The 112388-nt window shown below is 65.3% G+C and carries 110 protein-coding genes (2 of these 110 running past the window's edge); 55 read left to right on the top strand and 55 right to left on the bottom strand.

Features of this window, described 5'->3' with window-relative positions; translation table 11 throughout:
• From C7T96_RS03895 to C7T96_RS03810, 18 genes are all read right to left on the bottom strand, one after another.
• Positions 1 to 929: the 5' portion of a branched-chain amino acid ABC transporter permease gene (locus C7T96_RS03895; RefSeq protein WP_199190402.1), read on the bottom strand. The gene continues 97 nt to the left of window position 1, outside the view; only the first 929 of its 1026 coding nucleotides appear in the window; the start codon lies at positions 927 to 929; its stop codon lies off the left edge, out of view.
• Entirely contained in the window at positions 926 to 1642 is a 717-nt protein-coding gene (locus C7T96_RS03890) for an ABC transporter ATP-binding protein (protein ID WP_106569817.1), read from the bottom strand. The genes C7T96_RS03895 and C7T96_RS03890 overlap by 4 nt, the downstream gene beginning before the upstream one ends.
• Positions 1642 to 2424, bottom strand: coding sequence for an ABC transporter ATP-binding protein (locus tag C7T96_RS03885; protein WP_106569816.1), 783 nt, complete (start codon positions 2422 to 2424; stop codon positions 1642 to 1644). Before C7T96_RS03885 ends, C7T96_RS03890 begins: the two co-directional genes overlap by 1 nt.
• 222 nt (positions 2425 to 2646) lie before the next feature.
• Positions 2647 to 3522: a DMT family transporter gene (locus C7T96_RS03880; RefSeq protein WP_106569815.1), complete on the bottom strand. Its 876-nt coding sequence runs from the start codon at positions 3520 to 3522 to the stop codon at positions 2647 to 2649.
• 87 nt (positions 3523 to 3609) lie between these two features.
• A complete protein-coding gene (locus C7T96_RS03875) occupies positions 3610 to 3993 on the bottom strand; it encodes a RidA family protein (RefSeq protein WP_280951712.1) in 384 nt (127 codons plus the stop codon).
• A 41-nt stretch (positions 3994 to 4034) separates the two neighbouring features.
• Complete coding sequence (locus C7T96_RS03870; protein ID WP_106569813.1) at positions 4035 to 4718, bottom strand: ABC transporter ATP-binding protein; 684 nt, start codon at positions 4716 to 4718, stop codon at positions 4035 to 4037.
• Positions 4718 to 5467, bottom strand: coding sequence for an ABC transporter ATP-binding protein (locus C7T96_RS03865; RefSeq protein ID WP_106569812.1), 750 nt, complete (start codon positions 5465 to 5467; stop codon positions 4718 to 4720). Before C7T96_RS03865 ends, C7T96_RS03870 begins: the two co-directional genes overlap by 1 nt.
• Positions 5460 to 6440 carry a branched-chain amino acid ABC transporter permease gene (locus C7T96_RS03860; RefSeq protein WP_106569811.1) on the bottom strand — a complete coding sequence of 327 codons (981 nt, stop codon included), beginning with the start codon at positions 6438 to 6440 and terminating at the stop codon, positions 5460 to 5462. Before C7T96_RS03860 ends, C7T96_RS03865 begins: the two co-directional genes overlap by 8 nt.
• A 2-nt stretch (positions 6441 to 6442) precedes the next feature.
• Positions 6443 to 7363: a branched-chain amino acid ABC transporter permease gene (locus C7T96_RS03855; RefSeq protein ID WP_106569810.1), complete on the bottom strand. Its 921-nt coding sequence runs from the start codon at positions 7361 to 7363 to the stop codon at positions 6443 to 6445.
• A gap of 180 nt (positions 7364 to 7543) precedes the next feature.
• The gene (locus C7T96_RS03850) at positions 7544 to 8683 is read right to left on the bottom strand and encodes an ABC transporter substrate-binding protein (protein ID WP_106569809.1); all 1140 of its coding nucleotides are present in this window, start codon (positions 8681 to 8683) and stop codon (positions 7544 to 7546) included.
• A 109-nt stretch (positions 8684 to 8792) separates the two neighbouring features.
• A complete protein-coding gene (gene kynA / locus C7T96_RS03845; protein WP_106569808.1) occupies positions 8793 to 9629 on the bottom strand; it encodes a tryptophan 2,3-dioxygenase in 837 nt (278 codons plus the stop codon).
• Positions 9626 to 10819, bottom strand: a complete 1194-nt coding sequence (kynU, locus tag C7T96_RS03840; RefSeq protein ID WP_106569807.1) for a kynureninase — start codon at positions 10817 to 10819, stop codon at positions 9626 to 9628. The genes kynA and kynU overlap by 4 nt, the downstream gene beginning before the upstream one ends.
• Positions 10816 to 12441 (bottom strand): AMP-binding protein, encoded by a 1626-nt coding sequence (locus C7T96_RS03835; RefSeq protein WP_106569806.1) that lies wholly within the window; start codon positions 12439 to 12441, stop codon positions 10816 to 10818. The genes kynU and C7T96_RS03835 overlap by 4 nt, the downstream gene beginning before the upstream one ends.
• An 18-nt stretch (positions 12442 to 12459) precedes the next feature.
• A complete protein-coding gene (locus tag C7T96_RS03830) occupies positions 12460 to 13602 on the bottom strand; it encodes an acyl-CoA dehydrogenase family protein (RefSeq protein WP_106569805.1) in 1143 nt (380 codons plus the stop codon).
• On the bottom strand, positions 13602 to 14414 hold the full coding sequence (locus C7T96_RS03825; RefSeq protein ID WP_106569804.1) for an enoyl-CoA hydratase family protein: 813 nt from the start codon (positions 14412 to 14414) through the stop codon (positions 13602 to 13604). Before C7T96_RS03825 ends, C7T96_RS03830 begins: the two co-directional genes overlap by 1 nt.
• Positions 14411 to 14887, bottom strand: coding sequence for a MarR family transcriptional regulator (locus C7T96_RS03820; protein ID WP_106569803.1), 477 nt, complete (start codon positions 14885 to 14887; stop codon positions 14411 to 14413). Before C7T96_RS03820 ends, C7T96_RS03825 begins: the two co-directional genes overlap by 4 nt.
• Positions 14881 to 15636, bottom strand: coding sequence for an SDR family NAD(P)-dependent oxidoreductase (locus tag C7T96_RS03815; protein WP_106569802.1), 756 nt, complete (start codon positions 15634 to 15636; stop codon positions 14881 to 14883). The genes C7T96_RS03820 and C7T96_RS03815 overlap by 7 nt, the downstream gene beginning before the upstream one ends.
• 2 nt (positions 15637 to 15638) lie before the next feature.
• Positions 15639 to 17930 carry a bifunctional salicylyl-CoA 5-hydroxylase/oxidoreductase gene (locus C7T96_RS03810; protein WP_106569801.1) on the bottom strand — a complete coding sequence of 764 codons (2292 nt, stop codon included), beginning with the start codon at positions 17928 to 17930 and terminating at the stop codon, positions 15639 to 15641.
• 213 nt (positions 17931 to 18143) lie between these two features.
• On the opposite strand from C7T96_RS03810, the gene C7T96_RS03805 reads away from it, so the two are divergent.
• Positions 18144 to 18977, top strand: a complete 834-nt coding sequence (locus C7T96_RS03805; RefSeq protein WP_245414050.1) for an alpha/beta hydrolase — start codon at positions 18144 to 18146, stop codon at positions 18975 to 18977.
• An 83-nt stretch (positions 18978 to 19060) separates the two neighbouring features.
• Positions 19061 to 19297, top strand: a complete 237-nt coding sequence (locus tag C7T96_RS03800; RefSeq protein ID WP_106569799.1) for an Lrp/AsnC ligand binding domain-containing protein — start codon at positions 19061 to 19063, stop codon at positions 19295 to 19297.
• Positions 19298 to 19348: 51 nt separating this feature from the next.
• On the opposite strand, the gene C7T96_RS03795 is transcribed toward C7T96_RS03800, so the two are convergent.
• Both C7T96_RS03795 and C7T96_RS03790 read right to left on the bottom strand, forming a co-directional pair.
• The gene (locus C7T96_RS03795) at positions 19349 to 20587 is read right to left on the bottom strand and encodes an MFS transporter (protein ID WP_106569798.1); all 1239 of its coding nucleotides are present in this window, start codon (positions 20585 to 20587) and stop codon (positions 19349 to 19351) included.
• A 131-nt stretch (positions 20588 to 20718) separates the two neighbouring features.
• Positions 20719 to 21534 (bottom strand): enoyl-CoA hydratase-related protein, encoded by an 816-nt coding sequence (locus C7T96_RS03790; protein WP_106569797.1) that lies wholly within the window; start codon positions 21532 to 21534, stop codon positions 20719 to 20721.
• A 112-nt stretch (positions 21535 to 21646) separates the two neighbouring features.
• Between C7T96_RS03790 and cysE the strand changes: the two genes are divergently transcribed.
• The gene (gene cysE / locus C7T96_RS03785; RefSeq protein WP_106569796.1) at positions 21647 to 22468 is read left to right on the top strand and encodes a serine O-acetyltransferase; all 822 of its coding nucleotides are present in this window, start codon (positions 21647 to 21649) and stop codon (positions 22466 to 22468) included.
• Positions 22469 to 22600: 132 nt separating this feature from the next.
• A complete protein-coding gene (locus C7T96_RS03780; protein ID WP_106569795.1) occupies positions 22601 to 22807 on the top strand; it encodes a DUF3126 family protein in 207 nt (68 codons plus the stop codon).
• Positions 22808 to 22816: 9 nt separating this feature from the next.
• Here C7T96_RS03780 and C7T96_RS03775 read toward each other — a convergent pair whose 3' ends face one another.
• Positions 22817 to 23533 (bottom strand): hypothetical protein, encoded by a 717-nt coding sequence (locus C7T96_RS03775; protein ID WP_106569995.1) that lies wholly within the window; start codon positions 23531 to 23533, stop codon positions 22817 to 22819.
• 166 nt (positions 23534 to 23699) lie between these two features.
• Between C7T96_RS03775 and C7T96_RS03770 the strand changes: the two genes are divergently transcribed.
• Positions 23700 to 24026 (top strand): hypothetical protein, encoded by a 327-nt coding sequence (locus C7T96_RS03770; RefSeq protein ID WP_106569794.1) that lies wholly within the window; start codon positions 23700 to 23702, stop codon positions 24024 to 24026.
• 30 nt (positions 24027 to 24056) lie between these two features.
• Complete coding sequence (locus C7T96_RS03765; protein ID WP_106569793.1) at positions 24057 to 24584, top strand: gamma carbonic anhydrase family protein; 528 nt, start codon at positions 24057 to 24059, stop codon at positions 24582 to 24584.
• Between the two features lie 126 nt (positions 24585 to 24710).
• Here C7T96_RS03765 and C7T96_RS03760 read toward each other — a convergent pair whose 3' ends face one another.
• From C7T96_RS03760 to C7T96_RS03750, 3 genes are all read right to left on the bottom strand, one after another.
• Positions 24711 to 25268: a transglutaminase-like cysteine peptidase gene (locus C7T96_RS03760; RefSeq protein ID WP_245414060.1), complete on the bottom strand. Its 558-nt coding sequence runs from the start codon at positions 25266 to 25268 to the stop codon at positions 24711 to 24713.
• 470 nt (positions 25269 to 25738) lie between these two features.
• Entirely contained in the window at positions 25739 to 26359 is a 621-nt protein-coding gene (locus C7T96_RS03755) for a PilZ domain-containing protein (RefSeq protein WP_106569791.1), read from the bottom strand.
• Between the two features lie 104 nt (positions 26360 to 26463).
• Entirely contained in the window at positions 26464 to 27096 is a 633-nt protein-coding gene (locus C7T96_RS03750; RefSeq protein WP_106569790.1) for a PAS domain-containing protein, read from the bottom strand.
• Positions 27097 to 27469: 373 nt separating this feature from the next.
• Here C7T96_RS03750 and C7T96_RS03745 point away from each other — a divergent pair, with 373 nt between their 5' ends.
• A complete protein-coding gene (locus C7T96_RS03745; protein ID WP_245414049.1) occupies positions 27470 to 28207 on the top strand; it encodes a rhomboid family intramembrane serine protease in 738 nt (245 codons plus the stop codon).
• Between the two features lie 102 nt (positions 28208 to 28309).
• Entirely contained in the window at positions 28310 to 28741 is a 432-nt protein-coding gene (locus tag C7T96_RS03740; RefSeq protein ID WP_106569788.1) for a CBS domain-containing protein, read from the top strand.
• 62 nt (positions 28742 to 28803) lie between these two features.
• On the opposite strand, the gene C7T96_RS03735 is transcribed toward C7T96_RS03740, so the two are convergent.
• On the bottom strand, positions 28804 to 29064 hold the full coding sequence (locus C7T96_RS03735; RefSeq protein ID WP_106569787.1) for a DUF6455 family protein: 261 nt from the start codon (positions 29062 to 29064) through the stop codon (positions 28804 to 28806).
• A gap of 213 nt (positions 29065 to 29277) precedes the next feature.
• On the opposite strand from C7T96_RS03735, the gene gatB reads away from it, so the two are divergent.
• Positions 29278 to 30777 carry an Asp-tRNA(Asn)/Glu-tRNA(Gln) amidotransferase subunit GatB gene (gene gatB / locus C7T96_RS03730; protein WP_106569786.1) on the top strand — a complete coding sequence of 500 codons (1500 nt, stop codon included), beginning with the start codon at positions 29278 to 29280 and terminating at the stop codon, positions 30775 to 30777.
• Positions 30778 to 30779: 2 nt separating this feature from the next.
• A complete protein-coding gene (locus tag C7T96_RS03725) occupies positions 30780 to 31271 on the top strand; it encodes a GNAT family N-acetyltransferase (RefSeq protein WP_106569785.1) in 492 nt (163 codons plus the stop codon).
• A 21-nt stretch (positions 31272 to 31292) separates the two neighbouring features.
• On the opposite strand, the gene C7T96_RS03720 is transcribed toward C7T96_RS03725, so the two are convergent.
• Positions 31293 to 32288, bottom strand: a complete 996-nt coding sequence (locus C7T96_RS03720) for a DMT family transporter (protein ID WP_199190400.1) — start codon at positions 32286 to 32288, stop codon at positions 31293 to 31295.
• Positions 32289 to 32322: 34 nt separating this feature from the next.
• Complete coding sequence (locus tag C7T96_RS03715) at positions 32323 to 32766, bottom strand: hypothetical protein (RefSeq protein WP_106569784.1); 444 nt, start codon at positions 32764 to 32766, stop codon at positions 32323 to 32325.
• Positions 32767 to 33003: 237 nt separating this feature from the next.
• Here C7T96_RS03715 and C7T96_RS03710 point away from each other — a divergent pair, with 237 nt between their 5' ends.
• Both C7T96_RS03710 and C7T96_RS03705 read left to right on the top strand, forming a co-directional pair.
• On the top strand, positions 33004 to 33402 hold the full coding sequence (locus C7T96_RS03710) for an NADH:ubiquinone oxidoreductase subunit NDUFA12 (protein WP_106569783.1): 399 nt from the start codon (positions 33004 to 33006) through the stop codon (positions 33400 to 33402).
• Between the two features lie 140 nt (positions 33403 to 33542).
• A complete protein-coding gene (locus C7T96_RS03705) occupies positions 33543 to 33944 on the top strand; it encodes a DUF2155 domain-containing protein (protein WP_106569782.1) in 402 nt (133 codons plus the stop codon).
• Positions 33945 to 33963: 19 nt separating this feature from the next.
• On the opposite strand, the gene aat is transcribed toward C7T96_RS03705, so the two are convergent.
• From aat to C7T96_RS03675, 6 genes are all read right to left on the bottom strand, one after another.
• Positions 33964 to 34581, bottom strand: coding sequence for a leucyl/phenylalanyl-tRNA--protein transferase (aat, locus tag C7T96_RS03700; protein WP_106569781.1), 618 nt, complete (start codon positions 34579 to 34581; stop codon positions 33964 to 33966).
• 14 nt (positions 34582 to 34595) lie between these two features.
• Entirely contained in the window at positions 34596 to 35939 is a 1344-nt protein-coding gene (gene accC, locus C7T96_RS03695; RefSeq protein WP_106569780.1) for an acetyl-CoA carboxylase biotin carboxylase subunit, read from the bottom strand.
• A 7-nt stretch (positions 35940 to 35946) separates the two neighbouring features.
• The gene (gene accB / locus C7T96_RS03690; protein ID WP_106569779.1) at positions 35947 to 36414 is read right to left on the bottom strand and encodes an acetyl-CoA carboxylase biotin carboxyl carrier protein; all 468 of its coding nucleotides are present in this window, start codon (positions 36412 to 36414) and stop codon (positions 35947 to 35949) included.
• Between the two features lie 31 nt (positions 36415 to 36445).
• On the bottom strand, positions 36446 to 36880 hold the full coding sequence (gene aroQ / locus C7T96_RS03685; RefSeq protein WP_106569778.1) for a type II 3-dehydroquinate dehydratase: 435 nt from the start codon (positions 36878 to 36880) through the stop codon (positions 36446 to 36448).
• 164 nt (positions 36881 to 37044) lie between these two features.
• The gene (locus tag C7T96_RS03680) at positions 37045 to 37863 is read right to left on the bottom strand and encodes a DsbA family protein (RefSeq protein ID WP_106569777.1); all 819 of its coding nucleotides are present in this window, start codon (positions 37861 to 37863) and stop codon (positions 37045 to 37047) included.
• Between the two features lie 28 nt (positions 37864 to 37891).
• On the bottom strand, positions 37892 to 39265 hold the full coding sequence (locus C7T96_RS03675; protein ID WP_106569993.1) for a M48 family metalloprotease: 1374 nt from the start codon (positions 39263 to 39265) through the stop codon (positions 37892 to 37894).
• Between the two features lie 147 nt (positions 39266 to 39412).
• Here C7T96_RS03675 and C7T96_RS03670 point away from each other — a divergent pair, with 147 nt between their 5' ends.
• Complete coding sequence (locus tag C7T96_RS03670; protein ID WP_106569776.1) at positions 39413 to 40564, top strand: aminotransferase class I/II-fold pyridoxal phosphate-dependent enzyme; 1152 nt, start codon at positions 39413 to 39415, stop codon at positions 40562 to 40564.
• 21 nt (positions 40565 to 40585) lie between these two features.
• Here the strand turns inward: C7T96_RS03670 and C7T96_RS03665 are convergent, their stop codons facing one another.
• Together C7T96_RS03665 and C7T96_RS03660 are read right to left on the bottom strand one after the other, a co-directional pair.
• Positions 40586 to 41338: a hypothetical protein gene (locus tag C7T96_RS03665; protein ID WP_199190399.1), complete on the bottom strand. Its 753-nt coding sequence runs from the start codon at positions 41336 to 41338 to the stop codon at positions 40586 to 40588.
• A 109-nt stretch (positions 41339 to 41447) separates the two neighbouring features.
• Entirely contained in the window at positions 41448 to 44327 is a 2880-nt protein-coding gene (locus C7T96_RS03660) for a ribonuclease E/G (protein ID WP_106569774.1), read from the bottom strand.
• A gap of 618 nt (positions 44328 to 44945) precedes the next feature.
• Between C7T96_RS03660 and C7T96_RS03655 the strand changes: the two genes are divergently transcribed.
• The 3 genes from C7T96_RS03655 (at position 44946) to prfB (ending at position 50063) form a co-directional block, all read left to right on the top strand.
• Entirely contained in the window at positions 44946 to 46208 is a 1263-nt protein-coding gene (locus C7T96_RS03655) for an N-acetylmuramoyl-L-alanine amidase (RefSeq protein WP_245414048.1), read from the top strand.
• Positions 46209 to 46365: 157 nt separating this feature from the next.
• Positions 46366 to 48825, top strand: coding sequence for a penicillin-binding protein 1A (locus C7T96_RS03650; protein WP_106569772.1), 2460 nt, complete (start codon positions 46366 to 46368; stop codon positions 48823 to 48825).
• A gap of 106 nt (positions 48826 to 48931) precedes the next feature.
• A protein-coding gene (gene prfB / locus C7T96_RS03645; protein ID WP_106569771.1) for a peptide chain release factor 2 occupies positions 48932 to 50063 on the top strand; the annotation gives its coding sequence in 2 pieces (ribosomal slippage) (positions 48932 to 48997 and positions 48999 to 50063; 1131 coding nt in all).
• A 47-nt stretch (positions 50064 to 50110) separates the two neighbouring features.
• Here prfB and C7T96_RS03640 read toward each other — a convergent pair.
• The 9 genes from C7T96_RS03640 to C7T96_RS03605 all read right to left on the bottom strand — a co-directional run bounded on the left by C7T96_RS03640 (position 50111) and on the right by C7T96_RS03605 (position 58940).
• A complete protein-coding gene (locus C7T96_RS03640) occupies positions 50111 to 51262 on the bottom strand; it encodes a succinylglutamate desuccinylase/aspartoacylase family protein (protein ID WP_158264301.1) in 1152 nt (383 codons plus the stop codon).
• Positions 51263 to 51264: 2 nt separating this feature from the next.
• Positions 51265 to 51426 (bottom strand): hypothetical protein, encoded by a 162-nt coding sequence (locus C7T96_RS23975; RefSeq protein ID WP_158264300.1) that lies wholly within the window; start codon positions 51424 to 51426, stop codon positions 51265 to 51267.
• A 14-nt stretch (positions 51427 to 51440) separates the two neighbouring features.
• Positions 51441 to 52730 (bottom strand): hypothetical protein, encoded by a 1290-nt coding sequence (locus C7T96_RS03635; RefSeq protein WP_106569769.1) that lies wholly within the window; start codon positions 52728 to 52730, stop codon positions 51441 to 51443.
• Positions 52731 to 52779: 49 nt separating this feature from the next.
• A complete protein-coding gene (pgsW, locus tag C7T96_RS03630; protein ID WP_158264299.1) occupies positions 52780 to 53838 on the bottom strand; it encodes a poly-gamma-glutamate system protein in 1059 nt (352 codons plus the stop codon).
• Positions 53826 to 54266, bottom strand: coding sequence for a poly-gamma-glutamate biosynthesis protein PgsC/CapC (locus C7T96_RS03625; RefSeq protein ID WP_127597343.1), 441 nt, complete (start codon positions 54264 to 54266; stop codon positions 53826 to 53828). The genes pgsW and C7T96_RS03625 overlap by 13 nt, the downstream gene beginning before the upstream one ends.
• Positions 54260 to 55411: a poly-gamma-glutamate synthase PgsB gene (gene pgsB, locus C7T96_RS03620; RefSeq protein WP_106569766.1), complete on the bottom strand. Its 1152-nt coding sequence runs from the start codon at positions 55409 to 55411 to the stop codon at positions 54260 to 54262. Before pgsB ends, C7T96_RS03625 begins: the two co-directional genes overlap by 7 nt.
• 54 nt (positions 55412 to 55465) lie before the next feature.
• Positions 55466 to 56011: a DUF6305 family protein gene (locus C7T96_RS03615; RefSeq protein ID WP_106569765.1), complete on the bottom strand. Its 546-nt coding sequence runs from the start codon at positions 56009 to 56011 to the stop codon at positions 55466 to 55468.
• Positions 56012 to 56083: 72 nt separating this feature from the next.
• Positions 56084 to 57811 carry a gamma-glutamyltransferase family protein gene (locus C7T96_RS03610; protein WP_158264298.1) on the bottom strand — a complete coding sequence of 576 codons (1728 nt, stop codon included), beginning with the start codon at positions 57809 to 57811 and terminating at the stop codon, positions 56084 to 56086.
• A 388-nt stretch (positions 57812 to 58199) separates the two neighbouring features.
• On the bottom strand, positions 58200 to 58940 hold the full coding sequence (locus C7T96_RS03605; RefSeq protein WP_127597351.1) for a GntR family transcriptional regulator: 741 nt from the start codon (positions 58938 to 58940) through the stop codon (positions 58200 to 58202).
• Between the two features lie 182 nt (positions 58941 to 59122).
• Here C7T96_RS03605 and C7T96_RS03600 point away from each other — a divergent pair, with 182 nt between their 5' ends.
• Both C7T96_RS03600 and C7T96_RS03595 read left to right on the top strand, forming a co-directional pair.
• On the top strand, positions 59123 to 60301 hold the full coding sequence (locus C7T96_RS03600; protein ID WP_106569762.1) for an alpha-hydroxy acid oxidase: 1179 nt from the start codon (positions 59123 to 59125) through the stop codon (positions 60299 to 60301).
• The gene (locus C7T96_RS03595; RefSeq protein ID WP_106569761.1) at positions 60294 to 60644 is read left to right on the top strand and encodes a RidA family protein; all 351 of its coding nucleotides are present in this window, start codon (positions 60294 to 60296) and stop codon (positions 60642 to 60644) included. Before C7T96_RS03600 ends, C7T96_RS03595 begins: the two co-directional genes overlap by 8 nt.
• A gap of 64 nt (positions 60645 to 60708) precedes the next feature.
• On the opposite strand, the gene C7T96_RS03590 is transcribed toward C7T96_RS03595, so the two are convergent.
• Positions 60709 to 61380 (bottom strand): aspartate/glutamate racemase family protein, encoded by a 672-nt coding sequence (locus tag C7T96_RS03590; RefSeq protein WP_106569760.1) that lies wholly within the window; start codon positions 61378 to 61380, stop codon positions 60709 to 60711.
• Positions 61381 to 61652: 272 nt separating this feature from the next.
• On the opposite strand from C7T96_RS03590, the gene C7T96_RS03585 reads away from it, so the two are divergent.
• The 7 genes from C7T96_RS03585 (at position 61653) to C7T96_RS03555 (ending at position 69289) form a co-directional block, all read left to right on the top strand.
• Positions 61653 to 62624 (top strand): tripartite tricarboxylate transporter substrate binding protein, encoded by a 972-nt coding sequence (locus C7T96_RS03585; RefSeq protein WP_158264297.1) that lies wholly within the window; start codon positions 61653 to 61655, stop codon positions 62622 to 62624.
• Positions 62621 to 63187 (top strand): tripartite tricarboxylate transporter TctB family protein, encoded by a 567-nt coding sequence (locus C7T96_RS03580; protein ID WP_106569758.1) that lies wholly within the window; start codon positions 62621 to 62623, stop codon positions 63185 to 63187. Before C7T96_RS03585 ends, C7T96_RS03580 begins: the two co-directional genes overlap by 4 nt.
• 7 nt (positions 63188 to 63194) lie before the next feature.
• A complete protein-coding gene (locus tag C7T96_RS03575; protein WP_245414047.1) occupies positions 63195 to 64679 on the top strand; it encodes a tripartite tricarboxylate transporter permease in 1485 nt (494 codons plus the stop codon).
• A 95-nt stretch (positions 64680 to 64774) separates the two neighbouring features.
• Complete coding sequence (locus C7T96_RS03570) at positions 64775 to 65935, top strand: enolase C-terminal domain-like protein (protein ID WP_106569757.1); 1161 nt, start codon at positions 64775 to 64777, stop codon at positions 65933 to 65935.
• An 11-nt stretch (positions 65936 to 65946) separates the two neighbouring features.
• Positions 65947 to 67083: a Xaa-Pro peptidase family protein gene (locus C7T96_RS03565; RefSeq protein ID WP_106569756.1), complete on the top strand. Its 1137-nt coding sequence runs from the start codon at positions 65947 to 65949 to the stop codon at positions 67081 to 67083.
• 16 nt (positions 67084 to 67099) lie between these two features.
• Entirely contained in the window at positions 67100 to 68182 is a 1083-nt protein-coding gene (locus C7T96_RS03560; RefSeq protein WP_106569755.1) for a hypothetical protein, read from the top strand.
• Positions 68183 to 68206: 24 nt separating this feature from the next.
• Positions 68207 to 69289: an NAD/NADP octopine/nopaline dehydrogenase family protein gene (locus tag C7T96_RS03555; protein ID WP_106569754.1), complete on the top strand. Its 1083-nt coding sequence runs from the start codon at positions 68207 to 68209 to the stop codon at positions 69287 to 69289.
• 211 nt (positions 69290 to 69500) lie between these two features.
• Here the strand turns inward: C7T96_RS03555 and C7T96_RS03550 are convergent, their stop codons facing one another.
• Both C7T96_RS03550 and C7T96_RS03545 read right to left on the bottom strand, forming a co-directional pair.
• On the bottom strand, positions 69501 to 70682 hold the full coding sequence (locus C7T96_RS03550; RefSeq protein ID WP_106569753.1) for an ABC transporter substrate-binding protein: 1182 nt from the start codon (positions 70680 to 70682) through the stop codon (positions 69501 to 69503).
• 175 nt (positions 70683 to 70857) lie between these two features.
• Positions 70858 to 71802 carry a LysR family transcriptional regulator gene (locus C7T96_RS03545; RefSeq protein WP_106569752.1) on the bottom strand — a complete coding sequence of 315 codons (945 nt, stop codon included), beginning with the start codon at positions 71800 to 71802 and terminating at the stop codon, positions 70858 to 70860.
• A 190-nt stretch (positions 71803 to 71992) separates the two neighbouring features.
• On the opposite strand from C7T96_RS03545, the gene C7T96_RS03540 reads away from it, so the two are divergent.
• Genes C7T96_RS03540 through C7T96_RS03530 form a run of 3 tightly spaced genes read left to right on the top strand, consistent with a single transcriptional unit; the run spans position 71993 to position 74903 of the window.
• A complete protein-coding gene (locus C7T96_RS03540) occupies positions 71993 to 73150 on the top strand; it encodes an NAD(P)/FAD-dependent oxidoreductase (RefSeq protein ID WP_106569751.1) in 1158 nt (385 codons plus the stop codon).
• A gap of 59 nt (positions 73151 to 73209) precedes the next feature.
• Positions 73210 to 73998 carry an alpha/beta hydrolase gene (locus C7T96_RS03535; RefSeq protein WP_106569750.1) on the top strand — a complete coding sequence of 263 codons (789 nt, stop codon included), beginning with the start codon at positions 73210 to 73212 and terminating at the stop codon, positions 73996 to 73998.
• Positions 73995 to 74903: an alpha/beta hydrolase gene (locus tag C7T96_RS03530; RefSeq protein ID WP_106569749.1), complete on the top strand. Its 909-nt coding sequence runs from the start codon at positions 73995 to 73997 to the stop codon at positions 74901 to 74903. Before C7T96_RS03535 ends, C7T96_RS03530 begins: the two co-directional genes overlap by 4 nt.
• A gap of 6 nt (positions 74904 to 74909) precedes the next feature.
• Here the strand turns inward: C7T96_RS03530 and C7T96_RS03525 are convergent, their stop codons facing one another.
• Positions 74910 to 75821, bottom strand: a complete 912-nt coding sequence (locus C7T96_RS03525) for a LysR family transcriptional regulator (RefSeq protein ID WP_106569748.1) — start codon at positions 75819 to 75821, stop codon at positions 74910 to 74912.
• Between the two features lie 117 nt (positions 75822 to 75938).
• Between C7T96_RS03525 and C7T96_RS03520 the strand changes: the two genes are divergently transcribed.
• From C7T96_RS03520 to C7T96_RS03465, 12 genes are all read left to right on the top strand, one after another.
• Positions 75939 to 78221: a xanthine dehydrogenase family protein molybdopterin-binding subunit gene (locus C7T96_RS03520; protein WP_245414046.1), complete on the top strand. Its 2283-nt coding sequence runs from the start codon at positions 75939 to 75941 to the stop codon at positions 78219 to 78221.
• The gene (locus C7T96_RS03515) at positions 78218 to 79171 is read left to right on the top strand and encodes a dihydrodipicolinate synthase family protein (RefSeq protein ID WP_106569747.1); all 954 of its coding nucleotides are present in this window, start codon (positions 78218 to 78220) and stop codon (positions 79169 to 79171) included. The genes C7T96_RS03520 and C7T96_RS03515 overlap by 4 nt, the downstream gene beginning before the upstream one ends.
• A 46-nt stretch (positions 79172 to 79217) precedes the next feature.
• Complete coding sequence (locus C7T96_RS03510; RefSeq protein WP_106569746.1) at positions 79218 to 79766, top strand: 3-hydroxyanthranilate 3,4-dioxygenase; 549 nt, start codon at positions 79218 to 79220, stop codon at positions 79764 to 79766.
• 107 nt (positions 79767 to 79873) lie between these two features.
• Positions 79874 to 81043 (top strand): ABC transporter substrate-binding protein, encoded by a 1170-nt coding sequence (locus C7T96_RS03505; protein WP_106569745.1) that lies wholly within the window; start codon positions 79874 to 79876, stop codon positions 81041 to 81043.
• Between the two features lie 79 nt (positions 81044 to 81122).
• Positions 81123 to 82037 (top strand): branched-chain amino acid ABC transporter permease, encoded by a 915-nt coding sequence (locus tag C7T96_RS03500; protein WP_106569744.1) that lies wholly within the window; start codon positions 81123 to 81125, stop codon positions 82035 to 82037.
• 8 nt (positions 82038 to 82045) lie between these two features.
• Complete coding sequence (locus C7T96_RS03495; protein WP_106569743.1) at positions 82046 to 83032, top strand: branched-chain amino acid ABC transporter permease; 987 nt, start codon at positions 82046 to 82048, stop codon at positions 83030 to 83032.
• Positions 83029 to 83799, top strand: coding sequence for an ABC transporter ATP-binding protein (locus C7T96_RS03490; RefSeq protein ID WP_106569742.1), 771 nt, complete (start codon positions 83029 to 83031; stop codon positions 83797 to 83799). Before C7T96_RS03495 ends, C7T96_RS03490 begins: the two co-directional genes overlap by 4 nt.
• Positions 83793 to 84494 (top strand): ABC transporter ATP-binding protein, encoded by a 702-nt coding sequence (locus C7T96_RS03485; protein ID WP_106569741.1) that lies wholly within the window; start codon positions 83793 to 83795, stop codon positions 84492 to 84494. The genes C7T96_RS03490 and C7T96_RS03485 overlap by 7 nt, the downstream gene beginning before the upstream one ends.
• Complete coding sequence (locus C7T96_RS03480; protein ID WP_106569740.1) at positions 84481 to 85311, top strand: aspartate dehydrogenase; 831 nt, start codon at positions 84481 to 84483, stop codon at positions 85309 to 85311. The genes C7T96_RS03485 and C7T96_RS03480 overlap by 14 nt, the downstream gene beginning before the upstream one ends.
• Before the next feature lie 90 nt (positions 85312 to 85401).
• Positions 85402 to 85872 (top strand): (2Fe-2S)-binding protein, encoded by a 471-nt coding sequence (locus C7T96_RS03475; protein ID WP_106569739.1) that lies wholly within the window; start codon positions 85402 to 85404, stop codon positions 85870 to 85872.
• Positions 85869 to 86693 (top strand): xanthine dehydrogenase family protein subunit M, encoded by an 825-nt coding sequence (locus C7T96_RS03470; protein ID WP_106569738.1) that lies wholly within the window; start codon positions 85869 to 85871, stop codon positions 86691 to 86693. The genes C7T96_RS03475 and C7T96_RS03470 overlap by 4 nt, the downstream gene beginning before the upstream one ends.
• Before the next feature lie 12 nt (positions 86694 to 86705).
• Positions 86706 to 87716 carry a helix-turn-helix domain-containing protein gene (locus C7T96_RS03465; protein WP_106569737.1) on the top strand — a complete coding sequence of 337 codons (1011 nt, stop codon included), beginning with the start codon at positions 86706 to 86708 and terminating at the stop codon, positions 87714 to 87716.
• Positions 87717 to 87865: 149 nt separating this feature from the next.
• Here C7T96_RS03465 and C7T96_RS03460 read toward each other — a convergent pair whose 3' ends face one another.
• Complete coding sequence (locus C7T96_RS03460; RefSeq protein ID WP_158264295.1) at positions 87866 to 88741, bottom strand: VOC family protein; 876 nt, start codon at positions 88739 to 88741, stop codon at positions 87866 to 87868.
• Positions 88742 to 88941: 200 nt separating this feature from the next.
• Between C7T96_RS03460 and C7T96_RS03455 the strand changes: the two genes are divergently transcribed.
• The 8 genes from C7T96_RS03455 to C7T96_RS03420 all read left to right on the top strand — a co-directional run bounded on the left by C7T96_RS03455 (position 88942) and on the right by C7T96_RS03420 (position 97700).
• Positions 88942 to 90438, top strand: a complete 1497-nt coding sequence (locus C7T96_RS03455; RefSeq protein ID WP_106569735.1) for a carboxylesterase family protein — start codon at positions 88942 to 88944, stop codon at positions 90436 to 90438.
• A 17-nt stretch (positions 90439 to 90455) separates the two neighbouring features.
• The gene (locus C7T96_RS03450) at positions 90456 to 91979 is read left to right on the top strand and encodes an amidohydrolase family protein (protein WP_146149134.1); all 1524 of its coding nucleotides are present in this window, start codon (positions 90456 to 90458) and stop codon (positions 91977 to 91979) included.
• 159 nt (positions 91980 to 92138) lie between these two features.
• Positions 92139 to 93368 carry an ABC transporter substrate-binding protein gene (locus tag C7T96_RS03445; RefSeq protein WP_158264294.1) on the top strand — a complete coding sequence of 410 codons (1230 nt, stop codon included), beginning with the start codon at positions 92139 to 92141 and terminating at the stop codon, positions 93366 to 93368.
• 48 nt (positions 93369 to 93416) lie between these two features.
• Complete coding sequence (locus tag C7T96_RS03440) at positions 93417 to 94271, top strand: branched-chain amino acid ABC transporter permease (protein ID WP_106569732.1); 855 nt, start codon at positions 93417 to 93419, stop codon at positions 94269 to 94271.
• Between the two features lie 10 nt (positions 94272 to 94281).
• The gene (locus C7T96_RS03435; protein WP_127597393.1) at positions 94282 to 95232 is read left to right on the top strand and encodes a branched-chain amino acid ABC transporter permease; all 951 of its coding nucleotides are present in this window, start codon (positions 94282 to 94284) and stop codon (positions 95230 to 95232) included.
• Complete coding sequence (locus tag C7T96_RS03430) at positions 95229 to 95978, top strand: ABC transporter ATP-binding protein (RefSeq protein WP_106569730.1); 750 nt, start codon at positions 95229 to 95231, stop codon at positions 95976 to 95978. Before C7T96_RS03435 ends, C7T96_RS03430 begins: the two co-directional genes overlap by 4 nt.
• Before the next feature lie 5 nt (positions 95979 to 95983).
• On the top strand, positions 95984 to 96703 hold the full coding sequence (locus tag C7T96_RS03425; RefSeq protein WP_106569729.1) for an ABC transporter ATP-binding protein: 720 nt from the start codon (positions 95984 to 95986) through the stop codon (positions 96701 to 96703).
• 46 nt (positions 96704 to 96749) lie between these two features.
• The gene (locus C7T96_RS03420; RefSeq protein ID WP_158264293.1) at positions 96750 to 97700 is read left to right on the top strand and encodes an MBL fold metallo-hydrolase; all 951 of its coding nucleotides are present in this window, start codon (positions 96750 to 96752) and stop codon (positions 97698 to 97700) included.
• Between the two features lie 48 nt (positions 97701 to 97748).
• Here C7T96_RS03420 and C7T96_RS03415 read toward each other — a convergent pair whose 3' ends face one another.
• Genes C7T96_RS03415 through C7T96_RS03405 form a run of 3 tightly spaced genes read right to left on the bottom strand, consistent with a single transcriptional unit; the run spans position 97749 to position 100126 of the window.
• On the bottom strand, positions 97749 to 98234 hold the full coding sequence (locus C7T96_RS03415; RefSeq protein ID WP_106569727.1) for a hypothetical protein: 486 nt from the start codon (positions 98232 to 98234) through the stop codon (positions 97749 to 97751).
• 40 nt (positions 98235 to 98274) lie between these two features.
• Positions 98275 to 99333, bottom strand: a complete 1059-nt coding sequence (locus tag C7T96_RS03410) for a D-TA family PLP-dependent enzyme (protein WP_106569726.1) — start codon at positions 99331 to 99333, stop codon at positions 98275 to 98277.
• A 34-nt stretch (positions 99334 to 99367) separates the two neighbouring features.
• On the bottom strand, positions 99368 to 100126 hold the full coding sequence (locus C7T96_RS03405; RefSeq protein ID WP_106569990.1) for an SDR family oxidoreductase: 759 nt from the start codon (positions 100124 to 100126) through the stop codon (positions 99368 to 99370).
• Positions 100127 to 100398: 272 nt separating this feature from the next.
• Between C7T96_RS03405 and C7T96_RS03400 the strand changes: the two genes are divergently transcribed.
• Positions 100399 to 100764: a RidA family protein gene (locus C7T96_RS03400; protein ID WP_199190398.1), complete on the top strand. Its 366-nt coding sequence runs from the start codon at positions 100399 to 100401 to the stop codon at positions 100762 to 100764.
• A 58-nt stretch (positions 100765 to 100822) separates the two neighbouring features.
• Positions 100823 to 102064 carry an amidohydrolase/deacetylase family metallohydrolase gene (locus C7T96_RS03395; RefSeq protein WP_106569724.1) on the top strand — a complete coding sequence of 414 codons (1242 nt, stop codon included), beginning with the start codon at positions 100823 to 100825 and terminating at the stop codon, positions 102062 to 102064.
• Positions 102065 to 102091: 27 nt separating this feature from the next.
• Here C7T96_RS03395 and C7T96_RS03390 read toward each other — a convergent pair whose 3' ends face one another.
• A complete protein-coding gene (locus tag C7T96_RS03390) occupies positions 102092 to 103870 on the bottom strand; it encodes an NAD(P)/FAD-dependent oxidoreductase (protein WP_106569989.1) in 1779 nt (592 codons plus the stop codon).
• Positions 103871 to 103969: 99 nt separating this feature from the next.
• Complete coding sequence (locus tag C7T96_RS03385; protein WP_106569723.1) at positions 103970 to 104917, bottom strand: MurR/RpiR family transcriptional regulator; 948 nt, start codon at positions 104915 to 104917, stop codon at positions 103970 to 103972.
• A 339-nt stretch (positions 104918 to 105256) separates the two neighbouring features.
• On the opposite strand from C7T96_RS03385, the gene C7T96_RS03380 reads away from it, so the two are divergent.
• The 5 genes from C7T96_RS03380 to C7T96_RS03360 all read left to right on the top strand — a co-directional run bounded on the left by C7T96_RS03380 (position 105257) and on the right by C7T96_RS03360 (position 110947).
• A complete protein-coding gene (locus tag C7T96_RS03380; protein WP_106569722.1) occupies positions 105257 to 106075 on the top strand; it encodes an ABC transporter ATP-binding protein in 819 nt (272 codons plus the stop codon).
• 12 nt (positions 106076 to 106087) lie between these two features.
• Positions 106088 to 106936 (top strand): ABC transporter permease, encoded by an 849-nt coding sequence (locus C7T96_RS03375; RefSeq protein WP_106569721.1) that lies wholly within the window; start codon positions 106088 to 106090, stop codon positions 106934 to 106936.
• 87 nt (positions 106937 to 107023) lie between these two features.
• Positions 107024 to 108199 (top strand): ABC transporter substrate-binding protein, encoded by a 1176-nt coding sequence (locus C7T96_RS03370; RefSeq protein WP_106569720.1) that lies wholly within the window; start codon positions 107024 to 107026, stop codon positions 108197 to 108199.
• 89 nt (positions 108200 to 108288) lie between these two features.
• On the top strand, positions 108289 to 109374 hold the full coding sequence (locus tag C7T96_RS03365) for a Gfo/Idh/MocA family oxidoreductase (protein WP_106569719.1): 1086 nt from the start codon (positions 108289 to 108291) through the stop codon (positions 109372 to 109374).
• A gap of 130 nt (positions 109375 to 109504) precedes the next feature.
• On the top strand, positions 109505 to 110947 hold the full coding sequence (locus C7T96_RS03360) for an amidase (RefSeq protein ID WP_106569718.1): 1443 nt from the start codon (positions 109505 to 109507) through the stop codon (positions 110945 to 110947).
• Positions 110948 to 111014: 67 nt separating this feature from the next.
• Here C7T96_RS03360 and C7T96_RS03355 read toward each other — a convergent pair whose 3' ends face one another.
• Positions 111015 to 112388: the 3' portion of an aldehyde dehydrogenase family protein gene (locus C7T96_RS03355; protein WP_106569717.1), read on the bottom strand. The gene runs 99 nt beyond the window's last position; 1374 of the gene's 1473 nt are visible here — the last part of the coding sequence; its start codon lies off the right edge, out of view — the gene reads right to left on this strand; its stop codon occupies positions 111015 to 111017.

The following is a 112388-nucleotide window of genomic DNA, read 5'->3' as shown; positions in this document are numbered from 1 at the left end:
ACCAGCGCGAGTTGAGTGGGCAGTTCCACCCAGTCCGGCAGAAACGGCGCGAGCGGCCTCAGCAGGATCGCCCAGTTGAACACGGCCAGCGTTTCGGTGAAGCCGACCACCAGGCCGCCTGCCACCGCGCCGTAGGGCTGACCGATCCCGCCGACGATCGCCGCGGCGAAGATCGGCAACAGGATGTTGAAGCTCAGATCGGGTTTCAAGGTGACGTCGAGGGCCAGCAGCGTGCCGCCGGCCGCCGCCAGCGCGCCGCCGATGATCCAGGTGGCGCGCACGACGTGCTCGGTGGGAATGCCCGACACCCGAGCCAGGTCGGCATTGTCGGAGACAGCGCGCATTGCCTTGCCGAGCCGCGCGCGCGTGAGAAAGAAGTGGAGCGCGACGATGCACAGCGCCGTGAACACGAACAACAGCAATTGCGGTTCGGTAACGACGATGAAGCCGTCGCCGACCGGCACGCGATAGATGTCCTTGGCCCCGACATAGAGCGGCCGGGTTCCCGTGCCGAACACCAGCCGGATCAGGCCCTGCATCATCAGCATGACGCCGACCGAGGCCATGACGATGGTGACGGGGCGCACATTGGCCTGCCGCAGCGGCCGGTAGAACCAGCGGTCGAGCACGATCGCCAGCAGCGCCGTCAGCGCCATCGCGATCGGCATCAGCACGAAGGCGGTCGGCAGCCCGACCAGCGCCCCGACGCCGGGCAGGAGCGCGGTCAGTATCAGCGCGATGAAGGCGCCGGTGGTCATCATGTCGCCATGGGCGAGATGGGCAAACCGCAGAATACCGAAGATCAGCGTCACCCCGACCGCGCCGAGCGCATAGATTGAGCCGATGATCAGCCCGGCGATGATGCCCTTGTTGATGAAGAACACGAACTCGCGCACCGGCAGGGCGGTCAGCAGATCGACCTCGGTCATGGCTGGTCCTCCCCGCCGAGAAAGCTTTTGGCCACGTCCGGATCGTCGAGCAATTCCTGCCCGGTGCCGGTGAAGCGGTTCTGTCCGCCGGCGAGCACGAACCCCTTGTGTGCGATCGCCAGCGCCTGGCGCGCATTCTGCTCCACCATCAAAATACCGGTGCCGGCGGCGTTGATGGCGACGATGCGTTCGAAGATCTCGCTGGTGAACAGCGGCGACAGGCCGGCGGTCGGCTCGTCGAGCAGCAGTAGGCGCGGTTCCGTCATCAGAGCGCGTCCGATCGCCACCATCTGGCGCTGGCCGCCGGACAGTTCGCCCGCCGGCTGGCGGCGCTTGTCCTTCAGCGGCGGGAAGAAGCCATAGACCTGGTCGACGAGGTGGCGGAAATCGTCGCGCCTGACATAGGCCCCCATTTCCAGGTTTTCGTGCACGCTCATGGTGGGAAAGACGTTATATTCCTGCGGCACGAAGGAAAGGCCCTGCTTGACCAGGCTTTCCGGTGGCGTGTTGGTGATGTCGCTTCCCTCGAAGGTGATGCTGCCCTTGGAGATGGTGAGAAGGCCGAACAGTGCCTTCAGCGTCGTCGACTTGCCGGCACCGTTGGGCCCGACGATGACGCCGATCTCTTCGGCCTCGATGGCGATGCTGACGCCGTTGAGGATGTTCGCCCCGCCATAACCGGCGTGGATGTCGCGAATGTCCAGCAGGGCCATCAGCGCCCTCCATCGGCGGGCGTGCCGCCGAAATACGCTTCGATTACGTCGGCGTTGTTGCGGATTTCCGACATCGGCCCTTCGACCATGACGGTTCCCGCGGCCATGACGATCACCGGATCGCACAGCCGCGCGATCAGATCCATGTCGTGCTCGATGACGAAGAAGGTAAGCCCGTCCTCGCGGTTGAGGCGCTGGACGACCGCGGCGAGGTCGTTGAGCAGCGTGCGGTTGACGCCGGCGGCGATCTCGTCGAGCAGCACCACCCGCGGCTCGGCCATCATCACGCGCCCCAGTTCGAGCAGCTTCTTTTGCCCGCCCGACAGATTGCCCGCCTTTTCGTTCTTGACATGGGTGAGCTTGAGGATGCCGAGCACGTCCTCCGCCTTCTTGCGCGTTTGCGCCTCCTCGGCGAGCACCGCACCGCGCCGGAAACAGGCGTTGAAGAAGTTTTCGCCCGCCTGGCGCGCCGGCACCATCATCAGGTTTTCCAGCGCCGTCATATGCGAGAATTCTTGCGCGATCTGGAAAGTGCGCAGCAGGCCGCGCGCGAAAAGCGCGTGCGCCTCAAGCCCGGTCACGTCCTCGCCGTCGAGCAGGATGCGCCCGGAACTGGGCGCGAAGGCGCCGGCGACCATGTTGAACAGCGTCGTCTTGCCAGCGCCGTTGGGGCCGATCAGGCCGGTGATGGTGCCTTGTTCGACCTGCAGCGAACACCGGTCGACCGCGAGCACGTTGCCGAAACGCTTCGTCACGTCCTGGACGTCAATGATCGTCGCCATGCGGCCTGCTTGTAATGCTGCCTGTTTCCCGCTCGTCGGAGCATGCCGGCTTTTTCGGTGCCGTTTCTGTGTGACTGCTCTCGCCTCGCCCGCTCATATAAGGGGGGAGGGCGTTTGACAAGGCAAGCCCTGCCGACAAAGGAGCGCTTGTGCGGCTTGTCCACCGGCTGGGTGGGACAGGCGCGCCTGCGCGCCCTGTTTTCAGTGTCACCGCCTGTTGTGTCAGCTGGGGCGGATGCGTGCCGTTCCGCCCTGCTTGAGATTGAGGGTGTTGCCGGCAAGGATGAGCGCAGCGCCGATGACGGTGTAGACATCGATCCCCTCCTGATAGACCAGCCAGGCCAGAAGGGCCGAAAGCGGCACGCGCAGGAAATCCATCGGCACCACCGTTGTGGCATCGGCATGCAGCATCGCGCGCGCCATGCAATAGTGGGAATAGGTGCCGCAAAAGGCGATGACGACGATCCACGGCATCACCGTCGGCGACGGCCATTGCCAGACCGCCAGCGCCGGGACGATGCCGAGCAGGGACTGCACCACCAGCATCCAGAAAATGATCGTGGGAACGCTGTCGTGGCGGGTGAGCGACTTCACCAGCGCCACCGAGATGCCGAAGCCGATCGCCGCGAACAGCGCGAACAACTGGCCGATATCCGGCGCGGCGGCGCCCGGGCGAACGATGATGGCAACCCCGATCAGGCCGAGCACGATCGCGGCGATCTTCCAGCCATTGATACGCTCGCCCAGAAACGCCGCCGCCAGGATCGCCGTCCAGATCGGCATGGTGAACTCGATCGAGACCAGTTGGGCGATCGGAATAAGCGCCAGCGCGTAGAACCAGGCGAACTGCGCGCCGTAATGCACCACGTTGCGGCCGATATGGCGCGGCAGCTTTGCGGTGCGCACCGAACGCAGGCCGCCGGCCATGCGGATCACCGGATAGAGCAGCAGCAGGCCGATGATGGAGCGCATCTCCATGATCTGGAAGACGTCGAGTTCGCGCGTGGCTTCGCGGCCGGCGACCGTCATGGTCAGCATCAATGCCAGCCAGCCGGCCATCCACAGGGCCGCTTTGAGGTTCGAGGGTTCCGCGCTCATCGGGCGTGTTTGGCAAAGCCCGCCGGCCCCGGCAAGCGCATGCGCCTGCCGGCCGTTGGTCCAGCACTTGCCGTGTGGTTCGGCCGCTCAGGACGGCAACACCGCGGTCACTTCGATCTCGACCTTGGCGCGGTCCTCGATCAGGTCGGCGACCTGGACCATGGTCATGGCCGGAAAATTGCGGCCCATCACGTCACGATAGGCCGCCCCGACGTCGGAAAGCCGATCGAGATATTCACGCTTGTCGGTGATGTACCACGTCATGCGTGTGGCGTGCTCCGGTCCGGCGCCCGCTTCGGCCAGCACGTCGACGACGTTTTGCAGAGCCTGGCGGACCTGGCCGGCGAAGTCGTCGGTCTCGAATTCCTGCTGGCCGTTCCAGCCGATCTGCCCGGCGACGAAGACCGTACGCCCTTCGGCCATGATGCCGTTGGCGTAGCCTTTGGCGGTTTTCCAATGGGATGGGTTCAAAAGTTCGTGGGAGGACGCGTGCAAGGTTTTGCCCTTTCTTGTCAGACGCCGAGATAACGGTTGCGGATGTCGTCGGAAAGCTCCGCCGGCAGCCCGTTCCATACCGTCGTGCCCTTTTCGAGCACGACGCAGCGATCGGCCACGGGAAGCAGTTCCGACATGGTCTTGTCGACGACCAGGATCGCCTGGCCCTCGTCCTTGAGCTTGCGGATCGAGCTCCAGATATCCTGCCGGATCACCGGCGCGAGGCCTTCCGTCGCCTCGTCGAGGATCAGGAGCTTCGGATTGGTCATCAGCGCGCGGCCGACGGCCAGCATCTGCTGTTCGCCGCCCGAGAGCGAAATGGCATATTGGCGCCGGCGCTCGGCAAGCCGGGGAAAAAGCGCCTCGATGCGGGCGAGCGTCCAGGCGCCCGGACGCGCCGCCGCAATCAGATTTTCCTCGACGGTGAGGTTGGGAAAGCAGCGCCGCCCCTCCGGCACCAGCCCGATGCCGAGCCGGGCGACGCGGTGCGGGCGCAGACCCTGAAGGCTCGACCCGGCGAAGCGCAGCGTGCCGGCGCGTGGCGGGTTCAGGCCGCAGATCGACCGGATCGTCGTGGTCTTGCCCATGCCGTTGCGGCCCATCAGAGCGACGACCTCGCCTTCGCCCACGGCCAGGTCGACGCCGAACAGGGCCTGGCTGGCGCCATAGAAGGTCTGTAGTCCGGTGGCTTCGAGCAGCATCACCCTTCCTCCCCGAGATAGGCTTGCCGCACGTCGGGATTGTGCCGGATTTCGTCGACCGTGCCGGTGGCGATGATACGACCGTAGACGAGCACGGAGATGCGGTCGGCAAGTGCGAACACCGCATCCATGTCGTGTTCGACCAGCAGGATCGGCGCTTCGGCGCGCAGCCCGTCGAGAAACGTCGTCAGCGCCTTGGAGCCCTCCGGTCCCATGCCGGCCATCGGTTCGTCGAGCAGGAAGGCCTTGGAGCCGAGGGCGAGCGCGATCGCGATCTCGAGCTGGCGCCGCTCGCCGTGCGACAGTTCCGCCGCCGGGACGTCCGCCCGCTCGGCCAGCCCTACCTGTTCCAGGGCTTCCAGCGCCGGCTCGCGCAGCGAGCGGTCGGCCATCACCGGCTTGAGGAAGCGGAAACTCGTGCCCTGACGTGCCTGCACGGCCAGCATGACGTTGCGCAGCGCCGAATAGTCCGGCGCAAGCGACGAGATCTGGAAGGTGCGGCCGAGCCCGAGCCGTGTGCGCTCGGGAACGCCGAGCGCGCCGATGTCGCGGCCCAGAAACCGGATCGTGCCGCTGCCGGGCCGCAGCGACCCGGCGATCTGGTGGATCAGCGTCGATTTGCCGGCACCGTTGGGCCCGATCAGCGCATGGATTTCGCCGGCGCGCAGATCGAGGCTGACATTGTCGGTCGCCTTCAGGGCGCCGAAGCTCTTGTTGAGGTTGCGGATCTCGAGGATGGGCTCAGCCATGACGTGCCTTTCCCGCGATCAGGCCGACCACGCCGCCGCGCGCGAACAAGACGACGCCGAGTAGGATCAGCCCGAGGAAGAACTGCCAGCGCTCGGTGATGCCGCCGAGATAGAATTCGAACAGGACGTAGACCATGGCGCCGGCGACCGGCCCGAACAGCCGCCCGGTGCCGCCCAGGATGATCAGCACGATCAGCTCGCCCGACATATGCCAGGACAGCATCGATGGGCTGACGAAGCGGTTGAGGTCGGCAAACAGCGCGCCGGCCAGCCCGGTGATCATACCGGAGATGGCGAAGGCGACGAGCTTGATGCGAAACGGGGCGATCCCGACGGCCGCGAGGCGCTGCTGGTTTTGCCTGGAAGCTTCGAGCGCCGCGCCGAAGCGGGAGTTGCGCAACACGGAAAATACGGCCAGCGCGGCAAGCAGGAGGCCAAAGCACAGATAGAAGAAGTGCAGGCCGTTCAGCGTGTTGACGCCGGGAAACCCGTTTCGGACATAGATCGACAGCCCGTCCTCGCCGCCATAGGCCGGCCAGGAGATCGCGAAATAGTAGATCATCTGCGCGAAGGCGAGTGTGATCATGATGAAGTAGACCCCGCTGGTGCGCAGCGAGATGACGCCGATCGCGAGCGCGGCGAGCCCGCACAGGAGGATCGCGACCAGCCAGATGACGATCATCTGGTTGGTACCGGGAAGGCCGAACAGCAGCGGCTCGTTGTTGAAGGCGTGTGTGGCTGCGATGCCGGCGACGTAGCCGCCAATACCGAAAAACGCCGCGTGGCCGAACGAGACCAACCCGCCCAACCCAAGCAGGAAGTTCAGCCCGACCGCGGCCAGGGCCAGGATCGCCATGCGGGTGGCAAGCGTGACGTAAAACGGTTCGCCCATGCCGGCGGCGACCAGCGGGATCGCGGCCAGGGCCAGAACGAGCACGAGGTTGAGGATGCTTTCGCGAGGATTGCCCATCATCGTCAACCCTGCGCCGAAAACAGGCCCTGCGGGCGAATGGCCAGCACGAGCGCCATGAACACGTAGATCAGCATGGAGGCGAGAGCCGCGCCGATGCCGGCAGCGGCGGAGGCGTCCATGAAGGTGGCGAACACGACCGGCAGCAGGAACCGGCCGAGCGTGTCGATCACGCCGACCAGCACCGCCCCGACCAGCGCGCCCTTGATGGAACCGATGCCGCCGATGACGATCACCACGAAGGCAAGGATGAGCACCGGCTCGCCCATGCCGACCTGGACCGACTGCAGCGCCCCGACCAGCGCGCCGGCCAGCCCGGCCAGTGCGGCGCCGAGCGCGAACACGACGGTGTAGAGCGTGCGAATGTCGACCCCGAGGGCGGCGATCATCTCCCGGTCGGATTCGCCGGCGCGGATGCGCATGCCGAGCCGCGTCCGCGAAATTAGCAGGTAAAGGCCGACCGCGACCGCGATGCCCACCCCGATGATTGCCAGCCGGTAGGCCGGATACGCGCCGCCGCCCGGCAGCGGCAGCGCGCCGCGCAAGAGCGGTGGGATGTCGAGATAAAGCGGAAACGAGCCGAACACCCAGCGCGTGCCCTCCGAAAAGATCAGGATCAGCGCAAAGGTCGCCAGCACCTGGTCGAGATGGTCGCGGTCGTAGAGCCGCCGGATGACGGTTATTTCCACCAGTGCGCCGGCCGCCGCCGCCGCGGCCAGGCTCGCCACCAGCCCGAGCCAGAACGAGCCGGTCGCCGCGGCAACCGTCGCGCAGGCGAAGGCGCCGATCATGTAGAGCGAGCCGTGGGCGAGGTTGATCAGGCCCATGACGCCGAAGATCAGCGTCAGGCCGGCAGCCATCAAGAACAGCATGACGCCGAATTGAAGGCCGTTGAGGATCTGTTCGATGAGGAGCGCGGTTTGCACGGTCGTCCTGAACGTTGGAAGCGGGAACCTTTCTCCCGCTACATCGGGGAGAAGGCGGCCCGGCGGGCCGGATTGGGGAAGGGGCGAAGTGGCGACCGAGCGCATGCGGGCGGGCTCTGCCGCGCCGCGGCGGCCGGTCGCCGCCCTCTCCCCGCGGGCGGGGAGAGGGCGCTCGTTGCGTTACATCTTGCAGTCGGCCGCGTAGGCGTCCTGATGATCTTCCAGCGCGACGCCGACGATCTTGTTGGTGAGCGTGTCGCCTTCCTTGATCACCTCGCGGACATAGATGTCCTGGATCGGATGGTGGTTGTCGGCGAAGGCGAAGTCGCCGCGCGTCGATTTGAAATCGGCTTCCTTCAGCGCCGCGCGAAACGCGTCCTGATCCTTCACGTCCGCCTTGGCCGCCGCCGACAGGATGAGGTTGGCGGTGTCGAAACCCTGGCTGGCATAGAGCGAGGGCAAGCGGCCATATTCGGCCTGGAAGGTCTCGACGAACGCCTTGTTGGTGTCGTTGTCGATGTCCTTCGACCATTGCGAGGTGTTCTTGACGCCGATCGCGGCGTCGCCGACCGCGCCGAGAATGTCCTGGCTGAAGGAGAAAGCCGGGCCGACCAGCGGCAGCTCGACGCCCGACTGGGCATATTGCTTCATGAAGGCGATGCCCATGCCGCCGGGCAGAAAGAAGAACACCGCGTCGGCGCCGGAAGCGCGGATTTGGGCGATCTCGGCGGCGTAGTCGGTCTGTCCGAGCTTGGTATAGACCTCGTTGGCCGGTTCGCCCTTGTAGAAGCGCTTGAAGCCGGTCAGCGCGTCGGTGCCGGCCGGATAGTTCGGCGCCATGATGAAGACCTTCTTGTAGCCGGCCTCCGCGGCATAGGCGCCCGCCGCCTCGTGCAGATTGTCGTTCTGCCAGGCGACGTTGAAATAGTTCTTGTTGCAGTTGGCGCCGGCAAGCGCCGAGGGGCCGGCATTGGGCGACAGGTAGAAGGTACCCTGATTGACGGCGTTCGGCACGACGGCCATCGCCAGGTTCGACCAGATGATGCCGGTCAGAATGTCGACCTTGTCGCTCTGCATCATCTTGTCGGCGATCTGCACGGCCAGTTCCGGCTTGCGGGCATCGTCCTCCACGATCAGCTCAACGTCGGAATTGCCGGCCTGTTTGAGCGCCAGCATGAAGCCGTCGCGCACGTCGACGCCGAGCCCGGCGCCACCGCCCGACAAGGTGGTGATCATGCCGACCTTGACCGGTTCGGCGAAGGCCGCGCCGGCAACGCTGGCGGAAAGGGCGATCACGCCCGCTGCAAGAAATTTCTTCATGGTCGTCTCCCTGTTTCGTTCCCTACGACACCCGATCTTTGAACGGTCCATCCCGGCCCGGGGCCGGCTTGCGATCCGCCCGGCGCGGCCGTGGTGCCTCGGCCCGCCGTCATAGTTCGGTTCTGACTTTCCACAACTCCGGAAACAGTTCCACCTCCAACATCTTGCGCAGATAGCTCACGCCCGACGTCCCGCCCGTTCCGCGCTTCAGTCCGATGATGCGTTCCACGGTGGTGACGTGGTTGAAGCGCCAGCGCCGGAAATAGTCCTCGAAATCGACCAGCTTCTCCGCCAGCTCGTAGAGTTGCCAGTAGCGTTCGGGCTGTTGGTAGACCGATTTCCACGCCGCCAGCACCGTCGCGCTTTCCTCGCGTCTCGAGCGCCATTCCTTGCGCTTGGCGTCCACGCCGATCTCGAAGCCCTGGCGGGCAAGCAGAAGCAGCGCCTCGTCGTAGAGGCTCGGCCGCTCCAGGATCGCCTCCAGCCGCGCCGTCACCGCCTGATCGTGCGCGTGCGCCTTCAGCATCGCCGTATTGCGGTTTCCGGCCAGAAACTCGATGGCGCGATACTGCCAGGACTGGAAGCCGGAGGACTGGCCGAGGGCGGCGCGAAAGCGAGTATATTCGCTCGGCGTCATCGTGCGCAGCACGTCCCAGGCGCTGTTCAGCTGCTCGAAGATGCGCGCCACCCGGGTCAGCATCTTGAACGCCGGTTGCAGGGCGTCGCCACGCAGGGCGGCGAGCGCGGAAGTGACCTCGTGCACGGCGAGCTTCATCCACAGTTCCGAGGTTTGATGCTGGATGATGAACAGCATCTCGTCGGGCGAGTCGGATTTCGGCGCTTGTGCGCTGAGGATCCTGTCGAGGTGCAGATAGTCGCCATAGGACATCTTGCTCGCGAAATCCGTCACCGCGCCGTCGCTGGAGGGGTCGTAGGAAGCGCTCATGTCACGGCAGCCCTTTCGTGGAACTCGGGACGGTCCCAAAGCCGCTCGACCAGGATGCGTTCGAGCCGTTCGGCGCCGGCGACCACCTCGTCCTCGCCGAGGTAAAGCGGCGTGAAGCCGAACCGCATCGCGTTCGGCGCGCGGAAATCGCCGATCACGTCATGCGCGATCAGTGCCTGCATGATGGCATAGCCGTTGTCGTGCAGGAAGGAGACCTGGCTGCCGCGCTGCTCCGGGTCGCGCGGCGAGCCGAGCGTCAAATCGGGACAGCGCCGTTCGACCTCCACGATGAAGCGCTCCGAAAGCCGGATCGAGGCGGCGCGCAGATCGGCCATGTCGACGCCTTCCCAGGCGTCAAGCGCGGCGTCGAGGGCAGCCAGCGCGATTACCGGCGGTGTGCCGACCCGCATCCGGTCGATGCCCCGGCCGGCTCGGTAGTCCAGGTCGAAGGCGAACGGCGCGTCGTGGCCGAGCCAGCCCGAAAGGGCGGGGCGGACCTTTTCGGCCAGCCTTGGCGCGACATAGATGAAGGCCGGGGCGCCGGGGCCGCCATTGAGATATTTATAGGTGCAACCGACCGCGAAATCGGCGTCGGCGCCGGCGAGATCGACCGGCAGCGCGCCGGCAGAATGCGCGAGATCCCAGATCGCCAGCGCGCCCGCGGCATGCGCCTTCTCCGTCAGGCGCTTCATGTCGTGCAGGCGCCCGGTACGGTAGTCGACCTCCGTCAGCATCAGCGCCGCCACCGTGTCGTCGATCGCGTCCTCGACCTCTTCCGGCGCGACGATCTTCAACTCGTGGCCCTTGTCGAGCGACTGGATCAGCCCGGACGCCATATAGAGGTCGGTCGGGAAATTGCCGTTGTCGGACAAGACCACCTTGCGCTGCGGCCGCAGTTCCAGCGCCGAGGCGAGCGCCTGGTAGACCTTGATCGACAGCGTGTCGCCCAGCACGACCGACCCCTCAGGCGCGCCGATCAACCGCCCGACGCGATCGCCGACCTGCCGCGGCTGAGCCATCCAGCCGGCGGCGTTCCAGCCGCGGATAAGCATCTCGCCCCATTCCTCGCGCATCATCGTCGCCGTCTTGTCGACCGCCTTTTTCGGCAGCGGGCCGAGCGAGTTGCCGTCGAGATAGACAAGACCGTCGGGCAGGTGGAACAGGGCGCGGGTTTTGGAAAAATCGGTCATGCCTGCGTGTCCTGGCGAAGCCTGAAACGCTGGATTTTGCCGGTCTGGGTCTTGGGAAGCGCCGCGATGAAGACCACCGAGCGCGGATATTTATACGGCGCGATCGTCGCCTTGACGTGGTCCTGCAGGCGCTTGGTCATCGCCTCGTCGCCGACGCGGCCTTCAACGAGCACCACATGCGCCTGAACGATCTCGCCGCGCGCCTCGTCGGGCGCGCCGATGACGGCGCATTCGGCGACGTCGGCATGGGCGAGAAGCGCGGCTTCGACTTCCGGTCCGGCGATGTTGTAGCCGGCCGACACGATGATGTCGTCGGTACGCGCGGCAAAGTGGAAGCGTCCGTCCTCGTCCTGGTAGAAGGCGTCGCCGGTCAGGTTCCAGCCGTCTCTGACATAATCGCGCTGACGATCGTCGGCGAGGTAGCGGCAGCCGGTCGGGCCGCGCACGGCGAGCTTGCCGACCGTGCCGCGCGGCACCTCGTTCATGTCGGCGTCGACGATCCTGGCCTCGTAGCCGGTGACCGGCCGTCCGGTCGTGGCCGGATGCATGTCGTCGAAACGGTTGGAGATGAAGATGTGCAGCATTTCCGTCGCGCCGATGCCGTCGAGGATCGGCTTGCCGGTCTTTTGGGTCCAGGCCTCGAAAACCGGGGCCGGCAGGGTTTCGCCCGCCGACACCGCCACCCTGAGCGAGGACAGGTCGGCGCCGTCCTCCATCGCCGCCAGCATGGCGCGATAGGCCGTCGGCGCGGTGAAGGAGACCGTCGCCTTGTAGGTCTCGATGATCTCGATCATGTTGGGTGGCGTGGCGCTTTCCAACAGCGTGGCGGCCGCGCCGAAGCGCAGCGGGAAGATCGCCAGGCCGCCGAGGCCGAAGGTGAAGGCGAGCGGCGGCGAGCCGACGAACACGTCGTCGGGGGTCACTTGCAGCACTTCCTTGGCATAGCCGTCGGCGATGATCAGAAGGTCGCGGTGAAAATGCATCGTCGCCTTCGGCACGCCGGTCGTGCCCGAGGTGAAACCGAGCAGCGCGACGTCGTCGCGGCCGGTCTTGATCGCCTCGAAGATCACCGATTTGTCGAGCGCGACGCGGTCGAGTTCGGCGTCGTGATTGGCGGTGCCGTCGAAGCCGACGACCTGTTTCAAAAATTTGCTGTCCTTGGCGCAGGCGACGAGCTCGTCCTTGGCGCGCGTATCGCACAGCGCCAGTGCGATCTCCGCCTTGTCGACGATCTTGGCAAGTTCCCCGGCGCGCAGCATCGGCATAGTGTTGACCACCACCGCGCCGGCCTTGGTCGCGGCCAACCAGCAGGCGACCATGGCCGGATTGTTGGGACCGCGGATCAGCACCCGGTTGCCCGGCTTGACGCCGTAATCCTCGACCAGCGCATGGGCGAGGCGGTTGGTCCAGTCGGCAAGTTCCTTGTAGGTGCGCCGGCGCCCGTTGCCGATCAGCGCCGTGCGGTCGCCAAAGCCCTGTTCGACCAGGCGGTCGGTCAGTTCCACGCCCACGTTGAGATAGTCGGGGTAGTCGAAGCCGTCGAGCAGGAAACCCGGCCACGCATCCTGAGTCGGCAGGTTGTCGCGGGAAAATGTGTCCGTATGTCCCGTCGGTCCGAGCATTGTTTTTCCCCTGCTGGTTTAGTTGGCAATCTGCCTGGCGATGACGATTTTCTGCACGTCCGAGGCACCTTCATAGATCCTGAGCGCCCGGATCTCCCGGTAGAGGCTCTCCACGATGTGACCCCGGCGAACGCCGTCGCCGCCATGAAGCTGCACCGCCTTGTCGATTACTTCCTGTGCCCGGTCGGTGGCGTAGAGCTTGGCCATTGCCGCTTCGCGGGTCACGCGCGGCGCGCCTGAATCCTTGGTCCAGGCGGCGCGGTAGATGAGCAGCGCGGCCGCATCGACGTCGAGCGCCATGTCGGCGAGGTGGCCCTGCACCATCTGCAGGTCGAACAGCGGCGCCCCGAACAGTTCCCGGCCGCCGGCCCGCGCCAGGCTTTCGTCGAGCGCGCGCCGGGCAAAGCCGAGCGCTGCCGCGCCGACGGTGGAGCGGAAGACGTCGAGCACTGACATGGCGATGCGGAACCCTTCGCCGGGTTTACCGACCATCGCGCTCGCCGGCACGCGCACATCGTTGAAGGAAAGCCGCGCCAGTGGGTGCGGCGCGACCACCTCGATCCGCTCGGCGATTTCGAGGCCCGGCGTGTCGGCCGGCACCACGAAACACGAAATGCCCTTGGCGCCCGGCGCGTCGCCGGTGCGAGCGAACACGCTGTATACGTCGGCGATGCCGCCGTTGGAAATCCAAGTCTTTTCGCCCGAAAGCACGTAGTCGCCGCCGTCTCGCGTCGCGCTCATGTCCATGTTGGCGACATCGGAGCCCGAGCGCGGTTCCGACAGCGCGAAGGCCGAAATCGCCTCGCCGCGCCGGGTCTTTTCCAGCCATTCGCGTTGCTGCGGCGATCCGAACAGGCTGATCGCGCCGGTGCCGAGCCCCTGCATGGCGAAGGCGAAGTCGGCGAGCCCGTCATGGCGGGCCAGTGTCTCGCGGGTCAGACACAGCGTGCGCACGTCGAGCGGGCCGGGCGCGGCGGGATCGACCGCCGTGGGCTGGAGCCAGCCATCGCGGCCGAGCGCCGCAACGATCTGCCGGCAGGCCTGGTCGACGTCGTCATGTGCGACCGGCAGGTTTTGGGCGCACCAACCCTCCAGCCGTTCGGCATGGTCGCGGTGGCGGTCCTCGAAAAACGGCCAGGACAGGAAGCTGCGGTCAGCCATCAATTTCCCTCGAATACGGGTTTCTGCTTGGCGACGAAGGCGTGATAGGCGCGTTCGAAATCCTTGGTCTGCATGCAGATCGCCTGCGCCTGCGCTTCGGCCTCGATCGCCTGGTCGAGACCCATAGACCATTCCTGGTTCAACTGGGTCTTGGTGATTCCATGTGCGAAGGTCGGGCCGGAAGCGATTGATTTCGCGAGCGTCAACGCCTCCGCTTCAAGCGTCTCGGCCTCGATCAGCCGATTGTAGTAACCCCAGCGCTCGCCTTCCTCCGCGCTCATCGAGCGGCCGGAATAAAGCAGTTCCGCCGCGCGGCCCTGGCCGATGATCCTGGGCAGCATGGCGCACGCGCCCATGTCGCAGCCCGCCAGCCCGACCTTGGTGAACAGGAAGGCGGTCTTGGCCTGCGGCGTCGCCAGCCGGATGTCGGAGGCCATGGTGATGATCGCGCCCGCACCCACCGCCACCCCGTCGACGGCGGCAATGATCGGCTTGGAGCAGTTCAGCATCGCCTTGACCAGATCGCCGGTCATGCGGGTGAAGGCCAGCAATTGCTTCATGTCCATCGCGACCAGCGGTCCGATAATGTCGTGCACGTCGCCGCCCGAGGAGAAATTGTCGCCATTGGGCAAGAACACCACCACGTCGATATCGTCGGCATAGGCGAGCTGGCGGAACGTGTCGCGCAACTCGGCATAGCTCTCGAAGGTCAGCGGGTTCTTGCGTTCGGGGCGGTTGAGCCGCACCCGCGCCACGCCGTTTTCGGCCTCCCAGAGGAAATGCCGCGGTTTCAGGCCTGCCATTGCGGTCAAGTCTCGCCCTCCCAATTGCTGCGGAACGATTTGAGCATTGTCGAAAGCCGTTTGGCGTCGGCCTCATCGACGTCGCCGAGCAGGTCGCCGATCCAGTCCTCGTGGACCCGCGCCATGCGCTGGAATTCGTCGCGCCCCCGCTCGGTCAGGGTCACGATAGAGGTACGGCGGTCGCCGTCGCGGCGCGCGCGGCTGACGAAGCCGTCCGACACCAGCCGGTCGACGATACCGGTCACGTTGCCGTTCGACACCAGCAGAAAGCGTGACAGGTCGCTCATCAGCATGCCGTCAGGGGCGCGATAGAGCGCGGCCATCACGTCGAAGCGCGGCAGTGTGGAGTTGAAATCGCGCTTCAGCCGCTCCCGCAGCTCGCTTTCGATCATGCGCGAGGCGCGCAACAGCCGAATCCACAAGAGCAGCCGCTCCTTGTTGCCCGACCGGTGGCCGATTGTCGCGACCAGCCCGCTTACCATGTCTCGCCTCCCGACACCGAGATCGCCTGGCCGGTGATCGAGCGCGCGTCCTCGCCGGCAAGCCACAGCACCGTGGCGGCGACCTCGTCGGGCTCGATCAGTCGGCCTTGCGGATTGGTCGCGGCAAGCATGGCGCGCGCTTCCGACGCGCTGCGTCCGGTCTTTTCGACGATCCGGGCGATCGAGCCGTCCAGCATCTCGGTCTCGGTAAAGCCCGGACACACCGCGTTCACCGTCACGCCCGACTTGGCGGTCTCGCTCGCAAGCGCCCGCATCAGTCCGACCACGCCGTGTTTCGCCGCGACATAGGGCGCAACATAGGCATAGCCCTTCAGGCCGGCAGTCGAGGCGACGAAGACGATGCGGCCGCGCCTGCGTTCCAGCATGCCGGCGAGCGCCGGCCGCACGGTCAGGAAGGCGCCGGTCAGATTGACGTCGAGCGTGCGTTGCCAGTCGCCGAGCGTGGTCTTGTGGGCTGGCGCGCTGCCCGACATGCCGGCATTGGCGACCACGATGTCGAAGGCCCCGCGCGCGGCTTCCGCAGTTTCGTAGAGCGCCCTGACCGAGGCTTCGTCGGTCACGTCGGCGCTGACGCCGTGAATGCGCGGGTTGGACTGGGCCACCGTGTCGAGGCTCTGCTGGCGCCGGCCGCAGATCGTTACCTCGATGCTGGCCTCGGCGAGCGCGATGGCGATCGCTTTGCCCACCCCGGAGCCGCCGCCGGTGACCAGCGCGTGACGCGTTTCCATCGTCACACCTTGCCCGTCATCTGGTCCTGGCGTTCGGCCAGGCGGTAGAGCTGGTCGCGGCCGGGCAGATAGGGATCGGGCCACTTGACCTGGCGGTCGCCGAGCGCGCCGGCCTGGTGCAGCGTCCAGTAGGGATCGGCAAGATGCGGCCGGGCCAGACACACCAGATCGGCGCGGCCGGCCATCAGGATCGAGTTGGCGTGATCGGGTTCGTAGATATTGCCCACCGCCATCGTCGCCATGCCGGTCTCGTTGCGGATCCGGTCGGAAAACGGCGTCTGGAACATGCGGCCATAGACCGGCTTGGCGCGGATCGAGGTCTGGCCGGCCGATACGTCGCAAATGTCGACGCCTGCCTCCCGCAGCAGACCGGCGATCTCGACCGCGTCCTGCGGCGTGATGCCGTCTTCGCCGACCCAGTCATTGGCCGAGATGCGCACCGAGATCGGCTTGTTGTCGGGCCACGCGTCACGCACCGCGCGATAGACCTCCAGCGGGTAGCGCATGCGGTTTTCCAGCGAGCCGCCATAGTCGTCCGTGCGCGTATTGGTCAGCGGGGTGATGAAGGACGACAGCAGATAGCCGTGCGCCATGTGCAGTTCGAGCATGTCGAAGCCGCAGCGTTCGGCCATCTCGGCGGCGGCCACGAATTGGTCGCGCACCATATCCATGTCGGCGCGGTCCATTGCCTTCGGCGTGGGGTTTTGCGGCGACCAGGCGACCTCGGAAGCCGACAGCAGCGGCCAGTTGCCGGTTTCCAACGGCGCGTCCATGTCCTGCCAGCCGAGCTGGGTCGAGCCTTTCGCGCCGGAATGGCCGATCTGGGCGCAGATCTTGGCCTCGGTTTCGGCATGGACGAAATCGACCAGCCGGGTCCAGGCGGCCTCGTGCTCGGGCGCATAGAATCCCGGACAACCCGGCGTGATCCGGCCCTCGGGGCTGACGCAGGTCATCTCGATATAGACCAGTCCGGCGCCGCCCTTGGCGCGTTCGGCATAGTGGGCGAAATGCCAGTCGGTCGGGCAGCCGTCCACCGCCTTGTACTGCGCCATCGGCGAGACCACGATGCGGTTCTTCAACGCCATGTCGCGCAGCTTGAACGGCGCAAACATCGGCGCGCGCGCGATGTTGATGTCGTTGCCGGCCTGACCGTGAAACCAGCGCTCGGCGCCTTCCAGCCAGTCCTTGTCGCGCAGGCGCAGATTTTCGTGGCTGATGCGCTGCGAGCGCGTCAGCAGCGAATAGTTGAACTGGACCGGGTCGAGATCGAGATAGCGCTCGACCTCCTCGAACCATTCCAGCGAGTTCCTCGCCGCCGATTGCAGGCGCAGCACTTCCAGCCGGCGCGCGTCCTCGTATTTGCGAAAGGCGGACTCCAGATCGGGTTCGCTGGTGACGTAGTCGGCGAGTGCGATCGCGCTCTCCAGCGCCAGCTTGGTGCCCGAGCCGATCGAAAAATGCGCGCTTGCCGCCGCATCCCCCATCAGCGCCAGGTTCTTGTGCGACCAGCGCTCGCACAGGACTCGCGGGAAGTTGAGCCAGGCCGAGCCGCGGATATGGTTGGCGTTGGAGATCAGCGCATGGCCGCCGAGATGGTCCTTGAAGATCGCCTCGCAGGTTGCGATCGACTCCTCCTTCGACATCTCGCCGAAGCCGAATCGCGCCCAGGTCTCCTCCGAGCACTCGACGATGAAGGTCGCCGTGTCGTCGTCGAACTGGTAGGCGTGCGCCCATACCCAGCCCTTGTCGGTCTCCTCGAAGATGAAGGTGAAGGCGTCGTTGAATTTCTGGTGCGTGCCGAGCCAGACGAATTTGCAGGCGCGCACGTCGATGTCGGGCTTGAAAATGTCGGCGAACGCGGTGCGCGCCTTGGAGTTGAGCCCGTCCGAGGCGACCACGAGGTCGTAACGGTCCATGTAATGTTGTGGCTCATCGGCCTCGGTCTCGAAGCGCAAGTCGACGCCGAGTTCGCGGGCGCGTTCCTGAAGCAGCAGCAGGAGCCGCATGCGTCCGATGCCGCAGAACCCATGGCCGGTCGAGACGGTCTGCGTACCGCGATAAAACACGGCGATGTCGTCCCAATAGGCGAAATGCTTGCGGATCTTTTCCGCGCTGGCGGCATCGTTGGCGGCGAGATTGTCGAGGGTTTCGTCCGACAGCACCACGCCCCAGCCGAACGTGTCGTCGGGACGGTTGCGTTCGAAGACGGTGACCTCGTGGGCGGCGTCGCGAAGCTTCATCGAGATCGCGAAATAAAGGCCGGCGGGCCCGCCGCCGAGAATGGCGATTTTCATGTCGGGCGTTCCTCCCTGCGCGACAGATAAACCATGTCAAAGGCCGGCCAATATTTCAAGCATGAAATTTCAAGGTTGAAATATTTTGTACTGGGCCGCACTCTGGACCCTGGCTCGACAAGGCCGCACGATGTGGCGAGAAACGGAATGCGCCGGGGTCGGGTCGCGGAACGAAGCCGGACCGCGAACGCACCGGCCAGAGAGGGACTGAGCGTGACCAATTATCGCCGTGTGGACGACTGGAACGACGCCTATGCCAACGGGCCCAACATCGCCGGCGGCGAGCGTTGGCCTGATGCCTGGGTGGAGCCGGCGCAAGCCTTTCGCGATCGGCTGGCGGGTGAGGGCAGGGCGCATCTCGACCAGGCCTACGGCGAAGGCGCGCGCAACCGCTACGATCTGTTCATGCCCGAAGATGAGGCCGTAGGGCTGGTCGTGTTCGTTCATGGCGGGTTCTGGCTGCGGCTCGACAAGAGTTTCTGGTCGCACCTTGCCGCCGGCGCGGTCGAAAACGGCTATGCGGTCGCCATGCCCTCCTACACGCTCTGTCCGCAAATCCGCATCGCCGGCATTGTCGAGGAGGTCGGCGTAGCGATCGCCCATGCGGCGGGGCGCATCCAGGGCCCCGTCATGCTTGCCGGCCACTCCGCCGGCGGCCATCTCGTCAGCTGCATGGTGTCGGCGACGTCGCCGCTTGCGCCCGACCTGCGCGCCCGCATTCGCAACGTGGTGTCGATTTCCGGCGTGCACGATCTGCGCCCGATCATGCGTACCGCCATGAACGCCGATTTGAAGATCGATGCCGAAGAGGCGCGCGCGCAAAGCCCAGCGCTTCTCGATCCGATGCCGGGGGCGCGCGTGTGCTGTTGGGTCGGCGGCAACGAACGTTCCGAGTTCTTGCGCCAGAACGCGCTTTTGGCCAATGCCTGGACCGGCTGCGGCGCCGAGACTGCCTGCGTGGTCGAGCCGGACCGCCACCACTTCAACGTTATCGACGGTCTGGCCGAGCCCGGTCACGCCTTGACGCGAACCTTGTTGACAGGGTGAGGCCGGCGGCGGAAGGTCGCCCGGAATCACGGGGGCGTCACGCGCGCCCGGACGAGCGGACACGAAAAGGCAGGCTACCCGCAATGAGACCCGTTTTCGTACAAGTGCAGTGTTATCCCGGCAAGACCTACGAGGTTGCCGATGCGATCTTCGAGCGCGAGATCGTCTCCGAGATGTATTCCACCAGCGGCGATTATGATTTGTTGCTGAAAGTCTATGTCGAGGACGGTGTCGATATCGGCAAGTTCATCGACGAGAACGTCGCCAACGTTCCCGGTATTTTCCGTACCCTGACCACGCTGACCTTCAAGGCGTTCTGAGGCCTCTATCCGAAAATCGACGGAGTTGCGGCGGCAGGGCGCCGCATCCGCTCAGGCAGGCACCGCTCTGCCCTTGCTCTTCGGCGAGCGCGTGCGCATCAGCAGGAACACCATCACCGCGATGTTGAGCATGTTCCAGGCGATGCCGTTCAGGAATGCTGCGCGGTAGGAGCCGGTCAGGTCGTAGATGAAGCCCGACAGCCAACCGCCGAGCGCCATGCCGACGATCGTGGCCATGATGACGATGCCGATGCGCTCGCCGGCCTCGTGCGGTGGCAGATATTCGCGCACGATGATGGCGTAGCTCGGCACGATGCCGCCCTGTGACAGGCCGAAGATCAGCGACACGACATAGAGCGATGCAAGCCCGTCGAAGGGGATGTAGAACATCAGCGCGATCGCCTGCAGCACCGAGCCGAGCAGCAGCGTCTTCACCCCGCCGATGCGGTCGGCGATCACCCCGGAGGCAAGCCGGCTGACGATGCCGGCCGCCAGCATCAGGGACAGCATCTCCGCCCCGCGCGCTACCCCGAAGCCGAGATCGACGCAATAGGCCACGATATGCACCTGCGGCATCGACATCGCCACGCAGCAGCCGAGCCCGGCGACGATCAGCAGGCCCTGCAGGGCGCGTGGCGACAGCCCGGTCACCTGGCGTTGCGGCGGCGCGGAAAGCGCGTATCCGGGCCGGAATTCCGGAGCCCGGCCGCGCAAGAGCAAAGTGAGCGGTAACATCGTGGCCAGGCAGAAAAGCCCGACCGCGCTGTAGGCGAAGCGCCACCCGTCAAATTCCATGCCGGCATGCAGGAAAAACGGCCAGATGGCGCCCGCAATATAATTGCCGGAGGCGGCCGCGGCGACGGCGATGCCGCGCCGGCGCACGAACCAGCGCGAAATGTCGGCCATCATCGGCCCGAACGTGGCCGCGGCGCCGAAGCCGGCCAGAACCTGGGCGGCGGCCAGCAGCCACACGGAGGGTGCCACCGCGCCAAGCAGGAAGCCGCTGCCGAGCATCACCACGGCTACCGCGATCGGGATGGCGACGCCCATACGGTCGACGAAACGGCCGATGACCACGTTGCCGAGCGCGAACCCGACCATGGTCGCGGTATAGGGGATCGAGGCGTCGGCGCGATTGACGCCGAACTCGGCCTGGGCGGCGGGCAGCACGACCACGATCGCCCACATGCCGACGCTGCCTATCGTTCCCAGCACCATGCACAGCGCCAGCCGATACCAGGAATGGCGGCTATCGGGCAGAAGGATGGTGTCGGTGGCGCTCGTCGCCATGGCGGCGGGTTCCTTCACACTCTACGACCATACCGGCGCGGTCATGCGTGCTGGCAGGCCCGGACCATGCGTCCTGCAACATATAAGCCGCTAACGCCACGACCGGCCGTCTGATGGGCCAGGCCAGCCGCTCAGCGTCCCCCGAAGCGCGGCGGCCGCCGCTCCAGGAACGCCGCGCGCCCCTCCGTGTAGTCGGCGCTGTCGAACGTGGCGTCGCCCAGTGCCCTGGCGTGGGCCAGATCGTCGTCGCGCCCGCTCAGCGCGGCGCGGATAGAGGCCTTGGAGGCGGCGATCGAAAGCGGCGCGTTGCCGGCGATGGCCGAGGCGATATCGCTGACGCGTGCCTCCAGCGCGGCTTGGTCGGGCAAAAGCTCCAGCAGGAAGCCGGTTTCGTGTGCGGCCTTTGCTGCCAGGCGCGCGCCGGAAAAGCTGAGATAGCGGGCCATATGTTGCCCGCATGCAGCGACGATGTCGGCCATTGCGTCGGCCGGATAGGCCAGACCGAGCCGCGCGGCCGGGACCGCGAAGACGGCGTCGGCCGCCCCGAGACGGAGGTCGCAGGCCGCCGCCAGGCCGAAGCCGCCGCCGAAACACACGCCCGCGATCGAGGCGATTGCCGGCACGCGACAGGTGCGCAACGCCGCGAAGGCGGCCGAATTGGCATCCTCGTAGGCGCGCGCGGTGCCGGCGTCGCGACGCACCTCGGCGAATTCGCCGATATCGGCGCCGGCGCAAAAATCCATGCCCGCACCGCGAAGCACGAGCACCCGGGCCGTTTGGTCGCCGTTCAGCGCGTCGACGGTGGCCGCGATCTGGCGCCACATGGCAAGCGTCACCGCGTTTTTCTTTGCCGGGCGATCGAGCGTCAGCGTCACGACGCCGTCGCCCGCGCGGGCGATGAGAAGCCCCGGTGCCGAATGATCGGATTGACCTTGAAAATCGCCCATATCAATCCAATTGAACGAGGGTTGAGGAAATTGATGTTCTACGTCGGGGCGTTCTGACGTATGTTCTCTTCCACCACAAGCCGATGGACGTCCTGGCTCAGGGAGCGAAATGATGACGGCACGCAACCCCGCCCGCGCAAGCGATATCCGGCCGGTGGACCCGATCTGGGAATCGATCCGCCAGGAAGCGCTCGACGCCGTCGAGCACGACCCGCTGCTGGCGGCCTTCGTCTATTCCACCGTGTTGAACCAGGAAACCCTCGAGGATGCCGTCATCCATCGCGTCGCCGAAAGGCTCGACCATGACGATCTGGACGCGGCCCTGATCGGCCAGGCATTTCGCGAAATGCGCAATGCCGACCCCGAATGGAGCGCGGTCGTGCGCGTCGACATCCAAGCCTATTACGACCGGGATCCGGCCTGCCAGCGCTTTGTCGAGCCGGTTCTCTATTTCAAGGGATTTCACGCCCTGCAGACGCATCGGCTCGCCCACTGGCTGTTCAACAGGGGGCGGCGCGATTTCGCGCTTTATCTGCAAAGCCGCTCGTCCTCGGTCTTCCAGACCGATATCAATCCCGCCGCGCGCATCGGCAAGGGCATCTTCATCGATCACGCCACCGGGCTGGTGATCGGCGAAACCGCGGTGGTGGAGGACAATGTCTCGATCCTGCACGGGGTCACGCTCGGCGGCACCGGCAAGGCCGGCGGCGACCGCCACCCGAAGATCCGGCACGGCGTGCTGCTTGGCGCCGGCGCCAAGGTGCTCGGCAATATCGAGATCGGCCATTGCACCAAGGTGGCGTCGGGCTCCGTGGTGCTGGCCTCGGTGCCCAACAACAAGACGGTTGCCGGCGTGCCGGCGCGCATCGTCGGCGAGGCCGGCTGTGCCGAGCCGTCGCGCGCCATGGACCAGCTCCTGTCCGAAAAGGGCTGACGGCGTGCGGCTTTGACTGCTGCGCCGGCGTGGGACGGACGACATTCAGGGTTTACAGGGCGACGACGCCCATGCCACATGCGGGCTTCATCAAGCTCTTTCAGACCCCGCCAATGCATCAGGAGACGCCGGTTGAAACCCGATGAGATCAGGAAGCTCGACGCCTATTTCAAGCGCACCTTCAGCAATCCCCAGCTTCAGGTGAAGGCACGGCCGCGCAAGGACGATTCATGCGAGCTCTATCTCGAGGACGAGTTTCTGGGCATCATCTATCGCGACGAGGACGAGGGCGAATTGTCCTACAATTTCTCGATGGCGATCCTCGACATCGACCTGTAGCGGCTGCGTTCAGCCGGCACGCCCGAAACGTTGCCGCGAGGCGCTCGCCTCGTCGGCGGCGCTCTTGACCACGGTGCCTGCATAGCCGCGCACCGCCGCGTCGAGCCTGCGCCAGTCGGCCAGAAGTTCGACCGGAAAGCGGTAGGTCAGGCTTAACTCTTTTCCCACGAAAATGTCGCGCTCGCATTCGGCCAGAAGTTCGGACGCAACCGGGCCGGACAGGCATCGCGCCACGAACGGTGCGCCGCCGTTGCGCGGGCCGACCAGAAGCAATTCGTTGACATAGCCTGATTTGTCGCTGAAGGCGTGAACGCGCAGGCCGCCCGGGCCGGGCCTTGCCGTCGTCTCGATCAAGGCACTGTAGATCGGGTCGTAGCGCCCGCTCATGTCGCGCGACATCATCCGCGGTTCGAACGACAAGAACAGGATCGAGCGTCGGCCGCCTGCATGGTTGAAATCCTCGCGCGCCGCCGCCCGGTAGCCGCTCATATCCGGCCAGCGCAGATAGAGATGCAGGTTCGGCGCGACCCCGTCGCGGCGCTCGCGCTCGAACCGGATCGCATTGGCAGGCACAACCAGCACGTCGTTGCCGATGACGATCTCGTGCGGCGTCGTGTTTTCGGTGTGCCCCGCGAGTACGATCGAGCGACCGAGCAGTTTGCCGCCGGCGCTGATCCCCACTGCGGCGAGCGCCATCAGGGCGAAACCGGCAAACACACGCAGCATGAAACGCTCGTCGATCGCTCCGCTGGACTGCGAATCGGCGGTATCGCTGCTGTGCACGTCGAACTCCCTTTTCCGGCCTGTTGTGCCCTGATGGCACGCGCGGTGCGGCATGGAACTTGCAAAGTCGTTAGAGACCTTGCGGTTTCATGGTAAAGGGACGGTAAACATGGCGCTGATTGCGACGATGGCTTTTGTGTTCGGCTGCGGCCTGACCCTTGCCGGGCTGGCGGGATCGCTTATGGAAGTGTGGGCGGGACGCCGTCTCGGCCTGCGCGATCCGTTCGTGTCGACGCACCATCTCGCGCGGTCGCTGTGTCTGACGGCGCTTGCCGGTCCGTTCATGCTCGTCAACGATGTGTTGTGTGCCGTCGGCGAGGGGCGTCGGCAGGCCGGCGCCGCGGTGGCCGGCACGGCGCTTGCGGCGATCTGGGTCGCGGCCACCGGCACGATCGTTGCCGAGCTTGCATTCCACGCCGCGGCGTTGTTTTCCTGACGGCGCGACAAACCGACAGGAGCAGTCATCGTGCCCATCTACGCTCTGGACGGCCTCGAGCCCGAATTCGACGATCGCACGACCAACTGGATCGCGCCTGACGCGACCCTGGTCGGCCGGGTGCGGCTCGGCGAGAATGCCGGCATCTGGTTCGGCGCCGTGCTGCGTGGCGACAATGAGCCGATTGTGATCGGAGCCGGCTCCAACGTGCAGGAACATACCGTCATGCACACCGATATCGGCTTTCCGTTGACGGTCGGACTGGGCTGTACGATCGGTCACCGTGCCATGCTGCATGGCTGCACCATCGGCGACAACAGTCTGGTCGGCATGGGCGCGATCGTGCTCAACGGTGCCCGGATCGGCGCCAACTGTCTGGTCGGCGCCGGTGCGCTGGTGACCGAGGGCAAGAGCTTTCCCGACAACAGCCTGATCGTCGGCTCGCCGGCCAAGGCCGTGCGTGAACTAGACGACAAGGCGGTGGAACTGTTGAAGTGGTCGGCCGTCCATTATGTCGAAAACGGCCGCCGGTTCATGAAGGGGCTCGCCCCCGCCTGAGGTGGCCGCCCGGCCCGCAAAAGGCGGAGCCGGCCCGGGGACACGGGCCGGCTCCTTTGACCCGGTCGTTGGGGACGGGGAGGGTGGGGACTCGACCGGGTATCCCTGACCTCGAAAAGACGCGACCTAGCGCACGCTGCCGACGGCGACGCTGCGGCCGTCCTCGATGCCCACCCAGGCGCCGGCATTGCGCGTGGATTGTCGTTTCAAGTAGCGGTAATCCGTGTCTGTCCATGCCAGGACGCGGGACTGGAGATTGTCCAGGATGAAGTCGCCGTAGCTGGTGTTGACCGTCAACACCGCGTGACCGTCGCCGTTGGGCTGGCGCACCACCGTGATCAGCAGATTGCCCGACGGAACCCCGGCCTCGATCAGCAGCCGCCGCTTCTCCAGCACATAGTCTTCGCAGTCGCCGACCCCTTGCGGATAGGACCACACCTCCTCGCGCCCCCAGATCTCGTAGTCGGTCTTGGGCGTAACGGCCACATTGACCGCGTGATTGATCTCGAGCATCGTCTTCCACAATTTGCGGGTGAGCTCGACCGGTCGCGAGGCGGCTTGGCCGGGATCGCATTCCGAAGGCATGCGCTTGCACAACTCGTAATGCCCGACCGGCTGCGTGGTGCGCGCGCCCGTCAGCATGAACGGATTTGCGCCGTGCGCATGGCCGGCCGCCACAACCATCGAGGCGACGCCGGCCGCCAGAAGAAAGGATCGTCCCGTATTGATCATTGCCTTGTCTCCCCGTTTGACAAGACAATGGCACGGTCGAATTTATTTGACGCAAAGGTGCGAAGTGCAAATTAAGTAAATCACTGAGACAACAAGAATAAATCAAGAAACAAATAAGAATAAAATTAAGAGGAAAATTGAGGCGAATCTGCGCCTAATTTTGTTAAAATTACTCCGGTTGTTCGAGGCGGCAAAGGTGCCGGTGCTCCGACCGGGTCGCGCCGCCCGGGGTGGTGGATAAAAAGGGGCAAAGCCGGCGGGTCATGCCCACGGGCGGACAGGACGCGTACCGATGTGCCGATGTGAGATGGCCGATTCGGCGCGTGAGCGCTGCGCGAAGGGCGGTTATTGCCGCTCGCGTTTCGTCGGCGCCGGTGTTGTGCGGCGCGCATCGCGTCCGCGTCGACCGTGGCCGGCGAGGCTCAGTTCTGGGAAGGTCGGCTGAACTCGGCCTGCAGCGATTCCTCGCGCTGCAGCACGGCGAATTCGACCGCGATACCGTCTTCGAAATGGCGCACCACGCGCCCGCGCATCGTGCCCAGCGTAACCGCCGTGCCCAGGGCGGGGCGCACGTCGATCTCGACGGCGGCGCCGGAAAGCGAGAGGTCGACAATCCGGCACTGATATTCGCGTCCGTCGCCGAGCCGCACGGTGCTGATCGGATTGCGCGGCGTGATGCGTTCGTGGCGGCGGTCTTCCGGCAGGTCCAGTTCGTGCTTGTTGGCGAGCCAGGTGAGCTGCGCGGCAAGTTTGTCGCGCTTGCGCTCCGACGCGATCAGGGTGATGGCGAAACCGTCGCTCTGCAGGCGGGTGATAACGCCTTCGATCCGGCCGATATGATCGAGATAGGCGATCACGCGTTCGCCGAGCGCGCCCACCCGGTCGCAACGCAAAAGCGCATTGCCCGGAGACATGTCGATGACCTGGCAGGGATGCTCGGTGCGATCCTCCAGCATATAGCGTCCGTAGACCTTGACGCGCACTCTTTGAAAGTGGCGCCTCTCGGCCTGTGACGGCGCTGAATCGATCGCCAGTGACGTCATATTATCCTCGGCCCGCGAATGGACGTTACCTTCATAGGTTGTGAACGGTTAACAAGCGGTAAGCTGCGCGCGGACATGGGAAAGGCCGGGCCGCGACCTCGCTCCTATTTGTCGCGACCGCCCTCGATAACGACCAGATGCTTGAAACGGCGGCGTTTGGCGCCCTGGCCGCTCGACAGCGTCCCAGCCGACGGCACGAGCGACGGCACCGTGATCGCGGGCCCGTTCTTCAAAAACAGCGGTTCGCGGTCGGGGTCGACGATGCGCATGGAATCGATCCGGCTTTCCAGGATCGGATCGTTGCCCAGCCAGTAGGGTTTTTCGACGGGGGCCAGACTACCCAGCGAGCGCGGGCTGTCGACGCCGCCCTCCAGCGGCAACAAAAGCAGTTCGAAACCGCAGCTTCGGCCCTGCTGCGTGATGCCCTCGAAATTGGTCACCGACACCGATTTCTCGCGCAGTGCGCCGGCCGCCAGCCGCGCAGCCAGGCTTTGGTCGCGCCCCGCCCACAACGAGGAAAAGGCAAATCCCTTCAATTCGCGGCCATAGGCGGCGCATAGACGGGTGCCGGCGAGGCGGAACACGGCCGCGCCGCGGCTGTCCTGCTCCAGAATGAAGGTGTCGGCCAGCATCGATTTGATGTCGGCCGGCTCGATCTCGGCGCGGCGCGGCGCGGGACGCCCGTTTCGGAGCCTGTCCCAATATTGGAAAAGTGCGATTGTCCCGTCGAGTTTCATGCGTCCCCGTTTCGTTTTGCTCGTTGAGGTGTCTCATCACCGAACAACGGGAGCCTCCCGCCGCCGATACATGGAGGACGGAGCAGGATGCGTGCCAGCGCTAAGCCGGGTTGTTCACGGAGGCGTCGCGTTAAGGTTAACAAAGAGTTTCGGTTGCCGGCCTGGCACTGGCATGGCATGAAGGAGGGACAGCACGAAGCGCTTGGCTTTATTGGCAAATCCGGCCAGGCGGCTCCGATCTCCAGATTTTCGGGCAGGGGCTCGACCAGCCGTCCAGGGGCAACTCTGGGCGGCTTTTTTTAACCATGACTTGCGTTGTCGCACCGAAGCGGGCGAAGTCGCCGGCAAGCGAATCAGCATGGTTGGATCAAGGGTGACGGCACAATCCGATCCTGGCAACAGGCAGGCTTGGTCGCCGCCGCCACAGGGCGGCGAGCCGGCCTTCAATATACCAGGTGTCGTGCTCGCCTTCATCGCGCTGTGCGCGCTGCTTCATCTCCTGCGCAGCTACGCGATTTCGCCCACACAGGACATCGCGGTTCTTTTGCGCGCCGCTTTCATTCCGCTGCGCTATTCGGGCGACTACGCGCTCGACATTTACGCCGTCACCAGCCCGCTGACCTATTCGCTGCTGCATGGCGGCGTGGCCCACCTGGCCATCAACATGATCTGGCTTGCCGCCTTCGGTTCGCCGCTCGCCAACCGGATCGGCGCGCTGCGCTTTGTCTTGTTCTGGGCGGCGACGGCGCTGGCGGCCGCCGGCCTGCATTATCTGGTCTACCCCGAAAGCGCGGTCCCGCTGGTCGGCGCGTCCGGGGCGATCTCAGGCATGATGGGGGCCGCGGCCCGCTTCGGTTTCCAGATCGACCGCAGCGTGCCCGGACAATCGCGATTCGCCGGACCCGTTCTGCCGTTCCGCGCCGTGCTGCGCCGGCGCGCGGTCGTCACCTTCCTGGGCGTGTGGATGGCGATCAATCTGGCGACCGGTCTGTTGAGCGGTGTGCCCGGTTCTTCGGCCGTCATCGCCTGGGAAGCCCATATTGGCGGATTTTTGGTCGGCTTCTTCGCCATTCGGCCGTTCGACCGTTCCCGCTCGCCGCGCGGATTTTGAGCCGCCGACAGGCTTGCATTGGCCGAAATCCGGTAGCACCATGCCTAGCCAAGGGCCGGTCGCCCTGCGGGGAGTTCCCGTTATGCAGCCTAGGAGGACGCCATGCTGGTCAGGACCATTCTCGCGGACAAGGGCGGCGACGTCGTCGTCATTTCGCCCGACAGCACCGTCGACCAGGCGATAGCGCTGTTGGCGCAGAAGAAGATCGGCGCGGTCGTGGTGACCCGCGGGGACGGGAGGATCGCCGGTATCCTGTCGGAACGCGATATCGTGCGCATGCTGGCCGCGGACGGCGTCGAGGCGTTGGGCAAGCCCGTGTCCAAGGCGATGACGGCCAAGGTGATGGTCTGCCGCGAGGACAACAGCGTCAACGAGGTCATGGGCATCATGACCCAGGGACGTTTCCGTCACCTGCCGGTCGAACGCGACGGCAAGTTGGCCGGCATCATTTCCATCGGCGATGTGGTCAAGCGCCGAATCGAGGAAATCGAGCACGAGGCCGAGGAGATCCGCAACTACATCGCCACCGCCTGAGCCCACGCGGTCCGTGCGCTGACCGGCATTTCAAGCAGTGGAAAAACTGTGTGGCGGCGCTGTCAGGCCTCGTCGGCGACGAAATCGAACAGCTCACGGTTGCGACAGTAGGACGGTGCGCGCTCATGGGTCGGGCTGGTCTCCAGCCATGAGCCGCATTCCGCGCCATGACGGCAGGACAGGCACCGCAGCGCCGCATTGCGCATCACCGACGCCTCGTCCGGCATCTCCAGGATGCCGTCGCGCACGCCCAGCGTGTCGATCATCTTTTCCATCAGGTCGGCCCTGGCGGCGATCCTGTCGATGAAACCGAAAGCGCTCATTGGTGCGGCTCCTGTCCTCGTCCCTGTCTCCTCACGATAGGATCGTCCGGATCGCCGCGCCTTGACTTCGATCAAACCGGCCCGTGGCCGCCAGCGGGGTTTTGGGTACCGGCGAAGGATCGGCCTTGCGGCTGGAGGGGCCGACAAAACCTTGCCTCGCGCCCGCCTTTGGTCTAGCGAACCTGCAATCGATCCAACGAGCAAATCCGCATCATGACCATCATCGACACGCGCACGCCAGACCCCAAAAGGCTGATTGCCGGAGCTACCGGCGACTGGGAGGTCATCATCGGCCTCGAAGTCCATGCGCAGGTCACCTCGCGCGCCAAACTGTTTTCGGGCGCCTCGACCGCGTTCGGGGCCGCGCCCAACGCCAATGTCAGCCTGGTCGACGCGGCCATGCCCGGCATGCTTCCCGTCATCAACGAGGAATGCGTGGCCCAGGCCGTGCGCACCGGCCTCGGTTTGAAGGCGCAGATCAATCTGAAGTCGGTTTTTGACCGCAAGAACTATTTTTATCCGGATCTGCCGCAGGGCTACCAGATTTCCCAGTTCCAGCAGCCGATCGTTGGCGAGGGCAAGGTCAGCGTTTCGGTCGGCCCCGACCGCAAGGGCGAATTCGAGGATATCGAGGTCGGCATCGAGCGCTTGCATCTGGAGCAGGATGCAGGCAAGTCGATGCACGACCAGCATCCCACCATGTCCTACGTCGATCTCAACCGTTCCGGCGTGGCGCTGATGGAGATCGTCTCCAAGCCCGACATGCGCTCCTCCGACGAGGCCAAGGCCTATGTGACCAAGCTGCGCTCGATCATGCGTTATCTGGGCACGTGCGACGGCAATATGGACGAGGGATCGCTGCGCGCCGACGTCAACGTGTCCGTGCGCCGGCCCGGCGCGCCATTCGGCACGCGCTGCGAGATCAAGAACGTCAATTCGATCCGTTTTCTCGGCCAGGCGGTCGAATACGAGGCGCGTCGCCAAATCGCCATTCTGGAGGATGGCGGCACGATCGACCAGGAGACCCGGCTGTTCGATCCCGGCAAGGGCGAGACCCGGTCGATGCGCTCCAAGGAGGAAGCGCACGACTATCGTTATTTCCCCGATCCGGACCTGTTGCCGCTCGAATTCGACCAGGCCTATGTCGACGCGCTCGCCGCCGGTCTGCCGGAACTGCCGGACGAAAAGAAAGAGCGTTTCGTGCGCGATCTCGGCCTGTCGGCCTATGACGCCTCGGTCTTGGTCGCCGAAAAGGCGGCGGCCGACTATTTCGAGAAGGTCGCGGCCGGTCGCGACGGCAAGATGGCGGCGAACTGGGTCATTAACGACTTGATGGGCGCCTTGAACAAAGCCGGCCAGGAGATTGAAGAGACTCCGGTTTCCCCGGATCAACTCGGCGCGATCATCGACCTGATCAAGGAAGGCACGATCTCCGGCAAGATCGCCAAGGATCTGTTCGAGATCGTCTGGAACGAGGGTGGCGACCCGCGCGAACTGGTCGAAACGCGCGGCATGAAGCAGGTCACCGACACCGGTGCGATCGAAAAGGCGGTCAACGAGGTGATCGCCGCCAATCCCGACAAGGTCGAACAGGCCAAGGCCAAGCCGACCCTGGCCGGCTGGTTCGTTGGCCAGGTGATGAAGGCGACCGGCGGCAAGGCCAATCCGCAGGCGGTCAACGCGCTGGTCAAGGCCCGGCTCGGGCTCGACTGACCATGTTCGTGCGCACGGCGAGCGCGCGCGATCTTGCGGCCGTGCGCGCGCTGCTGGTGGAGACCTGGCACGCCACTTACGACCCGATCTACGGTGTCGACCGCGTCACCGAAATCACCGAGGACTGGCATTCTCCGGCTGCCCTCCGGGGGCGGCTGACGCAGCCGCGGTCCGAATTCATCCTTGCCGATGACGGCCAATCGCTCGGCGGTGTGGCTTTCGCCAGCGCGGACGACGACGGCCAGATTGTCACGCTTCACCAGCTCTACGTCCTGCCGGCCATACAGGGCAGGGGGATCGGGAGCCTGCTCTTGGACGAGATCGTCGAAAGCTTTCCGCAAGCCCGGCGCCTCGTTCTGGAGGTCGAGGCGGCCAATGCCCCCGCGATCGCCTTTTACCAGGCGCACGGCTTCTCGCTTGCGGGACGGACGCAGCATTGCGGCAAGGAGGGATCGGGCATTCCCGCCCTGGTCTACGCACGCGCGCTCGCCTGAGCGCGGTTGCGAGCCCCGGTTCTATCGCTCGCGCCGGAACGGCGTCTTCCAGCGGATGCGCCGGCCGAGCGCGGCCTCGCGATAGAGCACGTAGAACCCGGCCGCCGCGATCAGCGCGATGCCGAGCCAGGCGACCGCGTCGGGCCAGTCGCCCCAGATCATGATGCTCCAGAAAATCGCCAGCGGCAGGGCGATATACTCGAACGGCGCGATTAGGCCGGCCTGCGACTGGCGATAGGCTTGGCTGACGAGATAACCGCCCGTCGAGCCGATCACGCCGATCGCCGCCAGGAGTGCAAAATCGCCGGCCGGCGGCCAGGTCCAGGCGCGCAGCAGGAATTCCAGGTTGGCGTTGCCGGTGCCGCTGTAGAGACCGTCGCCGAAAACCAGCCCAACCATGCCGGAGAAGCCGATGAAGACGAGGTTGATGTAAAACGACATCGTCGAGGCCTTCGCCGCCAGTCCGAGCTTGCGGGTGGTGATCTGGAACAGCGAATAGCCGAAGGCGGCGATCAGCGGCAGGAAGGCGGCGTACTGGAAGGCGCTGCCGCCGGGGCGGATGACGATCAGAACGCCGGCGAGCCCGACCAGAACCGCAAACCAGCGCCGCGGCCCGACCGTTTCGCCCAGAAGAACCACCGACAACGCGGTGATGAACAAAGGGCCGACGAAATAGATCGCGGTTGCCTCGCCGAGCGGCAATGTCGCCAGCGCGGCGTAAAAGGTCATGTTGGCGCATACCACGATCATACCGCGCATCAGATGGAAACCGAGCCGGTCGGTGCGCAGGTCGCGATAGGAGCCGTCGAGCGGCACGAACACTGCCAACGTGACGGTGATGCCGATCAGGCTGCGCAAGAAGGTGATCTGGTGCAGCGGGTAGTCGCCGGACAGATATTTGATCACCACGTCGTTGAGCGAAAAGGCGGTCGCCGCGCCCATGGCGCACAGAATCCCGACCATGTTGGAGGTAACCGCGCCGCCGGCGGCCGGCGTCGGCTGCAGACCCGTCTTCACGAAGGACGGTCCGCTTTTGGCCGATATGGCATCCTCATTCGACCGGCTGCTCCACGCCTTCCGGGTTCCACAGCCTGACTGGCGTGCACTCGATCAGAGTGTCGGCGAAGGCCGGGTCGCATTTCACTTTGGCCGCGGCGAGCGCGGCGTCCCGGCTCACCCAGCCGCAACTATAGTCATGCCAGTGCGGGCCTTCGCGATGCTGCATGAACACGTCCACGCTCCATCCGGCCGGATAGCACCAGGCGATCCGCAGGCAGTCGCCGGCCGCCGCCCCGCCCTCGGCACATTTTTCCCGGGCGCAGGCGAAGCCTTTGTCGGGATTGCCGGCCGCGCACACGCCCGAGGATTGTTCCGGCGCCTGCACGAAGGCGATGCCGCCGGTGCCGGCGTCGGCCCGTGCAGGACCGGCGGGCAAAAGGCCGGTGAGGCAAAACGCGGCCACGAATGCGATCGCTGGTTTCGGCAAGGCGGGCATGCGGTGGTCCTTTCGGCAACCGGGAGCCTGAACGTCGCGCAGGCGAGCGGCGCGAGCCTAGCGCGCGGTGCCGCCTGTTAGAAGTCTAAAATAAACCGGTCGGCGCAACCCGTCCCCGGCCGGCGGCTGATTGCGGCCATGCGGAACCGCGCTCCTCGTCGCGGCAAAGCCCGCGCGGCCTCTTGCTTTCGCGAGATTGCGGCGGCATAAGGCGCACATGCGCGCGCGAGGCTGTCCATGAAGAATTTTCTGCTGCAGTTTTTTACCTGGTGGAACGGGCAAACGCTGGGCACGCGGTTTCACACCTGGCGCAAGGGCACGCTTGTCGGCGAGGACGAATTCGGCAACCGCTATTATCAGGGCGGCACGGACTCGGAAGGCCGCACCCGCCGCTGGGTGATCTATGACGGGCTTGCGGAAGCCTCGCGCATTCCTTCGGGCTGGCACGGCTGGATGCACCACCGCATCGACACGCCGCCCTCGAAAGAAGACTACACCCCGCGCGACTGGCAAAAGCCGCATGTGCCTAACATGACGGGAACCGCACAGGCCTACCGGCCGCAGGGCTCGCTGCTGTCGCCCGGAAAGCGTCCGGCGGTGACCGGCGACTACGACGCCTGGACGCCGGGAAGCTGAAACGCGGGAGAAACGGCGCCTTGTCATTTTTGCCACAATGCCGCTTTAGCGGGGTAGGGCAGGGATGGTGAGGTCCGAACCGGCATTCGGCTCCCCCGCGGGTAGGATTGGATGAAATGCGCAAAACCGCTCGTGTCTTGATGTCCCGGTGCCTGATTGTCGCGGCCGCCATCGGGCTGGCGGTAGGCTCTGCCTCGGCTGAACGAATCACCAACCCGGTCGCCGAATTCACCGGCATCGACAAGATCACCGGCCGCATCATCACCTTCGACGTCTATGTCGACGAGACGGTCCAGTTCGGCGCGCTGCAGGTGACTCCGCGCGTGTGTTATTCCAGCCCCGACACCGAGGAGGCGAAGACCGATTCCTTCGTCGAGGTCGACGAGATCACGCTCGACCGAAAGATCCGCCGCATCTTCACCGGCTGGATGTTCGCCGAAAGCCCGGGCCTCAACGCGGTCGAGCACGCCGTCTATGACGTGTGGCTGAAATCGTGCAAGCAGGACTCCAAGGTGCCCGCGCCCGAAGCGCGCGCCGACTGAGTTTTCGCGCGCAAGGGGTCTACGGATAAAACACCGCGTGACCGGTGGTGGCCTCGGCAAGCAGGCTTTCATAGCGCCGTCGCGGCATGTCGACGGCGCCGAAGCGCTTGAGATGCGCCGTGGTGAACTGCGTGTCCAAAAGCACGAACCCGCGCGCGCGCAAGCGCTCGACCAGGTGGACGAGACAGACCTTGGAGGCGTCGCGCTCGCGCGAAAACATGCTCTCGCCGAAAAAGGCGCGCCCGAGCGTCACCCCGTAAAGACCGCCCACCAGGCGCCCGTCCCGCCAGGCCTCGACGGTGTGGCAATGGCCGCGCGCAAAGAGTTCGCGATAGGCTGTGCGGATCGGCGCGTTGATCCAGGTGCTCATGCGCCCCGAGCGGGCTTCCGCGCATCCGTCCAAAATGGCGTCGAAATCGCGGTCGAAAACGATCTCGAACGGGGCCTGGCGCATGGTCTTGCGCAGGCTCTTGGGGATGTGGAAGCCGTCGAGCGGAATGATGCCGCGCGTTTCCGGACGGACCCAGAACACTTCCGGGTCGTCGGCGCTCTCGCCCATGGGAAACACACCGTTGGCATAGGCCTTGAGCAACAAGTCCGGCGGTATGCGGTCTCCTGGCGCGAACGGCCTCGTCATGTCACGCGGTCAACTCAGTCCTTCGCTGCGAGATAGTTCTCCAGCCAGTGAATGTCGTAGTCGCCATTGGCGATGTCGATATTGCCGACGAGGTCGCGAAACAGCGGCAGCGTGGTGTTGATCCCGTCGACCACGAACTCGTCCAGCGCCCGCCGCAGCCGCATCATGCATTCGACCCGGTTGCGCCCGTGCACGATCAGCTTGCCGATCAGGCTGTCGTAGTAGGGGGGGATCTTGTAGCCGGAATACACGCCAGAATCGACGCGTATGCCGAGGCCGCCGGGCGTGTGGAAATGCGTGATCGTGCCGGGCGAGGGCACGAAAGTGCGCGGGTCCTCCGCGTTGATGCGGCATTCGATGGCGTGGCCCTCGAAGCGCACATCGTCCTGGGTGAACGAAAGCCCGGCGCCCGACGCCACCCGGATCTGCTCGTGCACCAGATCGATGCCGGTGATCGCCTCGGTCACCGGGTGCTCCACCTGCAGGCGGGTGTTCATCTCGATGAAATAGAAATTGCCGTCCTCGTAGAGGAATTCGATCGTGCCGGCGCCCGAATAGCCGAGATCGGCCACCGCGCGTGCGCAGATCTCGCCGATGCGGGCGCGTTCCTCGTCGTTGAGGGCGGGCGAATTGGCTTCTTCCCAGACCTTCTGGTGGCGCCGCTGCAGCGAGCAGTCGCGTTCGCCCAGATGCACACTGCCGCCACGGCCGTCGCCCACCACCTGGATTTCGATATGGCGCGGTTTTTCAAGGTATTTTTCGATATAGACCGCATCGTCGCCGAACGCCGCGCCGGCTTCAGAGCGTGCCGTCGCCAGCGCGACCGTCAGGTCGTCCTCGTTGCGAGCGACCTTCATGCCGCGTCCGCCGCCGCCGGCTGACGCCTTGATGATGACTGGATAGCCGATCTCGGCGGCGATGCGCCGGGCCGTGTCCTCGTCGCTGACGGCGCCCTCGGAGCCCGGAACCACCGGAATGCCGAGCCGCTTGGCCGTGCGTTTGGCTTCGATCTTGTCGCCCATCACCCGGATATGATCGCCGGACGGGCCGATGAACGTGATGTTGTGCGCAGCCAGGATGTCGGCGAATTTGGCGTTTTCAGACAAAAAACCGTAGCCGGGGTGGATCGCGTCAGCGCCGGTGATTTCGCAGGCCGCCACGATCTGGTGGATGTTGAGATAGCTGTCGCGCGACGGCGGTGGCCCCACGCACACGCTCTCGTCGGCAAGCTTGACGTGCATGGCGTCGGCGTCGGCGGTCGAGTGGACCGCGACCGTCTTGATACCGAGTTCCTTGGCCGCGCGCAGGACGCGCAGGGCGATCTCGCCCCGATTGGCGATGAGGATTTTGTGAAACATCGCCGCCTTACTCGACCACGACCAGAGGTTCGCCGAATTCGACCGGTTGTGCATCCTCGAACAGGATCGCCTTCACGGTGCCGGCGCGGGGCGAGGGGATCTGGTTCATCGTCTTCATCGCCTCGATGATCAACAGCGTCTGGCCCTCGCTCACTTTCTGGCCGATCTCGATGAACGGCTTGGCGCCCGGCGCGGCCGCGGCATAGGCGGTGCCCACCATCGGCGAGGTGACGGCGTTGTGCGCGCTTGCGGCGGGCTCCGCTGCCGCAGCCGGAACTGGGGCCGCTGGCGGGGCCGGCGCCGGGACCGGTGCGGCCGGCATCGCCGCCGTCACCTGGGCGGGCGCGCTCTGGCGCGAGACCCGGATGCGCAAATCGTCCTGCTCGACCTCGATCTCCGAAAGATTGGTGTCGTTGAGAATCTCGGCCAGGTCTCGGATGAGTTGTTGATCCACAACGGGTTTCTTTGTCGACATTGGAGCTTTTTTCCTCGTGGTGGCCATGCGGTCAAACGCGTGCGGCAAGCGCTTGCAGGGCGAGCGTATAGACAACGGGTCCGAAACCGCAAATGACGCCCGCCGCGACCGGCGAGACATAAGATGTATGCCGGAAGCTTTCGCGTGCGTGGATGTTGGACAGGTGAACTTCGGCGACCGGCAGACCGACCGCGCGGATCGCATCGTGGATTGCGATCGAGGTGTGCGAATAGGCGCCCGGATTGATGACGATCGCGGCCGCCTTGTCGCCCGCCTCCTGTATCCAGTCGATGAGCTCGCCCTCGTGGTTGGATTGCCGGAACTCGATCGTCAAACCCAGCTTGGTACCGGTCTCGCGACAGTCCGCCTCGATGTCGGCAAGCGACTTGCCTCCATAGATGGAGGGCTCGCGCTTGCCCAGCATGTTCAGGTTCGGGCCGTTCAGGATATAGACGGTTCGCGACATCTCGACCTCGTGGCGCGCGACGATCCCGCCGGCACCGGACTTTGGAGCCTTTCACGGTTCGCTCCAACCATGCAAGGCTCTATAGTTGCCATAATCGCGAGAGGAAAGAGCGCAAGTGGGAACTTGCGCTGTCCACAATAGCCGGACGTGTTTTACCCGTCCCGTCAGCAGGTCGCCGTTTCTTCGCAGGCGCGCAGCGCCTCGATCTTTTCAGCCAGCACTTGACGCCCAAGCGCGCCGAAAACCACCTCCTCGCCGACCACGTAGGACGGGGTGCCGGTAATCTGCAGCTTGTTGGCCAGATCGTAGGTTCGGGCGAAGGCCTCGACGATGGCCGGGTTTTCCATTTCCTCGCGCAGCTTCGCCTCGTCGGCGCCGAGCTCCAGCGCTGTGCTGATGGCGCGCTCCTCGGTCGCGCGCGCCGCGTCGCCAAGCAGCTTGGTGTGGAATTCGGCGTATTTTTCCGGCATCAGCGCGCGGAAGGCCATCGAAACGACGTGGGCGCGCTGCGAATCCGGACCGAGGATCGGAAATTCCTTCAGCACGAAGCGGATTTCGGGATCGTCCGCCGCCAGCGCTTCCATATCGGCCATGGCGCGTTTGCAGTAGCCGCAATTGTAGTCGAAAAACTCGACCAGCGTGTATTTGCCGGCCGGATTGCCGTAAACGCCGTCATAGGCCGAATTGAAGATCTCGTCCGACATCGAGGTGATGATTTCGCCCTGGGCGAGGCGCTGCTCTTCCTGCTGCTTGGTTTCCAGAGCTTGCTGGACTTCCAACAGCAATTCGGGATTCTCCAGCAGATAGCTGCGGATGATCGCCTCGACCTCGGCCCGGTCGAGTGTGCCGGCGGCCTGAACGACCGCTGGCTCCTGCTGGCTGGCGGCTGCGGGGGCGACGGGGCGGCCCGACAGGTAGCCGGCGACCAGCATCATCGCCGAGGCCGCGATGCCCACCAGGCCGATTGCGAAAATTTTCTTCATGTCCACTGATCCCGATGACATACGCCGGCTATTTTCGACCGGGCGGCTTTGCGTTGATGATGTCCTGCGCCCGCACCCAGGCCGGGCTGCCCCGCTTCAGCTTTTGCTGGGCGCGCGCGGCAAAGATGCGCGCCTGGTCGTAAGAGCCCGCATAATAGTGCATTTCAGCCGAAGCGAGTTCGGCCTCTCCGATGTTGCCGAGCCGGCCCTGCGCCTGGCCAAGCAGCATGTAGCCGTCCGGATTCTCGCGGTCGCGATCGAGCGCCTGGCTGATCTGACGCACTGCCTCGCGGGTCGATTTCTCGTCGCCGGCCGCGAGCAGAGCCTGGCCGTAGCTGATCTGGATGATCGACGATTTGGAACCGTCCAGCTTGCGGGCGCGCGCATAGGCCTTGGCCGCGGGGCCCGACTGGTTGGCCCGGATCAGGACGTCGCCGCGCAATTCGTGGAAATAGGCATTGTTCGGCTGCTTGGCGATCAACGCGTCGACCTTGGCAAGCGCGTCGCGCGGCCGCCCGCGCAGATGCGTGTTGATCGCGTCGCCGTAAAGCGCGCCCAGGCTGCGCGGATTGGCGCGGAACAGCCGTGCGGTGGCCGCCGGGCCACTGGTGTGGGCGGCGATCTTGGCGCGCATCAAATCGTGCCGCAATTGCAGCGAGGCGGGATCCTGCTTGTTGAAATGCGGGCTTTTCTCCGCAAGCGTCTTCAAATTGGCGATCCGCTCGCGCGGCATCGGATGACTGATCTGGTAGGGGTCGACGCGTGACCCCGTCAAGGCCAGCGCGCTGGCGAAGCGTTCGAAAGTCTTCAGCATGCCGCGCGCCGACTGGCCGGTGCGCTCCAGATAGGTGAGTGCCAGCCGGTCGGCCGAGCTTTCTTCGGTGCGCTGGTAGCCAAGCAGGCCGCGACGGGCGAGTTCGGCCCCGGCAAGCGCGATGCCGCCGCCGGAGCGGGCGAGCCCGCCATTGTCGGTGAGCGCGCCGCCGACCGAGGCGCCGATGCCGAGCAGGGTCGACACGACGGCCATCGTGCGTGCGCGGGCGATCTGGGCGCGCAGGCGTTCCTGATGGCCGCCGGCCAGGTGGCCGGCCTCGTGCGCCAGGACCCCAATGATCTCGTTCGGCGTTTCGGCCGTCATCAGCGCGCCGGTATTGATGAAGATGCGCCGGCCGGCGACGAAGGCGTTGAAGCCGGCATCGTTGACCAGCACGATGTCGACGCCGGTCTTGCCGAGCCCGGCCGCGCGCAGCACGGGTCGGGCGTAGTCGCGCACCAGCGCCTCGATTTCGGCATCGCGCACGATCGGGATGCGCTGTTGGGCGCTGGCGAATGGCACGGCGACGAATTGCAGCACGAGCCAAAAGGCCGCCACGAGGAACGTGGCGCGTGTTCGGCCTGTCATGGGCATCTTGAACTTGGACATTTCGCAAATCACAGGTAGACGACCCGAACTCTGTTGGGAAGGCCAAGTGGCGGCGTTCATGCATTCGTGATCCCGACGCGGCCGCCTCGGAGATGTCATCGAGCAACAAAAGGCGAGGGTGAAGGCATGACAGTGGCGATATCAAGGCGCAGCGCCGTCGAGCCGTTCCATGCCATGGATGTGCTGGCGCAAGCCAACCGTTTGAAACAAAACGGCTCTCCGATCATCTCCATGGCAGTCGGCCAGCCGTCCGATCCCGCCCCTGAAATCGTGCGCCAGGCCGCCGTTGAAGCCGCGCGCGAAGGCCGGATCGCCTATACCGACGCCCTCGGCCTGGCCGGGCTGCGCGAGGCGATCGCCGTCCATTACCACGACCATTACGGCGTTGCCGTCGCGCCGGGGCGGGTGGTGGTCACGACAGGGTCGTCGGCCGCCTTCAACCTGTCCTTCCTGGCGATGTTCGACGCCGGCGAGCGCGTGGCGATCACCGCGCCCGGCTACCCGGCCTATCGCAACATCCTCGCCGCCCTGGGGCTCGAGGTGGTGGAAATTCCGTTGCACGGCGACGGTTATCTGACGGGCGATCTGATCGCCGAAACCCACGCCAGGACGCCGTTCAAGGGCCTGCTTTTCGCCAGTCCCGCCAACCCCACCGGCTCAGTGATCCCGGCCGACGAGATCGCGCGCATCGCCGCCGTGGCGCGCGATCGTGGCATCGCGCTGATTTCCGACGAGATCTACCACAGGCTCGCCTTCGGTACGGCCGACACGACCGCGCTTTCGATCGACCCGGATATCGTCGTCATCAACTCGTTCTCGAAATATTACTGCATGACCGGCTGGCGCATCGGCTGGATGGTGGTGCCGGACGCGCTGGTGCGGCCGATCGAGCGCATCCAGCAAAGTCTTTATATTTCCGCCCCGGACCTGTCGCAGCGCGCCGCGATCCGCGCCTTTGAGGCGACCGAGGACCTGGAAAAGGTCAAGGCGCGCTACGCGGCCAGCCGGGCCATGCTGATGAAGCGGCTGCCGGCACTCGGCCTGCGCATCGCCGCACCGATGGACGGAGCCTTCTACGCCTATTGCGATGTGTCGGCATGGACCAACGATTCGATGGCGTTTGCCCGGCGCATGATCGCCGAAGCCCATGTCGCGGCCACGCCCGGGCTCGATTTCGACACGGTGGAGGGCCATCGCACGATGCGGTTTTCCTATGCCGGCGAGACCGAGGCGATGGCCGAGGCGATGGACAGGATCGGCCGCTGGCTGGGTGTATAGGGCAGGGGGACGAAATCCGTCTCACGCCCCGGTTGTCGGCATCTCGATGGCGAGCGTGGTCTTGAGATGCGCGCGGGTCGCGGCCTCGAACCGCGCCGGCCAGTCGATGCCGCGCGCCGCGGCCAGCTTGCGGGCGCGCGGCAGATAGGCGGCGGCATAGGCGAGGTGTGCGGCGATCGTGGACGCCTCGTTCGACACCGCCGTCGGCAGGCCGTCCAGAAGCGCCTTCTGCTCGTCCGTGATCAGCCTGTTGAGATGAAGCGCGCCACCCCTGTGGGGGGCGCCGGTTTCCTCGATCAACAGGTCGATCAGCAAGTTGCGCAGATGGAACAGGCCCGTCACCGCGTTGAGATATTCCTTCCGACCGACCGCAAGCGGAAGCAGGCCCAGGATGCGAAGAAACTCTTCGAACTGCCAAAGCAGGCGCCGCGCGTCGGTGCGGGTGGTCGCGCTGCCCTCGACCAAGGTCGCGGCGATGCCGTCATCATCGAACAGCATCTTGAGCCCGTCCTTGGCGCGCCCGGCAATGCGCGCCGGGGCAAGGCCATGCACGTCGATCCGCATCCAGCTTTCGGTGATGGCGTTGATCAGCAGGCTTCCTTGGCCACGCAGCTCGCGCCACAACACGATCTCGCCCGCCGGGCCCAGCGCGGTGCGCCAAGACTCCACGAAATCGCCTTGCAGATTGGCCGGCACGGCGGCGAGAAAGTCGATATCGCTGTAAGCGTCTTCGAGACCCGCACCATGGCTGCCGCTCAGAAAGAGGGCCCTCACACAAGACTGGCCACGCAGCGTTTGCGTCACGGTTTTGGCGAGCGTGTGCGCGTCCATGGCATCGACCGATCAAAAAAACCGGGGCCGAGGCCCCGGTTCGGTGTTGAGATCAGAAAAACCCTTTGCGTTGCCACCATCCGGCCTTGCGCGGCTTGGTCTCGGCGTCCGTCTCTTGTTCGCTGTCGGCGACAGAGGAGGTAACGACCGGCTCCGTCTCCTGCGTGCTCTCGGCGACCGGGGCGGTCACGACCGGTTCCGGCGCGACTGTCTCGGCCGCTTCGGCCGCCTTTCGTCTGCGCCTGGGTGCCTTTTTGGGGGTCGGTTCGGCCGCGGCGTCCTGTGTTTCCATTGTCTCGGCGGGCGCGGCACTCGCGGTTTCTGCGGTCTCGGTTTCGGCGTTTACGGTTGCCTCGTCCGCCGCGACGCTCTCGGCTACCTCGGCGACCGGTTCCGGTTTCAGATCGGTTTCGCCCGTCTCGTCCGTTTCGACGGCCGCCGGGTCGCCACCGGCCTCGTCGGCGGTCGCGTTCTCGTCGATCGGGGCGTCCTCCTCGCCCGCTTGGTCGCGGCGGTTCTTGCGCCCGCCGCGCTTGCCGCGCCGCCGTTTTTTGCGATCGCCGCCCGCATCGTCCTCATCGGATGCCGCCGCGTCTTCCGTTTGCTCGCCACCGTCCTGGTCGTCGTCCTGATCGGTTTCGGTGTCGCCGTTGTCGGCGTCCGCGGACAGATCCCTGTCGCGGCCGCCGCGCCGCTTGCGCCGCCGCCGTTTCTTGCGGCCGCGATTGTCGCCGTCCTCGGCCTCGTCCTGGCTGCTGACCGGGCTCGCGTCGGCATCCTCGGCGCTGTCGTCGACCTCGCCAGACACGCTGATCGGACCGAGCGCCTGAACATCGATCGGGCTTTCGACCGGCCCGCCCTTGGCGATCACGTAATGCTGCATGCCGATGCTTTCATCGGCTTCGATGGTGATCGTCAGCCCAAATCGTTCTTCCAGATCGGCAAGGTTGCCGCGTTTATGGTTGAGCACGTAGAGCGCGGTCGCCACCGGCGTGCGCACGGTGATGTGGTTGCGCGCATCCTTGAGCAAGAATTCCTCGATCGCCCGCACCACGTGCAGCGCCACCGAAGAATCGGAACGCACATGCCCGGTGCCACCGCATTGCGGGCAGGGTTTGGTGGTCGATTCCAGCACGCTGGCGCGGATGCGCTGGCGCGACATCTCCAACAGGCCGAAATGCGAGATGCGACCGACCTGGATCCGCGCCCGGTCGAGCTTGAGATGGTCTTTGAGCCGCTTTTCGACCGACCGGTTGTTGCGCTTTTCCTCCATGTCGATGAAGTCGATGACGATCAGGCCGGCCAGGTCGCGCAGCCGCAACTGGCGGGCGATCTCCTCGGCGGCCTCGAGATTCGTCTGCAGCGCGGTGTCCTCGATCGAGTGTTCCTTGGTCGAACGTCCCGAATTGACGTCGATCGACACCAGCGCCTCGGTCTGGTTGAGGATGATGTAGCCGCCCGATTTGAGCGTCACTTGCGGCTGCAGCATCTTGTCGAGCTGCGCCTCGACGCCGTGGCGCACGAAAAGCGGCACCACCTCGCGATAGGGCTGCACCGCTTTGGCATGGCTCGGCATCAGCATGCGCATGAAATCCTTGGCCTCGCGATAGCCTTCCTCGCCCGAAACCAGGATTTCGCCGATTTCCTTGTTGTAGAGATCGCGCACCGAGCGCTTGATCAGGCTGCCTTCCTCGTAGACCAGGCTCGGCGCGGTCGACGCAAGCGTCAGCGTGCGCACGTTTTCCCACATGCGCATCAGATATTCGTAGTCGCGCTTGATCTCGGCCTTGGTCCGGTTGGCGCCGGCCGTACGCAGGATCACGCCCATGCCCTGCGGCACTTCGAGGTTTTTCACCACGTCCTTGAGCCGCTTGCGGTCCGGTGCGCTGGTGATCTTACGCGAAATCCCGCCGCCGCGCGCCGTGTTGGGCATCAGCACGGAATAACGTCCAGCCAGCGACAGATAGGTGGTCAGCGCCGCACCCTTGTTGCCGCGTTCCTCCTTGACGACCTGGACGAGAAGGATCTGGCGGCGCTTGATGACTTCCTGGATCTTGTACTGCTTACGCACCGGCTTGCGGCGGCTCGGCAGCTCTTCCAATGCGTCCTCGGCGCCAACCGATTCGACCTCGCCGTCGGCCTCGTCCTGTGCGTCCGCCGTCTCATCGCCGCCTTGCCTTGCCCGGCCCCTGCGCCGCGAGCGGCCGCTGCGGGCCACGGGCGCGTCATCGTCCTGGGCGTCTGCCTGCTGGCTGTCCTGATCGTCGCCTTCGGCCTGGTCTTCGTCGTCGGATGCGTCCGCTGCTTCGGCCTCGGCCGGATCGGAGCTGACGACATCGGCATCGGTGCGCGCCGGGATCGCGGGGCCTTTCCTGTCGCCTTCTGCCGGATCGCCGTCGTCGCCCCGGTCCTCTTCGGCAAGCTCCGAAGCGGAGATGCCGGAATCGGCACTGTCGGCTGCCGGCTCGTCGGCGCGGCTCTCCTCTGAGCCGTTCTCATCCGCGCCGTTCTCATCGGCGTCGCTGTCGGCGCTTGCTTCGCGATCGGCCGCCGATCCGCCGCGTGCCCGCCCGCCGCGCTTGCGCCGCTTCGGGCGGCTGCGCTCGGCGCGTTCGTCCGCATCGTCCTCGTCGTCCTCCGACGCGGCTTCGGCCTCCGCTTCCAGCAGCGCCTGCCGGTCGGCGACCGGGATCTGGTAATAGTCAGGGTGGATTTCACTGAAGGCGAGAAACCCGTGACGGTTCCCGCCATATTCGACGAAAGCGGCCTGCAGGGAAGGTTCGACGCGGGTTACGCGTGCGAGATAGATATTTCCTTTGAGCTGCTTTTTGTCCTGTGATTCGAAATCAAACTCTTCAATCCGGTTGCCGCGAACCACGACAACGCGTGTTTCCTCCGGGTGGGAGGCATCGATAAGCATTTTGTTGGGCATTATTGCTGTTCTCCCCGGCAGCGATCCGCACCGGCGGGCTCAGTCTGCTGAGCCGTCGATGACCGGGGGGGATGGGGCTGCCGGACCAAATTGTGTTCGCCGTCGAGCGATGGGCGCCCCGCGCAATTCGGCCCGCTGCCGTGGCGGCGCGGGAGGCTCCGAATTGGTTGCTCAGGGTGCAGGCCATCAAGGGACCGTCGAACCGTTTCAATGGAGGCCCGGACAGGCCGGACCAGTTTGGTGCTCTTGTCGAGCCGGCGCGGAGTCGTCATGACCCGGCCGTTTTCCTGACGCAAAGGCTTTCTTTGTCATGAATGCCTTGACGAAATTCTGTTGGATCACCGGCGCGCCGAAGCTCGGGCCGTCGCGCAACGTCGCTCTTTACCTTCGAAAACCTTCAAAGGAAGGACGGCAAGACACGTTCCGGGGCATTGAAGTGACCCGCCGACGCTTTTATGATTTGGACGCGACAATAGCAACCCCGTTTGCGATGCCGGCAAAAGGCGATGGCGAGTGCTCCGCGCCGGCAAGGCTCGGTCAAGCGCGGTCGTGTAAGAGTGTCGTGGACACGGGGGTCCCGTCATAATTCGCCTGCCGCCCAACTGGATGCTGCACAACGTGCCTTGCCGCCCCAATCTTCCCGATCGCGCCGCGCTGGCGCTTGTGCTGCGCCGCCTGTTCATCGGGATCGTCGCCGCTATTTTTATCGCCTGGATGCCGGCCACGCTGCATGCACAAAACCCGGTTGCGGACCCGTTGGCGGCCAGCGCCTACCGCATGGCCGGCGACGCGACGCGCATGCGCGTGGTGATCGAGTTCGACCGCGAGCCGTCGCTGAAATGGTTTTTGCTGCGCGCGCCGCACCGGCTGGTCATCGACCTGCCCGCAACCGCGTTCGGCTTCGATGCCAAGGCGCTCGATCCGCGCGGGCTCGTCACCGAGGTCCGGTACGGCAATCTCGGCGATGGACGCTCGCGCATCATCCTGGCCTCCGACGGGCCGTTCGCGGTGGAAAAGCTGGCCGTGCGGAAAAACGAGGATGGGGCCGGCCACCGCATGATGCTCGATCTGGTCGCCGCCTCCGAGCGCCAGTTCGAACAGGCCATGGCCGACCTGGCGCGGGCCAACGGCTCGACCATCGCCCCGGACAAGCGGGACCGGCTGATCACCGCCCAGCGCGACGCCGATCGCAAGTTCACGATCGTGCTCGATCCCGGCCATGGCGGCATTGACGGCGGCGCCGAGGGCGTGCGCGGCACGGCCGAAAAGGACCTGACCTTGTCCTTTTGCCAGGAACTGCACGCCGCGCTCGAAAAGACGGGGCGCTACCGGGTCTTCATGACCCGGACCGAGGATGTGTTCTTGCGCCTCGATGAGCGGGTGCGCATCGCGCGCCAGCACGAGGCCGATCTGTTCATTTCCGTGCATGCCGATTCGATTCGCTATCGCAACATTCGCGGCGCCACCGTCTATACGTTTTCCGAACAGGCCTCCGACGAGATCGCCCGTGCCGCCGTGATCCGCGAGAATCTGGCCGATTCGCTGGCCGGCATCGAAAATCCGGAAAAGAGCCAGCAGGTGACCGACATTCTCGTCGATCTCGTCCGGCGCGAGACGCTCGGCTTTTCCGTGAGTTTTGCCCGCGCCCTGGTCGACAGGCTCGACGAGACGATCGAGATGATCAAGAACCCGCACCGCTCCGGGGCCTATCGCGTGTTGCGGGCCCCCGACGTCCCGTCCGTCCTGGTCGAACTCGGCTATCTGTCCAATCCCAAGGACGAGGCCCAGCTTCTCGACGTCGACTGGCGCAAGAGGGCGGTCGGCAGCCTGATCGAGGCGATCGCCTCTTATGCGGCCATGGTCGGGGGGGCGAGGGGATGAGGCGTCGGTGTGGATGGAATGGCTGCATGCCTTGCCGTCGCCGCAATTTGCCCACATCGGCGGGGCAGAAGGATTTGGATGCGTTTTGCCGGGGTGACGATGTCGGCAAGTGCGCTATAGCGGTCCCGCACGGGGATTCTTGCGGACTGGAGCACGGATGATACGCCTTATCGGTTATTTCTTCGGCATCGGCGTCATGCTGGCGCTTTTGGTGGCCGGCGGAGTCGCCCTTTATGTCGGCGACCTGACAAGCGACCTTCCCGATTACGAGGTGCTCGCCAAATACGAGCCGCCGGTAACGACCCGCGTGCATGCGGCGGACGGCTCGCTGATGGGCGAGTTCGCGCGTCAGCGCCGGCTTTATCTGCCGATCCAGGCTGTGCCGGACCGCGTCAAGGCGGCGTTCCTGTCGGCTGAGGACAAAAATTTCTACCACCACCCCGGCATCGACGTGATGGGCCTCACGCGGGCCGTCGTTACGAATTTGCGCAATATGGGCTCGGGTCGCCGGCCCGTGGGCGCGTCCACCATCACCCAGCAGGTGGCAAAAAACTTCCTTCTGACCTCCAAGCAGACCTATGAGCGCAAGATCCGCGAAATGCTGCTCGCCTTCCGTATCGAGCAGGCCTATTCCAAGGACCGCATCTTCGAGCTCTATCTCAACGAAATCTTCTTTGGTCTCGGCTCTTACGGCATCGCCGGCGCGGCGCTGACCTATTTCGACAAATCCGTCAACGAGTTGACCGTCGCAGACGCCGCCTATCTCGCCGCCTTGCCGAAGGGGCCGTCCAACTATCATCCTTTCCGCTACACCGAGCGCGCGATCGAGCGGCGCAACTGGGTGATCGATCAGATGGTCGACAACGGCTATGTTGATCCGCGCGAGGGCGAAAAGGCCAAGGCGACCGGCCTGAACGTCAAGCCGCGCCGTGGCGGCACCTATCTGTTCGCCGGTGAGTATTTCACCGAGGAGGTCCGCCGCGAGATCATCTCGCGCTATGGCGAGAACGCTCTTTACGAGGGCGGGCTTTCCGTGCGCACCACGCTCGATCCCAAGCTTCAGGTGATCGCGCGCGCCGCCCTGCAGAACGGCCTGCAGCGCTATGACACGCTGCGCGGCTATCGCGGCCCGATCACCACCATCGACATTTCCGGCGACTGGGGCGTGCCGTTGGCCGAGGTCGACGCGCTCGGCGATGTGCCGGAATGGAGGGTCGCCGCGGTGTTGGCCTCCGACGAGGACGGGCTGACGGTCGGGCTTCAACCGGGCCGCCAGGTGTCCGGCGAGATCGCCGAGGAGCGCGAGACGGTGCAAGTGCCGCTCGCCAACATGAAATGGGCCATGCGCCACGTGGTCGACGGCAAGCGGCTCAAGGCGAAATCGCCGGCCGACGTGCTGGCGCCCGGTGCCGTGGTTTATGTCGAGGAGGTCGAGGCGAGCGAGGGCGAGCCCGGCGGCTGGATGCTGCGCCAGGTGCCGCAGGTCAGCGGCGGCATGGTGGCCATGGACCCGCATACCGGGCGCGTGCTCGCCATGGTCGGCGGCTTTTCCTATTCGCAGTCGGAGTTCAACCGCGCCACGCAGGCCTATCGCCAACCCGGCTCGGCCTTCAAGCCGTTCGTTTACGCCGCCGCGCTCGACAACGGCTATACGCCGGCCTCCGTGGTGCTCGATGCGCCGATCACCATCCGCATCGGCAACGATGTCTGGCAGCCCAAGAACTATGGCGGCAAATCGGCGGGCCCCTCGACGCTGCGTGCCGGCATCGAGCGCTCGCGAAACCTGATGACCGTGCGGCTCGCCAACGACATGGGCATGCCGTTGGTGACCGAATATGCCGAGCGTTTCGGCGTCTACGACAAGATGGCGCCGCATATCGCCAATTCGCTCGGTTCCGGCGAAACCACGGTCATGCGCATGGTGTCGGCCTATTCGGTGTTCGCCAATGGCGGGCGCCAGATCAAGCCGTCGCTGATCGACCGTATCCAGGACCGTTATGGCGAGACCGTCTACAAGCACGACGAGCGGCGCTGCGAGGGCTGCAACGCCGAGGCCTGGAACGGCCAGTCGGAGCCGGAACTGATCGACGATGCCGAGCAGGTGCTCGATCCGATGACCGCCTATCAGATCACGTCGATGATGCAGGGCGTCGTCCAGCGCGGCACCGCGGTGACGCTTTCCGAGCTCGGACGCCCGATCGCCGGCAAGACCGGCACCACCAATGACGAGAAGGACGCCTGGTTCGTCGGTTTCACCCCCGACATCGTGGTGGGTGTTTACATGGGCTACGACCAGCCCCGGCCGATGGGCAAGGGGTCGACCGGCGGCGGGCTCGCCGCGCCGATCTTCAAGGAGTTCATGGCCGAGGCGCTGAAGGACATGCGTCCGGTCGACTTCCAGGTCCCCGAAGGCATGAAGCTGATCGCCATCAACCGCAAGACCGGCATGCACGCCAATCAGGGCGAGGGCGGCGTTATCATGGAAGCCTTCAAGCCCGGCACCGGACCCGCCGACACCTATTCCATCATCGGCGGCGATTTCGGCATTTCCGAACCGGCGGCGATATCGCCCTCGGCGAGCCGCGCCATCTCTTCGGGCGGCGGCGGTCTTTACTGACATCACGGCGCGGAGCCATGCGCCGTCCCGCCTTTACAGGCTGGGGGCGGCTCAATATGGTCCGCCGCGAATCTTAGGCTCAACACCAAAGAGCAGGTGAACTGCCATGCGCGCGGAAACCGAGACGCTTGTCGACGAAATCAAGCAGGCCATAAGCCTGCTGAGGAGGCATCTTTGACTGGGATCAGGCCCGCAAACGTCTCGACTATCTGAACGCGCGCGCCGAGGACGGCGAGCTCTGGAACGATCCCCAGCAGGCCCAGGAGTTGATGCGCGAGCGCCAGACGCTCGAGGATTCGATCGCCGCCATCACCCGCATGGACGCCGCGCTTGACGACAATGTCGAACTGATCGCACTCGGCGAGGAGGAAGGCGACGCCGCCGTCGTGGCCGAGGCCGAAGCCGCGATCAAGGCGCTGAAGACGGAACTGGCCGATCGGCAGATCGACACGTTGTTGTCGGGCGAGGCCGACGCGAACGACGCCTATCTGGAGGTCCATGCCGGCGCCGGCGGAACCGAAAGCCAGGATTGGGCGAACATGCTGTTGCGCATGTATTCGCGCTGGGCCGAGCGGCGCGGCTTCAAGGTCGAGGTGCTCGAGGTCCATGACGGCGAGGAAGCCGGTATCAAATCGGCCACCATTCTCGTCAAAGGCCGCAACGCCTATGGCTGGTTGAAAACCGAATCGGGCGTCCATCGGCTGGTGCGCATTTCGCCCTATGACAGCAATGCTCGGCGTCACACCTCGTTCGCCAGCGTGTGGGTCTATCCGGTGATCGACGATTCGATCGAGATCGAGGTCGCCGAATCGGATGTGCGCGTCGACACCTACCGCGCTTCCGGTGCAGGCGGCCAGCACGTCAACACCACCGATTCGGCGGTGCGCATCACCCATGTGCCGACCGGTATCGTCGTTCAGTGCCAGGCCGAACGCTCGCAGCACAAGAACCGCGCCAAGGCCTGGGACATGCTACGCGCGCGCCTCTACGAGGACGAGCTGAAAAAGCGCGAGGAGGCCGCCAGCGAGACCGAGGCCTCCAAGACCGATATCGGCTGGGGCCACCAGATCCGCTCCTACGTGCTTCAGCCCTATCAGTTGGTGAAGGATCTGCGCACGGGCACCGAAAGCACCAGTCCGCAGGATGTGCTGTCGGGCGATCTCGACGCCTTCATGAAGGCCTCCTTGTCGCAGCGCGTCCATGGCGGCGACACAGCCGAGGTGGCCGATCTCGACTGACCGGCGCGGAGCGACCGCCCCGCGCGGCCGCCCGCTCCCGACGACGCCTATTTTGCCGGCACCGGCAACAGAAAGCGTCCTATCCCCTCGTCGATCACCGTCTGGTAGGCCGGGATCCCGCTCACCTCGACTTGCTTGTCGGGATTGGCCTCGTTGTAGGCGATCAACATCTCCTCGATCGTGGCAAGCTGGCGCGCGGTCCGTTCGCGCAGCGGATGCCCGTTTTCGTCGAATGGCACGAACAGCCGGTCGAGCGCGGCGGCGCGGACATAGTTGACGTCCTTGCCCTCGACCACCAGCGCCTCGTCGGTCCGGCCGCGAAAGCGTCCCATGGCGGGATTGGCGGTCTCGCTCAGGATGGCGAAGGCTTCGGTATGGTCGCCGAATTCGCGATGGCTGAGGCCGCGCAGGGCCGGCGGCGATGCCATCAGGTCCATGGCGATTCCGCGCGTCTGCAATCCGATCATGGTCAGCGTGGCGATCTCGAAGGCGCGTTCATGCGCCACCAGCATGTTGATGATCGGATATTCGGGATAGGCCTCGTGCATGTCGAGCACGATGTCGACGCCCTCGGCGCGTGCCAGGGCAACGATGGCGGCGTTCAGCCGCGTTGTGTAGCGGCCGTCGGGATCGCCGGGAAAATTGCGGTTGAGATTGCGCGATTCCCAGCCGACCATGCGTTCGCCCGACTGGGGATGCAGGTGAAGGTCCGGGTCGGGCCACTGGTGGATCGGATTGGTGAGCCGCATGCCGACGCGAAACCACCGCGTACCGCCGGCCGTCTCGATCTCGTAGGTGTGGGGGAAACCTTCGAGCGGATCCGTGTGGGTGAAGCCGCTGCGATTGGCCTGTGGCAGAACGATGATGCGGCCACGCTGTGGCGTGGCGTTCTCCACCATCAGCACCGCGCCCATCAGGCCGGAGATCTCCTGGGGGTGGGTGCCGCCCAGAACCAGGGCGGTGCCGCCTGGCTCCGCGCCCTCAAGAATGAACACCGGCGTGTCGGCAGGTGTTCCCGCCATGGCCGGCACGTAGTCGCTCAGCATCTTCTGGCTGGTCACCCCCGGTCCCGCGACGATCGGCTCGGCCTCGTGCATGGACAGGAAGACTGCGCCCGAGGCGATGGCGGCCGCGGCCGCGGCCGCCGCCAGCAAGTAGGCGCGCGGACGATGAAAGGCGTCCTCGAAAAAGCGCTTCATGATCATTTCACCCCCACCGCGCGCAGGGCGAACGGAATGAAGACCAGCATGGCGAAGAATTGCTGCTGCCAGTCGCGTTGCCGAAACAGCATCCACAGCATCATCAGGGCTATGACGAGCGCCAGCGCCCGGTAGGCGTAGAACAGGAAGAGTTCGAAGAGCATCGTCCGGGTCTCCGTCAATGTTCGCGGATAGTGACGTGTTCGCTGATCAGCAATCCGGTGAGGCTGTCGGCGAAGATGAGCATGAGGATTGCCAGCACCGCGATCACCAGCGCGGCTCCGGCCGAGGCGCGCAGCACCGCGCCGAGGCGCGTATCGCCGACCACGTAGGTGGCGAGCGCGGCGGCGATCGCCGTCGGCGGCATGAATTCCGAAAGGGCGGCGATCGCCGACAGGCCGCTGACATTAAGGATCATGTCCTGGTGGATCAGCGCGAAGGCGAACGGCACGCCCAGAATATTGGCCGCGCCGATACTGGTCAGCACGCCGCCGAAGATCGGGATGACCACCATCTCGACGAAGGTCCAGGGCGGCGGGAAGGCCATCGAGTTGATGACCAGGAACCCGCGCACGCCGGTCAGCGTCATGATCTGGACCGCCACGCCGACCGTCACCAATACGGCTGCAAGCACCAGCGGCGTGCCGGAAAAGGTCGCAGACATCGTCGCGCCGAGACCGCGTCGGCCGAGCGCGGGCAGTATCATCAGCGCGCCTGCGACCAGCACGATCGGGACTGCCGGGTCGGGGATCGTGCTGGGAAAGAGCCGCAGCAGCGTCCAGAACACGAGGATTGCGGCAATGGCCGCGAGACCGGTCAGCGCGAGTCCCGGCGCACCCGTTTGCCCCGCCGCCGGCGTTGCCGCGCCCCGCAACCGCCACGCGCAGCTGGCCACCATGAACAGCGCCGGCGGGACAGCCAGGCACAGCAGCGGCAGCGAAAAGCCGATATAGGGCATGTTGACGCCGTCGGCGATCGTCATGGCGGGCACGTTCAGCGGCGGCGCGATCATGCCGCAGGTCGCCAGCACGGCGATGAAGGCGCCGATGCGATGGCTTTCCATGCCGGTCTGGCGCAACATCGGCACCACGAGCACGCCTGCCGCCAGCACCGCAACACCGGCAATGCCCACGAACATGCCGACGGTGAAAAGCAGCAGACCGGCAAAGCCGAGCACCAGCCACGGATTGCCGCCCAGAACGGCATGGGCGTGGCGGCCGAACGCGTCGGCGACGCCCGACATGTGCATGGCCTGACCGAAGAACGCACCGGCAAACAGTGCTAGAACGAGATTGATGTAGCCGAAGCCGCCCTCGATCAGGTGCCGGAAAGGAATGCCGAAGCCGGCAAGCAGGGCCGCAAGTATCGACACGACGATAAGGGCGGCGGGCAGGGGCCAGCGCAGCGGCCACGTCAGCACGCACAGCGCGAGAGCGGCGATCGCGAAGATCAAACCGGGGGAAAGCATATCGTTTGTGTCCTCCTGGAAAACGCACCGCACGGGGCGGCGCGAAGGGTTAGCGCTGTCGCGGCTTCGGCGGCATGCCGTAGACGGCGCGGTTGTTGCCGACCATCGGCAGGGGCACGGGATCGAAGGGCAGGCCCCAATCGGCGGCGAGCGCGCGCATGTTGAGAAGATGCAGCACCGGCATGTCGGCGTTGGAAGCCCGCACGATCAGCCCCGGCGTGCCGTCGGTGCATGTCAAAACCTGCCCGCGCGTCATCGGCGGCAGCGTGGCGCCGTTTGCGCAGGTGCCGAGCGCGGCGACCGAGCCGCCGGAATTGATCAGCAGGCCCGGCCGGTCGCCGGCAGCGGCCGCACCGAGCGTGTAGAGCCTGTCGATCAGCGCTTCGACGGGCCTGTTTTCGACCAGCGGCACGCCATGGCGCCGTGCGGCTGCGCGCAGGGCCGCGATCCCGTCCGTCCCCATCGTGCCGCCGACGCCGCCGCCGCCGCCGATGACGGCGGCGATCGACTTTGCCGCGATCACACCCTTGGCGCGCAGTTCCGTTTCGATATCGAGCCAGGTCAGGGCGGCATCGGTGGCACCGTGCATCGATGCGCCGAGCGAGCTTATCAGTACCGGCTTCAGGCCAAGTGTCTCGACGGCCGCGATCGCGGCGATATTGGCGCCGATGAAGGAGCCGGAGACGACCACCAGAACCGGCGTTCCCCGCGCCAGTTCGAGTTCGGCGATGCGGCCGACGAGGGCGGCCGCAAGATCGGGATTGGTCGCGGTGCGTTTGGCGGCCGGATCGCCGAGCGATGTGGTCGTTTCGGTGAATTCGGAGCCGAGCAGACCGGTGCGGTTGGGGTCGAAGGCGGGCGGCTGCGACAGCCCGAGCTCTGCGCGCTGCGCGCGCGCCACTTGCGTCGCCGCCTGCATTTTTTGCGCGGCGCGCACCATCTCTCCGTGAGCGGGATGCGTAAGACGTCCGAGCCGCGCCTCGACAAGCTGCCACATGGCGACGGACAAGGCCGCCGCGACTGCGAGCGCGACAAAGGGCGTTGGCGACAGCGGCTCGTGGCCGGCGTAGCGGATCGGGGTCGAGGCATGCATCGTCAGGACCACCACGGCACGATCAGCATTGCCAGCGCCCGCGTCAGCGGCGTTGCGATCGCGATCATCAGCAACGTGCGCACCGGGCCCTGGCGATCCATCTGGTGGGCGATCAGGCCGGGCACGATGAAACCCAGGCCGCCCCATTCCAGCGCGATCGGCCCGAGCCCGCCGCGCAGGGCCTGGATGCCGGTCGTCAGCACAAGCGCCAGCAGGATCGCCACGCCGAAGCGGCGCGTTCCGTAGAGAAAGAGCACCCGCGACAGCGCCAGCAACAGGCCCCACGTGGCAAAGGCCGCGAGGGCGATGGTTGCCAGCATGCCCGGACGGTCGAGGACGAGCGCCAGGTAGCCCGGCGCGATCACGCCGCCGGCGCTGAGGCCGGTGAGCTGGAAAAGGGCCAGACTGACGGCGATGCCGAGGCCGAGCGTCAGTGTCAGCACGGCGTGGCCTCGCTCTTCAGCAGTCGAACGATGTCGCGGCCGAGCCGGGAATAATTGCCGATTCCCCATATGGTGGCCTCGGCCGGCGCCGCCTCGACGAGCGTGGCCAGTGCGCGTCTGGCGTTGTTGGTCACAAGCCGGTGCACGCGCGCGTCGGCGAGGCCGGCGGCGCGCGTCCAGCGGCGTGGTACGAAACCGGAAAGATAAATCTCCGCGCGTGGCGCCAGGCCTGCCAGACAGGCAAGGAAGGCGCGCGTGCGCTCGGGCCGGTCGTGGCGCGCGTTGAGCAGGATAACCGGTACGCCGGGACATGGCGTCTCGTGCCAGAGCTGTTCGAGCGAGCGTGTGTCGTTGCACGAAAAGGCGCTGGCGAAACGGAACCGACGCCCATCGAGCGCGCCGCAGGACACGAAAAAGGCGCCGCAATCCACGCCCGCCTCGTCGAAACCGGCGTGAGCGGTGTCGGCGGCGATGCCAAGCGTCGCACACAGAGCCATCGCCAGGGCCCGGTTGGCCTCGTCATGGTCGACGGCGGCGGTGGGGACGGTCGTTACCGCGCAGTTCCGGCGCGCCGCCCGAGCACGGATCGGTCCGTCCGCCGCCTCGTCGGACACGATCAGCCGGCCCCCCTGCGGCACCACCAGGCTCATCGCATGGGCGGCGGCCAGCGGGTGACGGCCCACCACTTCGGCGTGGTCGGGACGTGCATTGGTGATCAGCGTATGGGTTGCCCGCACCAGGTAGTTTTCCGACGCCCATAGATACTCCGGTTCGATCGCCATTGATTCCAACACCACCGCGTCGACGTTCCGTCGCCGTGCTTCGCGGAAAAAGTGCGTCTGTTCGGAAATGCTCGGCGGCCCCCAGCGCGGCCAGTCACGTTCGCTCCCGTCCGGCAGGATCAGCACCGGGTCCGTGCCGGTTGTCTTGACCAGAACGCGCCGGCCGTCGGCCCGCAACGCGGCCCCGATCAGTCGCGCCACGCTGGTCTTGCCGCGCGAGCCGGCGACATGGATACGTATCGGCACGGCCCGCCTGCAGTGCGCGTGAGCGAAGGCGGCCAGCCAAAGCCATGCGACGATGCCGACAGCGCTGACCAGCAAGGCGAGAAAAAGCTTCAGGTCGCTGATAAAGGGCAGCGTCATAGTCCGCCTCGCCGATCTGAAGAAAAGGCCGGGCGGCCGCTTGGCGCCCAGGACCTATTGGGCGGCGAGCTCACCGGCGAGAACGGGGCCAACCTCAGTCAATTTGTCGATCTGCGTGATCGGGATGTTTTTTTCGGCTGCGACGGTGTCGAAATAGCCGTCCGCATTCCCCGTTTTCCACACCACCAGGCTGTCGGCGCGCGGGGCGACGAGTTGCACGAACTGCTCTGACAGGCCCTGGCGCCGTTCGGCGCCGCCGATGTGAACGCCGATGATCTTCACGCCGGCGGCCTTGGCTGCGTCCAGCAGGGCGGTGGTGCGCTCGTTCTCCGTCTCGGCCGTGATGCCGGCCGCGCCGAATCCCTTCACGCTGGCGCCGACCGCGATCACCACCGCGCTGCGCCCGTCGAGATCGGCCGCGCGCGCATGCGGGTCGTAGTCGTTGGCCACGCCGGCCCGCCCGAGCAGGGTCTTGACCGTGAAGGCGTCGAGCGCCTGACCGGAGGAGGTTACGAGAACGGCGGCCTTGTCTTGCGCCAGTGCGGCAACAGGCACCAGCAACAGGGCGACGGCAAGGGCCAGGCGCGCGGTGAACGTCATGGGAGGTGTCCTTGGTTCGTTGTCATGAGAAAACGGCCGGGCGGTCAGGCCGCCCGGCTGTCGGTCTTTGCCTCAATAGCCGCTGACGAAGTCGCGGCCATTGGGTGCTGCGCCACCCCACAACGCCCCGCTTTCCGGGTCGATGATCATCATCTGCGTGGTGCCGCGCGAGGGGTTGGAGAAGGTGCCGGGCTCGTCCACTTCGTATCCCATTGCGATCAGCGCGGCGCGAGTGTCGGGCGCGAAACCGGGATCGAGGCCGATCGAGGTTCCGCCGGTGTAGTGGTAGATGTCGCCGTAGCGGAAACGCGGCTCGTCGAGTGCTTGTTGCGGATCCATCTTGAAGTCGATCGCGTTCACGATCGGCTGGGCGATGCCCCACATCGTGGCTTCCGCGCCGGCACCACCAACGAGCATGTAGAGCTTGTCGCCCTGGAAGATCATGCCCGGAGACAACGTCCAGCGGTTGCGTTTGCCCGGCTCCATGCCCAGCACGCCCGGCTTCTCGCCGGTCCAGATATTCACATCAATGTCGAACCAGTCCATGCCGTTGCTCAGCACCAGGCCGGTGCCTTCCACGACCATGCCCGCGCCGAAAAACGTGCCGAGCGTATTGGTGGCCGAGATCGAGTTGCCTTCTTCGTCGCGGATCACGATGTGCGAGGTCGAGTGATTCGGCCAGTCAGGCTGGTGAAGCGAGGCGTGATCGACGGGCTTGAACTCGCGCACGCCGCTGTCGCCGATCGCCTTGCGAATATCCTCGGCCGCCTCGTCGGACAACAGACGGTCCACCGGGACGTCGACGAAGGCCGGATCGCCATTATACTGGTAGGCATGCTGATAGGCGTATTTGGTCGCCTCGATGAACAGCCGCAAATATTCCGGCGAGTTGCGCTCCATCGATGCGAGGTCGTAGCCCTTGAGCGTATTGAGAATCTCCATCCAGGTGATGGAAGAGGATGACGGCGGATTGCCGTAGACCGTATAGCCACGATAGTCGATCGTGATCGGCTCCGACCACTTCACGCTGTAGTCGGCCAGATCCTGCTTGGTGATCAGACCGCCTTCCTGCTCCATGAAGGCGACGAGTTGATCGCCAACCGGGCCGTCATAGAGCGCGGCCGATCCCATCTCCGCGAATTTGCGATAGGTGGCCGCCAGATCTGGCCGCTTGAGCATATAGCCCGCGGGTGGTGCTGCGCCGTCGACCAGAAATTCCTCGCCCCAGGTCGGGTAGGGGGCCAGTTCGGGGATATGGCGCTTGACGTGGAACGCCGTCGCCGGGTCGAACGGCCAGCCGTCTTCCGCGTAGCCGATGGCATCGACCCACAAATCCGCCCACGGCAGCTTGCCGCATTTCTGGTGCACTTCCTCCCAGCCCTTGAGGGCGCCGGGTACCGTCGGGGCTAGAATGCCGCGCCGCTTGTGTTCCATCGTTTCGTATTTGGCCGGGTCGGTCGCTGCGGGGGCGAGGCCGTTGTAGTCGACCGCCTGGACCTTCTTGTTGTCGCCGTTCGGCGTGTGCACCAGCGCGTAGCCCGAGCCGAGCGGACCCATCATGTCGGTCAGCATCAGGCTCAGCGTCGCGGATGCGGCCACGAAGGCGTCGCACGCCGTGCCGCCTGCGCGCATGGCCTTGATGCCGGATTCGACCGCGAGCGGATGTCCGGCCACCACCATGGCGCGCGGGGCGACCACGGCTTGGTCCAGAGCGAATGCGGGCACGGCGAACATAGTTCCCGCCAGCAACGCGCCGGCCGCCAACGCGCCCGACATTGGTTTTCTAACGATTGCGTTCATTGGTTCCTCCAACTGGCCGACGCCGGGACACGACGATGGCATCCGCGCATTACGCAGCGTCAACCAATCGATACAAGCGCGACCGAATTGGCCAGTTCCGAAATTCCATTGATCCAGGCTTGAAAAAGGCAAATAAGTTTTTGATTTTTATGCTTTGGATCGAGATTTGGGGTGTTGTTATTTGATTTTTTGTTCGTTTTATATGCATTATTTTCAATGGATATTTTTTAAGTACAAGTTGATTTGCTTCTATGGAGCAAAATTGATCGATTTTATATTTATTTTATTTGGATAAGCGCAGCCATTCGCCGATCTGCTGATCGGTGGGAAGCGGGTCAAAAACCCGGCGCGTGGCCTTGCTGGCCGCGTTGTCGGCCCGGCCGACGCGTCAGGTCATGTCGTCGGCCGCGAGCGTGCCGAGATCGGCGAACGGGCCGGAATTGGTTCGTGTGCTGGCCTTCTCGACGAGGTAGTCGCCGGTCTTGAGAATATCCTCGACCATTGCCGCCCGCGCCTCCTCGGGCGCTCTGGCGTCCATGGCGTCGAGGATCTTCACATGCGAGCTCGCGTCCCACAGACCCGGCGAGTTGAGGGAGTAGTACATGGTCGGGCCGCTGCGCAGCCAAAGCGATTCGATCAGCGGCATCATGATGTCGGAATCGGCATGGCCGTAGATGGCGAAGTGGAATTTTTGGTTGGCGCGCAGCACCTCGGCCATGTCGCCTTGGCCGTGGGCCTCTATAATCGATTGGTTGAGCCGTTCCAGTTTCTCCAGCAACTCGTCGGTCACCTTCTCGCAGGCGACACGCGTCGCCACGCCCTCGATCAGGGTGCGCATCTCAAACAGTTGTGACAGGCTTGTCGCATTCAGCCGCGGCACCCGCACCGAGCGGTTCGGGAGTTCCTCGAGCGCGTTGGCGGCGACCAGCCGGCTGAGGCTTTCGCGAATTGGCATGGGGCTCGTTCCCAGGCTGGCGGCTAGCTTTCGCAGGCTGAACACCTGCCCGGGCACGAACAGACCCGACATCAGGCCGTAGCGCAGGCTGGTCAGAACCCTGTCCTGAACCTTGCCGCGCCCTGACGGTTTGACCGTCTTCGTGTCCGTTTCTGCCGGCGTCGTCCGTGTCATGCCTGTCTCCTGAAAGCGAATTTGGCCATCTGTCATTTCGGCTATTGTGATGACACTTTGAGATCATTATACCAGCTTGGCTTCGCCGGGTAAAACCCCCAGGCGACCGAGGCGGCGAGTTTCGGTGGCAGGTTCACCATCCTGGTGGCGGGCCGCAAGAAAATAGTGAGGAGAGCCTTGGCATGGTGGTCCACAAAGGTCTCATCAACGTCATGGACTACCGGGCGGCCGCAGAGCGCGCTCTTCCGCGTATGCTCTATGATTTTGTCGCCGGCGGTGCGCTCGATGAGCAGACCGTTTCCCGCAATCGGGCAGGTTTCGGAGACTGGTGGCTGCGCGGACGCAGTTTTCGCTCCAGTGCGCAGGTGTCGTTGCGGCGCGATCTTTTCGGCAGCACTCTTTCGTTTCCGCTTATGCTCGCCCCCACCGGCGCGTCCGGCCTGCTGTGGCCATTCGGCGAGGCCGAAGCGGCCCGGGCGGCGGCGGCCAAGGGGATCGTCATGCAGGTTTCGGCCGGTTCCCTGCAATCCATGGAGGACATCGAAGCCGCGTCGGACGGTGATAAATGGCTCCAGCTTTTCCTCTATCGCGATCGCGGGCTGACGCTGGAATTTCTCGAGCGCGCGCGCGCGGCCGGGTACCGCGCCATCTGTGTGACGACCGATGCGCCCGTGCACGGCCGGCGCGATCGCGACAGCCGCAACGGGTTTTCCATTGACCGCAAGCTGACCCCGGCCACCCTGATCGACGTCGTGTGGCATTATCGTTGGTGGCTGCGAATGGCGCGCGCGCCGCGTTTTGCGATGCAGAATTTCGCCGGTCGCTCGACCGGCAACATGGTCGACATGGCCGCCTATATCTCCTCCGTACTCGATCCGGACGTGACCTGGGACGATTTTTCCTGGTTGCGCGAGCAATGGCAGGGGCCTCTCGTCGTCAAGGGCGTTCTCGATCCGCGCGATGCGCGTGAGGCGGTTGAACGCGGTGCCGACGCCGTGCAGGTTTCCAATCATGGCGGCCGCCAGCTCGACGGCACGCTTGCCAGTATCGATGCCCTGCCGGCCGTCGTCGAGGCGGTCGGCGGCCGTGTGCCGGTGCTGCTCGACGGCGGCATCTCCAGAGGCACGGACATCGTCAAGGCGGTGGCGCTCGGCGCCCATGCCTGCGTCATCGGCCGGGCGCATCTGTGGGGCCTGGCCGTCGCAGGGGCGAGGGGGGTCGAGGCGGTTCTCGACATTCTCGAACAGGAAATGCGCAACGCCATGACGATCGGCGGCTGGAAAACGTTATGCGAACTCGATCGCGCGTCGGTCGCGCGCCTCCCGTCCACCTCGCTGCAAGGAGAACGACACGATGGCTGAACTTCACAGGATCCCCGGCACCGCGCGCATGAGTGCGGCGGTCATGCACAACGGCACCGTCTATCTCAAGGGCGTCACGTCGCGGAACGGCCCGCCCGACATCGCCGGTCAGACGCGCGACGTTCTGGGTCAGATCGATCGGCTTCTGGCAGAGGCTGGCACGTCGAAAGAAAACGTCATCCAGGTGATGATCTGGCTGAGCGATATCGCGGATTTCGAGGCGATGAACGCCGTTTACGATGATTGGGTCGTCGAGGGGCGGCAACCGGTGCGTGCTTGCGTGCAGGCCAGTCTCGCCAGCCCCGCGCTGCGTGTCGAGATGCAGGTCCAGGCGGCCGTGTGATCGGTAAATGGAGCGCGCGGGCCCAGCCGTGCGCTCCATTCCTCGTATCTTGCCGGACGGTGCTTCAGATAATGTCGATGCTGCCCGGTGCCCTGCTGCGTTTGGGCAGGCTTTCGTAGCACAATTTGGAATGCGACAGGCTCATGGTCACCAGGGCGATCGCCATATTGATCGCACAGGCCATGGGTTCGACGATCGGCACGCCAACGCGTGTCTTCAGATCGTTGATGTAGCCGGACATGGCCGTGCAGCCGAACAGGATCACCTCGGCCCGGTGGTCCTCGATCGCTCGGCGTATCTCGAACTCGATCGTAGGCAGGCAATGTGCCTTGCTCTCGATCAGTTCGGCCGGTGGAACGTCGACGGCGTGCATAGACACGACCGTGTCGGCATAGCCATAGGCGCGAATATGCTCTTCTAGATGCTGGCGGCCGTTGCGCATCCCGATCACCGAAATGCGCTTGCCGAGCACGCTCGCCACCGCCAGCCCTGATTGCCCCGGCGCCATGACCGGGATCGAAACCGTCTCGCGGGCGGCTCGCAGAACGGGATCGACCATGCAGTCGAGCACGACGGCGTCGAAGCCGTCCTGCTCGGCGCGGCGGACTTCCTTGAGAACGTGCGGACCGGCCAGCACTTCTTCGGTCGCGAACTCCATCGAGTAGGGGCCCTGCTCGACCGCGCGAACCTCGATCTCGACGCCCGTGCGTTCCCAAACTGTCCGCTGCTTGCGCATTCCCGCAATGACCTTTGGCGAACGAACCGGAACGATGTCACATATGCGCATGAATACTCCTCGCCGGCACTCGACCGGCATTCAGATTTTGTGATCACGTATTGAGATCATTAATGGGAAAAATTGCAACGTCAAGCCGGTGGCGCGCAAGGCGGCGCGGCCGATTCGAGCGCACGCGCTCAACTTTCGCTCTTGCAAATCGAAAAGTGTCATCACAAAATGCAATCATGAAATGCTATTCCTAGTAGATAGCCAAAATGGGAGAGGATCTGATGAAACTGAAGAGATTTGCCGCGCTTGCCCTGTCGGTAGCCATGCTCGGGCTGGCCGGGGTCGGCACCGCCGCCGCGTTCCCGGACAAGCCCGTTACGCTTGTCGTGCCGTGGCCGGCCGGTGGCGGCAGCGACACTTTAATGCGCATGATCGCGGAAGGCGCGACCGGGTCGCTCGGTCAGCCCGTAGTGGTTGTGAACAAGCCGGGCGCCGGCGGTTCGCTCGGCCTGCGCGAGGTCGCCGAGAGCCCGCCCGACGGCTACACGATGAGCATGGTCGCTACCGGTTTCATTGCCGAGCAATACGGCAACCCCAATTCGCCGACGCTGGACCAATACAAGGTCGTCGCCTTCATCGGCGTCGATCCTGCGATCATCGCGGCCGGCAAGGACACCGGCATTAAGACGCTCGAGCAACTGGTCGCCGAAGGCAAGGCGGAGCCGGGCAAGCTGCGCAATGCCAACGACCAACCCGGCGGTACGGCCTTCGTGGCGGCTTCGCTGATGGAAATCGCGCTCGGCATCGACCTGACCCTCGTGCCCTATCAGGGGTCGGCGCCGGTGGTGCAGGCCATCATGTCCGGCGAGACCCAGACCGCCACGCCCTCGGTCACCGATTTGATCGCCCAGCACAAGGCCGGCGAGGTGACGATCCTGGCCGTGGCCGGTGCCGAGCGGCATTTTCTGGCCCCCGACATTCCCACGTTCACCGAAGCGGGTTTCCCGCTGGTGACCGGTACGGTCCGCGCCATCGTCGTCCCGGCCGAGACGCCGGACGAGGTCGTCGCGAAGCTGGAAGCCGCGATCATGGCGGCCCTCGGCGAAGAGGACTTCAAGAAGCGGGCGACCGCGGCCGGCTTTTCGATCGCGCCGCTGGGATCGGCCGACGCGACCGCCTTCCTGCAAAAGATGGACGAGGACATGTATCCGGTTCTGCTCGAGGCCGGCCTCGTAAAAGTCCGCCAGAAATGAGCCGGGCGGGCGCAACCGGAAAACCGGCGCGCCGGCACAAAGCGGGCCAGGCTGCTGGCGGCGACGAAGAGCGTCGCCCGGCGCTTGCCGAGCTTCTTGCGGGGGGCGCCTTCGCCGGGATAGCGCTGGTGGGCATGACCAGCCTTGCTAACAACGAATATCTGGAACTCGGACGCACCGGCTCCGATCCGGGACCTGGTTTCGTGCCGTGGATTGCGCTCACCGTCCTGCTGATCGGGGGCGTCGGCCATATACTGATCGTGCTGCGCCGCGCTCTCGTGCATGGCGGCTTCCGTGCAGCCGACGGCGGGTTTTCGCCGGCTCGGCTTTGGATGCCGTGGCTGATGCTGCTCTCGCTCGTGGCCTACCAGGCCGCGTTGCGACCGTTCGGGTTTCTGTCGGCGAGCATCGCCTTCGGGATCGTCTGGGTCGTGATCCTGCATTGGCGTTCGGGCGAGGGGCTTTGCGCCCGCCATGTCGTGCAATTGCCGGCCGAGGGCGTGGCGCTCGCTGTCGGCGTCTATCTGATTTTCCGCCACGGCATCCAGGTGCCGCTCCCATGAAAGCATCATGCTGACAGAATTCTCGACATTGGCGCTGGAGGTTCTCACCAGCCCCTGGTTGCTCGGGCTCGGCGTCTGCGCGACGCTGCTCGGTATCATCCTCGGCGCGCTGCCCGGCATCAGTTCGACCATGACGCTGGCGGTGTTGCTGCCATTTTCCTTTTCCATGTCGCCGCATGTGGCGATGATCTTCCTGATCGGTGCGTTCTACGGCAGTGTTTATGGCGGTTCGATCTCGGCCATTTTGCTCAACATTCCCGGAACGCCGGGCTCGATGGTCACCCAGCTCGACGGCTATCCGATGGCGCGCCGCGGCGACGCGGGCCAGGCGCTCACCTATGCGCTGATGGCTTCCACGATCGGAGGTCTGTTCGGCATTGTCGGCCTGATGTTGTTCGCGCCGATCCTCGCCGAGGCGGCCTTTGCCTTTCAGAGCCCGGAATATGCGGTCATCATGGTGTTCGGCCTGTCGATGCTGGCCTATGCGTCGCCGGGCTCGACCTATCTCGGCATTATGTCAGGCATTCTCGGCCTGGCGCTTGGCATGGTCGGCCTTGACGTGGTGACCAATCTGTCGCGGTTCGATTTCGGCATTCATCGTCTGCAAGGCGGCATCAACATCATTCCGTTCGCGGTCGGCATTTTCGGTCTGGCCGAGGTGTTGCGGCTCCTGGAAAAGCCACTCGACAGCGATCGCAGCGCCAGCCGCATCGTCAGTCTCTGGCCATCCATCGGGCAGATTGCGGCCAGGTTCGGGACCGCGATCCGGTCCTCCGCCATCGGTCTTCTGGTGGGGATCATTCCCGCCGCCGGGTCGGCGGTGGCGGTCTCGATCTCCTACGCCCAGGAAAAGAAGCTGTTTGGTAAGCACGAGACGTTCGGGGACGGCAATCCGCGCGGCATCGTGGCGGCCGAGGCGGGCAACAACGCCTGTGTCGGCGGCGCGCTCATTCCCCTGATCACGCTCGGCATTCCGGGCGATACCATGACCGCCGTTCTGATCGGAGCGCTGCTCGTCCATGGCCTGCGGCCGGGACCGGATCTGTTCGTCGAACATCCCGATTTCATCGCCTCAATCTATGTCGCCCTGGCGCTCACAGTGCTGGTGACTTTCCTGCTCGCCCTGCCGCTGATGCGGGTCTTCGCGCGGCTGTTGAGCGTTCCCCCGCGTATCCTGCATGTCGGGGTCCTGATCCTGTGCGTGACAGGATCCTACGCGGTCCAGAATGCGCTGTTCGACGTTTTGCTGATGATCTTCTTCGGCGGTGCCGGCTACCTGCTCGCCAAGGTCGGTGTCCCGACCGCGCCGATCATGTTCGGCCTCGTTTTGGGACCGGTTCTGGAGGAGAACCTGCGCCGGACCATGATCGTCTATGGGGACTGGAGTGTGTTTCTGACCCGTCCGATCTGCGCGGCGATGCTGGCTGTGACGGTTCTGATCATCGCCTTTCCCCTGATCACGGCTCTGCGGCAGCGCTTAACCCCAACATGAAATACCTGACAAACAAGAGCTTTTTCGTTCGGATACGTTGACATTATAAATGTGATCACATTATGAGATTGCAAAATTTGGAATGGAGCTGAACGATGGTGGAGATCGCGGCAATCGAGACGGTGCTTGTGCGTCTGCCGACCCGGCGTGTGCACAAATGGACCGGACTCACCGAGCCGATTGGCCAGTATCTCTTGGTGCGCATGACCGGCACCGACGGCACCGTCGGCTGGGGTGAGGCGCCTGCGCTCAGGGATTGGGGCGGCGAGTTCGGCCGCTATTTCAGCGAGAGCACGGCGATTGTGGAGACGGTGATTTCGCGCTATCTGGCGCCGGCCGTCACCGGCTTGGCGATCGCCAATCCCGCCGAATTGCACCGGCGCATGGATGCCCAGGTCAAGGGGTATCCCTATGCCAAAGCGGCGCTCGACTTTGCCTATTACGACCTGACCGGGCGGGTGCTCGGCGTTCCGGTGCATGCGCTGTTGGGCGGCCTGCTGCGGCCCGTCGTACCCGTAACCCATTCGATCGGTCTTTTGGGCCTCGATGAGGCGGTGGCAGAGGTCAAGAAGGTGGTCGCCGACGGCATCCGCACCATCAAGATCAAGGTCGGTGTCGATCCCGACCGCGACGTTGCGATCGTGGAGGCGATCCGTGCGGCCGTCGGCCCGGACATCGCGCTGTGCGTGGACGCCAACGAGGGCTATGTCACGCCAGGTCAGGCGATCCAGACCGTGCGCCGCATGGAGGCGAGCCGGTTGATCTATGTCGAGCAGCCGGTCATGGGGATCGAGCGCCTTGCAACCGTGGCCGCTGCCATCGACGCGCCGGTCATGGCCGACGAATCCGCCTGGAACGCGCATGACGCGCTGCAGATCGTCGAGCAGCGCGCCGCCCAGATCGTTTCGATTTACACCACCAAGCCCGGTGGGCTCTACCAGGCGATGAAGGTTTCAGCGGTCTGCGAGGCGGCGGGCATTGCCTGCAACGTCAACGGGTCGGTGGAAACCGGCGTCGGCAATCTCGCCAACATCCATCTCGCCGCCGCCGCGCCCGCCGCCACTTTGTCCAATGTTATCCCGGTTTCGATGCCGGCAGAACATCAGAACGGTCGTGTCGGCGGCATCTACTATGCTGACGACCTCATCGCCACGCCGCTCGAATTCACCGATGGCGGCATTCGCGTGCCGACCGGCCCCGGCATGGGCGTCGAGATCGACGAGAACAAGATCGAAACCTATCGCGTCGCTTCCTGAGGTCAGTTCCCATGCGCCAGGCAATTCTTGACAAGCTCCAGGGTCTGATGAAAGACCGCTCGCTTGATGCCGTCATCACCAGTTCCCCGGAGAATTTCGGTTACGTGGCCGGTTTCGTCGCCCCGTCCCAGCCGTTGATGCGTCATCGCCATGCCATGGCTATCGTGCCGGCCGGCGGCGCGCCGGGACTGTTCTGCGTGGATATGGAAGAGACGACCGTCAGGCGCGAGGCGCCCGACACCTCGCTCAGCGTCTGGCGCGAGTTCAGTGACGACCCCATGCAGGTGCTGGCCTCCACCCTTAAGGGTATGGGGCTCGCCAGGGCATGTCTCGGGCTCGAACTCGACTATCTGCCCGCCGGCGATTTCGCCCGTCTCGCCGGGTTTTTGCCGCACGCCCGCCTGGTCGGGGTGGAAAAGGATTTGTCGCGTCTGCGCCAGATCAAGACCCCGGAGGAGGTGACGCTGATCCGGCGTCTGTCGCGCATCGCCGACCAGGCGATCGCCGATAGTCTAGCCGCCGTGCGCGCCGGTGACACGGAACTCGACATCGCCGCCGTTCTGACCCGGCGCATCTACGAGCTCGGCGCTGAGAATTTCAAGCTGTTGATCGTGGCGACCGGCGAGCGCAGCCAGCTTCCGAATGTCGGCCCCACGGCCCGCAAGCTTCAGCGCGGCGACGTCTGCCGGGTCGAGATATTCTCTGTCATCGGCGGTTATCAGGCCGGCGTATGCCGGACCGCCTATGTGCAGGAAGCCCCGCCGATGGCCGAAGATATCTGGCGGCTGATGGTCGAGTGCAAATACGCGATCCTGGACCAAATCCGGCCAGGCGCGAGCTGCCTCGATGTGTATCGCGATTTTATCGCGCGCCTGGAAACCATGAACCTGCCTCCGATCTCCTTCGTCGGCCATGGCATCGGTCTGCATCTTCATGAAGACCCTTACATCGGCGAGACGCCGATCCTGGGCGCTCCGGGCGGCGATGCCCGGATCGAACAGGACATGGTGCTGGGCTTCGAGCCGCTGTGCTACCGCACGGGATACGGTTTCGGCGTTCAGAACAAGGACGTGCTGCATGTGACGGGTGATGGCGCGACGCTTTTGTCCGATTACACAAACACCGACACGCTGATCCGTATCGGCTAATCTGGAGGAAGCGACCATGGAGCGGCACCAGCGCTGCGACATCCTGTTTTGTGGGACCGGCTATTTCACCGAAATCATGTTGGCCGACATTGCCGCGACGGCGGCGAGCGACCTGCGGGTGGCGATCGGCGGGCGCAATCCAGCCCGCATGAAATGGCTGCTCGACGCCTGTCGTGCACGGGCGGCCATTTACGGCACGTCCGTCACCTTCGATAGCGTGCAACTTGACGCGACCGCGCGCGACACGTTGGTCGAGCCGCTGCGTAGGCTTGATCCCAAAGTGGTCGTCCAGTCGGCCTCCGCGCAATCGCCTTGGAGTGTCGACAACGGCGAAAGCGAATGGTCCGACCTCGTCGCCCGCGCCGGTTTCGGCATGACGATTGCCTTTCACGCGCTGTTGGCGTGGCGCACCGCGGGCGCGCTCAGGCAGGCCGGCCTTAATGCGCATTTCGTCAATACCTGCTATCCCGACGGCGTCAACCAAGTGCTCGCCGCGGCCGGGATGCCGATGGCCACGGGCGTGGGCAATATCGGCATCTTTTCGGCCATGATCGGCGGGCGTCTGCCGCTTGCCGAGCGTCCCGCGCTTCGGGTCCTTGGCCATCATCGCCACGTTGTCGAGTGGCGTAAGCCGCCCGGCCAGCGCGACGGCGCGCCGGTTCGCGCCTGGATCGGCGACGCCGAGATCGAGGATGTCGACGCCATGACACGTGACATCCAGCTGCCCTATCGCGATCTCAACCTGGTCTCGGCGGCGAGCTCGGTACCGGTGCTGCTGGCATTGGCGGGCGAGGGCGCGCGCCGCGCGCATGTCCCGGGTCCGATGGGGTTGCCGGGTGGCTACCCGGTCGCCGTCGACGCCGGCGGCGTCCGGCTTGACCTGCCCTCAGGCATCAGCCGCGACGCGGCGGTCGCCTGGAACCTGCAATTCGAGGACAAGGACGGCGTCAGCGTTCGCGACGGTCGCGTGATCTATTCGCAAAAGGCCGCGGAGATGATCCGGCCTTATAGCGCCGAGATCGCCGAGGGGTTCGCGGTCGATGATGTCGAGGCAGCGGCTGAAGCGCTTTCGCGTCTGCGTCGGCGGCTGGGCGGCTGAGGCGCCGGCAAGCAGGAGAGAACTATGCGCATTCTGGTGATCGGCGCGGGAAATGGCGGTGCCGCCGCCGCTGTCGAACTGAGTCTGGCGGGACATGAGGTCTGCCTTTATGCCCGCTCGGCTTCCACGCTCGATCCGTTCGCAAGCGAGGGAATAGGCTTTGAGGGGCTGCTTGGCGAGGGGCGGCTGCGTCCGTCCGGCCTGACCAGCGACCTTGCCATGGCGATCGCCGATGTCGAGGCGGCGGTCGTGGCATTGCCCGTATACGCGCACGGTGCGGTCGCCCGCGCGCTCGCCGAGGCGGGCTGGGGCGCCACGCGTCCGATAATCCTCAATCCCGGCCATACAGGCGGCGTGTTCGAGTTCGAGACGGCTTACCGCGCCGTTCGCGGCGAGCTTCCGCCGCTCGCCGAGTTCTCCACGCTTGCTTATGTCGCGCGCAAACCACGGCCGGATGTCGTGAATATCACCGGCCGCGCAAAGGCGTTGCGCGCAGCCTCGCTTCCGTCTGGCCGCGCTGCCCTTGACCTGGCCTGCGTGCTTTTTCCCGGCGCCTACGACAGTGGCGACGTCATTGCGACCGGTTTGAGCAACGTCAACATGATCGTCCATCCGCCAGGTGCGATGCTCGGTGCGTCCTGGAGCGAGGCGACTGGCGGCGACTTCACCTTCTACGTCGAGGGCATGACGCCCGGCGTCATGCATGTGATGCGCGCGCTGGATGCGGAGCGGATCGCGGTCGCGGCCGCCTTCGGGCATGTACTTCCCACCGTCATCGGCGAAATGCGGGCGCTGGGCACGGTTCCTGCCGACGCCGATCCCGACGATTATCGTGCGATCGCTGCAGGCGCCGCCAACCGGTTGATCAAGGCCCCCGACACGCTCGATCACCGCTATTATGTCGAGGATTTCGGGCACGGACTCGTTCCCTTCACGGTCATCGCGCAGATCGCCGGTGTGGCGACGCCGGTAGCCGATGCCTTGATCGCGCTATGTACGATTGCGCGGGGCAGGGGCGAGGTCGCGACACGGGGCGCGGCCGAGATGGGGCTCGTCGGCTGTTCGCGCGATGCGCTTCTCGCCCGCGTCGGAGTTGCCTCAACCTGATACGCCGTGGCATTTGCGGCCGGAAACTGGGCAAGGAAAAGCCGGTCGTTCAGGCCTTGCCGGCATCGAGGTAGGACGTTTCCCACAAGGACTGCCGGCTGGTCGTCCATCGTGATTTGTCTCTTGAGCCAGCGCACGAAAGAAGGCCGGGGCGTTTCCGCTCCGGCCTTCCCGTCTTTTGCACGCACATGTGCGCCGGGCGCGGCAAGCCCTATTCGGCGGCCGGCATCTCGCATTCACCGGCGTAGCTGTCGCCATGTCCGCTCAGCACCTTGCTGTCCGTCTTCAGCGTCATCTTGCCGTCTTCGGTCTTGACCGCCTTCAGCGCGTACCAGTCCTGCACCGGGTGCTGGTTGGGACCGAATTCGAAGGACCCGCGCACCGAGGGAATGTCGGCGCCAAGCAGCGCGGTGCGGAACGCGGCCACGTCGTCGACGCCCGAAGCGCTGCCTTCGAGCCCGGCCGCGATCAAAAGGGCTGCGTCATAGCCCTGGGCGGCGTAATAGGTCGCGGGTCGGTCGCCGTATTTTTCCCGCCAGGCGGCCATGAAGGCCTTGTTGATCGGATTGTCGAAATCGTCGTTCCAGTGGCTGGTCACCTGCAGGCCCTCGGCGGCCTCGCCGACGGCGCCGACGATGACGTGGTCGAGCGACGCGGGATGGACGACCATCGGGATTTCCTTGAGCAGGCCCGCCTGCTGGTATTGGCGCATGAAGGCGATGCCGAGCCCGCCGGGTTCGAACTCGTAGACCACGTCCGGCTTGGCGGCCCGGATCTGCGCCATCTCGGCGGCGAAGTCCGTCTGGTCGAGCCCGGTATAGATCTCGCCGACGATCTCGCCCTTATAGAACCGCTTGAAGGCGACCATCGTCTCCTTGCCGGCCTGGTAGTTCGGCGCGATCAGAAACGCTTTCTTGTAACCGAGCGACTGCGCCAGGGCGCCGGCGCTTTCGCCCTGACTGTCGTCCTGCCAGGAACTGACGAAGTAGTTCGGATGGCATTCATCGCCGGCGAAGGTGGAAGAGGCCGTATTCGGGCTGACATAAACGGCGCCGTTGTCCAGGATTTCCGGAACCGCGGCGAAGGCCACATTGGCGAACACGATGCCGGTAAACAGCTTGACGTCGTCGGCAAGCAGCTTTTCGGCAATCTGGCGCGCATTGCCGGGCTTGAGCCCGTCATCTTCGACGACGAGTTCCACCGCTGCGCCGCCGAGCGTGCCGCCATTCGTCTCGATCGCCAGTTCGAAACCGTCGCGGATGTCCTGGCCGAGATAACCCGCCGGGCCGGACAAGGTGGTGATCATACCGATCCGGATCGGATCGGCGGCTTGGGCGCCACCCAGCGCTGCTAGAGTAAATGCCGTCGCAACGGCAAGGGCTTTGAAGGTCATTGATTGCTCCCCACGTGAACACAAGGTCCGCTGCCGTTTCGGGCAGGGCCGTTCGATGCGGCCTCCCGGCGGCTTCGTTCGGAAGGCTTGGCGCAAACGGGGTGGCCGTAAAGGGAAAATTGCTCAGTTGGGTATAACTTGAAAGAATAATTGATCTTGCCGAATTGCCGATCCGTCAACCCGACTGCAATCCGGCCGTCGTCAGGTCGGCGGCCACGAGACGCAGCGTTTCGATCAGTTCCTTGGCGGCCGGTGACAGACGCGCATTGGCCCGTGTGGTGATGCCGATCGAGCGACTGGTAGCGCCGAGCGACACCGGCAGGATGCTCATGACGCCGGACGCCGTCTCGCGCCGCGCCGCCTGGACGGGCAGGACGCCGAGATAGTCGGCGTTGACCAGCAGGCCGCGATTGGTCAGCAGCGACACCGATTCCACAGCGTGGGCCGGCGGCTCCAGCCCTTCCTGGCGAAAGGCGATGTCGATCTGCCGGCGCAGGCTGGTCTCCTGGGGCGGCAAAATCCAGTCCCATCCGATCAGGTCTGTCAGGGCGAGCTTGTCGCGCTCGGCGAGCGGATGGCCGCGGCGCGCGACCACGCAGGCCATGTCGTCCATCAAGGTTTCCTGGATCACGTCCTGGCGTTCGCGATGCTCCGACAGGCGCCCGACCACCAGATCGAGCTCGCCGCTGCGCAGCGCCGGCACCAGGACGTCGCCGGTTCCTTCCACGATGCGTATCACGATGCGGGGCCGTTCTCGGCGCAGACGCGCGATCGCGCCCGGCAGCAGTTCGGCTGAAGCCGACAGCAGCGTGCCGATGGCGATGCGCCCGCCGGTGCCGTCGCGCAGGTCGGCCAGATGCTCCTCGGCATGCGTGAGCTGGGTGATGATGAAGCGCGCGTGCTCGGCTAGGGTTTCGCCGAAGATCGTAGCCACGACGCCGCGATTGGTGCGGTCGAACAGTTTTGATCCCGTCAGCGCCTCAAGCTCCTGAAGCGCCTTGGTCACGGCCGACTGCGTCATGTTGAGCCGCTTGGCGGCACCGACCAGATTGCCCTCGTCGACGATCGCCACCACCATGCGAAGATGGCGGATCTTGAGACGGCTGGCGAGAAGTTTCATGGCGCGCGGATCCCTGTCGTCGGCATTTGATATTCATAATAATCATATCAAATTCTCTACAATTCAATTGTGCGAATAGCACGAAACTGGAAGTTTTCCCACCGAACGGAACAAACCAGGTGCCCGATGCTGCCTGAACGCGGACCGCATCCGCTTTGGGGGCGCCGACACGCAGAATGGACGATCGACAATGGCCAAGGGCAACGACCGTCGCCGTCGGGCGGAGATCGCCGGCGCGGGAATTGGAGGACTGACCGTCGCCGCTGCGCTTTCGGCGCGCGGATGGGACGTGACGGTTCACGAGCGGGCTCCCGACCTGCGCACCTTCGGGGCGGGCATTTACATCTGGAGCAATGGTCTCAGGGTGCTCAAGGCACTCGGCGCTTACGACGAAGCGACCGCCGATGCCCATGTCGGGCCGCTGTTCGAGACCCGCGACCACGACAACAAGATCATGGAGGAGATCCCGATCAACCGCCCCGGCAATGCGCGGCTGATCACCATCCTGCGCGAAACGCTGACCCGTTCGCTGATCAATGTGTGCCGCGCCGGCGGCGTCGAAATCCGCACCGCGTCGGAGGCGGTCGGGGCCGCGCCGGACGGGACGCTGTTGCTGGCCGACGGCACCCAGCGCCCAGCCGATCTCGTGGTCGGCGCCGACGGCATCAACTCGGCCGTGCGCGATTCGCTCGACCTGTTGATGTATCGCAAGCATCTCGGTTACGGGGCGATCCGCATGCTGATCCCGCGCGCCGACGGCGACGTGGCCTCGGCCGACCGAGACAAATATATCGAGCATTTCTCCGGCAGCCGTCGCATCCTCTACACCCCTGCAAGCGCCACCGAACTCTACGTCGCGCTATGTTGTGCCTCGGATGACGAGGCGGCGATGGCCGTGCCCGCCGACCGGGAGCTTTGGACGGACTCCTTTCCGCATCTGGCCTCCCTCGTCGCGCGGTTCGACGACTCTGGACGCTGGGACGCGTTCGAGGTGGTGAAACTCAAGCGCTGGAGCAAGGGCCGCGCCGCCGTTCTGGGCGACGGTGCCCATGCCATGCCGCCTTATCTCGGCCAGGGCGGCGGCTGCGCGCTGATGAACGGCATCGGTCTGGCCGCCGCCGTCGCCGATGCGCCAGACATTCCCGCCGCGCTCGAGGCCTGGGAGGCGCGCGAACGTCCCCTGACCGAGCACACCCAGGAACAGTCCGAGCGCCAGGGCGACATGAATTACTGGCCGGATGCGCTGCGCTCGCAAGTGCTGACCATTACCGGCCGTTCGCGCGAACTCGCCATGCAGCGCTTGAAGACGGCCTTGCACGTGCCGACTGGCACGGCTGAAGCGATCTGAGCGCGCCGCGCCGCAGAAGCGCGATCGATTGCCACACTGGATCTGCCGGGGAAAACGACATGAAGACCATTGAAATTGGCGCTAATCCGTTCAGCTACGACGACACGGGCGAGGGCGAGGCGCTTCTTCTTCTTTCGGGTTGGTGCCAAGACCACCGCCTGTTCAAGCACCTTGCCCCGGAACTCGCGCGCACCCATCGCGTCATTCGTTTCGACTGGCGCGGCCATGGCGAGGACCGGACCTATGACGGCGACTTCACCATCGACGAGCAGGCCGCCGACGTCGTCGCGTTCGCCGAAAAGCTCGGCCTGGAGCGGGTCGTACCCGTTTCGACGTCGCATGGCGGATGGGCGAATATCGAGTTCGCCGATCGTATGGGCGCCGAACGCGTGCCGCGCAGCGTGGTGATCGACTGGATCATGATCAGCCCGGACGAGTCCTTTTTTGCCATGATCGACGACATCCAGGATCGGCGGAACTGGGAGAGCGGTCGCAAGGATTTTTTCAACCGCTGGATCGGCGACACTGACAATCAGGACATTGTCGACCACGTCAATAACGAGATGGCGGGGTTCGACTACGAGATGTGGGCGCGCTCGGGTCGTGAGATCGCGAAAGCCTATCGCAAATGGGGCAATCCGATGTTGCGGATGAACGCCCTGGCGCAGACCCGTCCGATCACGCACATTTTCTCGCAGCCCTTCGAAGCGGACTATCTGCAGGCACAACGCGATTTCGCGGCGAGCCACCCCTGGTTCGTGCCCAACAAGCTTGAGGGCAAGACCCATTTCCCGACTCTCGAGCAGCCGCGCGCCGTCGCGGACGCGGTCCGCGCCTTTCTCGCATGACCGGGCAGGCGGCCTCGCTCCTGGAGGCGCTGCGGGCGGAAGCCGGTTTTCCGCGCGCGCGCCTCGATGGTGACTACAACGCCCGCGCGAGCGTCTCGCCGGAGCGTTTCGAGCACGAAATGCAGCGCTATCGCGCTCTGTCGGAGCCCGCGCGCGCCATGCCCGGTATGGCGCTCGACCTCGTCTATGACGAAGAGAGCGGCCAAGCGCTTGATATTTTCGGCGCAGCCGCGCCCGGCGAGCGATTGCGGCCGGTCTTCCTGTTCATCCATGGCGGGTACTGGCGGGCGCTGTCCAAGGCGGATTCGGCCTTCATGGCGCCGATGCTGGGACGCCACGGCATCGCCACCGCCGTTCTCGACTACCGGCTGGCACCGACCGTGTCGCTGGCCGAGATCGTGCGCGAGGTACGGGCGGCGGTTGCCTTCCTGTGGCGGCGCGGCGCGAATTTCGGCGTCGACCCGCAACGGATATTTGTCGGCGGCAGTTCGGCCGGCGGACATCTGACCGGCGCCGTTCTTGCCGATGGCTGGCAGGAGGGCCTCGCCTTGCCGCCGCAGGTCGTCAAAGGCGCCTTGCCGATCAGCGGCCTGTTTCACCTGGCGCCGATCGCCCGGTCCTTTGTGCAGGAATGGATCCGGCTTTCGCCGCAAGACGTCGTCGCGCTCAGCCCGGCCGAGCATCTGCCCTCCACGGGTTGTCCGATCGCCGTTGCGTTTGCCTCGGACGAACCGGACGGCTTCGGCCGTCAATCGCGCGCCTATCATGCGTTGTGGCAGGCGGCGGGGTTTGCGTCGAGCTTGACGCAGGTGCGGGATCGCAACCATTTCGACGTCGTGCTCGATCTCGCCGACGATGACAGCGTGTTGTCGCATATCCTGCGCAACCTGATCGCCGGGGGGTAGACGCGCTCAGTTCGTCTCGCGCGGGGTGAGTTTTTGCGCGTAGCGGCGCAGGACCGTGCTGAAGGCCGACACGGCTGGCGAAACCGAGCGGCCGCTGGCATGGATTAGCACCACCTCGCGCGCGATGCCGGGATCGACCAGAAGCTTGCCGGCGACCTTGTGGTGGCGGGCGGCTACCAGCGCGTAGGTCGGCAGCACCGAAATCCCGAGCCCGGCCTCCGCCAGCGCCAGCGCCGTCGTGATGTGGGTGACCTCGTAGGCGGGTTTCATCGGCAGTTGCACGGTCTCGAAACCGACCTCGACCAGCAGCCGGATGCCGCTGTCGCGGGTCAGCGTGATCAGGGGATGGCCGCCGAGTTCGTGCCAGCGCACGGTCGTGGCCGCGTAGAACGGGCTCTGATAGCCACAAAACAGCATCAACGTATCGCGCATCAGCGTCACCCGCTCGATGCCGTCCTCGCCGGGCGGAAAGGTCCCGAGGCCGCAATCGGCGCGGCCCGACACCACTGCCTCGACGATCTGTTCGGTGCCGACATCCACCAGTTCCACGGTGATGCCGGGATGGCGTTCGCGGAAGGCGGCGATCGCGTAGGGCAGGACCACGGCCGCCAGCAGCGGCGGTGCGGCGACCCGAATGCGCCCGCGTCGCCGTTCGGCGAGGTCGCGGGTGCGGCTAACGGCAAGCTGCAGGTCCTCCAGCGCCTTGCCGGCTGAACTGCGGAACTCCCGTCCGGCCTCAGTCAGTTCGACACGCCGCGTCGTGCGGTCGAAAAGCCTGACGCCGAGCTCGGCTTCGAGATCCTTGACCGCCTGCGAAAGCGCCGGTTGCGCGACGCTCAGACGACGCGAGGCACGGGAGAAATTACCGGCCTCGGCCACGCCCAGAAAACTCTCGATTTGTCTGACGGTCACTTTCATCCGGTTTATATATACGAAGTTCCGATCAATTAATACGATAAATCAAGATTGCCATATAGATAGCCCGGGTGTTTGCTGATCCCGACAACCGTTCTGGGATGTCGAGGAGAGACGATCTTGAACGCACGCGGCGATATCGGTCAGGCACGGCCGCGCTGGCTCGGCCGGAGCTTGGCGCGGGTCGAGGATCGCCGTCTCGTCACCGGCGCGGGCGCTTATGTCGACGATCACCTGCCCGACGGGTGCCTGCATCTGGAATTCGTCCGCAGTCCCTATCCGCATGGCCGGCTCGGCCCGCTCGCGTTGGAAGAAGCGCGTGCCGCCGAGGGCGTGGTTGCCGTGTTTTCGGCTGCCGATCTCGGCAAACTTGGTCAGAGCGCCGTCAATATCGTCGTCCCGGGCATGAGCCCGCGCCCGCTTCGCCTGCTTGCCGGCGAGGCGGTCGAGGCGGCCGGCCAGGCCGTCGCCGCAGTGGTCGCGACCTCCCGGGCCGCCGCGCGCGACGCCGCAGCGCTGGTTGCCTTCGACGTCGAGCCGCTCGCGATAACGCCGCCGCGTCAGGGCGCCGAGCGGGTCGCCGCCGACTGGACGCTGGGCGATGTCAAGGATGCGTTTTCGCGTGCGGCGCTGGTGGTGGAAGCGACCGTCGAGCATGCGCTCGTCGCGCCGAGCGCGCTCGAACCGCGCGCCGCGCTCGCCGACTGGAACGATGGCGCGCTCACGGCTTGGCTCTCGACCCAGTCGCCCTACCGGGCGCGCGAGGACCTGGCGCGCGTTCTCGGCTTGTCGATGGCGCAGGTGCGGGTGATCGCGCCTGATGTCGGCGGGGCGTTCGGCGGCAAATCCTCGATCTATCCCGAGGATCTGATGGTCGCCTGGGCCGCGCGTAAACTGGCGCGGCCTGTCAAATGGTGCGCCACGCGCGGTGAGGATCTGATCGCGGCCACCCACGGCCGCGGCGCGCGCACAGAAGGCGCGCTGGCGCTCGACGCCGATGGCAGGCTGCTCGGTCTGAAGGCCAGGCTTGCCTTTCCGCTCGGCCACTGGATGCCCTACAGCGCGGCCATTCCCGTTCGCAATGCGGGGCGCATCCTGCCCGGACCCTACAGGCTCGATGCCGTAGCCGTCAGTCTGAAGGCCTCAGACGGCAATCATGCCGGGGTCGGCATCTATCGCGGCGCCGGCCGGCCGGAGGCGGCGATGCTGATGGAGCGGTTGATGGACGAGGCGGCGCGACGCCTGTCGATCGATCCGCTCGAGATCCGTCGCCGCAATCTGATCGGCCCGGCCGATTTCCCCTGGTCGATGCCGGCCGGCGACAAGCTCGATTCCGGCGACTATCCCGCCTTGCTCGAGCGCATGACGCGCCTGTCGGATTATCAGGCCCTTCGCGCGGCATGCGAGAGACGCCGCGCGTCGGGTCAGGTCGTCGGCCTCGGGCTTGCGCTTTATGTTGAGCCGTGCGGACAGGGCTGGGAAAGCGCCAGCGTGTCGCTGTGCCGCGACGGCAAGGTTCAGGTTGCCACCGGTGCCAGTGCCCAGGGGCAGGGGCGCCAGACCGCCTTTTCGCAGATCGTCGCCGATGCGCTCGACCTGGACCCGGCCCGGATCGAGGTGCGCCATGGCGACACCGCCGACCTACCGGGCGGCATCGGTGCGCTCGCCAGCCGCAGCACCGCCATCGGCGGCAGCGCCGTGCTGCGGGCCTGCGAGGGGTTGCGTGCGCAAATCGTCGACGCTGGCGGCGAACGCCTCAACTGTGCCGCCGCCGATGTCGCTCTGTCGTCCGAAGGCTTGTCGGTCGCCGGGTCCAAGGGGGTTGGCTGGCGGGATTTCGCGCACCACGTCGGCGGCGAAGCCGGTGATCCGGCCGAGCCGGTGCTGACCAGCCAGGTGATCTATCATGCCGACAACGAGGCCTGGAGCAGCGGCTGCTGCCTGGCCATGGTCGTCATCGATCCCGAAAGTGGCAGGCTCGAGTTCGAAAAACTGGCCTGGGTCGACGACGCCGGCACCGTCGTCAATCCGCTTTTGGTGCGCGGCCAGCTCGTCGGCGGCATGGCCCAGGGGGTCGGCGAGGCGATGATGGAACGCATCGTCTACGACGAGGACGGTCAGTTGGTCACCGGTTCCTTGATGGACTACGCCGTGCCACGGGCGACCGACATGCCGCTTGTCGATATCGACAAGCTGGAGACGCCCTCGCCGGTCAACGCGCTCGGCGCCAAGGGCGTCGGGGAGGCCGGCTGCATCGGCATTCCGGCCGCGATTGCCAACGCTGTCGGCGACGCGCTCGCCGCTCGCGGCGCCGCGCTGCCGCAAATGCCGTTCACCAGCGAAAAACTGTGGTGCGCCCTGCACGAGGCCGAGACGCGCCGTGATCGATCGGAACAAAAATGAAATATTCCAGAAAAGACGCCAAAACCCACGCCAAGACGCATATGACCGGCATCTGGGCCGCCGCGCTGATGCCGTTCACGCCCTCGCTCGCCCTGGACGAGGACGGGTTTCGCGCCAATATCGATCACTGGATCGAGGATCTCGGCATTGACGGCTTTTTCATCGCCGGCAAGCAGGGCGAGTTCTTTTCCATGTCGCTCGACGAACGCAAGCGCTGCTTCGATCTCGCGGTCGAGGCTTGCGCCGGACGGGCCCAGACGATCATGTCGTGTTCGGACCAGAACATGGACGTTGTCATCGACCTCGCCCGCCACGCCCAGAAGGCGGGCGCGGACTACATCGTCGTCCATGCGCCGATCCTGCATTTCTTCAAGCAGCAGGACGAAACGCTGCTCAACTATTACAGCGCCATCGCCGACAAGGTCGATATCGGCATCGCGCTGTGGAGCCACCCCGACAGCGGCTATCTGATGAGCCCGCAGCTTTGCAACCGGCTTGCCGATATCGAGACGGTGGTGGCGATCAAATATTCGGTGCCGCGGCCGATGTATGCCGAGCTGACGCGGCTCGCCGGCGACCGTATCCAGGTTTCCACCGCCTCGGAGGAGGAGTGGCTGGACAATGTGCTGGAACTTGGCTGGCGGCTTTATCTGTGTTCTTCGCCGCCCTACCTGATCCAGACCAAGGCCGACCGGCGCATGCGCGACTATACCGATCTCGCCTTCGCCGGCGAGGCCGAGCAGGCGCGTGCCGTGCGCGACAGTCTCGATCCGGTTCGCAACGCATTGCGCGAAACCCGGCCGGCCGAAAAACCGCATGCCCATCAGAAATATTGGCAGGACCTGCTCGGCCAGGCCGGCGGCGCCGTGCGCCCACCGCTGCTGGAACTGACGCAAGAGGAAAAAGCGGCCACGCGCGCAGCGTTCGAGGCGTGCGGCCTAAGGCTCTAGCAGCTTGCGGGGCCGATGGACAGACGATCAGGCGAAGGAGGATGACATGACGCAAAGACGGCTTTCGGCGTTCAGCTTTTCCAAATGGATAGATGAACACCAGCATTTGCTGAAACCGCCGGTCGGCAATCAGCAGATCTGGGAGGACGCGGACATGATGGTCACCGTCGTTGGCGGTCCCAACAAGCGCACCGACTATCACGACGACCCGGTCGAGGAATTTTTCTATCAGCTCAAGGGCGATATGGTTCTGAAACTGGTCGACAACGGCGATTTCTACGACGTGCCGATCCGCGAGGGCGACATCTTCCTCCTGCCGCCGCATGTGCGCCATTCGCCGCAGCGGCCGCAGGAAGGCTCGATCGGCCTCGTCGTCGAGCCGAAGCGCCAGCCCGACCAGCTCGACGCATTCGAATGGTACTGTTTCGAGTGCCAGGCGCTGGTCAAGCGGGTCGAAGTGTCGCTGAAAAGCATCGTGCGCGACCTGCCGCCGATCTATCAGGCCTTTTACGCCGACGAGAAGGTCCGCACCTGCCCGAATTGCGGCACCGTGCATCCCGGAAAAGTACCACCGGAGGGCTGGGTCACGCTCTGATCTGCGCGATGGCTATTGCCCGGAGGCCGGCGGTGCGACAGAGGCGCGTCGCCGGACGAATTTTCAATAGCGCTGCAATAACAAATATATCAATGGGAGAGTTCAGCATGAAAATGAAAACCGTGTTGCTCGCCGCTGCGACATCTGCGGCCATGGCCGCGACGGCCTGGGCGCAGGAGCCCGTCAAGGTTGGCATGATCACCACGCTGTCCGGTCCCGCCGGCTATCTCGGTCAGGATATCCGTGATGGGTTCCAACTCGCCATCGACGCCGAAGGCGGCAAGCTCGGCGGCGTGCCGGTGGCGCTGATGGTCGAAGATGACGGGCTGAAGCCCGGTAATGGCCGCCAGATCGCTGACCGTTTTCTCAACAATGAAGGCGTAAAATTGTTCACTGGCATCGTGTTCTCCAACGTCGCCGGCGCCACAGTGCCCGATATCGTCGACGGCGGCGCGATTTACGTCAGCCCTAACGCCGCCCCGTCCAACATGGCCGGCAGGGAATGCCACGAGAATTATTTCGTCGTCTCCTGGCAGAATGACAGCCTGCACGAAAGTGCCGGTCAGAACGCCACCAATCTCGGTTACAAGAGCGCCTTCGTGCTGGCGCCCAATTACCAGGCCGGCAAGGACGCAATCGCCGGCTTCAAGCGTTTCTTCAAGGGTGAGATCGTCGGCGAGGTCTATACCCGCCTCGACCAGACCGATTTCGCCGCCGAGATGGCGCAGATCCGCGACGCGAAGCCGGAAGTCGTGTTTCAGTTCCATCCCGGTGGGCTGGGCATCACCTTCATGCGCCAGTACCAGCAGGCCGGCCTGCTCGATGTCGTGCCGATGGTGGTGGCCGAACCGTCCATGGACGGCGTCATCCTGAACGCGGTCGGCGAGGCCGCGATTGGCATCAACGTGTCGAGCCACTGGAACTCCGACTTCGACAACGAGGCCAACAAGGCTTTTGTTGCCGCCTGGCAAGAGGCTTACGATCGTCCGCTGACCTATTATGCCAGCCAGGGTTATGACGCCGCGCGCGCCATTGCCTCCGCGCTTGAGGCCACGGGCGGTGATTTGGCGGATATCGGCGCGTTCCGCGACGCGCTGCGCAAAGCCGATTTCCAGTCCGTGCGCGGCAAGTTCGCCTTTGGTCCCAACCAGCACCCTGTGCAGGACTGGTACGCGCTCAAGGTCATTGCCGGCGAGGACGGCAAGCCGGTCTTGAAGACCGGCGAGCGTATCCTGGAAGACCACAGCGACGCCTATGGTGCCGAATGCGCGCTGTGATGCGCCGCCGCCGCCTCGCGCGCACGAAGCGTCGCGCGGGGCCTCCTTTCCCCAATCCTTTCGGGTTTCGGCAGCAACTATGACCTTGTTCCTCGAACAGATGCTCAACGGGCTTCAGCTCGGCGTCATGCTCTTCCTGATGGCGGCGGGCTTGACCCTGATCTTCGGCATCATGGGTATCATCAATCTCGCCCATGGATCGATCTACATGGTCGGCGCCTATGCCGGCACGCTCGTCATCGGTGAGACGGGGTCCTTCCTGCTTGGCATCGCCGGCGCTCTGGGCACGGCCGCCGTCACTGGCGTCGTCATGGAAATGGTGGTCATCCGGCGTCTCTACCGGCGCGATCACCTCGACCAGGTGCTTGCGACCTTCGCCATCATCCTGATCTTGAACCAGCTCGTCACCATTCTGTTCGGCCGCCAGCCTTTGTTCGTGCCGATGCCGCCGCTGCTTGCCGGCTCGGTCGAGCTTGTGCCGGGCCTGGTCTACCCCGTCTACCGGCTTTCCATCATCGTTGTCGGGCTTATGGTCGCCGCCGGGCTCTATCTTTTGATCAACCGTACCCGCATCGGCATGCTGGTACGCGCCGGTTCGACCAATCGCGACATGGTGCGCGCGCTCGGCGTCGACATCCGCATGCTGTATACAGTGGTTTTCGGCCTGGGCGCGCTGCTGGCCGGCCTCGCCGGGCTGATGGCCGGACCGATCCTCGCCGTCCAGGTGGGCATGGGCGAGCAGATCCTGATCACCACATTCGTCGTGGTCGTCATCGGCGGTGTCGGCTCGATCCGCGGCGCCTTTTTCGCCAGCCTGATCATCGGCGTGGTCGACACCATGCTGCGCGCCTATCTGCCGGGCCTGCTGCGCCACGTCATGGTCGGATCCGAGGCCGATGCGCTTGGCGCCGGCATTTCCTCCATGGGGATCTATCTGTTGATGGCACTCGTTCTCCTTGTCAGGCCGAAAGGCCTGTTTGCGGCCGATTCGTGAGCATTCTCATGAACGGTACATCCACTTTTAGGCCCGTGCTCTGTCTGGTTGTGCTGGTCGCGCTCGTTGCGTTGCCGGTGTTCGCCGACGCCACCGGTCAGCCGGCGTTGACCTCGCTGGCGACCCGCATCCTGATCTACGGTATCGCGGCGGCGAGCCTCAACCTGGTGCTCGGTTACGGCGGCATGGTGTCTTTCGGTCACGCCGCCTTTTTCGGCATTGGCGGCTACGTCGTCGGCATTCTTTACCAGCACTACGCTGCCGGCGAGCCGCTGTTGGGCCTCATCCCCGGCAGCAACCAGCTTCTGGTCACGCTGCCGGCCGCGATCCTCGTCAGCGGCGCGTTCGCCGCGCTGATCGGCGCGCTGTCGCTGCGCACCAGCGGCGTGCAGTTCATCATGATCACGCTCGCCTTCGCCCAGATGCTGTTTTTCTTCTTCGTCTCGCTGAAGGCCTATGGCGGCGACGACGGGCTGATCATCCGCCGCGCCAACGAAGTGCCCGGTCTCAACATGCGCGACAAGCAGACCGTCTATTATGTCTGCTTGACGGCGACCGTAATCTTTTTCGTCCTGTTGTGGCGGGTGGTCAATTCGCGCTTCGGCAATGTGCTGGTCGGGTTGCGCCAGAGCGAGCGGCGCATGGCCGCGATTGGTCTGCCGGTCTATCGCTACCAACTCGCCGCCTTCGTCATTTCCGGCATGGGGGCGGGGCTGGCCGGCGCGCTGATGGCCAATTTCATGCGCTTCGCCAGTCCCGACATGCTGCATTGGACCAAATCCGGCGAACTGATGGTGATGGTCATTCTCGGCGGCGTCGGCACCTTGTTCGGCCCGCTCGCGGGTGCCGCCGTCTTCATCGTTCTGGAAACCGTGCTCGCCGCCTGGACCGAATATTGGCAGCTCGGCGTCGGTGCCATCCTGCTGTTCGTCGTCCTTTACACGCATGGCGGTGTTCAGGCACTGGCGCTGCGCTTGGTCGGGAGGCGTCCATGACAAATCCCGCGTCCGCTCCCGTCCTCGCCGTTCGCGGCCTCATGAAGCGTTTCGGCGGCCTGGTGGCGACCGACACCGTCGATCTCGACGTGCGCGCCGGCGAAATCCACGCGCTCATCGGTCCCAACGGCGCCGGCAAGACGACGCTGATCTCGCAGCTTTTCGGCGAGTTGCGGCCCGACGGCGGCACGATCGCGCTCGACGGCACGGCGATCGACGGGCTTTCGACGGCGCAGCGGGTTGCGCGCGGACTCGCGCGCTCGTTCCAGATCACCTGCCTGTTGTCGGACTATTCCGTGCGCGACAATGTCGCGATCGCCGTCCAGGTGCGTCAGGGCCACAGTTTTCGCTTCCTGGCCAATGTGCGCGCCGACCGGTCGTTGCGCGCCGAAGCCGACGCGCTGCTGGCCGATGCCGGGCTTGCGGACCGCGCCGACGAGATCGTGGCCAACCTGTCGCATGGCGAGCGCAAGCAGCTTGAACTCGTCGTCGCGCTTGCCAACCGGCCGCGCCTGTTGCTGCTCGACGAGCCGATGGCTGGCCTCGGTCACGCCGAAAGCCAGCAGATGATCACGATGCTGCGCGGCCTCAAGCAGACCGTCGCCATGCTTCTGGTCGAGCACGACATGGACGCCGTCTTCAAGCTTGCCGACCGCATCTCGGTTCTCGTCTACGGCCGGGTGATCGCCACGGGAAGCGCGGACGAAATCCGTGATCATGCGGAGGTCCGCAAGGCCTATCTCGGCGAGGGAGACGAGGCATGCTGAAAGTCAGCGCTCTACAGGCCGCCTACGGCGCCAGCCAGGTCCTGTTCGACGTCGCGCTCGAAATCGCCGACGGCGAGGTGGTCACCCTGCTTGGCCGCAACGGCATGGGCAAGACCACCACCGTGCGTGCGATCATGGGGCTCCTGCCGCCGCTCGCCGGCGAGGTGCTGATCGACGACGTGTCGGTCCTCGGCGCGGCGCCGGAAACCGTTGCCCGGCTCGGCGTCGGGCTGGTGCCTGAGGGCCGGCAGGTCTTTCCCACGCTCAGCGTGCGCGAAAACCTGGTCGCGACCGCGTCCAATCGCTTGCGGCGCGCCGATCCCTGGACGCTGGAGCGGGTCTATACGCTGTTTCCGCGCCTGCGCGAGCGCGCCGGGCAATCCGCCGTCACCCTGTCGGGCGGCGAGCAGCAGATGTTGGTTATCGGCCGCGCGCTGATGACCAATCCGCGTCTTCTCATCCTCGACGAGGCGACCGAAGGGCTGGCGCCGGTCATTCGCGCCGAGATCTGGGCCTGTGTCGAGCGTCTCAAGGCGGAAGGCCAGTCGATTCTGTTGATCGACAAGAACGTCCATGTGCTCAAACGCCTGGCCGACCGGCATTTCGTGCTCGAAAAGGGGCGTACCGTGTGGGCGGGCGATGGCGCCGATATCGAGCGCGACACAGAACGGGTGCAGTCCTATGTCGGCATCTAGGCGCGCATCGCGGCGCGGCCTGCGCGTCGCCATCGTCGGCTGGGGCGCGATCGCCAGGCGCCTCGCGGCGCTGCTGGCCGAGCGAGGCAGGCGCGAGATCGTCTTCGTGGCGGTCGCGGTCCGCGACACGGCGGCATCGCGCCCGGATCTGCCGGCCTCGGCGCGGCTGATCGCCGAGCCGGGGGCGCTCGAAGGGCTGGACATCGATCTGGTCGTCGAGGCGGCCGGTCGGGCGAGCGTCGAGCCCTGGGGCGAGGCCGCGCTGTCGGCGGGGCACGATTTCGTCGTCTCCTCCACCTCCGCCTTTTGCGACGACGCCCTGCTCGCCCGCCTGGTCGCGAGTGCCGAGCGGACCGGCGCGCAGATTGTCGTGCCGCCGGGCGCTATGGCCGGCATCGACGCGCTCGCTGCCGCGGCGACGCTCTCCCTCGACGCGGTCGAGCATACCATCGTCAAGCCGCCTGCGGCTTGGCGCGGGACGGAGGCCGAAACGCTTGCTGATCTGGACGGGCTCGACAGCGCGACGATTTTCTTTTCCGGAACGGCGCGCGAGGCGGCTGACCGTTTTCCGCAAAACGCCAATGTCGCGGTGATTTCGGCGCTGGCCGGCATCGGCCTGGAGCGCACGCGTGTCTCCTTGTGCGCCGATCCGGCCGCCTCGCGCAACGCACATCGCATCGCGGCCGAGGGCGCGTTCGGACGGCTGGATATGTCGATTGAGAACGCACCGTTGGCGACCAACCCGAAATCCTCTGAAATGACGGCGCTCAGCCTGGTGCGGCTTCTGGAAAATCACGTCCGCGCGTTGGTACGCTAGCGCCTGGGAGGAGGCCGGCCGCCGGGCGCGCTTGGATCGTTGCGCCGGGCGGGGGGATGCCAGGCTGGGCAAAATGACGATGGAGCACAGATGATGCGGCTGGAAACGGAAATTAACGGCACGCCCGTCGCGGCCGAGGTCGAGTCGCGAACATTGCTGGTTGAATTTCTGCGCGACCAATGCCGGCTGACCGGCACGCATGTCGGCTGCGACACCAGCCAGTGCGGCGCCTGTGTCGTTCATCTCGACGGCGTCGCGGTCAAATCCTGCGCGCTGCTCGCGATTCAGTGTCAGGGTCGCAAGGTCACCACGATCGAGGGGCTGGCCGAGGGCGAGACGCTGCATCCCATGCAGCAGGCCTTCCACGACCATCACGCGCTCCAATGCGGGTTCTGTACGCCCGGCATGATCATGTCGGCGCTCGATATGGTGGCTCGCCACGAGGGCGATCTCGACGAACGCACGGTGCGTGAGGAGCTTGAGGGCAATATCTGCCGCTGCACCGGCTACGAGAACATCGTCAAGGCGATCCTGGATGCGGCGGAGATGATGCGGCCATGAACAAGTTCGACTATGCGTGCCCCACATCGTTGGCTGAGACGCTCGGCCTGCTGCGCGACGGCGACGAGCCGATGCTGCTTGCCGGCGGGCAGACGCTGGTGCCGACCATGAAGCAGGGGCTGGCCGCGCCGGACCTGCTGATCGATCTCAATGCCGTGTCGGAGCTGATGGACCTGGCCGTGGTCGACGGTGAAGTCCGTGTCGGCGCGATGTGCCGGCACGCCGCCGTCGCGGCGTCGCCCGTCGTGCGCGAAAAGATTCCGGGGCTCGCTGATCTCGCCGCCATGATCGGCGATGCCCAGGTGCGCAATCGGGGCACGATCGGCGGTTCCGTCGCCAACAATGATCCCGCCGCCGACTATCCGGCGGCTCTGCTCGCACTCGGCGCGACGATCAGGACCGACCGCCGCGATATCAGCGCGGACGCGTTTTTCGTCGACCTGTTCGAAACCGCGCTCGAGCCGGGCGAGTTCATCCGTGAGGTGGGTTTTCCGGCCTGTTCGAGCTGTGCTTACCTGAAGTTCCGCCAGCCGGCGTCGCGCTTCGCCATCGTCGGCGTGTTCGTCGCGCGCCACCGGCACGGCGTGCGAGTCGCGGTCACCGGCGCGGGCGCAGCCGGTGTCTTCCGCTGGACCGAGGCCGAGGCCGCATTGGACGGGAATTTCGCCCGCCGGCCCCTTTCCGGTCTGGCGCTCGAGCCGGATCAGATGCTGAGCGACATCCACGCGGGCGGCGCCTATCGCGCCCATCTCGTGCGGGTCTTGACCGAGCGCCTGGTCGAAACGCTCGGTGCGGACGGCGCCAGGAGCGGAAAAAAGTGAAAGGAGAATGGGATGATTGAAATCGGCGGCACTGTTGGCGCTCCCCATGGCGGGTTTGCCTTCGCGCGCGGCAACTTCTCCCATGGCGACCAGCTCGGTCAGTACATCTCCATTGTCAGCCGGCGCGTGGCCCGCGTCGAGGTGCGGCCGGCGAAGGCAGACCGCTTTGCCTATCAAACCTCCGAAATCCGCCTCGGCCCGCTGCGCATTTCACGCATCCAGTCCGATCCGGTCGAGCTGAACCGCTCGGTCAACTGCATCGAGGCCGACAACCAGGCACAATACATCATCGGCTTCAACCTGTCGGGCAAGACCGACGTCGACCACGATCATCGTCGCGCGGCGATCGACGCCGGAAGCCTGTTCCTGCTCGACAAGGCTATGCCCTACCAGGCGGTGTTTCCCGAACCCGCCGATCGCGTCTTGATAACGGTTCCGCGGCGGTTGCTGGAAAGCAGGCTGATCGACCCGACCCGCTACCTGCCGGTCACGCCGGACACCGAACGCGGGATCGGTCGCCTGGCGCGCGACCACCTGCAATTCCTCATCCGTGAGGGCCACCTGCTGGGCAGCGCCAACCAGATGCATGCCATCGAGATCTGGCTCGACCTGATCGCGCTCGCCTTCAAGTCCGGAGACGGCAGGTATGATGAGGATCTGGAACGAAATGATGGCGGTGGCGGACACATGCTATTGTCGCGGGTCAAGGCGCATCTGCATTGCGCGTTGGACGACCCCGACTTGACGCCGGCCAAGATCGCCGACTCCTTCGGCCTGTCGAAGCGCTACCTCCATAAGCTTTTTTCCAACAGCGGCACGACGTTCGGCGCCTGGGTTCGCGAGGAGCGTCTGTTGCGGGCCCGCTCGCTGCTGGTCGATCCGCGTTATGCCCATCTCACCGTGACCGAGATCGCCATGCGGCAGGGCTTTAACGACATCCCGCATTTCAGCCGCCAGTTCCGCGCCCGGTTCGGCATGGCGCCGCGTGAGGCGCGCGCGACCACTGCGCCGCAACTTGTGTGACGAGACCGTTGGGCGCAAGGCCGGTTGCGCGGCGTCCGGGTCTGGTATGACGTCGCGACGATGATCGACGGGCTCGCCGTCGCAATCTTTTTTCGTTTGGTTGCGGTATTCGGATGCGGGGCCCGTTTCCGGGCCCCGTCTTCAAGCCTTCAGCGTCTATCCGGCACGAATTCGTGCACGACACCGAGCGCATGTTCGGCCGGCACGTGGAAGCGATCGTCGCCGTCGACGACCGGAAAGCCGGCATCGCCGATCAGTGCGCGCGCCGAGGCCAGATCGGTTACGGTAAAGGTCGCGGCCACGATCGACGGGGCCGGCGACAAAAGCGTGCCGGGCAGGCGCATTCCGGCGTCCTGCGGGCTGGTGAAACGCAAAGTCGTGACCAGTGGCAGGCGGATGCCGGGCAGGCCGTCGATTTCGTCGAGTGGCTGTCCGGTCAGCACGGCGTAGCGCTCGGCGGTCGCCTTTGGGTCTTCGGCCACGAGCAGCAGGCTCGACAGGCTTGTGGCGCCGTTTTCGTGCGTGAGATAGCGCGGCTGGTGCACATATTCCGGATTGCGGTGCCGCGCGGCCTGGATCAGGCCCTCCGGGGTTGCGGCGCGATCGAAATGCACGCAGTCGAATTTCGCCGTGCGCGTTCCCTCCGGCGTCCCGATGTCGCGTTGCAGGGCGATCACGCCCGAATTGGCGACCTTTGCGGCCGCCAGGCGCGTGGCGACCGTGTCGGCGTCCTTGCAGCCGAAGCAGATGATATGGGCGCCTTCGAACCGGTCGATGAAACGATCCCAGCCCCAGTCGAGCGCGCCCGGGTTCACGATGCCCAGCACTTCGATATAGTTGTTCGGAAATACCGCGCAGCGATTTCCCGTCGCCATCGGCTGAACCGGCTCGTCCGGATTGCTCGATCCCGAATGCACCGAAAGCGGCGTCAGTTGAAAGCCGAGGCGTTCATAGAGCGCGCACGCGGCCTCCATGTCGCGCACGGCGATCCCCAAATGGTTCACTGAATCGATATCGCCCTTCATCGCGGTCTCCTGCGCTTGGATCATCATTGCTCCAGCATCGCCCGGGCTGAAGATGTCGGCTTGCGCGACAGCGCAGCCCCACTTGTCGCCGCGCGCAAACGGCTTGTCCCGCGTCCGCGCGCAAGCACCAATGCGCTCTCGCGCAAGCCGCCTGATCGATTTTGGCCCTAGCTTCCCGCTCCGCGAAGAGGGAAACGCCCATGCACCAGCCGACCGAAACCGTGTTTGCCGACACTCCCCTCGGGCGCATCGCCGGCCTGCGCCGCCATGCGGTTTGCCGTTTCCGTGGCGTGCCTTATGCCGAGGCGCCGGTCGGCGCTCTGCGGTTTTGTCCGCCACGCCGCAAAACGCCGTGGACCGGGACGTTCGAAGCCTACGAGCCGGGCGTGATCGCCCCGCAGCTCGCCTCCCGGCTGCTCGGCGTGATGGGCGATTTCACACGTCGACAGAGCGAGGACTGCCTGCATCTCGACATCGCCACACCGGGGCTTGATGATGCGCGTCGGCCGGTCGTGGTCTGGCTTCATGGCGGCGGTTTTTCCAGCGGCTCGGGCGGGCTTGACTGGTACGATGGCAGTCTGCTTGCCGGCGAGGGCGACGTGGTCGTGGTCGGTGTCAACTACCGCCTGGGCGCGCTTGGTTATCTCTATGCCCCGGGCATCAGCGAGGGCAATCTGGGCCTGCTCGACCAGGCGCTCGCGCTCTGCGTCGTGCGCGATATCGCCGCTAGCGTCGGCGGCGATCCCGACAACATGATCCTGATGGGCCAGTCGGCTGGTGGAAATTCGATCGCTGCGCTGTTTGCCGGCGGCCACCCGACAAAAAACGTGCGGCGGGTGATCATACAAAGTGCGGCGTTTGGCATGCGTCCGCAGGATCGCGACTATGCGCGCGCGCTCGGCGCCGAGTTCGTCCGGGAATTGGGCGGTGATCCCCACAGGCCGGATGAGGCCCGCGCCTGGCTTGCGGGACGACCCCTTGATGCCGTCCTCGACGCGCAGGCCGCGATTGCACGCCGGCATGCCCGTTTCGGCGACACGGCCCCCCCGTTCCAGCTCGTTCAGGCGAGCGCTGGCCTTCCCGACACGGTCGCCTTCGACCGCGCGGCGGCCGACGCCATGACCGGCGTCGACGTGCTGATCGGCTTTACGTCGGATGAGGCGGACGCTTTCTTCGCGCTCGACCCGCGCGGCGAGAGCCTCGATATGGCCGCAGCCGGTGAGCTCGTCACCGCGTTTTACGGCCAGCACCGTTTGGAGGCGTTTCACCGCATGGCGCGCGATGGCGAACGCTCGCCCGTCGCCTTGCTCAGCGCCGTCGCCTCGCGGGATGTGTTCGTCGAGCCGACCGTCGCCTTTGCCGCGCGGCGCGCTGCGGATGGAGGCGAAGCCTATGTCTATGAATTCGCCTGGCATCCGGCCGGCAGCCCGCTTGGCGCCTGCCATTGTCTGGAACTGCCGTTCGTGTTCGGCCCGACGCAAGCCTGGCGCGACGCGCCGATGCTTGCCGGCGCTGATCCGGTCGAGCTTGCCGAGCTGTCGGCAACCATACGCGCGGCCTGGCTGAACTTCGTGCGGATTGGAAACCCGGCTGCCGCCGGCTTGCCCGCCTGGCAGACCTTTGGCGTCGGGCGCAGGCCGGCGATGCGGCTCGATCGGCGCTCCACCGTGAGCGACCTGGCGGGTGGTTCGTGCTGACCGCGGAGCCGACGCGCGTGGATCGGCCGGCGCGGCCGATCTGGATCCGCAATGCCATGCTGGTCGATCCTGCGGTCGGGAACGGCGAACCGGCAAGGGCCGACATCCTGGTTCGCGACGGCAAGATCGCCGCGATCGGCCCGGCCGCGACCGCGTTCCGGGTGCCGGACGACGCTGAGATTTTCGATGCGTCGGCGCTGATCGCCATACCGGGCCTCGTCAACGCCCATTATCATTCCCACGACGCGCTGCTGAAGGGTGCCTTCAACGTCATGTCCTTGGAGCGCTGGGCGGTGCGCGCTTTGCCGCGTTATTTTCCGCCGCGCTCAGATCGCGAATTGCGGCTGCGCACGTTGATTGGGGCTGCCGAGTGCTTGCGTGGCGGCATCACGACGGTGCAGGACATGCTGAGCCTGTGGCCGCTGACCAGCCGCCAGGCCACGATCGTGCGCGACACCTATCGCGAGACGGGCTTGCGGGTCGTGCTCGGGCTGCAATTGGCCGATACCGGCCCGCTCGACACGATCCCCTTTTTGCGCGACATCCTGCCGGCCGAGCTTGCTGCCATCGTTGCCGGGCCGCCGCCACCGCCCGACATGCCGGCTCCGCTCGCCGAACTCGAGCGCATCCTGGCCGATCTGCCTGCGCAATCTGGCGATCGCGTCACCTGGGCGGTTTGTCCGTCGAGTCCGGAGCGCTGCTCTCGCGGGCTGCTCCTCCGCCTGCTGGACATCGCCCGCGCTTATGCGGTGCGGCTTTTTTCGCATGTCGCGATCTCGCGCGTCGAGGCGGTCGGCGCGCACACGATTTTCAAGGACCATGGCGGCTCGCCGATCCGTTATCTCGACAGTCTCGGCGCGCTCGGGCCCGACCTGACGCTCGCCCATGGCGTCTGGCTTGACGACGACGACGCCCGCCTGTTGGCCGGCAGCGGCACCCGGCTGGTGATGAATCCGATCAGCAATCTGAAGACCCGCAACGGCATAGCGCCGTATCGCCTTTATGCAAACAAAGGCGTCCGGCCGGGCCTGGGCTGCGACAATTGCTCGTGCTCCGATGCCCAGAACATGTTCCAGGCTATGAAGTTGTCGGTGCTTCTGGCCGGCATTGCCGGGCGCTCCGACGATGTGCCGGGCGCCCGCGATTGCTTGCGCGCGGCTACCGCCGACGGCGCGCGGGCGCTCGGGCTGGAAAACACCGGTCGCCTCGGCGTCGGCTTCAGCGCCGACATCACATTTCTTGACCGCGATGACCCGGTCTATCGCCCGCTCAACGACGCCACGCGTCAGATCGTCTACGGCGAAGCCGGGCGCGGCGTCAGCGCCGTCATGGTCGACGGGCGTTTCGTCGTCCGCGACCGAAAACTGCTCACCATTGACGAGGATGCGCTCGCCGACGAGCTTGCCGAACTGATGCCGGCCGTGCTGCGCGACGCCGAGGCCGTGCGTGCGCGGGCGGAACGGCTCGACCCCTATCTGGCGGAAGCCGAAGCGCGAAGCTGGGCGGTCGATATCGGCATGACGCGCATGGCGTGCGAGTGACCGCACCGTGGACAGGAAGACGCGGGAAGGGGGCGGGTGCGCCCACATCCAAGCGACTATGCGCTGGCAAGCAAGCTGGATCGCCGCACCCGACGCACTATGAGCCCGGAGCATCGAACACGTCCGCTTCAAACGCGCAATAATCAGGGGAACCGTTTCATGAAACTCCGATTGAAGACTTTCGCCGCCGCCTTTGTGGCGGCCGGCCTGTCCGCTTCTGGCGGTGCATTAGCACAGGAAACTGTCAAGGTCGGCATGATGTCGCCCAATACCGGCCCGTTCGCCGTGATCGGCGAGGATGTCCGCAACGGTTTCCAGCTTTATCTCGACGAGATCGGCGGCATGGCCGGCGGCGCCAAGCTCGAGGTGATCTTCGAGGACACCCAGGCCAAACCGGATGTCGGGCTGACGAAAATCAAGAAACTGGTCGAAAGCGACAAGGTCAATTTCGTCGGCGGCATCGTGTCGTCCAGCGTCGCCTATGCGCTGCGCGATTATATGGTGGAAAAAAACGTACCGTTGGTGGTGTCGGTCGCCAGCGCCGACGGGCTCACGCAGCAGCTTGCCGCGCCGAACATTTTTCGCACCAACAGTTCGGGCAGCCAGGCCAGTCATCCGTTCGGCAAATGGCTTTTCGAGCAGGGCTATAAGCGCGTGGTCATGATCGCGCCCGGCTACGCCATGGGCTTCGAGCAGACCGGCGGCATCGCGCGCACCTTCACCGAGGCCGGCGGCGAGGTGATCCAGTCGCTCTATCCGCCGCTCGGCACGGCCGACTACGCGCCGTTCCTCACCAGCCTCAAGATCGACGAGGCGGACGCGGTGGTGGCGGTCTTCGCCGGCTCCGAGGCGATCAAATTCGTCAAGCAGTTCGAGGAATACGGGCTCAAGGGCACGATTCCGCTGGTCGGCACCAGCCTATTGACCGACGATCTGATTCTCGGCCAGCAGGGCGATTCGGCCCTCGGCATCGTCACCGCCTCGCATTATTCGAGCGCGCTCGACACGCCCGGCAACGCGGCCTTCGTGAAGGCCTACCGCGAAAAATACGACCGCTCGCCGACGCTCTATTCCGAAGGCTCCTACGTAACCGCTAAGGCGATCCACATGGCGATCGAGGCGCTTGGCGGAGACCTTTCCGATCCGGCCAAGGTCAACGAGGCGCTGGCGGCGGTGTCGTTCGATTCACCGCGCGGACCGTTCAAGTTCGACGGCTACAACAGCCCCGTGCACGACATTTACGCTTTCGAGGTCAAGCGCAAGGATGGCGAACTGGTCAACGAGCCGATCGCGCGTTTCGAGGCGGTATCGCAATTCTACACCTGGAGCCCGGAAGACTATATGGCGATGAAGCCCTATCGCGATATCGCCAACGACTGGGCGAAATAACACCACCCCGTCGCTTTCGGTCCAACCGCATCTCGGAAAACAGCAAGCATGGCGTTCTACACGATCCAGATTCTCAACGGGCTGTCGCTCGCCATGCTGCTTTTCCTGATCGCCTCCGGCCTCTCGGTGATCTTCGGCCTGATGCGCATCATCAATCTGGCACATGGATCGTTTTATCTGCTCGGCGGATATATCGGCCTCTCGGTGCTCAACCAGACCGGTAGTTTCTGGCTCGCCATCCTGGTTGCCGCGGCGCTCGTCGCCGTCATTGGCATGGTCTTGCAGCGTGTCCTTCTGGAGCGGGTGCACGGCAACGAACTCGGCCAGGTGCTGATGAGTTTCGGCGTCCTACTGGTCATTTCCGACCTGGCGTTGTGGTTCTGGGGCGGTCTGCCCCAGACGCTCGACAGGCCCGACTTTCTCGACGGCGCACTGCGCTTCGCGGGCCTGTTCTTTCCAAAATACCGCGTCGCCCTGATTGTGTGCGGTTTCGCGGTCGCCCTGGCGATCTGGCTCATCATCGAGCGCACCCGGATCGGCGCGGTCATCCGCGCTGGCGTCGACGACGCCGACATGGTCCGGGCGATCGGCTTCGACATCAAGATGATCTTTCTCTTGGTGTTCGGGGCGGGCGCGGCGCTGGCGGGTGCGGCCGGTGTCCTCGGCGGCGCGATGCTGGGCATCTATCCGGGCGCGGATTTCGAGGTCGTGCTGCAGGCCTTCGCCGTTGTCGTCATCGGTGGGCTGGGCAGCCTGCGCGGCGCCTTCGTCGGCAGCTTGTTGATCGGTTTCAGCGATACGATCGGCAAGGCGCTGCTGCCGGAATTCGCCATGTTCACCATATTCGTGCCGATGGTCGCGATGCTGGTCATCCGTCCCGAAGGCCTTTTCGGCCGTGCGTGAGATTTTTCTGATGAGACCTTCCCTCGTAGCGGGCGCCGTGGCTGTCGCCGTCTTCGCTGTCGCTGCCGCGCTTGGCGGGCTGTTGTCGAGCTACTCGACAGGCCTGTTGATCGACTGCCTGATCTTTGCCGTTCTGGCGCTGGGGCTGAACCTGCTGCTCGGTCAGACCGGTCTGCCGTCGCTCGGCCACGCCGCCTATTTCGGCGTCGGCGCCTATACCGCCGGCCTGGTCATGCTGCATGTTTCAGACAGCTTCTGGTGGGGCGCGGCGGCCGCGATCGCGGCCAGCATGGCCGTCGGTGCCGTCTACGGCCTGCTCGCGCTGCGCACCAGCGGCGTCTACTTCCTGATCATCACCCTGGCGCTCGGTCAGATCACCTTCGCGATTGCGTTTTCGTGGCGCAGCCTGACCGGCGGCGACGACGGCCTGCGCGGCATCGGCCGGCCGGATCTCGGCCTGCCGGGCCTCAACGTCGACACGACTGCCGGATACTATCTTTTGGCACTGGCCGCGGCGGCCGCCGCGCTCTTGCTCATGAGGCTGATCGTGCGCTCGCCGTTCGGCGAGGCGCTGCGCGGCATTCACCAAAATCCCGACCGCATGGCCGCGCTCGGCTACAATGTCTGGCTCTACAAGTTTCTGGCCTTCGTCATCTCTGCCGGTTTCGCCGGCTGGGCGGGCGTCATCTTCGTCTACTACAAGGGTTTCATCAGCCCGGAGGCGGTCGGGATCGTCGTATCGGCGGAAGTGACGCTGATGGTGATCGTCGGCGGTGCCGGTACGCTGATCGGCCCGTTCCTGGGCGCCTTTTTGGTGGTGTTCATGAGCCATGTCGTGTCGGGTTACACCGACCGCTGGCTGACCGTGCTCGGTCTGCTTTACATCTGTGTGATGCTGTTTGCGCCCAAAGGTATCGTCACCCTTGTCGGCGACGCCTGGCGCGCCCGGAGGTCGGCATGAGCGCCCAGGCCGTCGATGTCGACAACGTGGTCATGCAATTCGGCGGCTTGCGCGCCGTCGACGGCGTATCGCTGCGCGTCGGCGTCGGCGAACGCCGGGTGCTTCTGGGGCCGAACGGCGCCGGCAAGACGACGCTGTTCAACATGATCGGCGGGCAGTTGCAGCCGACCTCCGGCGCGGTCAGGCTGTTCGGCCGGGACGTGTCGAAGCAGAACCCGTACCGGCGTGCGCATGACGGGCTCGCGCGCACCTTCCAGATCACCTCTCTGTTCCCCGACATGACGGTCGGCGAAAACGTGCATCTGGCCGTGCGTGCCCTGTCGACAAGCCGTTTCGGGATGATACGACCGGCAGGCGCCTATCCGCGCATCGCCGAAAGGGTGGCCGACATCCTGGCCGAGTGGCGCTTCCCCGCCGGCGCCGACACGCGCGTCAGCAACCTGTCCTATGGCGACCAGCGCAAGCTCGAACTGGCCATGGCGGTCGCCAACCGGCCGCGCATTCTCCTGCTTGACGAACCGACCTCCGGCCTTTCGGCCACCGAGACCGAAAGCGTCGTCGGCTTGATCAAGGGCCTGCCCGAAGACGTGACCGTGATCGTGGTAGAGCACGACATGGATGTCGCCTTCGCCGTCGCCGACCTGTTTACCATCCTGCACAATGGCCGACTGGTGACCACCGGGACCGCGGCCGAGGTCCAGGCCAACGAAGACATCCAACGCATCTATTTCGGCGAAGGCGAGTGAGCGTCATGGCGCAACCGATCGTCAGTGTGGACGACGTGCACACCTATTACGGCGATAGCTACATCCTGCAGGGCGTTTCGCTCGACGCGCAGCCGGGCGAACTGGTGGCCGTTCTCGGGCGCAACGGCGTCGGCAAGTCGACGCTCGCCAATACGATCATGGGTTTCAACCCGCCGCGTCGGGGCGCGATCCGCTTCCTGGACAAGGCGCTGACCCACGCCACGCCGGAAGCGCGCAGCCGGGCCGGCATCGCGCTGGTGCCGCAGGGTCGGCGCACCTTCCGCTCGCTGAGCGTGGCCGAGACCCTCGAGATCGCGCGCCATTTGCGGCGCTTCGATGCGCAAAGCCTGTCCTGGACGGTCGAGGCCGTCTACGACGCCTTTCCGCGGCTTGCCGAACGCCGCGACAATCGCGCCGGAAACCTGTCGGGTGGCGAACAGCAGATGCTGGCCGTCGGCCGCGCGCTGGTCGGCAATCCGCGCTTGGTCATTCTCGACGAGCCGACGGAAGGCCTGTCGCCGCTTCTCGTCAAGGAACTGTTCGGCGTACTGGAAATGGTCAAGGCCAGGGGCTCGACGATCCTGCTCGTCGAGCAGCGGCTGAAATTCGCGCTGGCGCTCGCCGACCGCGTCGTGATCCTCAACAAAGGCAAGGTGGTCTATGCCGCCACGCCGGGCGAACTGCAGGCGGACGAGGAAATCAGACACCGTTATCTCGGTGTCTGATTGCGAACGTGCCGGATCGGTGGTGCAGGGGCGAGGACGGGATGAGATGATTGAAACCGTGCAAGTCGAGGTCGGGCGCGGCCGGCCGGCCTTTCCGGTCGACATCCTGACGCTTGGCCAGGCACGGATCGTCCGCATACCCGATATCGACCGGATCGAATGGCCCGCCACCGCCCTGTTCGACGCGCTGACAGCCGACGATCTGCGCGCCGCCGCCGGCTTGGTTCCGGCCGGAACCGTCGATGCGGAAGCCGCGACCCTGCTCCTGAGCTTCAACGTCTATCTGATCCAGACGCCGGCTTTCACCGCCTTGATCGATGCCGGCATCGGCAACGGCAAGCAACGGTTGGATCGCCCTGCCTGGCATCGCCGTGACGGGCCGTTTCTCGATCTGCTCGGCAGACTCGGCGTGCGACCCGAAAGCGTCGACATCGTCGTCAACACGCATCTGCATGCCGACCATGTCGGTTGGAACACGGTTTTGGGCGATGCCGGCTGGGAGCCGACTTTCCCGCGCGCCCGCTACGTCGCGCCGCGGGCCGAATTCGACCATTGGAACCGGCTTCATCGGGTCGAACCGTCGGCGCCGGTCCTGCACGGCGCCTTCGCCGACAGCGTCCTGCCGCTCGAGGACGCCGGCTGTCTGGACCTGGTCGGCTCGAGCGCCGAGATCGCGCCCGGCCTGCGTTTCGAGCCGGCCGCCGGCCATTCGCCCGGCATGTGCGTCGTGCGCCTGACGCTCGATGCGGCCTCGGTACTGTTTACGGCGGATGTGTTGCATCATCCGCTGCAATTCGCCCGCCGAGAGCTCGTATCCAATTTCTGTGCCGACCCGCAAGCAGCGCGCGCCACGCGCGAGCGGATTTTGACGGAAAACGCCGGCACCGGCACGATCCTGGCGCCGTATCATTTTGCATCACCCGCTTTCGGCCGTCTTCAACGGGAGGCCGCCGGGGCCCGCTTCGTTCCCCTGCCGTTGTCTTCGGCCCAGGCCTGATCGGTCTTTGTCACGCCTCCATCGAGACGCCTTGTGGACTGGCAGGGCTCACGCGCCGAGCGGATGCGGCATATAACCGACGAAGCCGGCGATCTTCCACACGCTGTCGACCTTGCGGCAGAAGTAAAGCGTCTGCCATTTCAGCCGCGCGGGCTCGCCGTCGGGACGGGCGATCGTGCCGTTGAATTTTTTGTGCAGCACGGCGCGGTCGCCGTCGATGTCGATGTCGCGCATATTGGTGACGCGGAACATCGCCTCGCGCAGCGGCTCGCTGAAATGGCTGGCCGCCGAGTCCTTCGCCTGGCGCAGCCACTCGTCGCGATAGACCTCCAGCCGCGGGAACTGCAGCCGCCAGGCATCCGCGTCGGCCAGGAAATGGGCGTGCATGCCGAAAAAGCTCTCGGCGATGAAATCGTGCTCGACCATCGACCAGTCCTGGGAAAGGAAAGCGTCGATGTCGCGCCGCACCAGCATCTCCCAAAGATAGTGCCGGTCGGCGTCGCCTTCCGGAAACGGGTTTTTGTCGAACTGCATGTTGGGCTCCGTGCTCGGGTTTGCCGCTGGTTTGGCGGTCCTATGTCACGCGGCCGCGCGCGGCGACCGGCACGCGGGCGATCACCTCTTGTCCGTCGATCAGGTGGACCGCGTCGAAGAGGTTGGACACTACGCACACATGGTTGGGAATGACGCGCACCTTGTCGCCGACCGCCGGCTTGGTCGCGCAGCCGGAAAGATCGACCACCGCGTGTTCTTCGCTGAGCCCTTTCACCACCGCCTGCGGATATTCGACGATATGGCCGTGACCGGGCGCGTCGCAACGGTCGGCGGCCAGCGCCTTGGAGCCGGCGTCGAGCACGGCGCGGTCCGGGGTCGGGCGGCTGACGACGGTTGTCAGCACGCTCAGCGCGCAGTCCTCGAGCGTGCCCAGTCCGAGCGAGACCTGCATGCGGTCGGAATAGATATAGGTTCCCGGCCGGTGCTCGGTCGCGGACGTCACCTCGGCGGCGGCATAAAGGTCCGGCGAGCCGCCGTTGGAAATGCGCGCCACCTCCAGACCGGCCTCGTTCAGGGTTTTTTTCGCCGACTTGAACCATTGGTCGACCTTGGCGGCCGCACCGCGCGGCGGATAGGTCATCAGCCCCTCGAAGCGCAGCCCTGGCGCGGCGTCGATCAGCCTTGCGAGTTCCAGCGCTTCCTGCGGCGACTGCACGCCGCAGCGCCCGGCACCGGTGTCGCATTCGATCAAGACGGGCAGGGGGTGCGACGCATCGGTGAAACGCGCCGCATAACCCTGCACGGTCGGCCGGTTGTCGGCGCTCACCGAAAGGGTAATGCGCTTGTGCAGGGCGTGCAGCCGGTCCAGCTTGTCGGCGCCGACGATGTTGTAGGGGATGAAGATGTCGGCGATGCCGGCATCGGCCATCGCCTCGGCCTCGCCGAGCTTTTGGCAGGTGATGCCGACGGCGCCGAGGTCGATCTGGCGTTTGGAAAACAGCGGCAGCTTGTGGGTCTTGATATGCGGACGCAGAACGAGCCCGTGCGTGTCGGCATAGTCCTGGGCGCGGCGCAGATTGGCGTCGGCGATCCGCCGGTCGATGATCACGGCCGGGGTGTCGAGGTCGGAAAAATTCATGACGAAGCTCCGCTGGATGGTCGCGATCCGGCCGCTAGCCGGCGATCTGCTCGAGAAACGGCAGGTTGCTGGCGCTGACCCCCGCATCCACCTGCAATGTGGCACCTGTGATCCCGCTTGCCCAGGACGAGGCCAGAAAGACGATCGCGCGCGCCACTTCGCTGGGCTCCACCAGCCGTGCGAGCGGATAGAGCCGGGTGACGGCGTCGAGAATTTCCGGCTTCTCCTCCAGCCGATGCGTCCAGGCCTCGGTCTTGATGGACCCGGGAATGACGGCGTTCGCGCGGATGCCGTTGCGGCCCTCTTCGGTGGCGATCGCCCGCATCCAGGCGTGCAGGGCGGCCTTGGCCGCCGAATAGGCCGGATTGCCGTAATGGGCGAGCGCGTTGACCGAGGACACGAACACGAAGGCCGAACCCGAGGGCCGGTTGCGCATCGCCGGCACGAATGCGCGCGACAGCAGCGCCGCGCTGCGAAAATTCAGGTCGAGTTCCGTGGCGAGGTTTTCCGGCGTGATGTCGGCGAGCGTTTCGGCGCGGGTCCAGCCGGCGTTCGAGATCACGGCGGCCGGCGCGCCCGCCTCGCAGATCGCCGCGCAGGCCCGGTGAAGCGCGTCCTCGTCCAGAAGGTCGAAATGGTGGGTTTCAACGATGCCCGGAGCCGAGAGCACAGCACCCGGCCGGTCGCAGGCCACGATGCGCGCGTTGCACTCGTGAAGCGTCGCCGCCAGCGCGGTGCCCACGCCGCCGCCCGCGCCGGTCACGACCACACGAGCGCCCGCGAAATCGATCATCTCTCCCCCCGTCGGTTCCGTTGCCGGCTGCGCGCGGCCGGCGAACCGGCAACCCTGTCGCTTCCGGAGCGGCAGGATGCGAACATTCTTGTAATAAAGCAACACAAAACTATCAAAGATGTTGCTTTCCAACAAAGCCTGTAACAGGATTGGTTTGTCGATGGCGCAAAACTTGGCCGTGCGACGCCGCAGCGACAGGCCGGGCGCCGTGTCCGTTGCGCTGTATCGGCCTGGCGCCCGTGCATCGACGACACCGTACTGACTGGAGGTTTTTGATGACCAAGCAATGCTTCGGATCTTCCCATGTCCCGCTTTCGCCCGCCGTGCGTGCGGGCGATTTCGTTTATATCTCCGGCCAGGTCCCGGTCAGCGACGGCAAGGTCGTGCAGGGCGGTATCGTCGAGCAGACCGAGCAGGTCCTGGCCAATGTCGGCGCGGCGCTGAAGCTGGCCGGCTGCAGCATGGACGACGTGGTCAAGACGACCGTGTGGCTGGAAGACGCGCGCGATTTCGGTGCCTTCAACACCGTCTACGCTCGTCACTTCCCCACCAATCCGCCGGCACGGACTACGGTGGAGAGCCGGTTGATGATCGACATCAAGATCGAGGTCGAGGCGGTCGCCTACAAGCCCGTGTGAACGGGCGCGGCGAGAACGGAGAGGCTGCCATGGAAGCGCGAACGGGAGCGGTTGGCTGATGTCTTTTGACGTGCTTGTGCGGGGTGGTCGGCTGATCGATCCCAGTCGCGGCGTCGATGCCGTCTTGGATGTCGGCGTCGCTCAGGGGCGGGTGGCCGCGATCGGCGCAGGACTGCCCGTGGACGGCGCGGCCCGCGTCGTTGACGCGGGGGGATGCCTTGTCACCCCGGGGCTGATCGACCTGCACAGTCACGTCTATTGGGGCGGCACGTCCTTGGGCGTCAACGCCGACCGGCTGGCGGCCCCGAGCGGCACCACCACCTATGTCGATGCCGGCAGCGCCGGGGCGGGCAATTTTCTCGGTTTTCGCAGTCACGTGATGGAACGCGCCAAGGTGCGCATCGTGGCCTATCTCAACATTTCCTTCGCCGGCATTTTTGGGTTTTCCAACCGCCTGATGGTCGGCGAGTGCGCCGACCTGCGCCTGTGCGACCCGCGCGAGGCGGTCGCCTGTGCGCGTGAGCACGAGGATGTGATCGTCGGCATGAAGGTGCGCACCGGCCGTATTGCCGGCGGCACCAGCGGCATCGCGCCGTTGGAACTGGCGATGGAGACCGCCGACCGGGTCGGCCTGCCGGTGATGGCGCATATCGACGAACCGCCGCCCGGTCGCCTCGAAGTGCTCGAGCGTCTGCGGCGCGGCGACGTGCTCACCCATTGCTTTCGCCCGTTCCCGAACGCGCCGGTCAACGGCGCCGGCGAGATCAAGGCCGATATGCGCCTGGCGCGCGAGCGCGGCGTCATCTTCGATATCGGCCACGGCATGGGCTCGTTCGATTTCGAGGTCGCGCGCACCATGCTGGCCGGTGGAATGCTGCCCGACGTGATCAGCAGCGATGTCCATCTTCTGTGCGTCGACGGGCCGGCCTTCGATCTTCTGGTGTGCATGTCGAAACTGATGGCGCTCGGCATGCCGCTGACCGAGATCGTCCGCGCCACCACCCAGACCCCCGCCGACGCGATCGGACGCCCGGATCTCGGCCGGGTGGCCGTCGGCGGGCCGGGCGATCTCAGCGTGCTGGCGCTCGAACCGGGCGACGTCACTTTCACCGATTCCGTCGGCAACACGCTGACGGCCACCGAGCGGCTGGTCTCGCGCGGCATCGTTGCCGGCGGCGCTTGGCTGCCCAATGACGAAATCCGTTCCCCGGCCGAGCTGGCCGCAAACGGGGCCAAACCGCGTCACACCCATACCGATCTGGTGGTCGCGCATTTCGGCCGCCCCTATTGCCGGCATTGAGGGGCGGCGCGTCGTTGCAGGCGGTCTTTATGCCGGGTCCCGGTAGACCGGCGTGTCGATGCCTTCCATCCGCGCCTTGATCTGCAGGGCGACGATCTTGGAATAAAACCGCGACAGCGCCAGATTGCCGCCATGGAACCACAGCGCCTCTTGCGGCGTGGGTTTCCACATATTGCGCAATTCGCCCTGCCACGGGCCGGGATCGTTTTTTACGCCCGATCCCAGGCCCCAGCACGGTCCGATGCTGTCGGCGACCTCGCGCGAGACGATCTGCGCCACGGTTTCGTGCATGGAGTGATAGCCGGTGCACAGGATGATCGCGTCGGCCGCCAGCTCTTCGCCGTCCTCGAACAGGATGCCGTTTTCGCTCAGCGCCTTGATCTGCTTGCCGCTGCGTATGCCGATTTCGCCGTCGATGATCAGGTCGCTCGCGCCGACATCGATGTAATAACCCGAACCGGTGCGATAGGCCTTCATCATCAGCCCGGTCTCGTCCTCGCCGAAATCGATCGCAAAGCCGGTCGCCGCCAGCCTGTCGTAAAACGCCGCGTCGCGCTGCCTGATCTCGTCCCACAGCGCCTTCTGGCTTTCGGGCAGCAGGGCGAACGGGGTGGAGGCCACCAGCATGTCGGCCGCCTCCGTCGTCATGCCGCGATCGAGCGCGTCCTCCGAATAGATATCGAACGCCATCTCCATCATCGTGTCGGACTTGACCACGGTGGTCGGCGAACGCTGGACCATGGTCACCTCGGCGCCGCTTTCCCAAAGGTCGACGCAGACGTCGTGACCGGAACTCGCCGCCCCGATCACCGCGCATTTGCGGCCCTTGAACGGTGTGCCGCCAGCATAGTCGCTGGAATGCAGGACCTGACCCTTGAAACGCTCGGCGCCGGCAAGCGCGATGCGGCGCGGCGGGCCGTAGGCGCCGGTGGCGAACACGAGTTGGCGCGGTTTGACGACGATCCGTTCGCCGGCGCGTTCGAGTTCGACCGTCCAGACCTTTTCAGTATCGTCATAGGCCGCGCTGACACAGCTTGTGGAGTCCCAGTAATTGAGCTCCATCACCTTGGCATACATTTCCAGCCAGTCGCCCATCTTGTCCTTGGGCGTGAAGACGGGCCAGTGCGCGGGGAAGGGGATGTAGGGCAGGTGATCGTACCAGACCGGGTCGTGCAGCACGAGCGTCCGGTAGCGGTTGCGCCAAGAATCGCCGGCGCGCGCATTCTTCTCCACGATAATGGTCGGCACGCCGAGTTGCTTCAGCCGCGCGCCGAGCGCGATGCCGCCCTGTCCGCCGCCGATGATCAGGCAGTAGGGCTCTTCGGTGTAGCCGAGCGCCGCCTGTTCGCGCGCCCGTGCTTCGGACCAGGTCTCGCGGCTCGGATCGGCCTTGTGGCGCACACCGAGTTCGCGCGTGCGGCCCGCCTTTTCCTCGTGGCCCTTGAGGTCGGTCGTCATCGTGAACAGCGTGTGGCAGCGCCCGTCGCGCAGCCGCAAGATGCCCTTGCCGTGGGCGACCTGCGTCTCGAAGCTGAAATGCACTTCCACCACGCCGTCCGCGCTCTCCGCATCGCCCTCCAGCCGCCAGCTATGCGGCCGCGTTTGCACAAGCGTGGCCGCGAGCATCGCGCGCACGGCCGCGCGCCCTTCCATCGTTTTGATGTTCCAGGTGAAGCTCAGCAGGTCGCGCCAGTAGCATGTGTCCAGGAACAGCGCCGCCGCCGCATCCGGGTCGCGCGCCTCGAGCGCGGCGGACAAGGATCGCAGCCAGTTGGCCGCCTGCTGGGTTGGTGCGGCGTCGAGCATCATTCCTCCTCCTCGGATTCGCGTGGCGCGCTGGATTTTGCGGTCGCTGGTAGAAACGGCGGACTGTGGCGGGTGAGGGGCGTAACGGGCCCCTTGGCCCTAGTCGCCCAGGGGTTCCATCACATCCTTGCCGCCGCGGTGGGTCAGCACGTTATATTTGATGCGCCGCAGGTTCTCCTGCGCGCTCTCGCCGAGCTTGTAGCCGGCCGCGACCGCCATCAGGTCGATCGCCGCCAGAAAGGCGAAGCGCGAGGCCGTCGGCTTCAGCGTGTCGGGATATTCCGGCACGGCGACGGCGAGCGCGACGTCGCAGGCGCGCGCCAGTCCGCTGCCGGGTGCGGTGATGCACACGGTCTTGGCCCGGTAGTGCTTGGCAAGCTCGATCGCCTCGATCACCTCGCGCGTGCGCCCTGTAGCCGAAATCGCGATCGCAAGATCGTCGGGTTTCAGCGTCGAGGCCGTCATGCGCATCAGATAGGGATCGCTGTGCGCGCTCACCGCCACGCCGTAGCGGAACAGCCGGTATTGGGTTTCCTGCGCGAGCGCCGACGAACTGCCGCCTAGGCCGAACACGGTCACCTGGCGCGCCTTGGCTATGAACTCGGCCGCCTGCTGCAGGCTGGCCGGGTCGAGTTGCCGTTCCGCCTCCTGAAGGGCCTGTCTGGCCTGGCCGAACACTGCGCTCCAGAACGGCATGCCGTTGCCCGTCGATGTTGCGGGCGGCTTCGACAGGTAGAGCGCGCCGACGACCAGGCTTTGGGCGAGCTTCAGCTTGAAGTCGCGCACGCCCTCGCAGCCGATCGCGCGGCAGAACCGTGTCACCGTCGGTTCGCTCACCTCGGCGCGGCGCGCGAGGTCGGCGTTGGAGGCGTCGACCGCGAATTTCACGTCCTCGAGAACGGCGTCGGCCACGCGCCGCTCCGCCGGACGCAGGTCGCCGTAGGAATCCTTGATCTGCGAAATAATGTCGGGAATCGGCTTGGCTTGATGGTCCTCGTCGGCCACAGCCTGGCTGGCCCTCCGGCTTCCGCGCGCTGTCTCGACCATAGGCGCTACCTCTTCTGCCTGGTGCCGGCGGTCCAAGAGCGCCCGGTCCAAAACCATGCCGCATCCACGGCGGACAATCCCCTCGAACCCGTCACGCTGTTCTCGCTCGCTCCACGGCGTCACCCGGTCCAAACGGGGTGTTTTCGGTAGTTATGTAGGAAACTAACACACTTTCTGATTTGTAAAAACCCCTGAAAATATGGCGTTGAGGAGGTTTGATTGGTCCAACTCATCCATTGGCCCGACCAGTACCTTGACAGAAAAGTAGGATAGTTACAGACTGATTTTAATGGATGAGCGGTCGATCTTCGGGGTCGCCGAAAACGATCCGAGGGGCGAATGACGGCAGGCGATGCACAAACCCCGAAGCTGCGTGTCGATGCGGCATCGAAGGTCTATGCCACCGCATCGGGCGACCTTCTCGCGCTCGACCGGTGCAGCCTGGACGTGCGCGCCAACGAGATCGTGTCGATCGTCGGCCCTTCCGGTTGCGGCAAGACCACCTTGTTGTGGTCGATGTCGGGCCTGCACCGGCTGTCGGGCGGCGAGATCCTGCTCGATGGCACGCCGATCACGGGCCCGCATCCCGACATCGGCCTCGTCTTCCAGGAAGCCAATCTTTTGCCGTGGCGCGATCTCGACGCCAATATCCGCTTTCCCTTCGAGATCAAGCGCATCAAGCCCGACCAGCCCTGGGTCGACCATCTGCTCCGGCGTGTCGGTCTCGAAGGTTTCGGCGGCAAGTTTCCGCGCGAATTGTCGGGCGGGATGCAGCAGCGTGCGGCGATGGTGCGCGCGCTGTCGTTACGGCCATCGGTGCTGTTGATGGACGAGCCTTTCGGCGCGCTCGACAGCTTCACCCGCGAGGAGATGAACCGGCTGGTCGAGGAAATTTGGCTCGAGACCCATACGACCATCGTCTTCATCACCCACAGCATCGAGGAAGCGATCTTCCTGTCGGACCGCGTGGTGGTCTTGAGCGGCCGCCCTGGCCGCGTGGCGCGCGAGTTCGCGGTGCCGTTCGAGCGCCCGCGCTCGATGGAGGTGATGGCGACGAAGGAGGTCTTCGATCTGACCAACGCCATCAAGATGGAGATCGTCGGCGGGCGCAAGGCTGCCGCGCCGCAGGTCAAGCCGCAGCAGGAACGCATCGATTAGGGAGCGGTATCGGTGGATCGATCAGACGCTATACCTGAATTCCGCAAGACCGCTTCGGGCGAGGGCGGCGAGGTCAGCCTGACCAACCTGTCGGCTCTGTCGGGCGGCGTCGGCATCAAGTCGACGGCCGAAGTCGTCGCCATCATCGCGGTCGCGGTCTTCGTCGTCGGCGGGGTGGAGCTGGCGTTGCGCGTTTTCGAGGTGCCGCCTTATATCATGCCCACGCCGAGCGCGATCGCGGTGGCGCTGGTCGGCGACTTCCCGCTGATTTTCCCGCATTTGCTGCACACGCTGGTCGAGCTTTTCGGCGGCTTCGCCATCGGCGCCACCATCGGCCTCGTCCTGGCGGCGGTGATCACCCAGTTCCCCTTCGCCGAAAAGATCGTGGCACCTTACATCCTGCTTCTGGTCACGACCCCGATGCTGGCGCTGGTGCCGCTTCTTATCCTGCGCTTCGGCTTCGGCTACGAGCCGCGCATCATCGCCGTCGCGCTCGCCTCCGGGCCGATGGTGATGATCAACGCCGCCACAGGCTTTCGGCGCGTCGACAACGCCAAGATTGCCCTGGCGCGCTCCTACGGTGCCAGCACGCTGCAGATCTTCTGGAAAATCCGCGCGCCGATGGCGCTGCCGATGATCCTTGTCGGGCTGATGATCGGCGCCATCTTCGGTCTGCTGACGGCGGTCGGCGCGGAGATGGTCGGCGGCGGGTTCGGTCTGGGCAATCGCCTGACGACCTATTCCTCGATGATCCAGATGCCGCAGTTCTTCGCCGTGGTTCTCATCCTCTCGACGCTCGGCATCCTGATCTACGTGCTCTTTTTCCTGATCGGGAAGAAGTGGGCGAGCTGGGAAGCCTAGGGGCCGGACCAGGACGATACGGCGCCCGAAGGCCTGACGGGCGTCGATGACAGACCACACAGGCTTAACCGCAGAGGGAAGAGCGCAATGACCGGAAAAAAACCGTCCATTCTAAACATGCAGGCGGGCATCAGCCGCCGTCATTTTCTGCAGGTCACGGGCAAAGGCGTGGTCACCGCCACGGCTCTTGGCGCCGCCGGCTATCTAACGCCGGCACGCGCCGAGCCCTATGACACGTTCACCTGGATCTCGCCGCGCGGCACGCTCGAGGTGCTCGACGACTATCCCTACTGGATCGCCAAGAAGATGGGCTATTTCGACGGTCTCGACACCGAGATGCAGCCCGGCCCGTCCGACGGTACGGCGACGGTGAAATTCGTCGATGTCGGCCAGGCCGACATGGGCTTTCCCTCGCCCGGCGTGTTTTCCTTCGCGCTGCAAAACGGCATGAAGCTCAAGTCGGTGTTCCACATGGGCGCGCGCGACACGTTCTCCATCGCCTTCCGCAAGGGCGAGGGCGTGTCAGACCTCAAGCAGCTCGAGGGCAAGACCATGCTGCTCGGCTCGGCCGCCTGGCAGGCGATCGTCGATCCGATGCTGGCAGCCCAGGGCGTTGACATTTCCAAGGTCGAATATGTCGAGGCCGGCTGGCCCACCTGGGGCACGGCGCTCGCCGGCGGCCAGGGCGACGCGGCGCTCGCCTGGGAGGGACTGCGCGCGGAATGGATCGCCACCGGCCTCGAGTTCGACTACTGGCTCGGCGTCCAGAACTCCAACCTGCCGGCCAACACCTTCGTGGTGCGCAGCGCCGATCTGGAGGATCCCGATCGCGTGGCCTTTCTGGAAAAATACCTGCGCGCCTGGGCGATGGGGCTCGAATTCGGCTACCAGAACCCGCGCGCGGCGGTCGAGGCCGTCTTCGAACAGTTTCCGACCTTCGCCAAGAACACCGGGCCCGAACTCGGCACGTCGTCGATCCTGCAGCAGATCAACGTCTTCCGCGGCGACATGGACAAGCGCGAGGGTTGGGGCTGGCACGACATGTTGAGCTGGCAGGCCTTCTTCGACCAGATCCACGAGATCGGTCAGATTTCCGATCCGGTGAAGGCCGAGGAGGTGTGCTCCAACGCGCTGATCGGCCCGGCCAACGAGTTCGACCACGCCAAGGTCAAGGCCGACGCCGACGCCTACGAATTGTCGGCCGATTTCGCCGGGCTCGACGTCGATAAGATCAAGTCGCAGATGTTCGACGACGCGATCTAGCCCTGACGAGGCGCTTTTGAAGGACATGGCGGGCGGCCTGGAGGGGCCGCCCGTGCGACAGGTCACGAACAACATCTAGGGAGGGCGCAGTGCCTGAAAAACTGAAGGTTCTGGTGGTCGGCCTCGGCAATATGGGGGCGTCGCATGCCAGCGCCTACCATCGGCTCGACGGCTATGAGATCGTCGGTCTGATGAGCCGGTCGATCAAGGGCAAGACGATCCCCGATGAGCTTGCCGGCTATCCGCTGTTCGAGGATTTCGACGCAGCACTCCGCGACGCCAAGCCGGATGTCGTCTCGATCAATTCCTGGCCGAACACGCACGCCGAATATGCGCTCAAGGCGATGGATGCCGGTTGCCACGTCTTCATGGAAAAGCCGATCGCCACCAATATCGCCGACGCCGAAAAGGTCGTCGCCAAGGCGCGCGAGAAAAACCGCAAGCTGGTGCTGGGCTATATCCTGCGCGTGCACCCGTCCTGGATCACCTTCATCGAGAAGGGCCGGACCCTCGGCAAGCCGCTGGTCATGCGCCTCAACCTCAACCAGCAAAGCAGCGGCCCGGCCTGGTCGTGGCACAAGAACCTGATCGATTCCCTGATTCCGATCGTCGATTGCGGCGTGCATTATGTCGACGTCATGTGCCAGTTGACCGGCGCCAAGCCGGTGCGTGTCCACGGGATCGGCGCCAAATTGTGGGCGGACGCCGCCAAGCAGAATTACGGTCATCTCCACGTCACTTTCGACGACGGTTCGGTCGGCTGGTACGAGGCCGGTTGGGGCCCGATGATGAGCGAGATCGCTTATTTCGTGAAGGACGTGGTCGGCCCCAAAGGCGCGGTCTCCATCGTCGCCGGTCAGTCGGAAAACGACAAGCAGGCCGACGAATTGTCGGATTCGGCCGATATCGATCAGCATACCAAGACCGATGCCATCAAGATCCACTATGCCGATGTCGATGACGACAAGAATTTCGTCAAGAAAGACGAAATCCTAAGCATGGAGGACGAACCCGGCCACCAGGAGCTTTGCGATCGCGAACAGGCATTCCTCCTGCGCGCCATCCGCGAGGATCTGGATCTGTCGGAATCCATGGACGCCGCCGTCAACTCCCTGCGCATCGTGCTCGCCGCCGAGCAGAGCATCGAGGAAGGCCGCGCCATCGAGCTTTCCTGACGCCGTCGCCGCCGGGTCAAGGGCCCGGCGGCCGGCTTTCGACCCGCAACCGTTCCGCCCGTCCGCACGCTCGATGCGGCGGCGACTGCGCGTGCCCGGGCGTCACTTTCTTTCGACAGGAGGATACGACATGCCGACAGTCACCGAATCCCTGCTTGAGACCTACACCGAGTCCGACGCGCTCGGTCTGGCGGAGCTTGTGCACAAGAAGGAGGTTTCGCCGGCCGAACTGGTCGAGGCGGCGGTCACGCAGATCGAGCGCCTCAATCCGCGCCTCAACGCGGTCGTCCATCGGCTATACGACATGGGCCGCGCGCGCGCCGAGAGCGTCGACACGGCCGCGCCTTTCGCCGGCGTGCCTTACCTTCTGAAGGAGCTGGCCTCGTCCTGGGAGGGCGCGCCGGTCACCAATTCCTCCGCCTATTTCAAGGACGTCGTCGCGCCTGCCGACAGCGAGGTCGTCGGGCGCATCAAGCGCGCCGGGCTGGTTTTGGTCGGCAAGTCGAACGCGCCCGAAAACGGCTGGTCGATCGCCACCGAGCCGAAGCTGTACGGCCCGACCGTCAATCCCTGGAACGAGGAGGTCACGCCCGGCGGATCGAGCGGCGGCACCGCCGCTGCGGTCGCCTCGCGCATGGTGCCGATCGCCGAGGCGAGCGACGGCGCCGGCTCGATCCGCATTCCCGCCTCGTGCTGCGGCATTGTCGGACTGAAGCCCTCGCGCGGCCGTGTGACGCTGGCCCCGCTCGGCGACTACTGGTACGGCGGCGCCTATTTCCTGTGCTGTACGCGCTCCGTGCGCGACACCGCCGCCTATCTCGATGCCGTTGCCGGCGCCCTGCCGGGCGATCCCTATACGCCGCCGGTGCCGGCCGAGAGCTGGCTGGACTTGTCGCGGCGCGCGCCGAAAAAACTGCGGATCGCCTATTCGGTGACCCCGCCCAACGGTACGGCCGTCGACCCGCAGGTCAGGGCAGCCGTGCTGAACACCGTTGCGACGCTGGAAGGGCTCGGCCATCAGGTCGAGGAATGCGATCTCGACCTCGACGGCGACGCGGCCTGGAGGACCTATACCGACATGACCTGCGTGCAGACCGCGGCCATGTTCGACTGGCTGGAGCCCGCGGTCGGCCGTCCCGTCACGCCGGCCGATGTCGAGCCTGTCACCTGGGCGATCATCGAGCGCGGCCGCGCCACCAGCGGCACCAAGCACATCACCGATGTCGAGGGGATGCGCCAGATCGGGCGTGCGATCGTCGGCCAGTTGCAGCCGTTCGACCTGTTCGTCACGCCGACCCTGACGCAATTGCCGCGCCCGGTCGGCTATTACGACATGTCCGAACCCGACATCGACCGCTACAACGCCAAATGGGCCGATTCCGCCTTTGCCTTCCCCTTCAACATTTCCGGCCAGCCTGTGATCTCGCTGCCGCTGGCCTGGTCTGAAGAGATGATTCCGATCGGCGTCCAGCTTGTCGGCCGCTACGGCGACGAGGCCACCGTTTTGGCCGTCTCCGCACAGCTCGAGGAGGCCATGGCCTGGCGCGACCGGCGCCCGCCGCTCGGCGCCTGATTGCCTTGGCCGGCGGCCGCTTTGCGGTCGCCGGCATGACGAGAGCCTCGACGCGCCCGAGAGGGCCTCATTTCAGATACCAGCCCCAGGGTTCGGCACTGGTGAATTCGGTGATCTGCTTGGTTTCGAGATAGTTCTCGAACCCCCAGCGGCCGAGCTCGCGGCCGATGCCCGACTGTTTGTAGCCGCCCCAGGGCGCCTCGGTGAAGGTCGGCTGCGAACAATTCACCCACACGATGCCCGCGCGCAGCGCGCGCGCCACGCGCGCGGCGCGATCCCGGTCCTGGCTCATCACCGCCGCGGCCAGGCCGAAGCGGCTGTCGTTGGCGAGTGCCACCGCCTCGTCCTCGGTGGCGAAGCGGCGCACGGCCAGAACCGGACCGAAAATCTCCTCGCGCCAGGCGTCGCTGTCGAGCGGCACGTCGCACAGAATGGTCGGCGCCACGAAATAGCCCTTGTCGAAGCCTTCCGCCCGGCCGCCGCACAGTAGTTTTGCGCCTTGTTCGCGGCCGCGCTCGATCGCGCCCAGAACCTTGCGGAACTGCCCCTCGCTGACCAGCGGGCCGAGCAGCACGCCCTCGCGGTCGCCCGCTCCGATCGGGATCCGGCGCGCCTCGTCCACCAGGCGCTCCATCAAACGCTCGTAGAGCCCTTCCTGCACTAGGAGCCGCGAGGTCGCCGAACAGACTTCGCCCTGGTTCCAGAATATGCCGAACAGGATCCATTCCACCGCGGCCTCGATCGAGGCGTCGTCGAAGACGATGAAGGCGGATTTGCCGCCGAGCTCCAGCGAGACGTTTTTGATGTCGCGGGCGGCGGCGCGCATGATTGCGCCGCCGGTCGGCACCGACCCGGTAAACGCGATCTTGTCGACCATCGGATGTGCCGTCAAAGGCGCGCCCGCTTCGGCGCCGGTGCCGGTGACGATGTTGAGCACGCCGGCCGGCACGCCGGCCTCGGCGACGATCCGGCCCAGCTCCAGTGCGCTGAGCGGCGTCAGCTCGGAGGGTTTCAGCACCATGGTACAGCCCGCCGCCAGCGCCGGCGCGGCCTTCCAGGCGGTCATCAGCAGCGGGAAGTTCCACGGAATGATCGCGGCCGCGACCCCCACCGGCTCGCGCCTGGCAAGTGCGGTGAAACGCGTATCGCCGAGCTGCACCGGCTCTTCCTGTTCGCCGTCGAAGCGCGCTGCCAGTTCTGCGTAAAACTCGAAACACCCCGCCGCATCGTCGATGTCCCAGGCCGCCTCCGGCAGGGGTTTGCCGTTGTCGCGGGTTTCCAGCGCGGCCAGATCGTCGGCGCGGGCCCGGATCCCGGCGGCGATGGCGCGCAGATATTGTGCCCGCTGGGCGCCCGTCAGACGGGGCCATGGACCGTCGTCGAAGGCTTTGCGCGCGGCCCGCACGGCGTCGTCTATATCCTCGCCATTGCCGGCGGGAAC

This window comes from Nitratireductor sp. StC3, assembly GCF_003015025.1.
GTDB classification, from domain to species: domain Bacteria; phylum Pseudomonadota; class Alphaproteobacteria; order Rhizobiales; family Rhizobiaceae; genus Mangrovimarina; species Mangrovimarina alexandrii.
Note: the sequence above shows the minus strand (reverse complement) of the source record. Positions and strands in the feature narration are given on the sequence as shown.

Excerpts from the sequence above, each read along its gene's own strand:
- C7T96_RS03890 (WP_106569817.1), bottom strand. The coding sequence starts at position 1,642 with ATGGCCCTGCTGGACATTCGCGACATCCACGCCGGTTATGGCGGGGCG.
- C7T96_RS03885 (WP_106569816.1), bottom strand. The coding sequence starts at position 2,424 with ATGGCGACGATCATTGACGTCCAGGACGTGACGAAGCGTTTCGGCAAC.
- C7T96_RS03880 (WP_106569815.1), bottom strand. The coding sequence starts at position 3,522 with ATGAGCGCGGAACCCTCGAACCTCAAAGCGGCCCTGTGGATGGCCGGC.
- C7T96_RS03870 (WP_106569813.1), bottom strand. The coding sequence starts at position 4,718 with ATGCTGCTCGAAGCCACCGGACTACAGACCTTCTATGGCGCCAGCCAG.
- C7T96_RS03865 (WP_106569812.1), bottom strand. The coding sequence starts at position 5,467 with ATGGCTGAGCCCATCCTCGAGATCCGCAACCTCAACAAGAGCTTCGGC.
- C7T96_RS03860 (WP_106569811.1), bottom strand. The coding sequence starts at position 6,440 with ATGATGGGCAATCCTCGCGAAAGCATCCTCAACCTCGTGCTCGTTCTG.
- C7T96_RS03850 (WP_106569809.1), bottom strand. The coding sequence starts at position 8,683 with ATGAAGAAATTTCTTGCAGCGGGCGTGATCGCCCTTTCCGCCAGCGTT.
- kynA (WP_106569808.1), bottom strand. The coding sequence starts at position 9,629 with ATGAGCGCTTCCTACGACCCCTCCAGCGACGGCGCGGTGACGGATTTC.
- kynU (WP_106569807.1), bottom strand. The coding sequence starts at position 10,819 with ATGACCGATTTTTCCAAAACCCGCGCCCTGTTCCACCTGCCCGACGGT.
- C7T96_RS03835 (WP_106569806.1), bottom strand. The coding sequence starts at position 12,441 with ATGCTCGGACCGACGGGACATACGGACACATTTTCCCGCGACAACCTG.
- C7T96_RS03830 (WP_106569805.1), bottom strand. The coding sequence starts at position 13,602 with ATGGCTGACCGCAGCTTCCTGTCCTGGCCGTTTTTCGAGGACCGCCAC.
- C7T96_RS03820 (WP_106569803.1), bottom strand. The coding sequence starts at position 14,887 with ATGGTAAGCGGGCTGGTCGCGACAATCGGCCACCGGTCGGGCAACAAG.
- C7T96_RS03815 (WP_106569802.1), bottom strand. The coding sequence starts at position 15,636 with ATGGAAACGCGTCACGCGCTGGTCACCGGCGGCGGCTCCGGGGTGGGC.
- C7T96_RS03810 (WP_106569801.1), bottom strand. The coding sequence starts at position 17,930 with ATGAAAATCGCCATTCTCGGCGGCGGGCCCGCCGGCCTTTATTTCGCG.
- C7T96_RS03800 (WP_106569799.1), top strand. The coding sequence starts at position 19,061 with ATGAGACCCGTTTTCGTACAAGTGCAGTGTTATCCCGGCAAGACCTAC.
- C7T96_RS03795 (WP_106569798.1), bottom strand. The coding sequence starts at position 20,587 with ATGGCGACGAGCGCCACCGACACCATCCTTCTGCCCGATAGCCGCCAT.
- C7T96_RS03790 (WP_106569797.1), bottom strand. The coding sequence starts at position 21,534 with ATGGGCGATTTTCAAGGTCAATCCGATCATTCGGCACCGGGGCTTCTC.
- cysE (WP_106569796.1), top strand. The coding sequence starts at position 21,647 with ATGACGGCACGCAACCCCGCCCGCGCAAGCGATATCCGGCCGGTGGAC.
- C7T96_RS03775 (WP_106569995.1), bottom strand. The coding sequence starts at position 23,533 with ATGCTGCGTGTGTTTGCCGGTTTCGCCCTGATGGCGCTCGCCGCAGTG.
- C7T96_RS03770 (WP_106569794.1), top strand. The coding sequence starts at position 23,700 with ATGGCGCTGATTGCGACGATGGCTTTTGTGTTCGGCTGCGGCCTGACC.
- C7T96_RS03760 (WP_245414060.1), bottom strand. The coding sequence starts at position 25,268 with ATGGTTGTGGCGGCCGGCCATGCGCACGGCGCAAATCCGTTCATGCTG.
- C7T96_RS03755 (WP_106569791.1), bottom strand. The coding sequence starts at position 26,359 with ATGACGTCACTGGCGATCGATTCAGCGCCGTCACAGGCCGAGAGGCGC.
- C7T96_RS03750 (WP_106569790.1), bottom strand. The coding sequence starts at position 27,096 with ATGAAACTCGACGGGACAATCGCACTTTTCCAATATTGGGACAGGCTC.
- C7T96_RS03740 (WP_106569788.1), top strand. The coding sequence starts at position 28,310 with ATGCTGGTCAGGACCATTCTCGCGGACAAGGGCGGCGACGTCGTCGTC.
- C7T96_RS03735 (WP_106569787.1), bottom strand. The coding sequence starts at position 29,064 with ATGAGCGCTTTCGGTTTCATCGACAGGATCGCCGCCAGGGCCGACCTG.
- gatB (WP_106569786.1), top strand. The coding sequence starts at position 29,278 with ATGACCATCATCGACACGCGCACGCCAGACCCCAAAAGGCTGATTGCC.
- C7T96_RS03725 (WP_106569785.1), top strand. The coding sequence starts at position 30,780 with ATGTTCGTGCGCACGGCGAGCGCGCGCGATCTTGCGGCCGTGCGCGCG.
- C7T96_RS03715 (WP_106569784.1), bottom strand. The coding sequence starts at position 32,766 with ATGCCCGCCTTGCCGAAACCAGCGATCGCATTCGTGGCCGCGTTTTGC.
- C7T96_RS03710 (WP_106569783.1), top strand. The coding sequence starts at position 33,004 with ATGAAGAATTTTCTGCTGCAGTTTTTTACCTGGTGGAACGGGCAAACG.
- C7T96_RS03705 (WP_106569782.1), top strand. The coding sequence starts at position 33,543 with ATGTCCCGGTGCCTGATTGTCGCGGCCGCCATCGGGCTGGCGGTAGGC.
- aat (WP_106569781.1), bottom strand. The coding sequence starts at position 34,581 with ATGACGAGGCCGTTCGCGCCAGGAGACCGCATACCGCCGGACTTGTTG.
- accC (WP_106569780.1), bottom strand. The coding sequence starts at position 35,939 with ATGTTTCACAAAATCCTCATCGCCAATCGGGGCGAGATCGCCCTGCGC.
- accB (WP_106569779.1), bottom strand. The coding sequence starts at position 36,414 with ATGTCGACAAAGAAACCCGTTGTGGATCAACAACTCATCCGAGACCTG.
- aroQ (WP_106569778.1), bottom strand. The coding sequence starts at position 36,880 with ATGTCGCGAACCGTCTATATCCTGAACGGCCCGAACCTGAACATGCTG.
- C7T96_RS03680 (WP_106569777.1), bottom strand. The coding sequence starts at position 37,863 with ATGAAGAAAATTTTCGCAATCGGCCTGGTGGGCATCGCGGCCTCGGCG.
- C7T96_RS03675 (WP_106569993.1), bottom strand. The coding sequence starts at position 39,265 with ATGACAGGCCGAACACGCGCCACGTTCCTCGTGGCGGCCTTTTGGCTC.
- C7T96_RS03670 (WP_106569776.1), top strand. The coding sequence starts at position 39,413 with ATGACAGTGGCGATATCAAGGCGCAGCGCCGTCGAGCCGTTCCATGCC.
- C7T96_RS03660 (WP_106569774.1), bottom strand. The coding sequence starts at position 44,327 with ATGCCCAACAAAATGCTTATCGATGCCTCCCACCCGGAGGAAACACGC.
- C7T96_RS03650 (WP_106569772.1), top strand. The coding sequence starts at position 46,366 with ATGATACGCCTTATCGGTTATTTCTTCGGCATCGGCGTCATGCTGGCG.
- C7T96_RS03640 (WP_158264301.1), bottom strand. The coding sequence starts at position 51,262 with ATGAAGCGCTTTTTCGAGGACGCCTTTCATCGTCCGCGCGCCTACTTG.
- C7T96_RS23975 (WP_158264300.1), bottom strand. The coding sequence starts at position 51,426 with ATGCTCTTCGAACTCTTCCTGTTCTACGCCTACCGGGCGCTGGCGCTC.
- C7T96_RS03635 (WP_106569769.1), bottom strand. The coding sequence starts at position 52,730 with ATGCTTTCCCCCGGTTTGATCTTCGCGATCGCCGCTCTCGCGCTGTGC.
- pgsB (WP_106569766.1), bottom strand. The coding sequence starts at position 55,411 with ATGACGCTGCCCTTTATCAGCGACCTGAAGCTTTTTCTCGCCTTGCTG.
- C7T96_RS03615 (WP_106569765.1), bottom strand. The coding sequence starts at position 56,011 with ATGACGTTCACCGCGCGCCTGGCCCTTGCCGTCGCCCTGTTGCTGGTG.
- C7T96_RS03610 (WP_158264298.1), bottom strand. The coding sequence starts at position 57,811 with ATGAACGCAATCGTTAGAAAACCAATGTCGGGCGCGTTGGCGGCCGGC.
- C7T96_RS03605 (WP_127597351.1), bottom strand. The coding sequence starts at position 58,940 with ATGACACGGACGACGCCGGCAGAAACGGACACGAAGACGGTCAAACCG.
- C7T96_RS03600 (WP_106569762.1), top strand. The coding sequence starts at position 59,123 with ATGGTGGTCCACAAAGGTCTCATCAACGTCATGGACTACCGGGCGGCC.
- C7T96_RS03595 (WP_106569761.1), top strand. The coding sequence starts at position 60,294 with ATGGCTGAACTTCACAGGATCCCCGGCACCGCGCGCATGAGTGCGGCG.
- C7T96_RS03590 (WP_106569760.1), bottom strand. The coding sequence starts at position 61,380 with ATGCGCAAGCAGCGGACAGTTTGGGAACGCACGGGCGTCGAGATCGAG.
- C7T96_RS03585 (WP_158264297.1), top strand. The coding sequence starts at position 61,653 with ATGAAACTGAAGAGATTTGCCGCGCTTGCCCTGTCGGTAGCCATGCTC.
- C7T96_RS03580 (WP_106569758.1), top strand. The coding sequence starts at position 62,621 with ATGAGCCGGGCGGGCGCAACCGGAAAACCGGCGCGCCGGCACAAAGCG.
- C7T96_RS03575 (WP_245414047.1), top strand. The coding sequence starts at position 63,195 with ATGCTGACAGAATTCTCGACATTGGCGCTGGAGGTTCTCACCAGCCCC.
- C7T96_RS03570 (WP_106569757.1), top strand. The coding sequence starts at position 64,775 with ATGGTGGAGATCGCGGCAATCGAGACGGTGCTTGTGCGTCTGCCGACC.
- C7T96_RS03565 (WP_106569756.1), top strand. The coding sequence starts at position 65,947 with ATGCGCCAGGCAATTCTTGACAAGCTCCAGGGTCTGATGAAAGACCGC.
- C7T96_RS03560 (WP_106569755.1), top strand. The coding sequence starts at position 67,100 with ATGGAGCGGCACCAGCGCTGCGACATCCTGTTTTGTGGGACCGGCTAT.
- C7T96_RS03555 (WP_106569754.1), top strand. The coding sequence starts at position 68,207 with ATGCGCATTCTGGTGATCGGCGCGGGAAATGGCGGTGCCGCCGCCGCT.
- C7T96_RS03550 (WP_106569753.1), bottom strand. The coding sequence starts at position 70,682 with ATGACCTTCAAAGCCCTTGCCGTTGCGACGGCATTTACTCTAGCAGCG.
- C7T96_RS03545 (WP_106569752.1), bottom strand. The coding sequence starts at position 71,802 with ATGAAACTTCTCGCCAGCCGTCTCAAGATCCGCCATCTTCGCATGGTG.
- C7T96_RS03540 (WP_106569751.1), top strand. The coding sequence starts at position 71,993 with ATGGCCAAGGGCAACGACCGTCGCCGTCGGGCGGAGATCGCCGGCGCG.
- C7T96_RS03535 (WP_106569750.1), top strand. The coding sequence starts at position 73,210 with ATGAAGACCATTGAAATTGGCGCTAATCCGTTCAGCTACGACGACACG.
- C7T96_RS03530 (WP_106569749.1), top strand. The coding sequence starts at position 73,995 with ATGACCGGGCAGGCGGCCTCGCTCCTGGAGGCGCTGCGGGCGGAAGCC.
- C7T96_RS03525 (WP_106569748.1), bottom strand. The coding sequence starts at position 75,821 with ATGAAAGTGACCGTCAGACAAATCGAGAGTTTTCTGGGCGTGGCCGAG.
- C7T96_RS03515 (WP_106569747.1), top strand. The coding sequence starts at position 78,218 with ATGAAATATTCCAGAAAAGACGCCAAAACCCACGCCAAGACGCATATG.
- C7T96_RS03510 (WP_106569746.1), top strand. The coding sequence starts at position 79,218 with ATGACGCAAAGACGGCTTTCGGCGTTCAGCTTTTCCAAATGGATAGAT.
- C7T96_RS03505 (WP_106569745.1), top strand. The coding sequence starts at position 79,874 with ATGAAAATGAAAACCGTGTTGCTCGCCGCTGCGACATCTGCGGCCATG.
- C7T96_RS03500 (WP_106569744.1), top strand. The coding sequence starts at position 81,123 with ATGACCTTGTTCCTCGAACAGATGCTCAACGGGCTTCAGCTCGGCGTC.
- C7T96_RS03495 (WP_106569743.1), top strand. The coding sequence starts at position 82,046 with ATGAACGGTACATCCACTTTTAGGCCCGTGCTCTGTCTGGTTGTGCTG.
- C7T96_RS03490 (WP_106569742.1), top strand. The coding sequence starts at position 83,029 with ATGACAAATCCCGCGTCCGCTCCCGTCCTCGCCGTTCGCGGCCTCATG.
- C7T96_RS03485 (WP_106569741.1), top strand. The coding sequence starts at position 83,793 with ATGCTGAAAGTCAGCGCTCTACAGGCCGCCTACGGCGCCAGCCAGGTC.
- C7T96_RS03480 (WP_106569740.1), top strand. The coding sequence starts at position 84,481 with ATGTCGGCATCTAGGCGCGCATCGCGGCGCGGCCTGCGCGTCGCCATC.
- C7T96_RS03475 (WP_106569739.1), top strand. The coding sequence starts at position 85,402 with ATGATGCGGCTGGAAACGGAAATTAACGGCACGCCCGTCGCGGCCGAG.
- C7T96_RS03470 (WP_106569738.1), top strand. The coding sequence starts at position 85,869 with ATGAACAAGTTCGACTATGCGTGCCCCACATCGTTGGCTGAGACGCTC.
- C7T96_RS03465 (WP_106569737.1), top strand. The coding sequence starts at position 86,706 with ATGATTGAAATCGGCGGCACTGTTGGCGCTCCCCATGGCGGGTTTGCC.
- C7T96_RS03460 (WP_158264295.1), bottom strand. The coding sequence starts at position 88,741 with ATGAAGGGCGATATCGATTCAGTGAACCATTTGGGGATCGCCGTGCGC.
- C7T96_RS03455 (WP_106569735.1), top strand. The coding sequence starts at position 88,942 with ATGCACCAGCCGACCGAAACCGTGTTTGCCGACACTCCCCTCGGGCGC.
- C7T96_RS03445 (WP_158264294.1), top strand. The coding sequence starts at position 92,139 with ATGAAACTCCGATTGAAGACTTTCGCCGCCGCCTTTGTGGCGGCCGGC.
- C7T96_RS03440 (WP_106569732.1), top strand. The coding sequence starts at position 93,417 with ATGGCGTTCTACACGATCCAGATTCTCAACGGGCTGTCGCTCGCCATG.
- C7T96_RS03435 (WP_127597393.1), top strand. The coding sequence starts at position 94,282 with ATGAGACCTTCCCTCGTAGCGGGCGCCGTGGCTGTCGCCGTCTTCGCT.
- C7T96_RS03430 (WP_106569730.1), top strand. The coding sequence starts at position 95,229 with ATGAGCGCCCAGGCCGTCGATGTCGACAACGTGGTCATGCAATTCGGC.
- C7T96_RS03425 (WP_106569729.1), top strand. The coding sequence starts at position 95,984 with ATGGCGCAACCGATCGTCAGTGTGGACGACGTGCACACCTATTACGGC.
- C7T96_RS03420 (WP_158264293.1), top strand. The coding sequence starts at position 96,750 with ATGATTGAAACCGTGCAAGTCGAGGTCGGGCGCGGCCGGCCGGCCTTT.
- C7T96_RS03415 (WP_106569727.1), bottom strand. The coding sequence starts at position 98,234 with ATGCAGTTCGACAAAAACCCGTTTCCGGAAGGCGACGCCGACCGGCAC.
- C7T96_RS03410 (WP_106569726.1), bottom strand. The coding sequence starts at position 99,333 with ATGAATTTTTCCGACCTCGACACCCCGGCCGTGATCATCGACCGGCGG.
- C7T96_RS03405 (WP_106569990.1), bottom strand. The coding sequence starts at position 100,126 with ATGATCGATTTCGCGGGCGCTCGTGTGGTCGTGACCGGCGCGGGCGGC.
- C7T96_RS03395 (WP_106569724.1), top strand. The coding sequence starts at position 100,823 with ATGTCTTTTGACGTGCTTGTGCGGGGTGGTCGGCTGATCGATCCCAGT.
- C7T96_RS03390 (WP_106569989.1), bottom strand. The coding sequence starts at position 103,870 with ATGCTCGACGCCGCACCAACCCAGCAGGCGGCCAACTGGCTGCGATCC.
- C7T96_RS03385 (WP_106569723.1), bottom strand. The coding sequence starts at position 104,917 with ATGGTCGAGACAGCGCGCGGAAGCCGGAGGGCCAGCCAGGCTGTGGCC.
- C7T96_RS03380 (WP_106569722.1), top strand. The coding sequence starts at position 105,257 with ATGACGGCAGGCGATGCACAAACCCCGAAGCTGCGTGTCGATGCGGCA.
- C7T96_RS03370 (WP_106569720.1), top strand. The coding sequence starts at position 107,024 with ATGACCGGAAAAAAACCGTCCATTCTAAACATGCAGGCGGGCATCAGC.
- C7T96_RS03360 (WP_106569718.1), top strand. The coding sequence starts at position 109,505 with ATGCCGACAGTCACCGAATCCCTGCTTGAGACCTACACCGAGTCCGAC.